The sequence below is a fragment of the Streptomyces sp. NPDC020597 genome (genome assembly GCF_044335095.1).
Classification (GTDB): domain Bacteria; phylum Actinomycetota; class Actinomycetes; order Streptomycetales; family Streptomycetaceae; genus Streptomyces.
Map to the genome: position 1 here is coordinate 1 of NZ_JBIRUL010000021.1, position 114,983 is coordinate 114,983.

Genomic DNA, 114,983 nt, shown 5'->3' on the forward strand with positions numbered 1-114,983 from the left:
GCGATCTCCCACAGCCCGTCCGGAACAATCCAACTCCAGGTTCCCCGCCCCATGCCGAGTTCAACGACGCCTCACCACATAGGACACCGTCTAAGCGCCACCAGCTCGCCGGCGGCTCCCAGCTTGCGGACCGCCTGGTCGACATCCGTGGAGCGGGTGGAGCGAACGGCCACATGACTCGACCCTCGCGCGCCCGTGCCCTTGCCCAGCCAGTGAGGTTGGTGCGGCGCACGAGGTCACGCCGTCCGGTCGCGGATGGCTCTACCATGGCGTGACCGGGCTCACCCTCGCCCCAGCTGACACACGTCCCGCTTCCGCCATGCAAGGCGCGTAGGCGGCACCCCCGTGAACAGCCCCGCCGGTGGGCGCCGCAACCCGACTTCACGGGAGGCAGACGGTGACGGACGGCCGAGTCGACCGCAGAGCGTTCCTGCGTGGGGTCGGCGGAATCGCGGCAGGCGTCGCCGCGACCCCGCTCACCGCGTGCGAGACCCGCACCGACCAAAACACCTCCAGGACCAAGAACCCCAAGCTGCTCGTCGTCCGCGACAGCGGCGGCACTTACGGCCAGGCGAACCGGAAGGCCATCTACGACCCGTTCACCGAAGAGACCGGCATCCAGATCAATGTGGTGAACATCCTGCACCCGCAGATGCTCACCCAGATGAAGGCGGGCCGCCCGATGTTCGACGCCATGGACATCGACATGCTCCTCTTGATGTACTTCCAGCAGCAGGGCGCTTCCGAGGAACTGGACTACGACCGGCTGAAGAACGCCGAGAATTCGGGAATCGCCAAATCCCTGCTCGCCTCCCACGGTGTCGGCAAGAACTACTGGGCCAGCGTCCTGGCGTACCGCACTGACGCCTTCGCGGGAAAGGGGCCCGAAACCTGGGCGGAATTCTGGGACACCAGGGCATTCCCGGGCGGCCGCGCGCTGCAGAGCTCGATGGACTATCCGGAGCTGGAGTTCGCTCTCATCGCCGACGGCGTACCACTCGACAAGCTGTACCCCCTCGACGTGGATCGCGCCTTCAAGGCCCTGAACGAGATCAAGGACTCTGTGCGGACGTTTTGGGACAGCGGCGCTGCACCGGGTGAACTGCTGGAGCGCAACGAGGTCGTTGCCTCCAGCGCCTGGAACGGCCGGCTCGGCGATCCGATCCAGCGCGGCGTCCCGCTCGCCTGCGCGTGGAACGGCGCCCGTAGGCAGTGCAGCGGCTACGGCATTCCCAAAGGGGCCGCCAATCCCGACGCGGCCTACCGGCTCATCGATTTCGCCCTGCGCCCGGAAGTGCAGGCCGGCTTCGCCCGAATCTACCCCAGCGGCCCTGTTGTGCCGGCGGCCTACGGACATCTCTCCGAGGCCACCGCCACGAACCTGCCGAGTACCCCCGGGCACCTGCTGTCCGGCTTCGACCTAAACATCGAGTGGTGGCTCCAGAACCGGAACTCGGTGGCGAAGCGCTGGCAGGAGTGGGTGCGCGCCTGAACTCGACGCGCGTTCGCCACTCCGAGCCATGGGGCCTGACCGACACGAGCGGGCGGTCGAGATCGACTGCCTTACGGGGTTCCGAAGACCTCATGTCCGGATGTCACTGTGTGAGATAAAGAGATATGACCAGGTATTTTGGTCGCTCCCCTGCTTTCCGGCCCCTCGCAGGCAGCAGGCAGCGCCGTTCGGCGGATGCCCCTCAACGGCATCTGGGATCCAGCGGGCGACGCTCAGGGCCACGCCTCAGGCCTCCCAAGGTACGCAGCGTCGCAGGCCAGGTGTTCCTGCTGCAGCTGGTCATCATGGTGCTTTTCGCCGCAGCCGCGGGAGCGGCACTCGTGGTGCAGGCCCGGAATTCGACCATGCAGGAGGCCCGGCACCTGACGTTCGGAGTCGCCGAGGGCTTCGCCCACGCCCCGGGAACGCCGGCCGCCATGAAATCCAAGAACCCGAGTGCGCTGTTGCAGCCACGGGCGGAGGAAGCCCGTAAGAAGGCCGGGGTCGACTACGTCGTCGCTTTCGATCCCCAGGGCTTCCGCTGGACCCACCCCGACCCGACACTGATCGGGAAGCAGATCTTCGCCCTCCGCGAGGGCCAAACCGTGGACAGACCCTTCACCGAGACCTTCGAGGGCAGTCTCGGCCTCTCCGTGGACTCGACGGTCCCCGTCTACGACACCGGTGGGAAGACCATCGTGGGGTTCGTGTCAGTCGGGATCACGGTGGCCAGCGTGAACGACGTGGTGCGGGAGCAGTTTCCGGAGCTGCTCGGATTCGCCGGTGGCGCACTGGCGGTCGCCGCGGGTGGAACGGCATTGGTCTCCTGGCGGTTGCGCCGGCAGACCCGCGGCCTGGATCCGTCCGAGATGACGCGTATGTACGAGCACCATGACGCGGTGCTGCACGCGGTGCGGGAAGGGGTCCTGATCATCGGAGGTGACGGGCGGCTGCTGCTGGCGAACGACGAGGCACGGCGACTGCTGGATCTGCCCGCGGACGGCGAGCAGCGCCACGTCACCGATCTCGGACTGGAGGCCGAGACCGCCGAGCTGCTGGTTTCGGGCCGGACAGCCACCGACGCGGTCCACCTGAGCGGCGACCGTCTGTTGGCGGTCAATATTCGGCCCGTCGACCACCATGGCGGCGGGCGAGGCAGTGTGGCCACCCTGCGCGACACCACGGAGCTGCGGGCACTGGCGGGCCGGGCAGACGTGGCCAGGGAGCGGCTGGGCCTGCTGTACGAGGCAGGAGTACGGATCGGCACCACGCTGGATGTGGTGCGCACCGCCCAGGAACTGGCCGAGGTGGTGGTCCCCCGCTTCGCCGACGTCGTCACCGTCGACCTGCAGACTCCGGTCCTGGAGGGTGATGAGCCAACCGGTCCGAACCTCGAGATGCGCCGCGCGGCGGTGCACGGCGTCCGGGGGGCCTGGCCCCTGTTCCCGGTCGGCGAGCTGATCCACTTCGCGCCCGGCAACCCCGTGGGCCTGAGCGTCCAGCGCGGTCAACCCGTCCTCGATGCCGACCTGACCGCCTCCCACGACTGGCGGGCCCAGGACCCCGAACGCGCCCGGCGCATTCTGGATTCCGGCCTCCACTCCTTGATCACCGTGCCGCTTCAGGCCCGCGGTGTGGTGCTGGGCGTGGTCAACTTCTGGCGGGCGGAGCAGGACGCCTTCGAGGAAGAGGACCGGGCCTTCGCCGAGGAGCTCGCCGCGCGGGCCGCGGTGACCATCGACAACGCCCGCCGGTACACCCGCGAGCATGCCCTGGCCGTGACCCTGCAGCGCAGCCTGTTGCCTCGGTCCGTGCCCGAGCAGTCCGCCGTAGACGTCGCCCACCGCTATCTCCCCGCCCGGGCCGGTGTGGGCGGTGACTGGTTCGATGTCATCCCACTGCCCGGAGCCCGGGTCGCGCTGGTGGTCGGTGACGTGGTCGGCCACGGCCTGCACGCCGCAGCCACCATGGGCCGGCTGCGTACCGCGGTGCGCACCTTCTCTTCCCTCGATCTGTCTCCGGACGAGCTGATCCGGCACCTGGACGAGTTGGTCACCCGGGTCGACAGCGAGGGGGCGGACACCGAAGGAATCACGGGGGCGACCTGCCTGTACGCCGTCTACGACCCGGTGGCAGGGCTGTGCTCGCTGGCCAGGTCCGGGCACCCGGAACCGGCACTGGTGCACCCGGACGGCACAGTGGAGCAGTTGCAGGTGCCGGTCTCCCCGCCGCTGGGGCTGGGCGGCGGCATGCCCTTCGAGAGCGCCGAGTTCACGCTGCCGGAGGGATCCCAGCTGGTCATGTACACCGACGGTCTCATCGAGGACCGGAACCGGGACATCGACACCGGCCTCGAGATGCTGCACGACGCCTTGCAAGGCCCCGGCCGCACCCCGGAGGAGGCCTGTCAGGCCGTCCTCGACGCCCTGCTGCCTTCCCGCCCGAGCGACGACATCGCGCTGCTCGTCGCTCGGTCCCGCCTGCTCGATCCTTCCCAGGTCGCCGATTGGGACATCCCCGGTGATCCGGCCGCCGTCGCCGGGATCCGAACCCAGGTCGCCCGTCGGTTGCAGGAGTGGGGACTGGAGGAGCTCACCTTCTCCACCGAACTCGTGATCAGCGAGCTGGTGACCAACGCCATCCGCTACGGCGCCGAGCCGAGGCGGCTGCGGATTCTGCGGGACGGCCCCAGCCTGATCTGCGAGGTCGCCGACGGAAGCAGCACCTCACCGCACCTGCGCCGGGCGGCCGACACCGACGAAGGGGGGCGGGGGTTGTTCCTGGTCGCCCAGTTCACGCAGCGATGGGGCACCCGTTACGTACCTCGCGGCAAGGTGATCTGGACCGAGCAGTCACTCAACAGCTCGGCGACCGAACCCGCCGCGGACACGGCCGACGCGTTGCTGGACCAATGGAGCGACGCGGACTGGTGACCGCTATGGCCGTCGGCCGGTGCGCACCACAGCCATCTTGTCGATTGTCGACGACAAAGGTATTGTCGACAACTGTCAGCAGGCCCGAACTTCCCTCGGCCCCACACTGCGGACTCGAATGGGCCTGACCCACGCGCCACGCGTTCCTCGCGGACGACACTGGCAGGAGAGAGCAGCGACATGAAGTTCACCCCCTACTGGCTCGACACCGCTCCCCAGGGTCCGGACCGGTCCCGGACCGACGTCAGAGGGGAAGTCGACGTGGCGGTCATCGGTGCCGGCCTGACCGGCCTCTCCACGGCACTGCACCTGGCCCGCAAGGGCGCCAACGTGCACGTCTTCGAGAAGGACACGATCGGATTCGGCGCATCCGGCCGCAACGGCGGCATGGCCACCACGGGCCTGTCGATCGGGTTCCGGCAGGCGGTGGCCCGCTACGGGTTCGACACCGCCAGGGCGTACCTGATGACGTACCAGGATGCCGTCGACACCCTGGAGAGGCTCGTCGCCGAAGAGGGGATCGACTGCGACTTCGCCCGCACGGGCAAGCTGGTCCTGGCGTCCAAACCGGCCCACGTCGAAGGCCTGCGCAAGACCCACGAGATCATGTCCGGCCGGCTCGGGCTCGAGACCCGGCTGATCCCCCGGAGCGAGATCCGCTCCGAGATCGGCTCCGACCGCTTCCACGGCGCCATGGTCGACGCCAAGAGCGCCGGGCTGCACGTCGGCAAGTTCACCAAGGGGCTCGCCGAGGCCGCCGCGCGGATCGGCGTCGTCGTCCACGAGAAGGCGCCGGTCGAGAAGATCAGCCGACTCGACGGCACACGCCACGAACTGGTCACTGCGCGCGGGACCGTCCGGGCCGGACAAGTGCTCGTCGCGACCAGCGGTCACACCCGCAGGCCGTTGCGCTGGCATCAGGTCAGGATCGCGCCCGTCGGCAGCTTCATCATCGTGACCGAACCGCTGGGCAAGGACATGTGCGACATGCTGTTGCCGAACCGGCGGATGGTGTCGAACACCCTGAACCTGCTGAACTACTTCCGGATCACGCCGGACCACCGGCTGCTGTTCGGCGGCCGTGCTCGGTTCGCCATGTCCGACCAGCACTCGGACGCGAAGAGCGGGCGCATCCTGCACAAGGCGATGACCGAGATCTTCCCGCAGCTCACGAATACGCGGGTCGACTACTGCTGGGGCGGCCTGGTCGACATGAGCATGGACCGCATGGTGCACGCCGGCGAGCACGACGGGCTGTTCTACTCGCTCGGCTACTCCGGCCACGGCGTGCAGATGGCCACCCACATGGGCCGGCAGATGGCCGAGTACATGAACGGCAACCTCGACGCCAACCCCTGGCGCGAATTGCCCTTCCGACGGATCCCGGGACACTTCGGGCCGCCCTGGTTCCTGCCCTTCGCGGGCGGCTACTACAAGCTCAAGGACCTCATCAAGTAAGCGTGCGCGACGCAGACGCCGTGCAGTCGGACGGTGGACGTATGGCACTCCCCTCGCAACACTGGTCATACGTCCAGCCCACTCGCCCCCGCTGCGCGCACAGACCGGCCCGCAGCCGACGGGCCCACACAGCCACGACGCCTCCAGCTGCCGTCCGGCCGCCGTGAGCCCTGGCCCTACCGCCCGCACCCGTCCCTGCCCGATCGGCGCACCGGGCTCGCTATGGTCATCAGGTGACCAACCCGACCACACGCGACTACAACAAGGCATCCGTCCTCGACGTCATCCTCTCCCATGCGCCCTTGACGCGGAACCGGCTCATCGAGATGACGGGCCTGAGCAAGGCCACGGTGTCCAGAGCGGTGGAGGAGCTGCGTGCCGACGGTTTCGTCGTCGACGGCGAGGTCGACGAGGCCACCGGCCGCGGCCGCCGCTCCACCTATCTGGACGTGCCCGGCACGACCGGGCACGTCGCCGGCGTCAGTTTCGGTGCCCAGACCACGGGTGTGCTGGTGACCGACCTGAGGGGTCGTGAGATCCAGCAGGTTACGGTCCCCACCGCCGATCACCAGGAGGTCGGGGACGCCGCGCGATGGTTGGCCGACCTCATCGCGCAGACCGCCCGGTCCGCGCAGGGCCCTCTGCGTCAGATCGTCGCCGCCGTGCCCGGCCGGGTCCGAGGCGGCACGGAGATCTTCGGCCCTGCGGAGTCGAGGAAATCCTTCGCGAGCCCAGGACTCCGGCAAGCCGTCGAGAACCTGATCGGGGCCCCCGTGCTCCTCGACAGCGATGCCAACGCGTCCCTGCTCAAGATCATCACCGAGGACCCGACCGTCAAGAACGCCGCGCTGTTCAGTGTCAGCACCCTGCTGAACTTCGCCGGCTGCACGGACCACCAGCTCGCACGGGGAAGTACACCCACCTTCGGCGACATAGGCGTGCTCTCCTCCGGCGTCGACGACGAGAACCTCGACGACCTGTTGAGCACCCGCGGTCTCCTGCGGTTCGCTAGCAAGCGGGGGCTCGACCTGGAGCGCATCGAGGATCTCTGGCTGCAACCGCAGGCCCGGGCGCCGCACGCCGAGGTGCTGCAGGCGTTCACCACCGCGATCGTCACCGCTGTCAGTGTCGTCGCCGTGACCCTCGACCCGGAGTCGGTCTACTTCGTGGGCCGGCTGCGCCCGCTCGTCGACATCGCCCTTCCCCAGGTGCGGGCGCGGCTCGACCAGAGCCTTCCGGCGGTGCCGGAGATCAGGACGGGTCCGCATCAGATCGGCCTGTCGACGGCACAAGGCGCGGTCTACGCGTGTCTGACGATCGCCCAGGACCGGCTGCGCGACGCCGTGCTCGGAGCACGGCAACAGAACCGGCTCCCCGAGAAGTCCGCACCGGCCTTCTGAGCCGACCGCCGGGGCCTGGTGCCTGGCGCCTGAGGCCTGAGGCCTGGACATGTCGACGTGGCGATCTGCGAGACGCATCATTTTTTAGTTTCAGTTTGGAACTGGAATGAATAATGGTATGGTTTCGGCCAACGCAGCGAGTGACCCGGAACGAGACTGAAGGTGTGCCGCCGATGACTTCGACGCTGAGCCGGGCGATAGCCCACTACCCCAACCGGTTCGACCCCGGCGTACTGGGCGAGCTCCCCGAGCGCCTCCGAGAGACCATCCGGCGCCGGAACAAGGTGCTGGGTCCCGGCTACACGCTGATCTACAAGGAACCGGTCGAGTTCGTCTCCGGTCACGGGGCCCACCTGATCGACCGTGACGGAAACGACTACCTCGACGCCTACAACAACGTCCCGTGCGTCGGACACGCACACCCCCACGTGGCCGAGGCGGTCGCCCGCCAGATGACGGCGGTCAACACCAACACGCGCTACGTCCAGGAAGCCCTGGTCGAATACGCGGAGCGGCTGCTCGCGACCTTCCCGGAGGAGCTGTCGAAGCTGAGCATCGCGTGCAGCGGGTCGGAGGCCAACGACCTGGCGGTGCGGGTGGCGAGGTACCACACGGGCGGCGAAGGCATCATCGTCACCCGCTGGGCCTACCATGGCATCACCCGGGAGGTGGCGAGCTTCTCACCACACCTGGGCGCGGGATCGCCGCTGGGACCGAACGTCCGGCTCATCGACGCGCCCGACCCGCGCCTCGCCGCGCCGGGCACCACTCTCGCCGAGCACATGAGACAGCAGGTACGCGGTGCAATCGCCGACCTGGAGCGCCACGGCTACCGCCTGGCGGCGCTGATCACCGACTGCGCCTACACCAGCGACGGCATCTTCACGGACCCGGTCGACTACATGCAGGGCGTGGTGGAGGAGGTGCACGCGGCCGGCGGTGTCTACATCGCGGACGAGGTGCAGTCCGGATTCGCCCGGCTCGGGGAGTCGATGTGGGGCTTCACCCGCCACGGCGTCCTGCCGGACATCGTCACCCTGGGCAAGCCGATGGGTAACGGAATGCCGATCTCGGGTGTGGTCTTCCGCCCCGAGGTCAGCGAGGAGTTCGGACGCAACGTCCGCTACTTCAACACCTTCGGCGGCAGCTCGATCCCCGTGGCCGCCGGCGCGGCGGTGCTGGACGTCCTCGAGAAGGAGAATGTGCGGCAGCGCGTCCTGGAGAACGGCAACGCCCTGCGCGCAGGACTGCGGGAGATCACCGAAGACTCCCCCTACGTCGCCGAAGTCCGCGGCGCCGGCCTGTACGTCGGCGTGGAGATCGTGAAGGACCGCGAAACCCTCGAGCCGGACCGCCTGCTCACCGAAGACGTCATCAACGACATGCGCGATCGCCGGATCCTCATCAACGGCACCGGCAGGTCGGCGAACACCCTGAAGATCCGCCCGCCGCTGGCCTTCGACTCCGCCGATGTGACCCGATTCCTGGAGACCTTCGCCGAGGTCGCGAAAAACCGCCTGTGACAGGCTGACCGAAGGGACTCACCGTGAACACCTCACCAGCCAGGACCCAAGCTCAGCGGCTGCTCGAGGAGAGCGGCCTGACGTCGTCCCACGAGCCCATCGACGTGACGCTGGTGAGCCTGCTTCTTGAGGAGCACTACCGCCTCACCGGGCGCCTGGCACGACTGGCGACCGAGAAGGACGACACGTTCAGACTCAGCACCGACTCCAGCAACTACCTCGTGAAGGTCTCACCACCGGACGAGGTGGAGGCGGTTGTCGCCCTCCAGACCGCCGCGATGCGCTACCTCGAAACCGCCGCTGCACACTTGCCCGTCCAGCGGGTGAAGTTGACCGCCGGCTCAGACGACCATGTCACGATCAGGCTGAACGACGGCAGGACGCGCATCCTGCGTGTGTTCGACTTCGTCGAAGGCCGGGTCCTGGCCGATGCGAACCCGGATGCGGAGCGGCTCGCCGGGGCGGGCGAGATGCTGGGGCTGATCGACGTGGCGCTCAAGCCGTTCACACATCCGGCAGACCGACGTGGTCTGGCGTGGGACATCCGGCACTTCCACCAGATGACCGAACTGGTCGAGCACACGCCGAGCCCCGAACACCGCCAGCTGGCCCAGTCGGTCTTCCGGCTCTTCGGCGAGAACGTCGTCCCGAGACTGGGTGATCTCGAAACGCAAGTGATCCACGGCGACTTCAGCCCTTACAACATCGTGGTGGACCCAGACAAGGATGATCTCTTCATCACCGGTGTCATCGACTTCGGTGACACCGTGCGCAGCGCGGTGATCTTCGACCCCGCCGTTCCCATGGCGAATCTGCTCGGCAGGAGGCCGGATCATCCCTGGCGGGACGCCTGCGCCTTCGCCGCAGGCTACCAACGAGAACGCCCGATCCGGGCCTCGGAACTCCCGCTGCTCCCGATCGCCGCACTGGCACGGCTCACACTTCGTGCGCTGATCTCGAACTGGCGCGCCGAGCGCGCACCCGAACGGCGCGAGTACCTCCTCGACCACGCCAAGGACGACTGGACCAACATCGAGCATTCCTTGACCGTGAGCATGGACGAGGTCGTCGCGCACCTCGGTGAAACCCGTCACGGGCTTTCCTGAAGACAGCCGACCTGCGCACCATTGAGCCTCGCCTCACACGGGCACATCGCTGCAGCGGTGGCCGGTCGACGCCCGCGGATCCTCAACTGACCGGCCCCGTCGATCCGACGTCGGGCGCTCAGCGCCTGGTCTCGTACCTGGTCAGCACCACGCCGTCAGGGAATGTCCGGGTCTCCGACAGACTCAGGTTCACCCAGTTGTCCAAGGCCGTGAAAAACGGCGTGCCACCCCCCACCAGGACCGGATGGGTGACGACCGCGTACTCGTCGATCAGCCCGGCCCGCATGGCCGCTGCGGCGAGTGTGGCGCCGCCGACGTCCATGGAGCCGCCGTCCTGGGCCTTGAGCCGGGTGATCTCGGTGACCGCGTCGTCCGTGACCAGGCGGGTGTTCCAGTCGACCGTAAGGATCATCGAGGAGAACACCACCTTCGGCATGTCCCGCCAGCGGCCGGCGTACTCGATCGCCGCCGGTGTGGCACCCGGCTGCTGGTCGGCGGTCGGCCAGTGGGAGCTCATCGTCTCCCACAGCTTTCGCCCGTACAGCGCCAGGCCCGTCGCCCCTACCCGGTCGGACCACCACTGGAACAGTTCGTCGTTCATCACGCTCCAGCCGAGGTCGTCGCCGGGCGCGGCGATGTAGCCGTCCAAACTCATGTTCATGGCAAAGGTCAGTTTCCCCATGCCGTCAGCCTCCCGTCACTCCTACTTCGCCGTACAGACCAGCACGGCGCGGAAAATTCATCGGTCAGGCCACACCGAGGGTCAGAAGGATCGCCGACCGGACGATGCCTGCGCAGCAGACAGAAGGAACGGGCCCGGATGCCGTCGAACCGGCCCGGATGCCGTCGAGGGGCTACCGGTAAACCAGTGGCGTCTCCGTCGACGAGCCTCATAGCTTGTGCGTTCGTGACTGATGATCCGACGGCTCGCCCGAACCGCAACGACCTGGGCCGAGTGTTCGACGAGGTGCCGGAACTCTACGACCGGGTTCGACCGGGATACCCCGACGAGTTGTTCGCGGACCTCGGCGCCATCACCGGCATGGACGAACGGTCGTCGGTGCTCGAGGTGGGCTGCGGTACCGGTCAGGCCACGCGCTCACTGGCCGTGCTCGGATGCTCGGTGACCGCCCTCGAGCCAGGCACAGGACTGGCTGCACTCGCTCGCCGGCGGATTGCCTCCTTCCGCAACGTCGAAGTCGAGACGTCGATGTTTGAGGAGTGGGATGACCGCGGTCGACGCTTCGACGTTGTCGTGGCTGCGTCGTCGTGGCACTGGGTCGACCCGTCGATCGGCTGGCAGCGAGCGCACGAGGTGCTCTCTCCCGCAGGCTGGATGGCACTGCTCGGCAACGTCGTTGTCCGCCGACCGGGAGAGCCGGAGGTGTACGCCGAGACCGCCGATCTCCACGAGCGGTTCTGCCCCGGAAACCCCGACTGGGGTCATCCGCCCCTGGAGGACGACGTACGCACCACCGGCGAGGGATGGGGACTGGTCGAGGATCCCGGAGGATTGTTCGGCCCGACGATCGTGCGCCGGCACCCGGCTGTTCAGTGGTTCAACGGAGAGGGCTTCGCCGATCACCTTCGCTCGTTGTCGCTGTACCGGAGACTCGACCGTGACGTTCGTGAGCCCCTCCTCGACGCCATCGCCGAGCGCATCCGCACGCGGATGGGCGACCGGGCATCGCGCCGTTACCTGAGCGTCCTCCGTGTCGGGCAGCGCGCCGAGTAAGCAAGGCGGCCGAGGACGTAGCGATTCACGGACCGACCCACCGCACGCCACAGCCACCTTGCCGACTCGACGTCTCCTTCGCCACCTGACCGAACAGGGGTCTTGCCGGTGGCACGCGTATGCAACCGTCGCGAGTTGCCGGCAATGCCGAGCACGGTACTCGCGTTCCGTGTTCTCCAGCGGGCTGTCACTCAGCCCCGCTGCTCCTGCGTCAGCCCGTGACTGCCGTAGTGCCGCAGGACGTTCAGAGCCCTGTCGAATGCCGAGTCCCTCTTCTTGTCGAACTCCTCCTTCGTGAAGACCGGCTCTTCGAGGTGCGGCGGAACACCAGAGCCGTCGAAGGTCCCGCCCGACCGGGTCAGGAACTCCTCGTTCGGCAGCCAGGCCGACATTCCGTTGGGGAGTGTGCGCTGCATGACGTCCGAGAAGACGCCCTGTGTGGGCTGCCCTATCCGGATCGTGCTACCGGGCCGGTCCATGAGGGCCTGGGTGAAGGTCTCCCCCGCGCTGACGGTCGAGCCGCCGGTCAGCACGGCGACCGGCCCGCTGTAACGGGACTCGGCCGCGGGCGTGACATAGGCGGGCTGGGGGCGTGTGTGCCGGGTGGGGTCGGCCGGGTCGTTGCGGGCCCGCTTGGAGTAGGCGAGGTAGGGGGTGTCGGTGAGGCGCTCGGCGATGCGGATTCCCAGGTCGTCGGAGCCGCCGCCGTTGATCCGCAGGTCGATGATCAGGCCCTTCAGGCGCTGGGTGCGCTCCTGGCTGAGGACCCTGTCCAGTGCCCGGTCGAGCTCGGCCAGCTGAGCGGCGTAGGGGGAGCCGTCGCCCGCGTATCCGCCGAAGCCGGAGATCCGCAAGTAGCCCTGCCCGCCTGGGAGGTCGGCGTAGGTGATCCGCCCGTTGGCGAAGTCCTGGAGGTTCCGGGCGTTCTTGAGGTCGCGTGCCACGATGAACCTCTTGACCGTGGTGTCCAACTCCTCGGTGGGCACCACCGTGCCGGGGCGAACCTGTGCGAAGACGCGATCGCCGTCCTGCACGGCAACGTGGGCGTCGTAGAGCGGCTTGACCATCTCGCTGAACAGGGCGTAGAGCTCGTCTCTCGTCGTCCCGGCGTGCACCCGGGGGCGGTACTGGTCGCGCACGGCGTGCCAGTCGATGCCCTTGGCGGAAAAGAAGGGGTAGTTCTCCTCGAAGGACCGCCAGAAGACGTCAAAGGCAGCGAGCGGACCCTTGGCGGCCGGACGCGTGCAGGCTTCGGGCAACTCCGCAATCCGGCGCAGGTTCCGGTCGCCGACGGAGCCGTCCACCCGCATGTACCCGCGGCCAAGACCTCCTCGGGTGCGCACGGTGAGGACAGTGCCGTCGGGCATGGTGTAGGTGCCGGGGCCGGTCCGCTGCGCGGAGTCGCCCTTGAGGCAGCTGACGGCGGTGGTCTGGTATTCCTGGAGAGTTCCGTTGCGGATGGACAGGACTGTGCCGTAGCCGTCCATGCGCCAGATTCCACCGGTGGTCTGCTGTTGGGCGGTGGCGGCCGGCGCGGATCCGCCAGCGAGAACCAGTGCGACGGCGGCGGCCGTGACAATGCGCACGATCTTGCCTTCTCTGTAGGCGACTTGCTCGGGAAGGCTCCACGGTCGCCGACACGGCGTTCTCCCGGCCATCCAGCTGTCCGGTCGATCGGGGGTGGGGCCAGCCCCAGTACCAGGAGTAGACCCCGGCCTCCCGACTCTCAGAGACAGCCGTGTCCGAGCGTGCGCCGAGCAGTCGTCGGTCCCTTGTGGACGGTTGACGGGGTATCGGCCATTTCCCGCCATGGCGTCGGTGATGGTCCGAGAGGGAGAAAGGTGAGCGCTCAGGTTCTCTATTGTCAATTGAACGGGTGGCAGGACGGTACCCCGGCCGGTCGGGGGCCGTGGGCGTGCCGGGCTGATGACCGTGTGCGAGCGCAAGCCCCACGCGGAACCGGAACGGTGGCGGTTGGCGTCTGTCCAGCCTGATGACCGCACTGATGGAGGAGGCACGGTGAACGCAGTGATCGGAAGCGGCCGGTCGACAGTCGGTGCAGCGGGCGGCCGCGTCGGCGAGATCCTCTGGCCACAGCTCTTCCGGGACGCCCCTCACGTCCGCTCAGCTGCGTACGGCCTGGCCGGACTTGTCCTGGAACTCTCCATCGGCATGGCGTTCGACACGTACTACTGGTCCGACAGCAACTGGACCCGGCACCCGCTGGGCTGGCCCCTGGCGGTGTGGATGACCCCGTCGATCTGGCTCATGAGCGGGGCTCTTGCCGGCGCGTTCACCGCGCGGCGCGGCAGCGTTCCCCGCCGGTTACTGTCCGGCCTCGCCTGGACGGTGTCCGTCATCACGAGCCTCGGCCTGCTGCTGGTGCTGGTCGTCAGCGGCGCCGACCTCTGCGAAACGATTCCGCCCACGGTACCGGCGTACCTGGAACCAGCGCTCATGGTCCCGGTCTGTCTCGCGGCCTCGCTCGCCATCGGATCGCTGGCCGCTGCCGGCGCGTGGGCCGTGACACGGCACCGGATACACCGCGTCGCGCTGTACGCCGTCTGGCTGGCGACCGCCGGAGCGTCGGTCTTCCTTCTCCTCGCGCCGATCCTGGCCGCGTCCCCCACGTGCAGTCCCGTCGTCGGGGGGTAACGAAGGGGACCGCATCGGAGCCACTGGCACCGCCCGCCGGAACATGTCCCGCAAATCGCCCGACACCAGACACTTCACTGTCGCCAGCCTAGTGATCAACCCAGTTTAGACAGTCGCTTAAGACCCGGTTTAGTACCCCCTCCTATCCTGATCACACCACAACACCCCCCACAACAAACCCAGTCGAACCGACGCCCACACACCCCGCGCCGCGCTCACAGGAGACCCACATGCACCAACCCAACGCCATACTCAAAGGCGGACCCGCCTTCCAACTCACCGACGAAGACCGCATCCGCTTCGTCGCCGACACCACCACCAAAGTCAAAATACTCAAAGGCAACCGCTACGAGCACTTCGAACCCACACACACCACCATCACCGACAACGACCAACAACTCCACGTCTACACCTGGACCGGCTACACATACGTCGCCGAGTAGCCCCCACACACACCACCCCCGCCCCCACGCGCACCGGTCACGTACCGGCCGAGGGGGCGGACTCACAGCACGGACCATCCACACGTACTCGCGATCCGAACAGCGGCACACTCCACGTACGACGATCTCGACCAGGCCGTTGAGCTTCGCCGTGACCATCTCGTCCTGGCACGCACGCGCCACCCGCCGGACCAGGCTCCGCTGGAGCTGGGTGGACGAGTGGCTGTGACCAGCACGTTCATCACAAACCCTAGCCTGCGCCCTCCCCCAGCCCTCGAGCGGTCGACCGCTCGCGACCCCAGGCGGCCAGCGGCTGGAGTGCGTCGTTGAGGCGCTTGCCGTCCTCGGTCAGCGAGTACTCGACGCGGGGCGGCACCTCGTCGTAGGAGACGCGGTGCACGACGCCGTCCGCTTCCAGCTCACGCAAGTGGGAGGCCAGCACCTTCTCGGTGATGCCGGGAAGCAGGCGACGCAGCTCGCCGAAGCGGCGGTAGGGGTGCTCGTGGAGCGACCAGAGGATAAGCACCTTCCACTTGCCGCCGATCACCTCCATCACGGTGTCGATCCCGCAGACGTGTCCGTCTGGTGCACCCGGCCGGTTCAGCGTCGTCATGCCCCACCCCTCTGACGTGCTCGCTCACCCCGGGGTAACCACCCACCGCCAAGTGCGTACTTGATCGCCTCCGGGCCTGCGACCACCCTAATCGGCATGGCACAGAACACTGTTGAGAAGACTTCCGTCACGCTGTTGGGCCTTGGCGCGATGGGCACCGCGCTGGCCCGTACCTGGCTTGCCGCCGGCCATCCGCTCACCGTCTGGAACCGCACCCCGGCACGCGCCGCGGCACTGGCCGCCGAGGAGGCACGGGTCGCGGAGAGCGCCGCTGAGGCGGTTGCGGCGAACACCCTGGTCGTCGTCTGCCTGTTGGACGACACCTCGGTCGAGGAGGTGCTGGCCGGCACCGATCTATCCGACAGGGACGTGGTCAACCTGACCACCAGCACCCCTGCCCAGGCCCGCGCCCGCGCCGAGTGGGCCCGCGAGCGCGGCGCCCGCTACCTGGACGGCGGGATCATGGCCGTCCCTCCGATGATCGGCGTCCCGGAAGCCGGCGGCTACGTCTTCTACAGCGGCTCGCGGGAGCTGTTCGAGCGGCACCACGAGACCCTGGGCGTCCCGGTCGGCACCACCTACGTCGGCGAGGACGCAGGCTTCGCGGCCCTGTACGACACGGCCCTGCTCAGCGCCATGTACGGAATGTTCGCCGGTGCCGCGCACGCCTTCGCCCTGATCCGCAAGGAGAGCATCGACCCCACGGCGCTCGCCCCACTGCTCGCCGACTGGCTCGTCGCGATGGCCCCGGCAGTTCACCAGACTGCCGACCAGCTGCGCAGCGGCGACTACACCAAGGGCGTCGTCTCCAACCTCGCGATGCAAGTGGCCGGCACGCCGGCCTTCCTGAGCACCGCCGAGCAGCAGGGTGTCAGCCCGGAACTGCTCAGCCCGTACTTCCAGCTGATGCGCCGCCGCCTGGCCGCGGGCAGAAGCGAGGAGGGTCTGACGGGCGTGATCGACCTGCTCGTGCACTGACCAGCACTTTCGCAACAGACCCTGGACGACGTCGACCTGGGCAATCGGCGCGCCTCCGTAGCGGCCAAGTCCGCCCCCTCCACGACCTCACGCACCATGCCGTGCTCGACTGGCTCGGCTACCGCCGCAACCGCCGGCCGAATACGGCCGACCCGCACCTGCTGATCACCCGGAAGACCGCCGACGAGCTCGGGCCGGCCGTCAGGCTCTGGACCACCCGAGCCACCGCAACCTCACCGCCGCGCTCGGACGGCTCCGCGCGGGCCGCCGGCTGGAGGAGGCCCCCACCGCCGGTGCAGACCCCCTCGCCCTCGTCGTCGGTGCCGACGAGAAGACCGCCATCCGCTACGCGGACTCGGCGTGCGCGCTTCCAGAGCGCGTATCGAGTCGTGATCACCGATGACAACGGCGCGATCTGCGGCCGGAGCACGGCCAGGACCAGTCTTGCCCTCGCCTGCGCTGATCACTAAGGTCGGTCGTGTGACTGCCGGGTCGGCCTTGAGCCATGCACGAGTGAGTTTCCCGGCCTCGGCGTGAGCCCGAGGCGGGCCAGAGGCCCGCCCCCTTCTCCGCGTCTTTGCTGCCGGCGCCCGCGTACGGCGCCTTTCCAACGGATCCCAAGACCGGAGACGCACCACTGATGTCCTACGACCAGCCGTACCCACATGCCGGCGTCCAGCTGAACCACACGGCTGTCCACGCCAGCGACCGCTACCTGTCCGCCGAGTTCATCGCCGCGATCCTGGGCCTGGAAGTCGGCGCACCGTTCGGGCCGTTCCTGCCCGTTGACCTCGGCAACGGCGTGACGCTCGACTACTGCGAGAAGAGGGATGCGGCGATCCAGTCGCAGCACTACGCCTTCCTCGTGCCTGACGACCAGTTCGACGCTGTGATCGCCCGTCTGGAGGTGGTCGGGGTCACCTACTACGCGGACCCCGGCCACACCGACCCCGGCCGGATCAATGATCTGTTCGGTGGTCGCGGCGCCTACTTCGACGACCCGGACGGTCACAACATGGAGGTCATGACCAGGCCTTACGTCCGCCCATAGGGCATGACAGGGTGACATCATCGTGCTCCTGCGTGTCGTCGACCGCGCGGAGGGTGTCGGTGTAGTGCCGGCGGCGTTCGGCGATGAGTGCGGTGACGTCGTCGTCCGTCGCCTGTGCGAGTCCCTGGAGGTGCTCCAGCAGATTGTCCCTTTGTTCGTGGCCGGAGCCGGCGACATAGGCGATCGTGCGGGTCGTTCCTCCCGCCGCGAGCAGCAGCTGGTGGGGCAGGCCGCACCAGGTGTCGAAGCTGGTGGTGACGGCCTGCCACAGGTGCCAGATGTCATCGGGTCGGCGGTGCTCGGCGAGCAGGAGCGCGGCGATCTCGATCGTGTGGCTGAAGCCCCAGCAGTGGCGGTGGAACCGTGTCTCCTGCTCCAGCAGGAAGTGGGAGAAGTCGTGGTCGACCGGTCCCGGGGTGAGGACGAGCGCGTCCAGGACGTCCCTGCGGTCCCTCCACCACCGGTGAAGAGGCAGGCCGTCAGCGTCGTGGGCTGCTTCGAAGTGCAGAAGCCGCCAGCGCTCGGAGTCCTCTGTCCACCAGGCGGCCCCGAGGGCGTCGTCCTTGGAGGTATGGGCAACCGTCTCGTCAGGAATGGCGATCTTCCTCTTCGCGGGGTGTGCCGGCCTGCGTCTGCGACAAAGCGATGCGGCGCCGGGCCTGATCTACATCAATGATCTTCACGGTAAGGACGTCGCCGACCGCGACGACAACCGGGGTCGATTCATCCAGCTCGCTGGTGTGCACGAGGCAGAGTGCATCTCCCGTAGCCGACGTGTTCACTCATGCCCGTGGCGTAAGGCAGGCCCCCGCTCGGCGCACAGATCACCGAACACCCTAGATGAGGCACCGTCAGCGCGGTTCGTTCTCTGCCGCCGGGCAGGATCACTGAGCGGTCCGGGCCGGGGTGGAGTGTGGAGGCGTCCCACCCCGGCCGGGTCTCATCGGATGTGCTTCGCGGGCTTGGTGGCGGCGTTGAGCAGGTACTCCAAGGGGCCGCGCCGGAAGAACCGGGACCAGATCGCGGCGAACAGGATGGCTCCGAGGACGTACATGATCAGGGGCAGCCAGGACTGCTGGGTACCGGTTCCGGCGGGCGTGGACAGTGCGCTCTGTGCGAGGAAGTGGCCGACGTAGGCGGTCAGGGACATGGTGCCCACGGCGATGACCGGCTTGGCCAGGCGGCGCAGCCGCGGCAGGCGGTCCATCGCCACCGTGGCGCCCACGATCACGAGGATCGCGATTCCGACGCTGCCGATGATGTCGAACGTGGTGCCGCTGTGCGGCCCGGCCGCCAGGAGCGACGAAGCCGGCATGTCGGGGAACGACCCGCCGTCGATGGGCATCGACCCGCTGCCGGGCGGCATCGGCCCGGCGCCGCCGGACGACGGCCCGTCCTCCGCGAGGCTGCGCAACGCGCCGTTGCCCGCGAGCAGCAGGGACATGCCGTAGGCGACGGCGGTGAGGGAGGCGCCGAGCGCGGCCAGGCGCTTGTGGACGGTTCCGGAGGAGAGGTCGAGGCGGCCCAGCGCCATGCCCGCGATGACGAACGACATCCAGGTGAGCGCCGGGTAGAAACCGGTGAGCAGCAGATCGAGCACGCCGACCTCGCTGAGGTGGCGGAGCGGGTCGTAGGCGTTGATGCTCTGCTGGACCGAGGGCGTCAGCAGCGAGGTGAGGACGAACGCCAGCTGCGGTGTCACGAGGGCGAACGCGGCCGCGATGAGCGCGAGCGTCATGGCGCGCAGTCGCACCAGGGGCAGGGCGAGGAGGAAGTAGACCCCGTAGAAGCCGAGGATGATGACTCCGCCGTACTCGATCGCCAGCACGGTGCCCAGCGCCAGCAGGATCACCGAGCGGATCGCGATGCGGGCCCTCGCCTGCCGGCCGGCCAGACCGGTCTTGGGCTCCCGGCGGCCTGCGATCAGCATCAGCGAGAACCCGGCGAGGGTGGCGAACAGGACCGACGAGTGACCGTCCGACATGTATCGGATCCAGCTGGCGACGCCGTGTGTGGCGGACAGCGGGGGGCCGATGTGCACGACGTACATGCCGAACACCGCCAGCGCGCGTGCCAGGTCCACTCCGACGAGGCGTCCCATCGAGGGACCGGGCGAGGCCGGCGAGGCTGACTCGGGGAACGTTCGGGGCGGTGGAGGCGAGTTCTCCTGCGGAGTTGACGCCTCCTGCGGAGCCGGAGTCTCCTGCGGCGGCTGTGTCTGTGTCATACGGAGAACCTCGCGCAGGTGTCCGGGAGCGGACCATCCGGCAGTCTTCGGGCTCTCCCCCGCCGATCGGCGGGTACCGCCCTGCCGACCGGCGCAGTCTCCTCCTGATCGGTCGGCCCGGTGCGACCGGACGGGCGGTGCCGTACAGCCGCTCGGCGGGGGTGGACCCGACACCGCACCGACGACGATGAGACGTCCCTGTCCGCGCGGGCGACGGTCAAGGCACCGGGCGCGTATGTGCGGCCGCACCGGTCGGCGGTCGCAGACCGATCCAACAGTGTGTCAGTCCCCGCTGAGGGGAATCCTCATCCGCACCCGGTAGCCGCCCTGCTCGGTCGGGCCCGCGTCCAGAGTGCCGTGCAGGATCTCGGCCCGTTCCCGCAGACCGACCAAGCCCTGCTGCGAACCGGGCAGGGAGAGGGAGGGGCGCGTGGGAGGGGTGTTGGTGACGGTCACTCCGATGCCGTCACCGTCCTGCCACAGTTCGACGCGGGCGTTGGCGCCGGGGGCGTGCTTGCGGACGTTGGTCAGCGCCTCCTGGACGGTGCGGTAGAGGGCGCGTTGGGCGGGCGTGCCCACGCCGGGCGGAAGCTCACCCGTCAGCTCCGTGTGGGTGCCGCTGGATGCCACCAGTCTGCGCAGGTCGGCCAGGGTGGGCTGAGGGGTCAGCTCGGTGGCGTTGCCGCCGGAGGCGCGCAGCAGGGTGACCATGGTGCGCAGCTCGTCGAGCGTGGTCACGCTCAGCGAACGAATCGTGCGGGCGGCCTCCTTGGCGTCCGTGTCCTTGGCGGCGACCTGCAACGCCCCGGCCCGTACGGCGATCAGGCTGACCTGGTGGGAGACGACGTCGTGCATCTCCCTTGCCAGCTGCGCGCGTTCACGGGCGAGCACGGCCTGAGCGTGCAGGGTCCGCTCGTGCTCCCTGGCCTCCTCGACCTCGACCAGCCGCCGCGCCAGGTCCCGCTGCGCCTGGAGAAGCTGGCCGAACAGGACCGGGGCGACGCTGGTGGCCAGGCCGTACACGAAGAAGACCAGCGTCATGGTCCGGTCCGCCTCGGCCAGAGGCCACGGCGTACTGCTCGCGACGGCGGCCAGGACGACGCACACCACGAGGAGACGACGGTCGCGGGAGCGTTCCGCCAGGGTGAACAGCGCCACGAGCACGGCGAAGGCGACCTCCTGCATCAGCGCGATGGGGAGGGTGAGCAGGAACACGCAGAGCGGGAACCTGCGCCGGAACGCCAACGCGACACAGCCGGCCGCGGCCAGCGCCATCTCGGGGCGCGTGTGCTCCCACATGCTGACCACCCGCACGTCCACGGCCGCCAGCGCAACCAGAACGATGTCGACGACCGGCGCGGGAACCCGCTGCCATACGGCACGTGCACGGCTCATCCGGTGCCCGACCGTGGCTGTTCGTCGAGCAGACCGGCCCGCTGCGCCAGCAGCGCGGCCTGCACCCGGCTGGTCACCCGCAGCTTCGTCAGGATGGCGCTGACGTGGTCCTTGACCGTGCCGGCGCCGAGGTGGAGGCGGGCTCCGACGTCGGCGTTCGACAACCCCTCCGCCACCAGGACGAGGACGTCACGCTCCCGCGCCGTGAGCAGCCGGACGCGCGCGGCCTCCTCGTCGACCGCCGCCCCGGTGCCGGGGTGGCTGTGCAGCAGCGTCCGCGACGCCTTGGGCGACAACACCACTCCGCCCGCGACGAGGGTCCGCACCAGGTGTGCGAGTTGCTCCGGCTCGGTGTCCTTCAGCAGGAAACCGGCCGCGCCGGAGTTCAGTGCGGTCAGGATGTACTCGTCGGCGTCGAACGTGGTCAGCATCGCCACCACCGGGGCGTCCGGCCTCGCCCTCAGCTCCCGCAGCACGGTGAGCCCGTCGACGTCCGGCATCCGGATGTCCAGCAGCACCACGTCCGGCCGCTCCCGCCGGACCGTCTCGACGGCGTCGCCGCCGCTCGCGGTCGCGACGACCTCGATGTCCTCGGACGCGCCCAGAATGAGTTCGAAGCCCGAGCGGACCAGCGCCTCGTCGTCGACCACCACTACCCGGATCACACGCTCCGCCTCACCTTCATCCATGCCGTCCGGCCATGTCGACTCGACCCTAAAGCCATGTAGAGCCCTTGCAGTGCGGCGGGGCGGCAGCTCCAGCCACACGGCGGGGTGGCACCCACCACTCGGCAGGGACACGGCAGCCTTCTGCCGGATGGTCCATGATCGGCCCGGTCTCCAGCCTGAGCGTCATGACCCATCACCCAGACTCCCCGCCGCTGACGGCCGGCACGCCATCCCCCGAACGCGAGCGGAGCGAGTGCCCGGACGGCGCGCCCGGCGTGGGCCGGTTGACAGGGCTGGACCTGGCCCGCGGCTTGGCCGTGTTCGGCATGTACGCGGTCCACGTGGGCCCCGCCCCGGGCCAGGGCGGTGTCATCGGCTTCCTGATGGAGCTGGCGCAGGGCCGCTCCTCCGCCCTGTTCGCCGTCCTGGCCGGCTTCGCGGTCGCTCTCATCACCGGTCGCCGCACACCGAAGACCGGCCTGGCCGGTCGCCAGGCCGTCACCAAGGTCGTCATCAGGGCCGTGATCCTGATTGCCCTCGGCACCGCGCTGACCATGACCGGCACCCCGGTCGTGCCGATCCTCGCCTTCTACGGACTGTTCTTCCTGCTCGTGCTGCCCCTGTACCGGCTGGGCGCCAAGCCACTGGCGCTGATCGCCGCAGGATGGGCCCTGGTGGGTCCGCAGCTGCTGTACGCGCTGAAGCCGGTGTTCGGCGGCCGCGTGTTCCTCTCCTACGGTCAGGCCGACGGCCCCGTCTCGCTGTTCTTCACCGGCGGTTACCCGGCCCTGACCTGGGTCCCGTTCGTGATCGCCGGTATGGCTGTGGCCCGCTGCGACCTGGCTGTCACGGCCGTCCGGCTGCGCCTCGCCCTCACCGGTGTCGCCCTCGCCGTCACGGGCTACGGCGGTTCCTGGCTGGCGGTGCGTCTCGTACCCGGTGCCGCCGAAGCCGTCCGGGAGGCCGAGCAGGGGGCGGGCATGTCGTCGGTGTCGTCCGTCTCGCCCGACAGCATCGGCATCTTCGGCGACACTCCCGCCGGGATGCTGGCCTCAGCCCCGCACAGCGAGGCGACCCTGTCCATCGTGGCCGCCACTGGTGTGGCGATCCTGGTGATCACCGCGTGCCTGGCCGCCATGGACGCCTTGCCCTGGCTGCGCCGCCTGACCAAGCCTGTCATCGCGGTCGGCTCGATGTCGCTGACGGCGTACGTCTACCACATCGCCGCCATCTGGCTCCTGGACACCGAGGCACTGACTGTGCCGCCGCTTTACGTCCTGCTCGGCTTCATCGCGTCCGTCACCGTCCTCGCCACTCTGTGGTCACGTTTCTTCCCGCGGGGGCCGCTCGAGTGGCTGATGGGCAGGGCGACCGGAGTGGCCCGGCGCATCCGATGAGGCGCGTCGGGTGGGCGACTTCCCGAGGATGGCGTATCGCCGCGAGTTCGGACGTCACCCCGCCGCCCGCCTGCGTGATCCATATCGATGGGAAGTGACGTGCAGTGCCGCGATGGTCGACCGCCGTGCAGCCGCCCGGCACGGTGGTCGACGCGTTGAGCCTGTCGACCCGTGGCCTCCCGGCGACCGGTTCGGCCACCACAGGCGTGCTCGTACGGCCGAGACCGCACCCCCGCCGATCGGAGGGGCCCGGCCGACCGACCGGCGGGTGACCTCCTGAAGCCCGGCGGATGGTCGATCGCCCCCGCCTCGGCAAGGTTGTCCCGGTGACCGAGATCGAAAGCGCCGACACGGCGCCTGCCCAGCCCTTGACCGCGACCGACTCCGGCACGGCGACGAAACGCCCTTCGTCGACCGCACGGCTGGTCGGGGTGGACCTCGCCCGTGCCGTGGCCGTGTTCGGAATGTTCGCCGTGCACGTCGGCCCCTTCAACCCCTTCCCCACCTCCGGCGACGACGCCGGCACCTGGTTCGTCTGGCTGGCGAGCGGCCGGGCCTCGGCACTGTTCGCCACCCTCGCCGGATTCTCGCTGATGCTGATCGCCGGACGCCCGGAGCCGAAGACCGGACTGGCCGGCCGGCAGGCGAGGGCCAGGATCGTGATCCGGGCCCTGATCCTGCTCGTGGTGGGAACCGCGCTGGCGATGACCGACTTCGGCGGCGGCGTCATCATCAACTACTACGCGGTGTACTTCCTGCTGGCCCTGCCCTTGCTGCGGCTGCGGGCCAGGACGCTCGCGCTCATCGCGGTCGCGCTCGCGGTCGTGGCGCCGCAGGTGGCGTACTGCCTGCGGGCGCTGCTCAGCGAGTCGATGGTGCACTCCATCGACTCCTACGACCCGATCGCGCGCCTCTCCGGCGTGGGCGTGCTCGACTTCCTGCTCACCGGCTTCTACCCGGCGATCACCTGGATGACGTTCGTGGTCACCGGCATGGCGCTGGGCCGGCTCGATCTGTCCTCGGGCGCGGTGCGGCGGCGGCTGGCCGTGGTCGGGCCCGCGCTGATCGCGTTGGGATACGGCGTCTCGTGGCTGGCGCTCCGGTTGACCGGCGGCGTCACGGCGATCACGGCCGGGATGCCTGGCTTGAAGGACTTCGACGTCCTCAAGGACGCCTCTGCCATGCAGGATCCCGGCATGGCGGAGGGATCCTTCGACCTGCCGGTCGGCAGTGGGCTGTGGGGCCCCGACGCCTGGGGGCTGCTGGCGGCCGAGCCGCACAGTGGTTCCACGTTCGACCTCGTCGGCTGCCTGGGTGTCGCGGTCACCGTGATCCTGTGCCTGACGGTGGCCGTGGACCGGCTGCCGGCGCTGCGCCGACTGGCAGCACCGGTCATCGCCGTCGGAACCATGTCCCTGACCCTCTACGTGAGCCACATCCTGGTGATCGTCGCCCTGCCCGGCAAAGCGGTGACCCCACCGCAGTCCGCCTCCTTCGGGCTGCTGCTCTGCTTCGTCGTCGGAGCCACCCTGTTCGCGGCGATCTGGTCCCGCTTCTTCCACCGCGGACCGCTGGAGTACCTCCTGAACACCGCCACCAAACTGGCGAGCCGCGTCCGCTGAGCCTCGGGCGGGCACCACAGTGGGCCCCTGTACGGAAGCACGTTGGTCGTAGCGCCGGCCGGACGCCGCCGTGACAAGCGCTGTCCCTTGGCGACCGTCAGCCCGTGCTGCCGGGCCTGATCCGACGCAACGGCGCAGTGCGGGGCAGATACGCGAGCTGGGCGATCAAGACCAGAAGGCTGAAAAAGAACCACCAGCCGTCACCACCGGTATGCCCGACCACGGCACTCCACGCGAGGAAGACGGCAACGCGAACCCAGCTCTTCAAAGTCCATACCGGCTCGATCCGGATCACGATCCCTCCTCGGACTGGTTCGCAATGAGCAGAGGACCACAGAGGACCACCCCTTTCAACCTGTGATCCATGTCACATGCGAATCCTGTCAGCAATCGGGAGGCTGTCCCGCTCAAGTCACCGGGAACAAGCCAACCGACAGGAGCGAGACATGAAGCACCGCATCGTCGTCCTCGGCGCCGGCTACGCCGGGTCCTACGTGGCCGGGACCCTGGCCCGCCGGTTGTCTCCGGCGGACACCGAGATCACCGTGGTCAACGCCGATCCGGACTTCGTCCAGCGGCTGCGGCTGCACCAGCTCGCGGCCGGACGGGAGATCGACGCCCCCCAGCTCGCCGACGTCTTCGCGGGCACGGGGGTTCGGCTGCGCCTGGCCCGTGTCACCGCCGTCGACCCCGAGCGCCAGGTCGTCGCCGTGACCGACGGCGACGGCGACGGCGAGCTGGGCTACGACACGCTTGTCCACGCGCTCGGCAGCCACAGTGCCGACCACGGTATCCCGGGCGCGGCCGAGCACGGTTTCGACGTCGCCGGCCGGCCCTCGGCGTTGCGCCTGCGTGAGCGCCTGGACAGCCTGGGCAGGCAGGGCGAAAGCGGGCGTGTGCTGGTCGTCGGCGACGGGTTGACCGGCATCGAGACCGCCACTGAGATCGCCGAAAGGCGGCCCGGCCTGTCTGTGTCGTTGGTTGCCCGCGGCGAGCTGGGCGCCCCCCTCTCAGCAGGAGCCCGCAGCCACCTGCGTCGGGCTTGCGACCGGCTGGGCATCACCGTCCTGGAGCACACCGAGGTCGAAGCCGTCGAAGGGGCGCGGGTGCTCTGTGCCGACGGCACCGCCCTGGCGTCCGACGCAACCGTGTGGGCCGCCGGGTTCGCGGTCAGCCGCATCGCCGCCGCGGGCGGGCTGGAGGTCACCGAGAACGGTCGGATCGTCGTCGATCGCACCATGCGGTCCCTCTCGCACCCGAACGTCTACGCCGTCGGCGACAGCGCCTACGCCATCGGCGACAACGGCCGTCCGCTGCCGATGTCCTGCGCTTCGGCCGGTTACACCGGTATGCAGGCCACGGCGGCGATCGTGGGACGCCTGACCGGCCGCACGGTCCCGAACACCAAGCTGGAGTACCTGGGCAACCACATCAGCCTCGGGCGGCGGGACGCGATCCTGCAGATGGTCGACGACGAAGGGCAGGCAAAGCCGAAGTACGTGGGCGGCAGGAGGGCCGCGCGGATCAAGGCGGCCATCCTCAGGATGTCGCTGTGGGCCACCTCACACCCGACCTTCGGGCTGCCCAAGCGCAAGCACCGCCTGCCCGCCGCGCCGCAAGCGTCCGCCGACAAGGCGCCTCGCGTAGCCGCCTAGGGTGATCCGCGTGGACGACACCGCGACCGATCGCTTCGACACCAGCCGGTTCGAGGCCAGCCGGAACCGGCTGGCCTCACTGGCGTACCGGCTGCTGGGCTCCGCCGTCGATGCCGAGGACGCCGTGCAGGACGCCTTCCTGCACTGGCAGGCCGTCGACCGGCAGCGGATCAAGGTGCCGGAAGCATGGCTGACGAAGGTCGTCACCAACCTCTGTCTGGACCGCCTCCGCTCGGCGCAGGCCCGCCACGAACGCACCGCGGGCGCCTGGCTGCCCGAACCGCTCCTCGACGGCGACCCGATGCTCGGCCCGGCCGACACCTTCGAGCAGCGCGAATCGGTCTCCCTCGCCGTACTGACGCTCATGGAACGCCTGTCACCCGTCGAGCGGGCCGTCTACGTCCTGCGCGAAGCGTTCTCCCACACTCACGCCGAGATCGCCGAGATCCTCGACCTCACCGAGTCCGCAAGCCAGCAGCACCTCCACCGGGCCCGACGCCGCGTCACCGGTGCGCGCCGCGGCGAGGAGCAAGTCGATCCGGCATCCGCCCGCAGGATCGTCGAGGAGTTCCTCGCCGCCGCCTCCTCGGGCCGCACTGAACGGCTGGTCGCGCTGCTCACCGACGACGCCACCGCGATCTCCGACGGCGCCGGCCTGACCGAGAAGCTGCTGCGGTTCGACACCGCGCAGCGCGTCGCCGCCGTCGCACGGGCCGGCTTCAAGCCCACCCCCGCGAAACGGCGACTCGCCGGCGGCACGCCCGCCGTCCACTACGCGCTGGTCAACGGTGCCCCCGCCATTCTCTTCGTGATCGGCGACCAGGTCACCGGCGCCGTGACGTTCGACATCGCAGGAGGCAAGATCGCAACGGTGCGCGGCATCGCCGCTCCCGCCCGCCTCGTCCGCCTCACCGAAGACTGGAGGCAGCACGAACCGGACACGCCGCTCATCGCCCGGTGGTGAGTCCCTTGCCAACCGCCGTTCGGCGCGGCGCCCGCGTTTCATGTGCGGTCACCGACCCCCTGTACACAAGGTCCGGCGAGTGTCGGTATTCGACAAATGCAGTATGCGCCCACCGGGTGAGAAGTTCCGTGGTCCAGTGTCTGAAGCTGCCGGAGATCTTCCAATGGGCGAAGACGATCGGCGCACGCGGCGAGCGGTCGAAAGGGGGCCTCTCGGACGTGGAACCGGCCTGCTGTTCGAACCACTTACGTATGTACCGACTGATACCTATATTTGTCCCATGGCCACTCGAAGCACGAACTCGCTGGCGGGAGTTGTTTCGGCGACGGCAGACGGTGGTCGGCTGGTGTTCGTGCCGAGTCGTGTCCGGCAGTTCGGTGTCACGCTCGGCGGGAGCGTCCTCGTTCCGCTGTGGGTGGCGACCCCCCTGCTGCTGCCGGTACTGGTGATCGCCGTGCTCACGGAGTACAGGTTGCTATGGGCCATCGTCTGGGTCGGTCTCGGGTTGACAGCCCTGGCCGTGATCGGGCTCGCCCTGGCCTTGATGGTCACGGTGTCGGCCACGATGGTGCGGTGGATCGAGTTCCGTCCTCAGGGAAACGCGAAGCACCTCGTGATCGCGCGCTGCCTGCGTTCGTCGATCGTCCCTGCGGCTGATCTGCGACGCATTGTCGTAGTCGAAGGGCTCAAGCTGGGCCGACGAGAGTCGCTCCAGGTGGAGTTGCACACGCGTGGCGAAACGGTGCAGTGCGAGCCGGGATTTCAGGCCCCGATCTCCCAGGTGGACACAGAGGCATTGCTCACCTGGTTGACCAGCCAACTCGGTTCGGCTGGTGCAGCGGTGGAGTACCTGGCGAAGGTCGACCGGAACTTCGCATGCCCGGGTGAATGGTGGACGCGATCGCACCTGGCTGCCCTGTGGCACGTGCCCGTCGACGCGGTCGACGAGCTGGCTGTCCGCCACGGCGTCCGCAGCCACCGATACACGCCCCGGGCCATGGCGCTGTATTCACCGGCCACGACGGTGACGGTCTACGACCCGGGTCGGGCGTACGAGGTCTCGGAGGAACTCCGCGCGGAAGGCGACACGCTTCCGGAGGCCGACGCCACGCAAAAGGGACCGCGCTCGTGAACCGGCAGTCACCCCCCGGACCAGGTCGCCGCCGAACATCCCCGCATCCGCCAGGCGTGGATCGACGGCGGCTACTTGATTCGCATCGCGCTGGCGGACCTGACGGCCCGCCGCCTCACCAGCGAGAACATCGTCTCCTGGCGCGACCCGACACCTCAGAGCAAACAGCGGATCCCGGGATGAAACAACGCGAGAGAACGACGTCCACGTTCGGCAGGATCTGCAGCCGGTCGAGATAACCACCCCCCGGCGTCGTCGGTGTCAGGTCGTCGGGCTGCGATCATGCTCGGATGGCCCATGACATAGCCTTCTTCCTCGCTCCCGACGACGAGGCCGCCGCTGCGACACGGCTGCGGGGACCCGGCAAGGCCTTCCCGTCTGTGATCTGCCATTTCATTGAGCCGGACACTGCCATCGCCGAATGGGACATGTACTTCGAGGAGCCTTCGGCCGAGACCCCGCCGCTCGAGCGGCTCCTCGGGTGGACGTGGCCGGACTACGTCACCGCCCCCTTGAACGACGGCGTTGAGGTGTTCGCCCTGCCGAGACGGCTGACCCGGGCACTGGCCGGCGCGAGCCCCGCCGAACTCGAAGAGCTCGCAGGTCGCTGGACCACGCGGCTGCGGTCCGAGGACGGCGACGACATGACCGACGATGACCTGCTGGCCGTCCTGCAGGGTGTCGCCCGGCTTGCGGTGTCCGCGGTGAACGCGGGGGGCGGCCTCTACAGCTGGAGCTACTGACCGCCCACCCTCTCGAATGACCAGCCGGCTCACTCCCGTCCACGACAGGTGGTGGGCGGCGGCGAAGGCCGCCCATGGTGACGCGGCACAGAGCCGGCATGGCCGTCGAGGGTGACCGGAGGCCATCGCCGCAAGCGAGGCCGAAGGCCCCAGGTCGGGGCAGGCGGGCTCTCCTCCTGACCGGGCGGGCGGCCCCGGAAGTTCCCACACGCACGTGTCGGCGCACGCCTGAACGTGCTCAACCCGGTACTTGACGACACGTTCACCACGGGTTCTCGTCAGTTCGCGATGGACGGTCGGCAGCGTCAGACGGCCGGGCACTTCTCATGCCACCTTGATGACGACCTTGCCCGAGGTGTGACCGTTCTCGACGGTGGCGAGGGCGGCCGGGGCGTCGGAGAGCGGGTGGACCGCGGTGATCACGGGTTCGAGGAGTCCGTCGAGGGCCAGCCGGGCCGACCGCTCCAGGTTCTCGCGGTCGACGCGTCGCTCGACGAAACGCCCACCGAGATCGGGCACAGACATATCACCCACAGCGATGACGTTGCGGGGATCCTGGGCCAGTGGAGCGACCGTCCGCAGCGAGGTGCCGCCGGCCAGGTCGACGATCCCGTCGAAGCCGTCCGGAACCAGTTCGCGTGCCGCGGCGGCGACGTCCGCGGCGGTGTAGTCGATGAACCGCACACCGATGGCCTCGGCGCGCTCGCGTTTGGCGGTACTCCCGGTGCCGATCACACGCAGCTCGCGTCCGATGGCCAGCCGGGCGACGGCGAGGCCGACCCCGCCCCCGACTCCGTTGACCAGGACCGTGGCACCGGCCGGGAGCCCGAGCTGGTCGAGCACGTCCACTGCGGTCGTCCCGGCTACCGGCAGCGTTGCCGCCACGGTCGCGGACAGGCCTTCCGGGATGCGCGCGGTGTTCGGCGCGGACAGCACCGTCGTCTCGGCGTAGGTGCCGCCGCCGGTGAGTGCGAAACCGAAGACCGCGTCACCCACCTCGAGCCCGTTGACGTCCTCGCCCCAGGCGAGAACGGTTCCGGCTGCCTCCATGCCCAGCACGCGGGGAAACGGACGCCCACCGTCGAGCCCGGGGACCAGACCCGAACGCAGCATGTGGTCAAGGGGATTCACGCCGGCGACGTCGACCTGGATCAGCACCTCGCCGCGACCGGGGACGGGGTCGGGACGATCGTAGAACTCCTGCACCTCGGGCCCGCCATACCTGCCGAAACCCCACGCCTGCCCCATCCTCTGCCGCCTCTCGTATGACCGACCCGGTGATTCCGGGCGTAGTCGCCATCCTCACCTCTGACATTGATGTGAGGGGCAAGCGGCTGAGATGCAGATCACAACATCAGGCCGACCGCGCCACCGGCTCCAGGGCCGTGGACAGCTCCGCCCGGTGTCGGCTGTTGGCCCCGATCAGCACGTCGAGTGCATCCCGGGTCTCGATCAGGTGCGCGATGTCGGCGTCGATCCGGTCGCGCTCGCGCATCATCGCCGTGAACGTCTCCTCGGCGACGCCCAGGTCACCTGGGACGTCCACACACGGCAGCACAGTCGCGATCACCCTGCTGGACATACCCGCGTCGAACAGCTGTCGGATGAGTGACACGCGCTGGACCGCAGCATCGGAATAGTGACGCTGCCCCGCGTCGGAGCGTGAACTGGCCAGCAGGCCCTGCTCTTCGTAGTACCGCAGTGAGCGCGGACTCACGCCCGTGCGCTTGGACAACTCGCCTATCCGCATCCCTGAGAGCCTACGCCCGCGTGTTCCACGTTCAGACCGCCGGCGTGTCATAGACGCCCGCGGACGCCTCCACGGCCGCAGGGTTGTGACCCCCGGTCCCCGACTGAGGATGTTCGTCCATACACGCCTGAGCACCGTCCTCGGTACGGCGACAGCACGTCACCCCTCGCGCTGCGGCAGCTCTGGCGGGCTGCCGCAGCGGCCAGGCGACGTCAAACTGCGTTGCTGCTGTGCGCTTGGTCCGTGGCGGGTCGGGAGAGAACTTCCGCCCGCCACGGACCCGTTGGTCAGGAACGCCCGCCCCTGCACCGGTGATCGCCTGCGGTCGTGTCGACCGGCGGCCCCGCGTGACGAAGGGGGCGGGCAGGAACTTGAGCTCGTCGAGCCGGGCTCGTCGCGGTGCAGGTCAGGTCAGGTCAGGTCAGACCCATGAACTGCAGGGCCAGCGGTTGCATGCCACTCTGCGGCAGGTTGTGGCCGACTCCCTGAACGCTGATCGCCTCGACGGGGGCGGTGGTCGCGGTGCCGCCATAACGGGTGCGGGTCCAGGCCGGCTTGGGGTGATCGGTGAGGACGGGCGTCTGGTTCACACCGAGAACATTGGTCCACTGCTTGATCTCTTCACCGAACTCGACGTAGCTCAATGTGGTGTCCTGCGTGCCGTGCCACACCTGCATGCGCGGGCGGGACCCGGTGTAACCGGGATAGGCGGCGCGCACGAGATTGCCCCACTGCTGGGGCGTCTTGGTGATCCTCCCGCCGGAGCAGTCGCTGTTCCACTCCGAGCCGTTCGTGGTGGCGAAGCAGCCGAACGGCACGCCGGAGAACGCCGCGCCCGCCTTGAACACGTCGGGGTAGTCCCCGAGCAGCACGTTCGTCATCATCGCTCCGGAGGAGAAGCCGGTGGCGTAGACGCGGTTCGGGTCCGCGCCCCGGTGCTGCTGCTCCCACCGCACCATCGACACGATTCCCGCCGGGTCACTGCTGCCGTTGTGGGTCAGGGCGCGCGGTGACGACACGTCGAAGCACTTGCTGCTGCGGGTGACCGACGGGTACACGACGATGAACCCGTACCGGTTGGCCAGCGAGGCGAACTCACTGCCCGAGTACATGGCCGGTCCGGAGCCTCCGCAGTAGTGGTTGGCGACCAGGATCGCCGGGTGGGCACCGGCGTTCGGCGGCACGTACTCGTACATCTTCAGATTGGACGGGTTGTAGCCGAAGCCGGTGACTTCGGTCAGTGCCGCCGCTGCCGGCGTCGCCGCGGCGGCCGCTGCCGGTGCGGTGCCGGTGAGCGCGCCGACGCCGAGCGCAGCGGCCGCACCGGTCGCCAGCAGCGCGCGCTGAAGGTGGCGTAACCGTGACTGGAGGGACATGAACGAGCTCCTTGGATGGGGGGTCTGTCTCACCCGGAACGAGGGGATGACGTGCCTCAGAACTGTGTGAAGAACTTCCAGACCTCGGCCGGCACCCAGGTCCTGGAGCCGCTGTCACCGCCGGCGCCGTCCTGTGGTGCGGCGATGTGGCCCTCGTCGAACGCGGCCCACTTCACGGGGTGTCCGGCGGAGCATCCGGAGTAGGCGGTGACCCGGTGGGTCCGGCTGCCCTGCGCGGGCTCGGGCGGGTTCTGGGCGGCGCAGCCGTTGTTGCGGACGAACCGGTCGCGCAGGCCGCGTCCGCCGGAGACGCCCAGGACGTTGTCGCGGATGCCGTGGATGCCTAGGTAGGCGATGGGCTGGGAGCCGCCGCTGCAGCCGCTGAGCTGTCCCCCGGACTGGACCGCGACCGCGCGGAACACAGTCGCCCGGGTGCACGCGAGCGCGTAGCTCATGGCGGCCCCGTAACTGAAGCCGACGGAGAACAGCCGGGTGGTGTCGACGCACAGCGCGCCCTCGACCTGGTTGATCACGGCGTCGGTGAAGGCCACGTCCTCGCCGCCGGAGTTGGCCCAGCCGTTGTTGAGGCCCTGGGGTGCGACGAAGACGGCGCTGTTGTTCGCCAGCCGCTGCAGTCCGTAGTAGGCCCACGTGCCGTTCTCGACCGTACGGCCCGTGGCCACGTCGGTGGCGGAGCCGCCCAGCCAGTGGAAGCCGAAGACCAGCCGGTAGGCGTGGTTCCTGTCGTAGTTGTCCGGCACCTTCAGGATGTAGCTGCGGCTCTTGCCGTTGACCTGCAGGGTGTGGGTGCCGTTCGTCAGCCCCGGGGCCCTGCCGCACCCGGCGGTCGCCGTGGCGGAGTGGGCGGCCGTCAGGGACGTGTGCTGCTCACCCGCACCCCCGACCCCGCGCAGTGCCGCGCCGCCGGTGGCCATGGCCAGGGCGAGAAGGGCCGCGACCAGGGCGGGCCATAACTTCGGTTTGGGCATCTACCACTCCTTCGTCCGTCCAACGTGGTGTGAGGCTGGAGGTGTTCGTCGTCCCCTGCTCAGCGGTATCCGGCCGCGGCGATGTCGGCCTGCACGGCGTTCTCCGTGGCGTCGGAGGGGTAACCGGCGACGATGGCCCCCTCGTAGAACGTGCCGACGCTGAGGTTGGTGTTGCCGTTGCAGCAGTCCCCGCCGCTGCCGAGGATGATCGCTCCCTGCTTCTTCATCGGGCTGTACCCGCGTGGCAGGGAGCCGTCGTAGAGCGTGGTCAGGCTGCCCGATCCGGCGCTGCCGCCCTTGATCGCGAACCGTGAGGTCCCGTTGTTCTTCAGGGTCGCGGTGACGAACTTGTCGGTGAAGGCGCGCTGCTTGGGGTTCCAGGAGGTGCTGCCGCCGGGGAAGAGGCCGTATTCCAGGTCTGCCTGGACCCAGGGCCCGGATCCGGAGCAGCCGCCGAACCAGCATGACGTGCTGAAGTTGATCGCGTCCATCGCACCCGGCCCGTCGGCCTTCCGGGTGGTCTCGCTGTTGCCGTAGTCGAAGCAGCAGCCGCTGTTGACGTGCGTGCCGCTGGTGACCATGTACATCCCTTCGGGGGCGCTGCCGGTGGGCACGCCCGTCAGGTGGCCGTCACGCCAGTAGCTGTTCTTTGCGTTGATGTAGAGGGAGTAGGCCTTCCTGCCTCCGACCGTGAGCGATTCACTCGTGGCCTTCGCCGCGGTGTCGGACCCTCCGACGCCGCCCGGCCCCTGGTAGCCGAGGTGGTTGCCGTGACCCGACTGGTCGTACACCCAGGTGATGACGCAACTCGTGCCCGCGCAGAAGGAGTCCTGGATCGCGGCGTTCGCCACACCGCCGGCAGCCACGACCCCGATGTCCCTGGTCGCGTTGTCCGAGGAGCGCCTGACCTGGTAGAGCCTGCCGTTGTACGAGGCGTACAGGGCGCGCACGGTGCTGTGCGCCGCGACGCAGGATGTCCCGCCGGCGGCGTAGAGGTCACAGGGACGCGAGGCAGCCGCCGACGACGCCGGGCCCGGCGAGATCAGGGCGGCGAGCAGTGCGACCAGAAGAGTCGCCACTGACGCGGCTGCCTTGGCCGCCGAACGACGTACGTGGAGTGTGCCGGTCGGTGGGGGAACGTCGGTGTACCGCACGAACGAGCGTCGCCGTGGAGGGACCGAAGGCATGCCGAACTCCAAGACTGGTCAACGGCCTTGCCCGCACGTCAGGAGACACCGGTCGTGCTCGCCGGCGGGAAGCAAGGGCCTTACCGGTACGGACCGTACGGGTGCGGTGGGGGAGCCGTCGCTTGCGTTGCCGCGCGAGAGCCGGAGCGCTGGGCGCTCCGAGCTCTTACCGCACGTTCGATATTTCGAGCTTGGGTCGTCAATTCGACTCTCTGGATGATAGACATCCCATCGCAGTCGTCAATGCCTGTCGCGTTTTTTCCGTGCGAGCACGGCCACCGACACCCGCAGGACGGCGATACCACCGCCTCCCCCTTGTGGATGCGCCACAAGTGCAGGGGCTCCGACCGACGCGACCCGAGAGAACCGGTTCGCCCCTTTCGCACACATCACCTGGTCGCCAGGCGATGACGGGCCCACCTCAAGACATGTGATGATTTACCGCCGCGCAACAGCATCAACCCGGCATACGTGCACGGGCACCGGTAGCCGCAGCTGCGCTGCGCGAACCGCCCGGAAGCCGACGAGCGGCCATTGCTTCGCGCCCCGCCCCGGCCCCGCCCCCAGACCGCCGGCCGGCCGCAAACCGGCATGCTCGGCTGTCGGCGTCAATGAGAGGCAGAGGGCTGTCGTCGTCAGCCGTCGATAGCTCAGGCCGTCGATTGCTCAGGCCGTCGTGTCCTCAGACCGTCGTGTCCTCAGGCCGTCATGTCCGCAGGCGGGCTGCTGGTCAGGCCGGGCCGGTGCGATCGGTGCGGACGCGCTGGGCGACGTCGCGCAGTTTGACGTTGTGGTGCTGGGAGATGCGGCGCAGCACGTCGAAAGCGTCTTCCTCGCTGAGCTTGTGGCGCTCTCTGAGGATGCCGATGGCTTCGCCGATGGCGTGCCGGGTTTCCATGGCGTGCTCGAGCTGGTCGATGGTACGGGCACTGTCCAGGGCGACGGCGGCGTGCGAGGCGAGCAGCCAGCCCGCGGTCTCTATGTCCTTGCTGAAGGCGCCGGGGCGGCGTCCGTACAGGTTCAGCGCGCCGAAGTCGTCGTTGTCGGTGTAGAGCAGGACCCCGGTCATGCTGCCCACGCCCAGGCTGCGGGCCGCCGCGGCGTAGCGCTGCCAGGCCGGCTGCGGCTCGTTCATGTCGGCGATCCGGTAGAGGCGCTCGCCGTCCTTGCGGCGCGCGAGGTCGAAACAGGGTCCCTCGCCGTACTCGGCTTGCAGGCGGTCGGACTCGTGGACCATGTCTCCGCAGGCGGCCAGGGTCACCGCACGGCCCTTGCGCACCGCGAGGATCCCCGCCGCGTCGCAGCCCTCGACCAGCCTGACCGCCGACGTCGCGATCTCGTCCAGCGTCGCCTGTACCGATTCCTGGGCCAACAGATCGCGCGCCAGCAGCGCCATCTGCTCCGCGTACTCCCGCCACTGCACCGTCATCACCCACCCACCCGCCTCGATCAGTGATCGAGCCACAGTACCCCCACCCTCATCGCCCCGGCGAAGACCGCCGTGCTCTGACCGCACAGGTTCGCCGAGGTGGACGATCAAGGCCCTCACAGCGGGCGGTGGCGTGCCGATCGGATGTCCTGCCGGGAAAGGCCCTGATGCGGGAGCTCGTCGGCCCCTTCCCCAGGTGGCACAGCCGCTGTCGGCGCGGCCCGGCCGGACCCGTCAGGCACTCCCCTCGCTCACTGGTCCTCCCGTCCTCGGACCTGTTCCACGTTCGACCGGTGAGGGCCGAAGAGCCAGTCCGCATGCGGCCCGAGACGCGCGTCGTGGGGTTCCTCTCCTCGACGCAGTGCGTCGATGTAGGCACGATCTGCGGCTAGCCTGGCCGCCACCTCGGGCCCCTCGGCGATGGTGCCGTGGCCGGGAACGACGACGTCGACCTGCCTGGCGGCCCCGTCCAGCAGGTCCAGTGCCCTCGTGTAGGCGCACGCCTGATCGTCCTGACGAGGGTCGAGGAGCGGGATCAGGACGTCGGAGAGCATGTCGCCGGCGAGCAGGACACCGCGGTCCGCGAGGAGCAGCGCGGCGTGGCCGACAGCGTGCGCCTGATGCTCGATGATCTCGCCCGGCACCGGTCCCCCGTCTGCGGGCAATGGGGTGAGGAGCCCGATCAGCTCGAGGGGGATGCCCGACGCGTTCTGTGCCGCCATCGTCTGCGCTCGCTCGCGCGCTTCACCGGCCAGGTGAACGGCGGCGGGCGTGGCGAAGCGCGGCACGTCGCCGAACCGGGGGTGCCAGAGCAGGTGGTCCCAGTGGGGATGGGTGCAGAATCCGGCGACCACCGGCACGCCGAGCCGGTCCACCTCGTCGGCGAGCTGGTCCAGCTCGGAGCCCTCGATGCCGGGATCGACCACAAGCAGCCCCTGCTCCCCGCGCACCACGATGGAATTGCTCCAGACCCATTCGCTCTGGCGCACCCAGACACCGTCTGCCACCTCGTTCAGTCTGCCCATCTCGACTCCACCCATCTCGACTCCCATCGGTCGGTCACGGTGATGTGACCGCGATCCGCGCCAGGATTCATCGCTTTTCCGTGACTGTTCAGGGAAAGGAACGTCGCCGCGGCGGCCTCCCGGAGATGGGTCGACGCGTGGGCATCGAGCTCACGTGGGACAGACGGACAGCCGAAGGTGCGGGATCGGGGGGCGGAGATCGCCCGGGAGGCCGGGTGGCTGTAGGCCACCGATGAGTTTCCGGCGTACCTGCCGTCAACACGTCGACGAAGGGAGCGCACCATGCGCAAGATCATTGTCTGCACGTTCCTGACCCTGGACGGCGTCATGCAGGCGCCGGGAGGTCCGGACGAGGACGCCGAGAGCGGCTTCGAGCACGGCGGCTGGCAGAAGCCGGTGGCCGACGAGGAGGTCGGCGCGGCCATCGCCGGTTGGTACGAGGACTCCGACGCGATGCTGCTCGGCCGCAAGACGTACGACATCTTCGCGTCGTACTGGCCGACCGCCGATCCCGCCAACCCGTTCACCCACCGGATGAACAGCATGCACAAGTACGTGGCGTCCCGGACCCTGACGTCCGTCGAGTGGCAGAACTCCACGCTGCTTCAGGGCGACACCGTCGAGGCCGTACGTCAGCTCAAGGCGTCGGACGGCGGCAATCTCAACGTCGTCGGCAGCGGCGACCTCGCCCAGACCCTCATGCGGCACGACCTCGTCGACGAGTACCGGCTGACCATCCATCCGGTGATCATCGGCACCGGCAAGCGGCTGTTCGCCGACGGAGCGATCCCCAGTGCGCTGGAGCCGGTCAGCGTGACGACGACCAAGGGCGGCACCGTCGTCGGCGTCTACCGGCCGAACGGCAAACCCACGTACGACAGCTACTGATCAAGGGCTGTGACGGCGTCTACCGGTCCAGGGCTGTCTCAGTGCGCGTCGGCCGGATGGGGCGCGCGGCCGCTGGGGCAGCGTCCGCAGTGTCGGTCGTCGTGTGGTCCCAGTGGCCTATCAGGTCGCGGTGGAGGGCGCCGTCGGCCATCAGGCGATCATTCGTGCCCAGGTGGTGGCGGGGGCCGTCCAGCACGAGGACGCGGTCGGCACGCAGGGCGGAGCTGCTCCGGTGGGCGCAGACGATCAGGGTGGCCGGCCGGGCGGCGAAAGCGTGTTCGACCACGGCCTCGGTGGCCGGGTCGAGAAGGCAGGTGGCCTCGTCCAGCAGGAGCAGCCGGGCGGGGTCGTACTTGGCGTTGGCGAGGTACCAGGTCTCCAGACCGGCCGTACGCCGACGGGACGCAAGGTCAACCACTCGCCGACCTTCTCGCGCTTCCACCTTTCGGGGAGTGGTTCCGCGGCGCGCTGCTGCCGCCCGCCACGGACGCACGGCGTCGATGACCGAGCGATGAGTGTTCACGGAACAGGCCGCCGCATCATTGTCCGGCCGGGCCGTGGGCCGCCCTGTTCGTGGTGCGGCGGGCCGGCGCTCCAGTACTGGAGATCGTTTGAGGCAGGCGACCGAGGGCTCCCGGGTCTCGCCCCCGTGCCGCTCCAGTGCGCGGCGGGATGCCGCCGAACGGCGCAGGCGAACGGTCGCGCGAGGAACGCTTCGCAAGAACTCGAGCGCCGCTGTCGATCCAGCCACGTCCCGTTCGACATTCTGATGTAGGACGCATCGCCCGTACGGGGAGGCGACAGAACATGATGAGGGAGCACGTGGAACAGCTGCTGCGAGTGCAGAACTTCACCGTCTCGAGCGACGGTATCGCCGCCGGCGAGGACCAGAGCCTGGAACGGCCCTTCGGCCACGACATCGATCCGGGAAAGCTCTTCGCCTGGGCCGGGGCCACGGCGAGCTGGCCAAACCGCACCGAGCCCGGGGGAAGCCGGGGCCTCGACGACTACTTCACCCGCGACTTCAGCCACAACATCGGTGCCGAGATCATGGGCCGCAACAAGTTCGGACCCCAGCGCGGCGAGTGGCGCGACCACGAATGGCGCGGCTGGTGGGGTGACGAGCCGCCCTTCCACACTCCGGTGTTCGTCCTGACCCACCACAAGCGTCCCTCGTTCACGCTCTCCGACACCACGTTTCATTTCGTGGACGGCGACCCGGCCACCGTTCTCACGCAGGCACGGGAGGCCGCGCACGGCAAGGACGTCCGGCTCGGCGGCGGCGTGACCACCATCCGGGAGTTCCTGGACGCCGACCTCGTCGACACCCTGCACGTGGTCGTCTCACCGGTGAGGCTCGGATCGGGCCTGCATCTGTGGGACTCGCCGGAAGACCTGCTGGACCGGTTCCACATGGAGGTCGTGCCCAGCCAGAGTGGCGTGACGCACCACCTCTTCTGGCGCAGATGACACGGGAAACGGCACGGTGACCTCGGCACGGTCGACGCGAGCGTGTTCGTAGGCAGACGCTGTGGTGGGCGCTTCACCTGCTGGCCTCGCAACAGGGCCTCCGGTCTTGGGCTCAGACCGGCACCCGGTGGGTGCACCTGGCACCTTCCGCGGCGGACTGACCACGAAGATCCATCTCGCTGCCGACGAGGTGTACTCCTCCCCCGCGATCCGCGAACACCTGCGCGAGCGCGGCATCCGGGGAGTGATGCCATGAGGCCACAACCGGGCGGGGGCGGGAGTCGTGTCAGCGGACGACGTCGAACACGTTCTTCTGCAGGCCGTTGGCGTACGCCTCGTGCTCGACCAGCTTCAGCTTCTGGGCGTCCTTGTCCGTGGCGCTGAACAGGCGCTTGCCCGCGCCGAGCAGGAGCGGGAAGACGAGCAGGTGGTAGCGGTCGATCAGGCCGGCGTCCGAGAGACCGTGGTTCACGGCGGCGCTGCCGTGGACGATGATCGGGCCGCCCTCGGTCTCCTTCAGGGCGGCGACCTCGTCGAGTGAGCGCAGGATCGTCGTCTCGCCCCAGTTCGTCACCAGGTCGTCCTCGGTGAGGGTGGTGGACAGGACGTACTTCGGCATCGACTTGTAGTCGGCGAAGTCCGCCATCTCCGGCCACACCGGGCTGAACGCCTCGTAGCTGGTCCGGCCCATCAGCATCGCCGTTGCTTCCTTCTGCTCGCGGCCCTTGATCTCGAACGCCTCGGGGACAAATTCGATGTCCTTGAAGGTCCAGCCGGAGTTTCGGTAGCCGGGCTCGCCGCCCGGGGCCTCCACGACGCCGTCGAGCGAGATGAAGGCAGTGCTGATCAAGGTGCGCATCTTTGGTCCTCGGGGTCTCGTATCCGGTTCTCGGCGGTCACATCGGTGGACGCTTCGGCCACGGTGGTGGCTGTGGCGCATCAACCATGATCTATGACTGCTGATCATGAAGGAACTCATCGGTCCGCGCCCGGTGTGTTCCGGCGGTAGGGCCGTGAGCCACCCTGGCTGCGGCACCTGCCGGCAGTGCAACAGCGACTTGCGGTGAAGGCCCCACCGCGTGATGCGGGACTGTGACGCAGCCGGCCTCAGTGATCTGAACGAAACGGCCCAGCTCAAAGACCTGGCAAGCGGAGGACCGGTCCGACTCCACCGTGTGCGCCACGCGGGAAGAGTGGACGAAAAGTCGATCAGAGCGGCGCTTGTATTCGGAATGGGTTCACGCTTCACACACGTCGCCGGCAGCGCGCACTGCCCGGTGGCAGGACGGGGTGTCGGACCGGGCCGGCAGCGCGGTGGCCGATTCGCTCCCCGGGTGCGCCCCGCCGATCGGAGGAGCGGCGCCCACCCGATCAGTCGGCATCCGTGCGCCCCGCCGTCCCGGCTCCCCGTACGTCTCGGGGCCGGCGGAGATGCTGAGCCCTCCTGGGAACAACCGTTCCTCAGGGCGAACGGTCATCGGAGGCGACCATGCCACAACTGACGCCAGTCGACCACAAGGTGAAGCACAAGTCGACCATCCCGGCGAACTCAGGCGAGGAGATCGAACTCTTCGTCCGGGAATACAAGAAGGCCACCGGGCCCGCCGGCACGCCCAAGCCGGTCCTCATGCTCCATGGCAGGAGCGTTCCGGCCCTTCCCGGCTTCGACCTCGTGCTCCCTCCCAAAGGCAGCTCCCCCAACCCGGACACCAGCTACAGCTGGGCGCAGTTCCTGGCGGGCAAGGGCTACGACGTCTACATCATGGACCTCCAGGGATCCGGGCTCTCGCCCCGCCCGAAGATGGAGGACCCCTGCAACGCAAACCCCGCACAGCGGGGGTTGCTGGAAACCAATCCCGGCACCGGGACCTGCTCCCCGACGGCGCCCTACCCGCACCAACTGGGCAACTCCCAGAGCGAATGGGACGAACTGGCCACCGTCGTCAAGTTCATCAGGGGCCGGTGCAACAACGAGAAGGTCGCCTTCATCGGCTGGTCCGCGGCCTCGTTCGTCATGGGCCCGTACGCGCTGCAGCATCCCGGGGACGTGGCGGGCATGTTCCTGCTCGCGCCCATCTTTCCCCCGGCCGGCCGCTGGTCGACACACCCCGAGGCGCCCTTCGCCCCGCCTCCCGGGACGGGGCTGCCGACCCAGCCCGAGTCCAAGCCGCCCGCGGTCTTCGGCTTTCCGATGAACCTGACCAGCAAGGGGAGCCTGCAGGCCACCGTCAGCGACAAGGACCTCGCCAACCACGTGTGGCAGACCATCATGGACTGCGACAGCCTCGGCCAGAAGTGGGGCGGCACCACCGCAGGGGCACCTGAAGGCGTCATGCGGTGGCGCAACTCCTTCTGGTGGGGCTGGAACACGAGCACGGTGCCGTACGGCTCCACGCTCGGCACCGCTGTGCCGGTGTGCATCGTCTACGGAGACCGGGACACCACGGCCAATACGGCGGTGGAGTTGGGACCGGTGCTGCACTTCTCCGTTCCGGACCTCTACCAGGCGATTCCGGGCGCCGACAAACTGATGATCCGGGTCGAGGGCTGGGACCACCAACCGGTCTGGGAACGCCGGCCCAACCAGATGCTGCAGCAGATGTCCTGGAAATGGCTCGACGACAAGAAGGTGTACGGCGTCGAGAGCGGAAGCTGGGTCATGGACGCGGACGGTGTGGTCAGCGAACTGGAATGAAGCCCTTGGGCCACTGCGACACGCAGGGACGAGGCGGGGCGGGGCCGCGGAGCGATGAGTGCGGCCCGGCACCGGCGGCCGGGACCGAAGTGATCACCGCCGCGCTGCGGGTCGAGGCCGGCGCCGACACCGGCCTCGATCCCTCATGGCAGCCTCTGTCGCAAGGCCCAGCCGACGAACCGGTCGCCGTCCGTGAACTCATGCGAAGAGGGGACGTCGCGGCCCCGCAAGGCCGATCCACCGGCCGACTGCGCCGCCCGCGGGGCAGTCGACTCGGGTGTTCTTGAAGCCTCAGTGCTGGATCAGACCGCCGACCGGGACGGCGGCGACGTGGCCGGTCGCCGGAAGCGTCTGAGCCAGGGCAAGGCCGATGTCGACCAGCGATGACCGGCGCGGGCCAGCGACATCGGGAATCGGGGTCCAGGCCGATTCAGCGACCTCTCCGTCCGGCTCCGGCCGCAGCCGGCCTCCCGTGATGCGAACCTGATGGAAGACGCGACATTCTGATGCTCGGGTCCGCCGGGGACGCGTTCGGCCGCGGGAGTCACCCGGGAGTCCACACCCGACAGGCGCTCGACCACCGCGTCGCAGCCGGTCTCCTCCGCGACCCCCCGGATCACCGCGCCGAACGGATCCTCCGCATGCTCGACCCTGCCACCAGGAAGGGTCCAGGTGCTCTCGCCCTTCGGCGACACGTGACGGGCGAGCAGTAACCGCCCACCCTCGAGGCACACGGCGTAGGCCGCCAGCCGGAAACTCATTCCCCGCACCTCCCACCGGACCGTATCCCGACGTCCAAGGTCCATGCCCGTTATGGAGCGAGAAGGCATGCGCGGCGGCCGGCCGGGCGCACGCCGGTCGGCCACGCCCCGGCCTCCGGTGCTCCTGCGCCACCCACCGCGTCGGAGCGCACGGGAACTGAAGTGGCTCCAGGTGGGGTCGAGACCGAAATGATCTTCCAGCTCGTGCACGGGAAAGTCACCGGACTCAGTCCGGCAGACACCGGGAAGGAGCCGCTCGAGCAGAGGAGCGAACATGCAGTCGTACTCGTCCTGCGCGTCGTCAACGACGCAGTTCCCCCGGGAGGGAGGCCCCCGCTCCGGAGGCGTGACGGCTTCCGGACGGCGGGGGCCCGAGGGATGGAGCCGGATGTCAGGGCGCTTGCGTCGAGATCTCGAACGGCGCGGCCTGCGGGGCCGATTCGGTGCCGTCGGCGGCCACGGCGGTGACGACGTAGTAGTAGTACGCCGGAGTCAGACCGGGGTCCGTGTACGCCACTGCCGTCACGCCCGAGGCGATGCGGTGCTCAGCGGTGAAGACGTCGGAGCCGGACGTGGACCGGTAGACGTTGTACGAGACGGTGGCATCCTGGTCGCACGCGCCGACCTCCCAGCTGAGCTGGACGAAGTCCGCGCCCCTGCCGCCCCCGGTGATCCGGGGAGTGGCCGGTGCGGTCATGACCGGGCAGGGCACGGTGACCTCGGCCATGGGTGAGAAGTCGGACCACATGCTGTGCGTGCTGACGGCGCGCACCACGTAGTGCCACGTCCTGCCGGCGGGCACGTTCTCGTTCGTGAACGTCGTGCCGGTGATGAGCGAGGAGACCGAGTAGGCCGACGCGGGGTCCGAAGCGGTCGTGCGGTAGACGTAGTAGCCGGCCACATCGGTTGACGTGCTCGCGGTCCACGCCACCGTGACGTTGCCGCTCTCGGCCGTCGCGGTGACCGAGGCGGGCGCGACCGGCTTCTCGTGGACCGGCAGGCGCTTGCCGTAGACGGTGCCATAACCGGGCTGGGGCATGGGCGAGACATTGCCGGCGGCGTCGACGGCGCGGACGGTGTAGCCGAACTGCACGTCGGCCGGGCCTTCGGCGTCCAGGTACTTGACGTCCCGCACCACGGCGATCTGCTCCCACGCGCCGAACATCGGCTTGCGCATGACGAGATAGTGATCCGTGTCGTCGGTGTTGGCGGTCCAGACGATGTGCACGCCGTCGGTACCGTTCCACGAACTGAGGCCGTACGGCATGTGCGGCGGTGTGACGTCTCCGCTGCGGGTGGCCGAGGCCGTCATCGACGGGTTCGACTCCGTGCCGTGCGTCGTGACCGTCCGGATCTGGTAGTAACGCACCTGACCGACAGGCGCCGTGAAGTCGTCGTAGGCGGGTCCGCTGACCGGCGTTCCGGTCAGCCGGGTCCACGGGCCGGCAGCCGACTCGGCGGCGTAGACGTGGAACCGGTGGGACTCGTCACCGGAGTACCGCCAGCCGACGGTGTTGCGGTCGACCCAGCCGTTGGCGGAGACCTGTGTCGGCGGCAGAGGCTTGAGCTCGGTCGCGTCGAGCTGGATGGGCGCAGAGTACGGGGAGTTGTTGCCTGCGCTGTCTGCGGCTCGCACGCGGTAGTAATAGGTCGTGCCCACGGCGGCGTTGGGGTCGGTCAAGGAGTTGCTCTGAGTGGGCGTGGAGACGGAGGAGAACGGCCCCTCGAGTGTGAGGGACCGCTGCACCTCATAGGAGCTCGCCCCGCTCACCGCAGACCAGGAGAGCCGAGCGCCGAACCCGTCGTGCGTGGCCGTGAGTCCGGTGGGGGCGGCTGGGGCTGTTCTGTCGGCGCTGACGATGCGCGTCAGGGAGGACAGCGGGGAGAGGTTGCCGGAACGGTCCACGGCACGCAGGGCGTACTCGTGGGTGGCGCCGGTGGCCGGGGGTGTGTCGGTGAAGGTGCTGCCGGTGATCGGGGTGCTGTCGAGAGGGCTCCAGACGCCGGTGCTCCCTGTGCGGCGGTAGAGGCGGTAACCGGCCAGATCCAGCTCGTAGTTGCGGGACCAGGCCAGGGTCGTCTTCAGAGTGGATGCCGAGTAGGTGGCCTTCAGGCCGACCGGGGCCAGGGGGGCGGTCTTGTCGTAGGCGGCGCCGATGACGGGCTTGTATGCGAAGGCGACGTTGGCAGTGCCGGTGAAGGCGGCGAAGTCCACGCGCAGGGTGTGTGCACCGCGCGGGATGGTGACGCGGAGGGTCTTCTTCTGGGTGGCGTTGACGTTGCGCCACAGATCGATCTTGCGGGAGCCGTCGAGGTAGACGCGGGCGCCGTCCTGGACGGCGACGGTGAGGTCGAAGGGGCCGCCGGAGCCGAAGTTGCGGGTGGTGCTCCAGCGGACGCCGAAGTTGTCCCGCGGCAGGGTGACGCCTGCGGGGTCGCCGAGGCCGTAGTTCTCGGCGATGGAGGCATCGCAGACGGTGGCCTTCGGGGTGCCGGTGAGTGTGGTGTTGGCGTAGTACTGGGCCTTCCACACTCCGGCCGAGCAGGTCACGGCCGCCTGCGCGGTCGCGGGGAAGGCGAGTCCGGTCAGGGCGGTCGCCAGAGAGAGCACGGCTGCACCGGCGGTACGGCGCGCCACGTTCAGGGATGTGCGCATCTGCTGACGGTCACACTTTCGATCGGAAATAGGGAGAAGGCGCGTACGCCGTCTCGATCGTGCCATTCGCAAGATCGCTCGCGAAAGGGGGATCGTGCGGAATCATGTCAACCACTTCTCGGTTGCCGCGGGCCAGGCGGCAGACGGCGTGTCATATACGCTCAGGCAGCTCAAGCCGCCAGAAGGTCACCGCCGCCCGCGGTCCTGGGGCATGACGGCCTGCTGGGCCGAGCTTCCCAGCCCCGTTCCACGGGGCCGCCTGAAAGCCGCCGATTCTCATTGCCGGCCCGTGTCCGGAGCGTCGTCCGTCATTCGTGCCGATCCTGCAAAGAATCGCCCGGTTCCTTCGACGAACCTGGTTTGCGGGCCGCACGCGCAGCGAGACTCAGCCACACGCGGCGGCCTGCCCGGGGAGTGTGTCGGCCGTCGAACCTCAATGGCCCGCCATCGTTCGAGGAGTCCAGATGCGTCTGCGCAACCGCGCTGTAGCCGCCGTGTTCATGTGCACCGCGGCCTGTACCGCCCTCGCCCCCCAGGCCGTGGCCGCCCCGATGCCTTGGGAGACCAGCAAGACCCCCACGACCACCACTTACCAGGTCCCCTCCGCAGCGGTCCGCCACAGCGGCACGGTCACAGTGCTGTGCGTCGGCGGCTGCTACCAGTAGGGGGCTGCCCGGACATGGATGTGGAGCGCGACGATGTCCTTCGACTGAACGAGGTGGTCACGCACCCCGGCCGCCAGGCACAAACGCTCACCTCGTAGCCTCCGGGCATGACTGATGACCCGTTCCGGTGCCGCTGCGTCCTTTGCCATGACTACGGTGACCGGGACGAAGCGGACCGTGCGGATCTGAGGATGATCGAGAATGTGAAGCAGCACGGATGGCACGTCATGTTGGTTCCCGAAGATGAGATCGGTCCTGGATTCGCCTACACGATCGGCCTCGCGCACACCCACGGCGGACCTGAACTGGCCATGTTCGGACTTGATGTTCACACCATGCATCGCATGCTCAACAGGCTCGGGGCGAAGTCCGCCGTGGACGGGGAACTGGCGGACGGCCAGAGCCATCCGGATGTCGTCGAGGGTCATCAAGTTCGGCTCAGAAGGGTCGATCTCCGCTGGTACCGGACGTTCTTCGGACGGGCCATCGGGTTCTACCGACGGCCTCCTTTCCCTGTGCTGCAAGTTGCGTGGCCCGATGTGGATGGCCGCTTCCACTGGGAAGAGCAGGCCGAGGAGGGGCATCGTGAGTCACAGCCCCAACTGTGGCTGCCACCGCGGGAGCACCCAGCCGGGATCTGGACGGCCGAACTGTGAAGCGCGAAGCCGCCACGGGGGCCTCGCCCCGCCGAGTACTCCGTCCAAGAGGCGGTTACGGCCATGCCCCGGCTCTGACGGTCGTGAGGGTCGTTGCGGACCACGTACGGGATCTTGAGACCACGAGCAGCCCACGGAGGGTCACGCCGCATGATCGATGAATTCGCGAAAGACAACCTCCACGGGAGACTGCGGCGGGACCGCAGGGCGTTGCTCTGGAAACTCGACGGCTTGTCCGAATACGACGCCCGCCGACCTTTGACAGCGACCGGGACCAATCTCCTCGGCCTGGTCAAGCACGTGGCCAACGTCGAGGCCAGGTACTTCGGCGAGGTCTTCGACCGCCCTTCCCCGGAACCGCTGCCCCGGTGGCAGGACCACTCCGACGGGAGCGATATGTGGGCGACCGAGCACGAGACCCGCGATCAGATCGTCGGGTTCTACCGGCGGACGTGGGAACACGCGGACGCGACGATCAACGAGCTTCCCCTCGACGCCCCCGGCCACGTGCCGTGGTGGGCGGAGCCTCATCCCAACACGAACCTGTTCGCCGTCATGGTCCACGTCCTCAGTGAGTCCGTCCGCCACGCCGGGCATGCCGACATCCTGCGCGAGGGCCTCGACGGCCGAACCGGGCTGCGCGCCGAACACGAGCAGCAGATCGACGACGAAGCTCGTGCAGCCCACTGGGCGAAGATCGAGCAGGCTGCCAGGGCGACCGCACCGATCAAGGCTTGGAACCCCTAACGGGAAGTCCCCGTGCCGCCTTCCGTTTCCTGGGGGTCCGGTCCCGCTGCGTATGCCAGCGGAGGTGCGATTGCTTGCGCATCCGCTCCCTCGCCGACCCACAGGGCAATGAACAGCGCGGCGGTCGCTTCCAGGAGTCCCGCCCGCTCGAGACCGCCGCCAGCCACGGGTTCGCAGCCCACGTCCTGCACCAACTCGCGTACCCGCACCAGGGCCGTCTCATCGTCCCCGCAGACGGGCACGGCCAGTGGCCGCCCGTCGAAGACGGGCGGCCGCATACGCCACACGTCCTCGTGGCAGAGGTTGAAAGCCTTGACCACGTGGGCTCCCGGCGCCGCCGCGGCCAGTTGCCGCGCGGCTGAGGGGCCTCCTTCTGTCAGCAGCCGGAAGCCCGGCCCGACCGGGTTGGAGCAGTCGAGCAGCACTTTGCCCTCCAGGGCCGCGTGCAGGTCCCGTGCCACGTCTGCTCCCGCCCCGAAGGGCAACGCGGCCAACACCACCTCCTGGCCGGACTCGGCCGCCGCGCGCAGACTGGCAGGCTTCGCGCTGCCTCCGATGCGCGTAGCGAGCCGCTCCGCCTTGTGTGCGTCGCGTCCCCCGATGATCACCTCGTGCCCGGCCCTCACCCAGTGGGTGGCGAGCGCGTCGGCCATGTTGCCCGTTCCCAGTACGCCGATCCTCATCACGCGTTCCCTCTCCGTGCCTGCTTCGACCGTTCACATCGACGCTAGAAGGCGGTTCGGGCACCATTTGGTACGTGACGACCGACGCCTTCCTCGCCGACTGCCGCGCCCGCCTCGCCTTCGACCTGCTCTCCAACACCTGGAACGCCGTGGTGCTCTGGGCTCTGCGCGACGGCCCCAGGCGCCCGGTCGAACTACGGGAGCAGATCGGGGGCATCAGCTCCAAGGTCCTTACCGAGACTCTGCGGCGACTGCAGTTCAACGGACTGGTCGACCGGCAGGCACACCCCGACGCACCATCGCGGGTCGAGTACCGACTCACCGCTCTGGGAAGGACCTTGCTGGCCCCCATCGACGCCGTCGGCGCATGGGCCTTCGAGCACGGCGATGAGGTGATGGCCGCCCAGGAAGCAGCATGCACTCCCGCCCCGCAGTCCCCTCCTCCTACTCGCTAGACCGGTCAACAGCGTGAGCGCAGACGTCGCCTGCAGATGAGTCAACAGCCCGGGGTGAGGAAGGTCTCGTGGACGTCGTCGCGGATCTCCCGGAACAGATCATTTCGTCGGGAGTTCTTAGAGGTTGCGGGTCAGGACGTTGTCGACGGTGTCACCGGCAACGGCTTGGGCGGGTAGCTGCGCAGGACGAGCGAGGTGGTGACGGGTCCGTAACGGGCGAGGGAGTCCACGACCTGTTCGAGGCGTTCGGCGTGAGAGCAGTGCACGTCGAGCAGCAGGCAGTCCTCGCCGGTGACACGGAGTGTCGAGACGACTTCGGGGGTCTGGGCGGCAAGGGCGAGTGCTGGGGTCAGCTGCGCGTGGGTGGTGCGTAGCCGGACGACGGCATGGATGTTCAATCCGACTGCCCTGGGGGCGACGACAGCGCGGTAGCTGGTGATGATCTTGTTCTTCTCCAGGCGCTGGATGCGGGCGCTGGCTGCCGGCTGGGACAGCCCGACTCGGCGTCCGACCTCGGCTCCGGTGAGCCGGCCGTCGATCTGGAGCAGTTCCAGGATGGCACGGTCGATCTCGTCGAGTGATTCCATCGTTGTCACCCCCACTTTCTTTGAGATCATTTGCTGAGCCACAGGGTTGCCGCTGATCCATCGAGAATCACCCAGGGTGCCCCCGCGATGGGTGGGGACCACGACTGGAAGGACGGTAGGCGATGGTCGCGTACGTCGTCATCCCTGGGATCGACGGTTCGGATGAGCGGCACTGGCAGAGCCTGTGGGAGAAGCGATGGGATCCCTCAGCGGTCCGGATCGCACCGGCGTCGTGGAGCAGGCCGGACCTGCCGGACTGGGTTGCCGCGATCCAGACTGCCTACAACACCGCTTCCCGGCGTGACGACCACGTGGCGTTGGTGGCCCACAGCCTTGGCTGCTGGGCAACTGCGCACTGGCTGGAGCAGGCGCGACCCGACACGGTGACGGCGTTCCTGGTCGCGCCTCCCGATCCCCGGGGACCGGCGTTCCCACGTGAGGCCGCGTCGACGTTCCTGGGCCTGTCCGCTCGCCCTTTGCCGTGCCCGAGCCTGATGGTGGCCAGTGACGACGACCCCTACTGCGACCCCGCGAGGTCCGCCGCCTTCGCGCACGAGTGGCAGGCGCAGAGCCACCTCATGGGAAGCCACGGCCACATCAATTCCGACAGCGACCTCGGTGACTGGCCAACGGGCCTGGAACTCCTTCGCAGGCTCGTCGACCGCTGAGATGACTGATCCGACACGAAGGCCCTCCGCGTCGACGCCGGCCCTCACCCTGCCCAGAAAGCCCGTGCATGTCGCATCGCAATGCCCCGCTGTCCGCCCGTGCCGGCGTAGTCCGTCTCCCCTGATCGCGCGCCCGAGACGGCGCGCTCGATGCGTCGGGAAACGGTTCGCGCTCGCGGTGAAGCGTCGGGAACCAGGAGAGCGGCTCTGTGACAGGGGCAGGGGCGGACGCGTCCTCACGGTGCGCATCCGGCCCTGCTCCGGGTCATCCTTGCTGGGCTTCGCCCAACAGCAGTCCCGAGTCGCGGCGCCAGGCTTCGCCCTCGGAATTCCAGGCGACGCGGGGGCCGAGGGCGATCCAGACGCCGAACTCACCGGGAGACGGCTCGGCGGCCTGGTCCAGCCAGACGCTGTTCAGGGAGAGTTTCACACCGCAGCCTTTGAAATCGGACAGCCCGCGCCAGCCGCAGTGCCAGGAGGCTGTCATCATCAGCGGGCCGAGCACGGCCACCATCGCGTCCAGTTCCTCCTCGGTGCAGTCGTCCTCGGGCTCGCTCTCGGGCCCGCCGAAGGGCGGGGTCCGGTTCAGAGTGAGGGTCACGCTCTCCGGCAGGGGCCAGAGATCGGCCAGGTCGGGGCCCAGTCGCAGGTCCGCCGTGAACAGCCGGGAATATTGCTGCTCCGCGTCGAACGTGACGACACCGCGGCGCCCCAGCTCGTCCAGGAACGGTACGACGCCCGGTTCCCGGTCCCCGACGACGCGGGCGGTGTCGAAGGAGCGGAGGGCGTGTGCGTACTGCTCCGCTGTGGTGACCGGCTCCAGCTGAGGCCAGGGGATGCTCTGCCAGTCGGCAAGATCACGCATGATCGCGCGCGCCCGCGCCAGCGCGCTCCGTGCGTCGGCAAAGGACTCGCGTACTCGGTAGAGCGTCGAGGACAAGAAACGTGCCTTTCGGACAAGGGCAGGGGCGGACGCGCCTTCACGGTACGCATCCGCCGCTGTCCTGGCTCACAGCCTGCGGTCAGAGAACGGCAGACGATTCAGTACGAGTACCCGTTCGACGAATAGTAGGTATGGGTACGTTCGTCGTAATGGCCTTCGTCGGCGTCGTTGCCCAGATCGAAGTTGCCGAGACTGTCACCGCTTTCGTTGTAGACCCGCAGACGGAATCCGCGGACCTTGTCGAGGCCGCCGTTGTTCTTGATCCGCAGATTTCGATACTGGCGGACCCACCCCTTCACCTCCGACGCGTCAACCAGGTCCGGGACCTGTATGAAGACCTCGTTGACATCCGTGCCCCCTGCCCAGTCCTGGCGCCAGCGCAGTTGCTTGACGGCCTCTCTGAGTTGGCCGTTGAAGCTCTTGAAGCTGTTCTTCATGATCGTCTTGATCTCGCCGTAGCCCACGATGTTGCCCTGCTGGTCGAGGTACTCGATGTCCGGGTTCTCCACCCGGTCGCCCGGGTCAGCCTTCAGTTCGTTCTCCTTGGGCATGGCCCGAGCCCGTGTGCCCTCCGGGGCTCCGTCCAGCGAGCGGTACGCGTTGTCCAGGGTGAGAGGCGCCTCGCGCCCTTCCTTCTCGCCATGCTCATCGGCCAGCTTCTGCGCATCCGCGTCCCGGCCCGAATCCTCCGAGGACGAGCCGTCCGACCCGCCCCCGCCGTCGCCGCCCCCACCGCCGTCACCGTTCTGCACGGCATACGCGATGTTCGGCGCGGCGACCGATGACGCGACCGTTGCGGTGCCGGTGACGGCGAGTGCGGAGCCCGCGAGGATCAGTGCCTCGCCCGGTCCGAGCGCACCGATGCCGGTCGCCATGAGCGCGCCGCCCAGGCCGTCCGCGGCCGCGCCGAGCAGCAGCTGCCCGACACCGAGTGCGGCCATGGGGGCGTTGGTCCGGTCGATGACCTGCTGGGCGGTGTCCGCCAGGCTGGAGACCGCGTTGGACAGGGAGCTGAACCAGCTCTGTCCGGTCGGGTCGCTGCCGGTCACCGGGTTGTTGGCGGCGTAGTCGTAGCCCGTCAGCTGCGAGGGGTCGGTGGCCTCCAGCTGCGGGTCACGGCTGACGAAGCGGCCGGTCTGCGTGTCGTACTCGCGCATCCCCAGGTTGACCAGGCTGGTCGCGGTGTCGGTGGTGCCGCCGACATAGCCCTTGTCGCCGAGCCAGTCGGCCGGGGCCGCGCCGCGGGCGCCGCCGAAGGGCAGGTACTGACGCCGGGTGACCGCCTGGGTCTGGTAGTCGACGGACAGATAGTCGGTGCCCTGCCGGTTGGGGATCAGGTACTGGATGTTTCCGCTGCTGGAACGGGCCGCCACAGTGGTGCCGTTGACCGAGTAGTAGCGGGTGCCGGTCACCGCCTTGGTGGAGGTGTTCTCCACCAGTTCCTCGTCGCCCAGGTAGAGCGTGGCCTGGGCGGGGTCGGTGCGCAGCACCAGGCCCCCGTCGAGACCGTAGAGGTAGCCGGTGGAGCCGGCCGACGTGGTGTCGGTGTCCAACCGGTTCTGGTGGTTCCAGGTCAGGGTCTGGTCGCCCAGTGCGCCGCCCTGGATCGAGGTGGTGTTGCCGGAGGCGTCGTAGTGGTAGGACGCCGTGTTCGCGGCCGCGGCCGGGCCGGTGGCGGTGGTGCTGCCGAGGGTGTGCGGCTGGTCGGTCGCGGAGCCCGCGGTCGGGTAGTGGTATGTCGTGGTGGTGTCGTTGCCGCTGTTGCCGTTGGTGTCGTGGTCGGTCTGCGTCTGGCGCTGGCCGTCGGCGGCGTAGGTCCAGGTCTGCCAGTAGGGGTTGGTGCCGCCGACGGTGGCGCTGCTGCCGGTGTCGGGCGTGGCGGCGCAGTTGTCGGTGGCGGTCCAGGCCGCGGTCAGGCGGGCGGCCCAGTCGTAGCCGAAGCACTGGGTGTCGACGGCCGAGCCGCCGTTCTGGCTGTCGGTGGTCGAGGTGAGCAGTCCGGCACCCTTGGAGACGGCCGCGTCGCCCCAGGTGTAGCCGGTGTCCTCGACGACCGTGCCACTGGTGGAGTCGGTGGTCCTGGCGTCGGTGGGCTGGCCGGTCTGCGGGTCGTACTTCAGGGTCAGGTCGACCCAGTTGGTGGTCGGACCCATGGAGTACTGGAGCGGGTCGCCGTACTCGTCGTAGCCGATGGCCGAGACGTACGTCCAGGCGGTGGTGCCGGTGCTGGCGACGCTGGTGGGCCGGCCGTACTGGTCGTAGCCGTAGCCGACCGTCTCGGCGGGCAGGCCGCCGCCCGCCGGGGACTGGCTGGTGGCCAGGGTTCCGGTCGTCTTGTACGTGTACGACTCCGTGTAGCCGCCGGACGGCGCCAGCGGTGCCAGGTTGCTCGGCAGGTTGGCCAGTGTGGTCTTCGAGGCCGCGACTTCGCCCAGGTTGGTGTAGGCGAGCACCGCGTTGGTGACCGAGGGGCTGCTGGTGCCCAGCCGGTACGAGGTCGAAGAGGTGGGGTACCCCTTCTTCAGCGTGTCGTACGTCCAGGCGGCGACCTGGTCGGCGGCGGACGGGGTGGCGTTGCCGGTGGTGTCGTAGGCCGCGGTCCTGCGACCGTCCTTGTCGTAGCTGTAGCTCGCCTGGTCACCACGGGCGTCGGTCGTGGTCAGCAGCTGGCCTGCGTTGTCGTAGGTCGCGGAGGAGCCGCCGGCGTCGGGGTCGGTCGCCGCGACCTGGTCGCCCAGAAGGTTGTAGGTCCAGGTCCAGGTGTTGCCGGCCGGGTCGGTCTGGCTGGCCTGGTGTCCGTCGGGGTAGTAGGTGTAATGCGTGTCGGAGTAGTCCGAGGCGGAGTCGTGAACCGGGTCGGCCGGGGCACCCGTGTGGTACTGGTACAGGTCGGTCTGGTGTCCGCGGGCGTCGGTGATCGTGGTCTCGGCCACGCCGCCCCTGGGGGGCACGGTGGTGGTGAAGTCACCGCCGAAGACCGTGGTGGTGTTCCAGGTGGCGGTGCCCAGCGCGTAGGCGGTGGCCGCGGTCTTTCGTCCGGCGCCGTCGTAGGTGAAGCCGCTTTCTGAGGGGATGTCACCGTCCTGAGCCTGCACCAGCGTGGAGCTGGGGACGCCGGTCGTGTAGTAGGGGGCGGTGGTCTTGGCCACCCAGCCGTTGGTGTCGTAGACGGTGTCGGTGACGTCCCGGCCGCCGTCGGCGGTGGCGATCTGCGTCTCGCGGGGCCGGAGCAACGCGTCCATCAGCAGCTCGCTGCTGCGGTAGGTGCCGTCGTCGTTCAGGGTCTGGGTGATGACGGAGCTCGGCTTGTCGGGGGCGAGCGTGTAGGTGTATTTGGCCGTTGCGGCGGTGATCCCGGGCCGGAACACGGCGGTGGTCCGCCCCAGCGCGTCGTACTGCGCCTTGGTGACGTAGCCGGCTGCAGTGGTCTGCGTCAGCATCAACCCGCGCAGCGGGTCGTAGGTCTGGCTGAGCGTCTGTTGCATCGGGTCGGTGGAGACGATGGCGGTGGGTGCGGCGCCGGTGGTGGGGGTGTAGGCGGTCTTGGTGGTCTGCTGGTCGGCGTCGGTGCTCGTCAGCGTGCGGCCGTAGACGTCCGTCGTGAGCGACGACATGGTCGAGTAGACCGGGGTGGACCCGGTGTAGGAGGTGGCCTGCTGGGTCGAGGTGGGGTCGCCTGCGGTGGGTGCGGCGCCCAGGGTGCCGGAGCCGTCGTAGAAGACCCGCTTGTCGCTGACCGCGTCGGCCGGGAGCGACGGGGTGGCCGAGCAGTTGACGGACACCGTCCTCGTCTCGTCCACCAGGTTGAAGATCCATGCGGAGGTGTTGTCCGCGTAACTCGCCGTGGTGCACAGGTCGTCGCTCGCGGTGGAGACGTCGCCCTTGTCGTCGGCCTTGGTGACCCGGCCGTGGGAGTCGTGGGTGTAGTCGGTCTCGGTCTCCCGGGTGGTTCCGGACGCCAGCGGCGTGTAGACCTCGACCGCGCTCTGGCCGGTCAGGAACGCCTTCTGCGCGGGCAGCCCGCCGGACAGCGCGTGGATGGCGGTCGCGCCGCTGCTCCAGGGGGCGGTGATCGTGTCGCTGACGACCTTTCCGCTGTTCAGCCCGTTGTAGAGGATCGCCTCGTAGGTCAGGCCGGCGTACTGGGCCGAGTCGGTCACCGGCGGGTCGCCGCGGGAGTCGGTGACGCTCGCCGAGCGGTTGCCGCCGCCGGACAGGGTGTCTCCGTCCATGCCGCGGAAGTAGGTGTAGTCGGTCTCGGTGGCCGGGTCGGGCGCGGTGCCCGTGGTGACCTTCATGCCGCCGTAGCCGCGCCACTGGTCCCAGGTGCGCTGGGCGGTGGGGGTCAACGGGTTGTCTGCGTGGTGCCAGGCGGGGGTGCCCACCGGGATGTAGCGGGTGACGATGGTGTCGTTGACGCCGCCGCCGGTCTGGTCCTGCTGGGTGACCGTGGTGACGATGTACTTGTTGAACCAGTCCAGCATCGGGCTGGTCTGCCCGGTGGGGGTCCAGTAGCCGGGGTAGCACAGGGAGGTGTTCTGGCCGGCGTCGCTCGGGGTGCCGCCGGCGCAGGCGGGGGCCGAGTATCCGACGCTGATGATGCCACCGGACTCGGTGGTGACGGTGTTGAGCCGGTAGCGGGTGATCGGCGGGTAGCCGTCGGTGAGGTCCACCCGGTTCGACAGCGGCGTGCCGGAGAAAGTCACCGAAGGCATGGTGAGCGCCGACGTGGAACCGCCGCCGGAGGTGTCCTGGCCGGCGCGGGTCACCGAGCTCAGCCACAGCGAGGGTGTGGTCGCGTCTCCGGTGGCGGGGAAGGAGTAGGTGAACGCCCAGGAGTCGACGTTCGTCTCGGTGGTGCCTACCAGCGCCTGGGTCTGAATGCCCGCCAGCTCGTTCTCGGTCCAGAACGTCGGGGAGTTGGACGAGCACGTGGCGCCGCTGGCGCAGTTCAGGTCGAACGGCACGTCCGGCCAGTGGGAGGCGCTGGAACTGGTCAGCGTGGAGGTCGCGCACCCGGTCGCCGAGGTGTTGCAGCGGCCGTTGTAGGTGAAGGTGACCTGGGCGGCGGGGCTGGTGGAGTACACCGAGCTGTCGCGCTGGCCGTACTGGATCCTCGCGAGCACCGCGTCACGCACGTAGGGGGTGTCGGCGGTCTTGCCGAGGTTGCGCGCGTAGTAGGCGGTGGTCGGCGTGTAGAAGTAGGACATCACGTCGCCGTGGGTGTCCTTGACGTAGTCGAGCATCCAGCGGTAGCCCTGCTGGCACCAGGAGTTGGCCCAGGTGGCGTTGTAGCAGGGCTGACCCGAGGCGGTGGCGTAGACGGGCTCGGTCAGCACCGAGTCGGTGGTGGTGTTCCCCGACGCCCACCCGGGCAGCCGGTTCAGACCGAACGTGTACTGGGTGCCGTTCGACGTGGTCACCCGGAAGTACTCGCCGCTCTGTGCTCCGTTGGTGGCGCCGGTCAGCCGCTCGACGCGCTCGTCGGAGTCGCCCTGGGCCCGGTAGGCGCCTGTGGTGTCGTCCTTGATCAGGGTGGTGGTGCTGCCGTTGAGCGCGAGGGTGAGCTGGTTGTCGGCCGACCAGCAGTTGTCCCAGGTCCTGGTGGTGCCGCTGGGGTTGTCGTGGCAGGAGCCGTAGGAACGCTCGATGTAGTTGCTCGGCAGCGAGAAGCCGTCACCGACAACCGAAGCCTGGTTGTTGGTGGACGAGGTGAGGCCGTCCACGCTCTGCGAGTCGTAGCCCAGTGAGAGATTGGGCGTCAGGCCGCCGGGAACGCTGGGCCCGTTCACCGGGTAGGACCAGGTGAACGCGTCGGTGCTGCCGCCGGCCTGCCAGGAGCCGGATGGCTTGAGCGAGGTGGCGGTGAAGTCCCCGCCGCCCCCGCTCGGCGCGGCGGTGGCCGCCAGGACCATGCTGTCGTGCGTGAGGGTGAGCGGGGCCGAAAGAGTGTGCGTCGTGGTGCTGTTGGCAGAGGCGACGGGGGTCCGGGTGCGGCAGGAGGCGAGGCGCGGCGTGGTCAGGGCGCAGTCGGGAAGCCTCACGAGCCGTAGCCGCGAGCCCCAGTCGGCGCCGAACGCGGCGGTGAAGTCCCGGTAGTCCAGGCCGACTCGGACCTTGCCGTGGCTGCCTGTCGGCAGCCCGGACAGCTTGAGCAGTACTCCGTCGACTCCGGCCGACTGCCCGGTCCGCTGCGGCAGGACGCGCACCGCGGAGTGGTCGAGGGCGAGGCCGGAGGAGGGGGCCAGCCAGACCGGGAGGCTGCCCGCTCGGAGCCGGGCGCCGGACGCCGCCGGCTTCGGTGCGGCAGTGCCGCCCTGTGCCTTCGGGGCCGCACCGTGCGTCGCGGCGGTGGCGAAGGAGGCGGTGCCGCTGGGCCACATCACCTTGGGCGAGGGCGAGTTGGCCAGGTGCCGGACCGGGCCGTAGTGGGAGCGTACGGCGGTCACCGGGACCGGCTTCACCTGGGTGAAGCCGGGTTGCCGGTGACTTCGGGCCGGTTCGCTCGCGCCGGTGACGCCCACGATCATGGAGACCACCGCCGCCAGGGCGGTCAGTCCCCGTGTCAGGCGGCCGTCGGTTCTCGAGCGTCCGCCCGTCCGGCCTCGTGAACCTGTCGTCCTTGGCACGGACTTGCTCCTTCGCGCGGCAGTGAAGTCGATCTTCAAGACGCAACGGACGGTACGTGTCCGCATCCTTGCCGCGCACGGGTGCCTGAGTGGCTCTTCCCCGATTCTCGACAGAGGCACATACGGGTCTTACCTGTTCGAATGATCTTTGCGGGGTTCCGGACGATCACTTGCGTTCGCCTCCCGGTCGGACCTCCGACCGGGAACGAGAGACAGGAATCCGATGCCCATACCTCGCGCAAGCGCGCGAAACGGCAGACCCAGAGCGGTACTGGCAGCCGCCGCAGTGCTGGCGGTCAGCGTCACCGGACTGGCCTCCACACCCGCCGCCGCAGCACAGCCGACCGCAGGCCTCAAGATCACCGGCAAGAGTGCCCCCGCCCCCAAGTCCCCTGCACCGGCTGCGGGTTCGCCGGTACTGCCGAACGGCTTCGGCCCCACCGCCGCCGACTCCGACGCCATGCGGGCCGCCGCCAGACAGGCGCACGCCACCGGCAAGCCGGCGGCGGTCTCGTCGCTGACCAGCCCGACCGTGCTGGTGGAGGCGGAACCCGGTGGCGGATTCCGCTCGGTCTCCAGCCCGCTGCCGGTCCGCACCCGGCAGAGCGGCCGCTGGGTGCCGGTGGATCTGCAGCTGGTGCACCGGGCCGACGGCAGTTGGGCTCCGAAGGCCACCGCCTACGGCACCGTGTCCTTCTCGGGCGGCGGCACCGCCCCCCTCGCGGTCACCCGTTCCGGGAACACCTCTCTCACCCTCACCTGGCCCACCGCCCTGCCGGCCCCGCACATCTCGGGCGCCACCGCAACCTACCCCTCGGTGCTCTCCGGCGTGGACCTGATGGTCTCCGCCACCGCGTCCGGCGGCCCCAGCGAGACCCTGGTCGTCCACGACGCCGAAGCGGCGCGGAACCCGGCGCTGACCTCGCTGCGCCTGGGCGCTCAGGTGCGCGGCGGACACCTGGCCGCCGCCGCCGACGGCAGGCTCACCGTCACGGACGCACACGGGGCGGTCCTGGCGGATGCGCCCACACCGCTGCAGTGGGACTCCAACCGAACCCTGCCCGCCGACCGGCAGCACCCCGGCGCAAAGGTGGCGGCCGACGCCTCCGACGCCGCGCACCCGGGGCTGGCCGCGCGCGTCGCCGAGGTCCGGGCCCGAGTCGGCTCCGGCGCACTGTCGCTCGTGCCGGACCGGCCGATGCTGACCCGCGCCTCGACCGTCTACCCGGTTTTCGTCGACCCTTCGGTCAACTGGCACCCGGTCGACTACACCAGCCCCGCCTACGACGAGGTCAAGCAGGGCTGCCCGGGCACCTCCTTCTACGACAAGACCGGCTCCCAGGCCGACAACGGCTACCTGGGCGTGGGCTACAACGGCTGGCCCGAGGGCTCCTGCAACACCGGCGACGAGCACGCCCTCTACCAGTGGACCCTGTCCAAGACCATCTTCGGCGCCGTCATCAACAGCGCCGAGGTCGACGCGACCGACATCTACTCGGCCTCCTGCTCCACCAGCGCGACGGTCAACCTGCACTGGTCCAAGGGCATCGGCTCCGGCACGGACTGGAGCAACCGCCCCGGCTACAACAGCTACTCGACCTCGGCGAGCTTCGCGCCGGCGTACAACCCCACCTTCTGCCCGGGCAACGGCAGCACGACCAACGGCTTCAACGTGCTGACCCCGATCAAGACCGCGGCGAGCGGACACGCCACCAGCTTCACCGCGACGCTGAGCGAGGACTCCATGGAGTCCAGCCGCAACGACCTCGGGTTCAAGCGGTTCTCGCACAACCCGACGTTGCAGATATTCTTCGACAACCCGCCGAGCGCTCCCACCGCCGCCACCATGGCCGCCGTGTCCGGCGCCGCCGACGCGGCCTGCGACACCGCCTCGCCGTACCCGTACATGGGCAAGACCATCGCCTCCACCCCGCCGGTGCTGCGCGCCAAGGTCAAGGACCCGAACGGCGACAAGCTTCAGGCCACCTTCCAGTACTGGGTCGACGGCACCACCACCAAGTCCACGATCAGGAGCGGCGACAACCTTGCCGTCAACACCTACGCCACGGTCTCGCTCCCGGCGTCCTTCGTCTCCTCGCTGACCGACGGCAAGACCGTCGACTGGGACGTCACGGTCACCGACGGCATGGCGTCGACCTCCTACAGCCAGTCGCCCACCTGCCACTTCACCGCCGAGCCGAGCGCGCCCGACGAGCCGACGCTCGCTTCCGAGAGCAACCTCTTCCCGGACACGGACGTCACCGACGCCGCCGTCGGCGCGGCCGCCGGCACCGCGGGCAAGTTCGACATCACCGGCTCCGGCACCACCGCGACCAAGTTCGTCTACCACCTCGACGTGCCGCCGCCGACGAGCAACCCGCCGGCGGCCGAGACCGTGAACGCGAGCGGCAACAAGGCGACGGTCACCGTCACCCCGCCCTCGCCCGGCCCGCACACGCTCTACGTCTACTCCGTGGACGGGGCCGGCGACGTCTCCGGCACCTCCGCCTACCCGTTCCTGGCCGCGGGCCACCCGGGCACCACCTGCACCAGCCTGGCCGCCTGCTTCAACAACGTGGGCGTCAGCGCCGACACCAACATGACGGCGGCCAACTTCGACGGCAACGGACACAGCTTCTCCGCGACCGACTGGTCCAACGCCGGCTGGACCAGCGGCGGCAAGGTGACCGTCGACGGCGCCAGCCTGACGCTGCCCGCCTTCGGCTCCGGCCAGAAGGACAACCTGCTGGCGGCCAACCAGACCGTCGGTTACTCCGGCCACGGCAGCGCCCTGGTCTTCCTCACCTCCTCCACCTACACCAACCTGGCCACCCCCGGCGCCATCGCCGGCGACACCACCGCCCCCTATGTGCCGGCCGGCACCAGGGTCAGCGCCACCTACTGCTTCTCCGGCGACAACGCAGACGCCTTCTGCCCGGCCACCGGTGAGATCACCTACACCGACGGAACCAGCACCAGTTACACGCTGACCGTGCCCGACTGGTCCAACCCCGACAGCTCCATCGCCGCCGCGGTCTTCCCGCACGTCAACGGCGCCACCCAGAGCACGGCCGACCGCCGGCTCTACGCCTTCTCGGTGCCGGTCGACCCGGCCCGCACCATCGCCTCGGTCACCCTGCCCGACCTGACCGGCGCGGCCGGACCGAGCGAGTCGACCCTGCACGTCTTCGCCCTGGGTACCCGCGACACCACCGCGGGCACCACCGAGGCGGGCGGCGGATACGCCGCGGCTCCGGCCGGGCAGTCCTGGACCGGCGCCTGGTCCAGTGCCACCGAAGGCAGCTACGGGCTGCCGGGCGGCGGCACCTACTCCAATCAGACCATCCGGCTGGCCCTGAAGCCGTCGGTGTCCGGCGGCACCGTCCGCGTCAAGCTCGACAACGCTCTCGGCACCAGCAAGCTCTCCATCGGCCACGCCACCATCGCCCTCAGCTCCACCCCGAGCGCGATCGGCTCGGTCCCGGCCGGCACCCCGACGACGCTCAAGTTCGGCGGCAGCCAGTCGGTCACCGTCCCCGTCGGCAGCATGGTCTACAGCGACCCGCTGGCGTTCACCGTCACCGCGGGACAGTACCTGCTGGTCTCCTACCAACTCAGCAACGCGGTTCCCTACCTGGTACAGCACTCCTACGCAGGTGGCTCCTACGAGTACATCACCGCCGGCGGCACCGGCGACCTGACCACGAGCACCAGCGCCACGCCGTTCACCACCAACGCCGCGGCCTACGGCAACTTCACCGACCTGGTCACCGACCTGGACGTGCAGTCGACGCGTGTGCCCACCGAGGCCGTGCTGGGCGATCATCTGGTCGACCCGTTCCAGCCTGGCACCACGTTGCCCAACTCCAACGGGTTCCGGGTGGCCGACGGGCTGACCGCCGCCGAGCCCTCGACTCCCAGCCCCTACGGCGTGATCGCCGAGGGCATCGAGTCCAACCAGCTCATGACCGACAACCCGGAGACTTACAACGGCAGTGTCATCGGAGGGCCGTCGGTGCTCTCCCGCCTCGACCGCGACATCCTCGACCAGCCCGGCCTCTCCACCGTCATCCTGGACAGCGGACTGGAAGACCTGCTGGCAGGGGCCACCAGCGACGACCTGGACGCCAACGGCTACACGGCGCTCGTGCAGCAACTCCAGGGCTGGGGCATCAACGTGGTGCTCACCTCGCTGACACCCTGCGAGGGCTTCACAGGTGACGGCGCCACGCCCAACGACCCCTGCACCAGTACCACGGACAGCAACCGAACGGACGTCAACGCCTTCCTCGGGGGTATGAACCTGGGCAACCCCTGGGCCACCCCGGCCGTCTACTTCGCCGACCTGGACGCGGCCGTCGCCGTGACGGACCCGACCACCGGTGAGGAGAAGCTGGCGGCGGCAGCCGACAGCGGCGACCACGTCAACCTGTCCAACCCTGCCTTCGGCGCGCTCACCACGGCCCTGCTCTCCCCCGTCGACGCCTGGAACCTGGACGACGGCGACGGCATGCCGGTGGCCACCGACACCGCCGCGACGGACACCCTCAACACCCTCAACGCGGCAGGCGCCGACCCGAACCTGGGCAACAGCCCACTCACCCTGACCGGCGGCACGGCCTGGGCCACCGACGCGACGCGGGGCACCGTGCTGAGCCTGGACGGCAGCACCGGCTACGCCGCGAGCGGCGGCCAGGTGCTCGACACCACAGCCAGCTACTCGGTCTCCGCCTGGGTCAAGCCCTCCTCGCTGCCCAGCGGCAACGCGACCGTCGCCGGACAGGACGGCACCCAGAACAGCCCCTTCTACCTCCAGTACAACTACGCCCACAAGAGCAGCCCGGGCTGGGCCCTCACCTTCCCCAACGCCGACACGACCAGCCCCTCCTTCGCCCTCGCCTACGCCTCCGGCGCCACCGCGAACACCTGGACCCATCTGGTCGGCGTCTACAACGCCGCAACCAGGACGGCACAGCTCTACGTCAACGGCGCCCTCGCCGGGACCGCGGCCAACGTGACGTCGTGGGGCGCCACGGGCGCGTTCTCCGTCGGGCGCTCGAAGTACAACGGGGTCGACAGTGACTTCTTCCCCGGCTCCATCAGCGACGCCCAGGCGTGGAACTACGCGCTGACCGCCAACCAGGTCACCGCCCTCTACCAGCAGATCCCCTAAGAGCAGGGAAACAAGGAAACCGATGTCCTTCATCACCGGCCCAGGCCGGCACGTCAAACCGCGATCCGCACGGCTGCGCACCGCGATGGCCTCCTCGGCCCTCGCCGCCACCGCCGCGGGCGGCGTCCTCGCCGCCGCCCCGGCGCAGGCCGCCACGACGACGTACACCGTGAGAGCCGGCGACACCCTTTACGGCATCGCGCAGGTCGAGCATGTGGCCGGCGGCTGGCAGGCGATCGCCCGGACCAACCACCTGGTCAGTCCGTACACCATCCACCCGGGCGAGCGACTGGTCCTCCCCGCCGCCTCGACGGCGTCGCCCTTCCCCGTGCCGGTCACGGTGGGCAAGGCGACCCAGGTCCTCACCGTCCAGGCGCACGGCTCGTACGCCACCGTCATCGCGTGGCAGAAGAGCGGACCTACCTGGCAAAAGGTTTACGCCACTGCCAAGGCCAGGGTCGGGGCGAACGGGGTGACCGACGGCGCCACCCGCAAGCAGGGCACCGATACGACGCCGACCGGCACGTACACCATCACGCAGGGCTTCGGCGTCGGTACCGACCCCGGGACGAAGATGCCCTATCACCATGTGGCCACGGACGACTGGTGGGTCGAGGACCCCTCCTCGCCCTACTACAACCAGATGCGCACCTCGGAGCAGGGCGGCTTCCCGCTCACGGAAGCCGGCGCCCACGGCAGCGAACACCTCGTCAACTACCCCACCCAGTACCACAACGCCCTCGTCATCAACTTCAACACCGACCCCGCAGTCGCCGGCCGCGGCGCCGGCATCTTCCTCCACGACCTCGGCCCACAGGCCGGCCCCACGGCAGGATGCGTCGCCCTGCCGCCCTCGGTGATGACCAAGATCATCCGCTGGATCGACCCGGCCCAGCACCCGGAAATCGCCATTCACTAACGCCCGCGCCGGAAATGCATGACGGTCAGGGGCCCGCGGATCGGTGCGTCGACCTGCGGCCCCTGACTCGACTCGGAGCCGGCCCCACGCCCCAGGCGGGATCTTTGCGAGCAAAATGGCTGCACATGAATGAGATCTCCGAACTGGTCGGTCATCTGGGGCTCGAGCCGCACGTCGAAGGCGGGTGGTTTCGGCAGACGTGGCGGACCGGGCCGAGCGCGGTTCCGGACGGATACACGGGGCCTCGCCCCTTCGCGACCGGCATCTACTTCCTCCTCCACCCCGGCGAGGTGTCCCGTTGGCACCGGGTGCGTTCGGACGAACTGTGGCTGTGGCACCGAGGCGGCCCGCTGACACTGCGGCTCGGCGGAAACGGAGACGCTCCGCAGGAGGCGGCCATCGCTTCCGTGGGGCCGGACATCGAGGGCGGGCAGCAGCCACAGCTCCTCGTGCCCGCCGGGGTCTGGCAGACCGCACAACCAGCCGGGGACGAGGCGGTCCTGGTGTCCTGCATCGTCGCTCCGGGCTTCGAGTACGAGGACTTCGAGATGCTGTGACGCGGCGCGAGCCCGGCCTGTCGAGGGGCTGATCTGACGGTGCGAGCACGGCAGCCTCGATCGGGTGATCGCACTGGCCGCCGGCGCACCCGTCTATTCCTGCGGATCACCAAGGCGCTCTCAGGTGGCCCGCAGCCATTGATGGAGGACGGCGAAGTCCTCGTCGGTGAGGCCGCGGGACGACTCGACGCAATGGAGGAGGGCAGGGGCGGGGTGGCGGGTGGACACCCAGTCTCGATCGGCGTCGGTGACCTCGTCGTCCACCCAGACGAACGGGTGTCCGTCCGCCCATGCCACCAGGGTTCGGGTCTTCCAGTGGAGCCCGAACCACTTGTCCTCGCGCTCATGCGCGCCGGAGGGTTCCGGCCAGTGCACGACCGGCAAGGGCGGCAGGCCGAGCAGCGGTGCTATGTCAGTGTTCGCTGCCTCCTCCCAGGTGGTGGCCCAGACCAGCTCGCACGGCAGTGCGGCGAGGTGGGGCCCGACGCGCGGGTCGAGCCGCGTCAGGTGCGCATGTGCAGCGGTGCCCGACGGCTCGCGCTGCGAGCCGTCGCCGAACGGCAGGAGAGGTCCGTCCACGTCCAGGAAGAGCATCGGCCGCGGTGGTGGCGTCCGCTCGCGGTGGCGGCCGTTGCGGACCACCGGACGGCGACCGGCCTCGTCCCGCTCACCCGCCAACTCGGTTACGTACTGGTTGCATTCGGCTTCCGGAGTCGCGGCGAGCATCCGACGGGCTCCCTCACGGACGATGGCGTCCGTCAGGGAGCCGCTCCGGGTGGTGCCGTCCACGTTGACTGCGCTCAGCACGTGCGGGCCTTTCCGACCCGCGCTGCACGCGGGCCTGCTCGATGACGAGAAGTCGATCACTCGGGAAGGTACGTGCTCCGCGTTGCGTCAGGCCCCCCTCCCGACTTCGATCCACGATTCGCGAGCATGGCTCACGCATTCCTCTGCCGAGGCCGGACCGGCTGCCGGTCGCGGTCGGTCCGGCCCCTTGTCGTGAAACGGCGGTTCTGGTTTTGTACGGCGCTACAAGGGCGTGATCAAGCAGACACGAGGAGAGACGAGCGGCGTGGACCGGGAAACACGGACGAGGACCAGGGACGCCATGCCGGAAGGACTCGGTCAGGCGATACGGGAGACCGCCGGCGCCATCGCCGCGCTCCTTGACGGCGCGACCGACACGAGCGTTCCTGTACCGGGGTTGGAGTGGACCGTCGGCGAGACGGCGGCCCACCTGGCACTGGCGAACGGCCTGATGGCCGATCTCGCGTCCGGCCGGGAACGCTTGTACGGAGACGGTACGCCGCAGAGTCTCGCGGCGGCCAACGCACAGAGTCTCGGCGAGTTCCCCGAGCGCACGGCAGAACCGCTGGCCGCGATGATCGTGGAGCAGGCCGACGTGTTCCTGGACGCGATGGACGGGGCCGAGGCGGACGGTACGGCGGGCCGGACGCTCGCGACCCCGCTCGGTCCGATGGGTCAGGACGTTCTCGCCTCGTACCTGCTGACCCATATGCTGGGCCACGGTTACGACCTCGCCCGCGGGCTGCGTCGGCCGCACATGATCAACGAGACGCGGGTCGGGTTGTGCCTGCCGTTTCTGAAGGCGGCGATGCCCCGCGTAGCCGTCCCCTCCGCCCTGACGGCCCATTACACCGTGCGCGTCCGGGGCGGAGCGACGTTCGGCGTCAGGTTCACCGACGGCATGGTCGAGGTGCTTCCTGACCCGCCGGAGCGTTCGGAGTGCACCATCGTCACCGAGCCGGTCGCCTTCCTCCTCATCGCGCTGGGACGTCTGGGCCCGTGGCAGGCCATGGCACGCGGAGCCGTGTTCGCCTGGGGCCGCAAACCGTGGCTCGCCCCCCGCTTCCCCACTCTGTTCAACGCACCCTGACAAGGCCTTCCTTGACGAGCCCGGCGCTGAGAGCCGTCATGTCGGCGTGCCGACCACAGGCGAGGGCGGTTCACGGGTCGCCACCGTGCTCGGCCACGAAGGCTGATGGGGAGCGATGACCACCGGCAGCCGGCGATCGCGGCGAAAAAACCTTGCTGATCACGGCAACCCTTCTCGGGCGCGGTGCCGACTGGCAGATGAACCGGGCTTCGGAAGACCAAGGCCCGTCGCACCAGAAGGGCATGCCGTTGCCAGACAAGAACCACTCCCATCGTCGCCGGCCGGCGACCAAGCGGCTGCTCGTCGGCGTCGTGGTTCTCGCCGCCGCGGGTACCGCCGTACCGCTGGTCGCGCAGGCCGCACGCACGCCGGACGGCCGCACTCCGACCGTGCTCGCCGATGCGGCGGGCGGCAGCGGCCGCTACTTCGGCACGGCGGTGGCCGCGGGCAGACTCGGCGACTCGACGTACTCCAGCCTTCTCGACCGGGAATTCAACATGATCACCCCGGAGAACGAGATGAAGTGGGACGCGACGGAACCCTCCCGCGGGAAGTTCGACTTCACCCCGGGCGACTCGATCGTCAGCCACGCCTCCGCGCACGGCCAGCGCCTGCGCGGTCACACCCTGGTCTGGCACTCCCAACTGCCCGGCTGGGTCGGCTCCATCAGGGACGCGGGCACCCTGCGCGGCGTGATGAACAACCACATCACCACGGTGATGAGCCACTACAAGGGCAAGATCCACTCGTGGGACGTGGTCAACGAGGCCTTCGCCGACGGCCCCGGCGGCCGGCTGCGCAGTTCCGTCTTCCGGGACGTGCTGGGCAACGGCTTCATCGAGGAGGCCTTCCGCACCGCCCGCAAGACCGATCCCGCGGCCAAGCTCTGCTACAACGACTACAACATCGAGAACTGGTCCGACGCCAAGACGCAGGGCGTCTACAAGTTGGTCAAGGACTTCAAGTCCCGCGGTGTGCCCATCGACTGTGTCGGCTTCCAGAGCCACTTCGGCGCCGGTGGGCCGCCTGCCCTGTCCGAGTTCGCCGAGCTCGGCGTGGACGTCCAGATCACCGAGCTCGACATCGCCCAGGCGTCGGCCTCCGCGTACACCACCGCGGTCAAGGCCTGCCTGAACGTCGCGCGCTGCACGGGCATCACGGTGTGGGGCATCCGCGACAGCGACTCGTGGCGCACAGGTGAGAACCCTCTGCTGTTCGACAGCAGCGGCAAGAAGAAGCCCGCCTACGGCGCGGTGCTCACCGCCCTGGGCGGCGGCAGCGGCAGCGGCGGTGCGCAGGGCGGGGGCATCGCCTCCGGCACCGTCTACACGCTCTCCAACGCCCTCACCGGGCGCGTTCTCGACCAGCCCGCGGGCGACAACGGCAACGGCACCGCGCTCCAGGTGTGGGACTCCAGCGGTGCCTCCAACCAGCAGTGGCGGGCCACCCGCAACAGCGACGGCACCTACACGCTGACCAACGTCGCCAGCGGCCGGGTACTGGACGAGTCGGCCAACCAGACGCGCAACGGGACGCGGATGACCGTCTGGGACTCCAACGGCGGCGCCCACCAGCACTGGCGGGCCGTCCGGAACGGCGACGGCACCTACACCCTGACCAACGTCGCCAGCGGCCGGGCGCTGGAGACGCCCGGCGGTCGGACCGCCAACGGCACTCCCGTCCAGATCTGGGACGTCAAGGGCGGCGCCAACCAGCGCTGGGACTTCAAGACGCCCACCACGATGGCCGGCAAGTGTGCCCTTCCGTCGACGTACCGGTGGACGTCGACAGGTGCGTTGGCGAAGCCCGCGAACGGGTGGGCCTCGCTCAAGGACTTCACCACCGTGACGTACAACGGCAAGCACCTCGTCTACGCGACCGCCTCTGACGGATCGTCGTGGAAGTCGATGGGCTTCGGTTCCTTCTCGAACTGGTCGGGCATGGCGTCGGCCGGCCAGACCCAGATGAGTCAGAGTGCGGTGGCGCCCAAGCTGTTCTACTTCGCGCCCAGGAAGATCTGGGTGCTGGCCTCCAACGGGTGGGGCACCCAGTGGCCCTTCGTGTACCGCACGTCGAGCGACCCCACCAACCCCAACGGCTGGTCCGCGGCGCAGCCGCTGTTCACCGGCAAGGTCCCGGACGGCAGCGCCATCGACCCGACCATGATCGCCGACGGCCAGAACATGTACCTGTTCTTCGCCGGTGACAACGGCAAGATCTACAAGTCGGCCATGCCGATCGGGAACTTCCCGAGCAGCTTCGGCTCGTCGTACACGACGATCATGAGCGACACGGTCAAGAACCTCTTCGAGGCGCCGGAGGTCTACAAGGTCCAGGGCCAGAACCAGTACCTCATGATCGTCGAGGCCCGGGGTGCGACCGAGCAGCGCTTCTTCCGTTCGTTCACGGCCACCAGCCTGAACGGCCCGTGGACCCCGCAGGCAGCCACCGAGTCCAACCCCTTCGCGGGCAAGGCCAACAGCGGAGCCACCTGGACCAACGACATCAGCCATGGTGACCTGGTCCGCAACAACCCCGATCAGACCATGACCGTCGACCCCTGCAACCTGCAGCTCCTCTACCAGGGTCTGGCCCCCAACCAGCCGCCGGGCACCGACTACGTCAAGTTGCCGTACCGGCCGGGCCTGCTCACCCTCCAGCGCTGACCGATACGCATCGCATCGATCGCACCGCACCGCATCGCATCGCATCGCAGTGAGGAACCCCGGCCGCACGTCGGCCGGGGTTCCTGTCTTTCTCAAAAAAGTTTCCGGCTCTCGGCAACCCTGAGCGGGGCCTGTGACCACAAGAAGTCGAAGATCCAGCCGTTCCGGAGCCTGGATCCGCCTCACCTCTGGTGACAGGCATGCAAGGAGAGCAACCCCCCATGAACAACCCCACGAACGGCGGACGCCGCGGGCGTCATCGCCGTCGCTGGACCGCCACCGCTGTACTGCTCGGCGTGCCCACCGCCGTCGTGCCGTATCTGCTGTTCTCGCAGGATGACTCGCAGGCCGCGACGATCGACCGCGACGCCTACTACCGGCTGGTCTCCGTGCGCAGTGGCAAGGTGCTGGACGTCAACGGCTTCTCGACCGCCGACGGCACCCGTATCCAGCAGTGGACCGATCAGAGCACCGCCAACCAGCAGTGGAAGCTGAAGTCCGCCGGGGGCGGCTACTACGAGCTGGTGAACCGCAACAGCGGCAAGGTGCTGGGCATAGCCGGGAATTCGACCGTCAAGGGCGCCGTCGCGGAGCAGCAGACCGACAGCTCCGCCACGTCCCAGGAGTGGCGGATCGAGGAGGTGAGCGGTTCCGACGCCGTCACCCTCACCTCACGCAGGAGCGGCCAGGTCCTGGACGTCTCCGCAGGCTCCACGACCGAGGGCGCGGCGGTCGTCCAGTATCCCGGCCACGGCGGCGTCAACCAGCGGTGGAAGCTGGTGAAGATGGGCTCGGCGCAGACGGCCGGGGCCGGCAGTGCGAAGACCGCTGCCGCGGCCGGACCGTATGTGTGGAAGAACGCCCAGGTGGTGGGCGGCGGTTACGTCACCGGGCTGGTGTTCAACCAGAAGGAGAAGGGCCTGCTGTACGCGCGCACCGACATGGGTGGCGCCTACCGCTGGGACACCGCGGCCGAGCAGTGGATCCCGTTGACCGACTGGATCGGTGAGAAGGACTGGAACCTGCTGGGCATCGACTCGGTGGCCACCGACCCGGTCGACCCCAAGCGGCTCTACCTCATGGCGGGCACCTACACCAACGACTGGGGCGGCAACGGCGCGATCCTGCGCTCCGCCGACCAGGGCCGCACCTTCAAGCGCACCGACCTGCCGTTCAAGGTGGGCGGCAACGAGGACGGCCGCGGCGCGGGCGAGCGGCTCGTGATCGACCCCGCGGACAACCGCAACCTGCTGCTGGGCAGCCGCAAGAACGGCCTGTGGCGCAGCACCGACTACGGCGTGACATGGAGTCAGGTCTCGTCGTTCCCCGTCAAGGACGGGGCGGGCAGCGGCGCGGGCATCTCCTTCGTGACGTACGGCAAGGCCGGCAGCAAGACGATCTACGTCGGTGTCGGCGACAGGTCGACCTCCCTGTACCGCTCCACCGACGGCGGCAGCTCCTGGCAGGCCGTCTCGGGGCAGCCCAACGGCCAGTTGCCTCAGCACGGCGTGCTCTCCGGTGACGGCTCGCTGTACCTGACGTACACCGACAATCTCGGACCCAACGGCGTGACGGCGGGCTCGGTGTGGAAGTACACGCCGGCCTCCGGGGCGTGGAAGAACGTCTCCCCGTCCCAGGGCAACTACGGCTTCTCCGGTCTGGCCGTGGACCCGCGCAAGCCCTCCACGGTGATGGTCACCACCCTCGGCCGCTGGTGGCCCGAGGACGAGATCTACCGCAGCACCGACAGCGGCACGACCTGGAAGGCCCTGGCCGAAAAGTCGGTGCGCACCGCCGCCGCCGCCCCGTACGTCGGCACCCACACCGGGCACTGGATGACCGCCCTGGCCATCGACCCCTTCAACTCCGGGCACGTGCTGTACGGCACTGGCAACGGCATCCTGCGCAGCCAGGACGCGAACGCCTCCGACACAGGCGGTACCAGCCACTGGAGCATGGGCGCCCGAGGTCTGGAGGAGACCGCGCTGATCGACGCGATCGCCCCGCCCGGCGACGCCACCGTCATCACCGCCATGGGCGACCAGGGCGGCTTCCGGCACGACGACCTGACCAAGGTGCCGTCCGGGCGGCTGAGCAACCCGATGATGACCAACAGCACCGACATCGACTTCGCCCAGTCCAAGCCCTCGATGATGGTCCGCGTCGGCCGGGGCGGCGCGCAGGACGGCGCCTACTCCACCGACGGCGGCCGCATCTGGAACGGCTTCAAGTCAGAGCCGGTGCCCAGCGCCCAGGACGGCCACATCGCGCTCGCGGCGGACGGCTCCACCATCGTCTGGACCGAGGCCGGCCAGGCCCCGTACCGCTCGACCGACAACGGGGCGAGCTGGTCGAGGGTCGGCGGCCTGGGCGACGACGCCGTGGTCGTCGCCGACCGCTCCTCGGCCAGGACCTTCTACTCGCTTTCCGGCGGCACGCTCCACGCCAGCACCGACGGCGGCGCGACCTTCACCGCCCGCGCCGCCAACCTGCCCTCCGGCAAGCTCACGGCCGTCCCCGGCGTCGCCGGTGACCTGTGGATCGCCGGCGGCGGCAAGGGGCTGCTGCACTCCACCGACGGCGGCCGCACCTTCACCACGCTCAACTCGGTGCAGTCCGCCTCCGCCCTCGGCTTCGGCAAGGCCAAGCCGGGCACCTCGTACCAGGCCCTGTACCTGATCGGCACCGTCAAGAACGTCACCGGAGTCTTCCGCTCCACCGACAAGGGCGCCACCTGGCTCCGCGTCAACGACGACGCCCACCAGTGGGGCGCCATCGGCGGCACCGGCCTCATCACCGGCGACCCCGACACCTACGGCCGCGTCTACGTCGGCACCAACGGACGCGGCCTGCAGTACGGCACCCCGTCGTCCTGACGCACTGCCCCTCCGGGGGCGCGACAGCCGAAGGCCCGCCCCGGCCGCACGCCCTCACGAGGCGTCGCGGTCGGGGCGGGTCAGTGCAGGGCAGTGCACTCTGCCGGGGTCCGGCCTGTGCCAGGGCGTCGATGATGGCGTCGAGCTTGCCGAGCGTGCAGGTGTGCTGCTCGACGATGCGCGACAGCCACCCTTCTCCACGTCGTACCCCGCAAACGCGAGCGATGTCCCCCGTCCGCGAAAGCCCGTGAGCTGCCGTGGCCTTCGCCCCAGACGGGCCGCTCTCCTTGCCGACGAACGACACCCAGCTGCGGCGGCTCCCCGTACCGGCAGTAGTGCGGCCGTCGGCCGTGGACGTCACCTCGACGCCTGACGGCCGCACTGCTTCCGCGCAAGAACAATCTCCGCCGCAGACGCGACCGTCGGCGATTCGGCCAACCGCTCTCCTGCACAGACCTGTTGCGAGAGCTGGGTCCGTGCATCGTCCATGCGCTCCCACCCGCTCTATCCCGGGAAACCCGAAGCGACTCAAACACGCCAGTTCGATATCCCCTCGTGGTCGTTGAACCTCACGACCACGCCGGACGACCGTCCAGGGGGACCACGTTGACCTCGGCCGCCACGAACGAGGAGCAGCACGCCGTGCTGCCTCCACCACCTCCCGCGGAGATCAAGTACAGCGGGCAGTACTCCGTCAATCCGCTCGCCGAGGCCTCCTTCCGGCGGATGTGCGCGCAGATCCCGGCCGTCCTGGGCCGGATCGCCCGGCTGTCGTGGCGAACCGACCGGCGGGCCGTGCAGCTCCTCCTCGGCTGCCAGATGGTCACCGGCGTTTCGGCCGCCGTGCTGCTGGCCGCCACTGCCCGCGCCATGGTTCCCGTCCTCGGGGACGGCACCGCCGGCGAGCGACTGCGCGGCGCCTTTTCAGCGCTGATCGTGGTGGCGCTCGCTGCCGCACTGGGGCGCGCTGCGGGAGCAGTGGCCACGTACGCCGAACGGCGGATCACTCCGCGGCTGACCACGGTGACGGACACCGCCCTGGTCGAGGCGGTATGCCGGGTCGAGGCCTCCGCATATGCCGAGGACGGCTTCTCGGACCGTCACGAGGCAGCCGAGATGGGGGTGATCCGCACGCACGTGATGGTCACCGACGCCCAGCGCTTCCTGTCCGCGCTGGTCCGCATGGCCACCGCCGGCGGCGTGCTGTCGGTGCTGAATCCGGTGATGCTGCCGCTGCTCCTGCTCGCCGTGCTGCCGGCCGGCGTCGGCGCCGTGCTCACCGCCCGGGTCGATTACGAGATCCACTACGCCAACATCGCCGACCGCAACGTGCGCGGCATGATGCGCTGGTGGGCGACCGAGTCGAAGTACGGCGACGAGGTCCGCGCCAACTCCATGACCGACTACCTCATCTACTGGTACCGCGCTCTGTCCGACCGCTGCGACCGGCGCACTCTGGCCGCCGCCCCGCGGACTCTGCGGATCGCCCTGCTCTCCGCCATGGCAGGCGGCGCCTTCCTCGTTGCGACTTGGGGTGCCCTGGCGTGGCTGGCGGTGTCCGGCAGGATCGAACTCGCGGTCGCGGCGACGGCGGTCATCGCCGTGCAGACCACGCTCGCCGCGCTGTCCCAGGTGGTCGTCAACGGCGCTGCGGTCTTCCACACCAGCCTGTACCTGAGCGACATGCAGGCCTTCCTCGCCGACGCCGCCGCACGCGCCCCGAGGCGCGGTCCTCACGCACACGCCACGACGACCGAGGAGATCCGGCTCGAGGAGGTCGTCTACCAGTACCCAGGCAAGGACAGGCCCGCCGTGGACGGTGTCTCCCTGGCGCTGCGGCGCGGCCAGATCCTCGCGATCGTCGGCGCGAACGGCTCGGGGAAGTCCACGCTCACTCGGCTGCTGACCGGGATCTATCTGCCGGACAAGGGCAAGGTCACGTGGAACGGCCGCGACCTCGCCGAGGTGGACCCGGCCACGGTCTGGGCGAACACCGGTCTGGTGCCGCAGATCTTCGCGCAGTGGCCGCTGCGGGTCCGCGAGAACGTCACCCTCGGCCAGCCTCGAACCCACGACGACGCCCCCGTGTGGGAGGCCATCGACGCGGTCGGTCTGCGCGAGGCCGTCGATGATCTCCCCGATGGCCTCGACACCCTCTTGGCCCGAGACGTCTTCGGTGGTTCGGAGCTCTCCGGCGGTCAGTGGCAGCGCGTGGCGTGTTCGAGGGCCCTGTACCGGCGCCCGGGGCTGCTGATCCTGGACGAGCCCACCTCACAGATGGACCCGCGTGGCGAGCACCAGATCTTCGAGGAGATCAAGGCCATCGCCGCCGACCGCATCACGATCGTGGTCACGCACCGTCTGGAGAACACCAGGATCGCCGACCACATCGTCGTGATGGAGCACGGGCGGATCACCGAACAGGGAAGGTACGACGACCTCGTCCACGCCGGCGGAACCTTCGCCGAACTCCTGGAACTGTCCCAGGACCGCTGATCCGCCTCGCCCCGTCCCGCACCGGGGACGGGGCCCCATCAAGGATGGCCCGTGCCCTCCCGCCATGTCGACGACCTTGCCTTCCGCTCCCCGTGCGCGTTGGCGAGGTGCACGGCCTGAGGCACACGAAACCCCTGCTCACGACAGCGCAGGGCTGGGCGGAGCAGCGAACCGGGCCGGTCGTGGCCGCACGCGACGCCTCACTCTCCCTCAACCCGTTCTAAGCGAAAGCGCACGACAGCGGTGGCCGGCGTCGGGTGCCCGCATCCGTGCCGTTGGCGCGGGTCTCCTCGTAGATCTCGCTTATGCGGAGCAGGTCGGGTTCGGCCAGTCGGTCGCCGATGAGCTGCATGCCGATGGGGAGGCCGGATGAGTCCTCTCCGATCGGCAGCGTCAGGGCGGGCAGTCCTGTGACGTTGGCGGGCGATGTCAGCCGCAGGAGTCCGTCGGTGACGTCCTCGGTGAATCCGTCGTTCCAACGGATTTCCGGCTGGGAACGGAGCAGTGCCGTGGAGGCGACCGTGGGTGTCGCGAGAACGTCGATCGCGGTGAACATCTCCCGCCATGACTGGCGGATGAGGGTGCGGCAGCGCTGGGCCCTCAGGTAGTCGTCGGCGGCGATCATCCGGCCGGCCTCCAGTAGGGTCCGCAGGCCGTCGCCGAGGAGCTCGGGGCGCCGGCGCAGGTGATCCTCGTGGGCCGCGGCCGCCTCGGGGGCCACGTGGCCCCACAGTGTGGGCACCAGGTACGCGGTGAGTGGGGCGGTCACGGTGACCGCGGTCGCGCCGAGTGCGACGAGCCGGCCCGTCGCCTGTCGGACCGCGTCCGTCACCTGCGGTGCCACGTGTTCGAAGAAGTAGTTGTCCGGGACGCCGATGCGCATGCCTCGCAGGTCTCCGGAGCCCTGGCTGGGCCGGTGGAGGTGAGGTGAGACGACGCTCGCCGCGTCCCGGGGATCTCGGCCGGCGATGGTCTGGAGGACGAGGGCGGCGTCCTGGGCGCTGCGGGTGAGGGGGCCCACGTGGTCCATGGACCACGACAGTGGGGCCACTCCGTAGCGGGAGACGACGCCGTAGGTGGGCTTGAGACCCACGAGCCCGTTGAACGACGCGGGGACGCGGATGGAGCCGGCGGTGTCGGTGCCGAGGGCGAAGGCGGCCGATCCGACGGCGACGGCGGCTGCCGACCCTCCGCTCGAGCCGCCGACGACTCTGTCGCTCGCCCATGGGTTGCGCGTCTGGGGCGTGATGAGCCCGTAGGCGAACTCGTGCATCTGGGTCTTGCCGACCAGAATGGCGCCCGCGGCTGTGAGACGGTCCATGACCGCGCTGTCGTGGACGGGGACCCGATCGGCCCAGAGCGGGGAGCTGGCCGTGGTCGGGACGCCGGACGCGTCGATGTTGTCCTTGAGCGCGAAGGGAATGCCGTGCAGCGGTCCCCGGGAACGCCCTGCCATGACCTCTCGCTCCGCCTCGATCGCTCGTGCTCGCGCCGCCTCGGGTGTGCGGGTCACGAAGGCGTTGAGGGCGCCTTCGGTCTCCGCCGCTCGTTGCAGGACGGACTCGGTCAGTTCGACCGGGGAGAGTTCCTTCGCGGCGATGGCGTCGGCCGCGGCGGCGACGGTGAGTTCGTAGGGCTGCGTCACAGCGGTCTCCCGGTCGCGCCGTGGTCGGTGAGGGTGAGGACCGGCGCCGGCGCGATGCCGGTGAGGTCGAGCTCCTCGAGGATGCGGATGGTCCGTGTGATGCGGGCCGCGAGTTCCACGGCCTCGCGGTGCCGTGAACTGCGGGCCGCTTCCCCGGGCCGCGCACCTCCCGGGGTTTCGGTCGGCCTGCCGGGGTCGTGGTGTGAGGGCGACGGCATACTCGTGTCCTCTCAGGATCTCCGGTGCGAGGGATCGATGCCGAGGGGCGGTCGATGCCGAGGGGCGGTCGACGCCGAGGTGCCGGCGGACGCCCGACGTCTCTGCTGCCGGGGGATGAACGTGCAGAGACGCCGGGCGGACTTGGGGGCTCGCCGAGCCGAGTTCGGCGCGGCTGCGGGGCCGTTCGTCAAGGGCTACAGGTCGAGGGTGACGTCGTACGACTCGAGCCAGGCGTTGAGCGACAGGGGCACTTCGAGGTCGATCCGGGTGATCTGCGTGCTCTCGGCGCTGACCGGCCGGGTCAGCCGGTCCTGGACCCGGTTCAGATCGAGCAGCGGAAGGATGGGCGCGGTTCCGCTGGAGAGCACCTCGGCGAACCTGTCGCGCAGCTTCTTCTCGTAGCCGGAGTCCTGGGTGCTGGGATAGGGCGCCTTGACGCGTTCCGCGATGGACTTCGGCAGGACGTCGCGGGTGGCGGCGCGCAGCAGGCTCTTCTCCCGTCCGTCGAACTTCTTCATCGCCCAGGGGGCGTTGAAGACGTACTCCACGAGCCGGTGGTCGCAGAAGGGGACGCGCACCTCAAGGCCCACGGCCATGCTCATGCGGTCCTTGCGGTCCAGGAGGGTGTTCACGAAACGGGTGAGGTTGAGGTAGCTGAGCTCCCTCATCCGCTTCTCCAGTCCGCTTTCGCCCGGGAGCACGGGGGTCTCGGCGATCGCGTCGTGGTAGCTGTCGCTGCGTCGGCCCGGCAGGTCGAGTCGCGTGAGCAGGTGGGTGTCGAAGAGGGGGGTGCCGTCGTAGAACGGTCCGGGTGTGCTGGTGAGCCAGGGGAAGGTCTCGGCGGTGAGCACTTCGGGGTCGTGGAACCAGCTGTAGCCGCCGAAGAGTTCGTCGGCCGACTCTCCCGAGAGGGCGACGGTCGAGCGCCGGCGTACGGCCTGGAAGAGGAGATAGAGGGACGGCCACAGGTCCCCGTACCAGACGGGCGGCAGGTCGGTGGCGGCCAGGACGGCGGCTCGGACTGTGGGATCGCTGAGATCGTCGCTGTCGAGGAGGATCTCCTTGTGGTCCGCGTCGACCAGTTCTGCCAGGTCCCGGACGAAGGGGGCGTCCGGGGTGCTGCGCAGCGGGTCGGGGACGAAGTTCTCGGCTGCGCCGACGAAGTCGACGGAGAAGGACCGGACGGGGCCGGCGTCCTGGTCCTTGAGCGCCTTGGCGGCCAGGGCGGTGACGGCGGAGGAGTCCAGGCCGCCGGACAGCAGGCTGCACAGGGGGACGTCGGAGATGAGCTGCCGGGAGACGATGTCCTCGAGGAGTTCTCGCACGGTGCGGATCGTCCGGTCCAGGGAGTCGGTGTGCTCCTTGGCCTCGAGGGCCCAGTACCGGTGCTTGGTCAGTCCCTGGCGGCGCACACGGATGAGATGGCCGGGGCGGACTTCGAACATGCCGGTGAAGATGGCGTGTTCGGGGGTCTTGACCATGTCGAGGATCTCGCTGAGACCGTCGGCGTCGACGCGGCGCGGGATGTCGGGGTTGGCGAGGATCGCCTTGGGTTCGGAGCCGAACACGACACCGTGGGGGGTGGGGAAGTAGTAGAGCGGCTTGACGCCCATGCGGTCTCGGACCAGGAGCAGTTCCTCGCTGCGAGTGTCCCAGATGGCGAAGGCGAACATGCCGTTCAGCCTGGTCGCGAAGTCCGCGCCCCATTCCAGGTAGGCGCGCAGGACGACCTCGGTGTCGCTCTTGGTGCGGAAGCGGTGGCCGCGGGAGACGAGGTCGGAGCGCAGCTCCCGGTAGTTGTAGATCTCGCCGCTGAAGGTCAGCACGGCCGGTGTGCGGCCGTCGTCTTCGGCGAGCATGGGCTGCTTGCCGCCCTCGAGGTCGATCACGGACAGCCGGCGGTGGCCGATGGCGGCGTGACGGTCGGTCCATAAGCCGCTTGCGTCCGGGCCGCGGCAGGCCATGGTCTCGGTCATGGCGTCTGCCGTCGCGCGTTCACGGGTCAGGTCGCGTTCGAAGTCCACCCATCCGGCGATTCCGCACATGTGGGTTGTCCTCTCCATGGTGTGTTGGGGACCGGAGATCCGGGATCGGGCGCCCCGGCCGTACGCGGTTCGGCCGGGCCCGGGGTGTGCCGGGCGTTAACAGGCGGCCGTGTGGGATCAGGCGTTGTCAGGCCAGTTCAGGCGTCGGGCGTAGTGGGCCCATACGGCGATGACCATCAGTGCGGCTGTCATGCCGCCCAGGGTCATGACCGTGGAGGGTGAGCTGGCGTCGACGACGAAGCCGCCGAGCAGGGCGCCCAGGGAGATCGTGGCTTGGAAGGAGGCGGTGAACATGACGGAGGCGGCTTCGGGGGTGCTGGGGCTCGCCTTGGTGAACCAGGTCTGGGACGAGACGGGAACGGCCCCGTAGCCCACGCCCCAGACGACGAGGAGGGCGATGGCTCCGGCTTTCCACTGCCCCAGCACGGGAAGGAGCAGGGTGGCGGCCGCGATCATGCCGGCGGCGGCGCCGAAGGTGGCGCGCGGGTGGCGCGCGACCAGTGAGCCGCCGAGGAAGTTGCCGAGGATGCCCGCCGCGCCGTAGATGAGCAGGAAGACGGTGATCAGCCCGGAGCTGACGTCGGTGACCTGCTCCAGGAACGGTGTGACGTAGGTGTAGGTCCCGAAGTGCGCCAGGACGACCAGAACGGTCAGCAGCAGGGCGAAGCGGGTGGCGACGCTGTCGAGCATGCCGCGCAGCACGGTCAGGCGGGTCGTCTGGCGGGGCGGCAGGGGCGGCATGACGATCAGCAGCATGATCAGCACCGCGACGGTGAGGCCGCCCATGGCGATGAACGCGGTGCGCCATCCGGCCAGGTCGCCGATGAAGGTGCCGGCCGGCACGCCGAGCACGGAGCCGAGGGGGACGGCGGAGAAGATCACGGCCGTGGCCCGGCCGACGGATTCGGCGGGCACCAGGCGTTCGGCCAGGGAGGCGCCGATGGACCAGAAGCCGCCGATGACGATCCCGACGAGGACGCGGGAGAGCAGGACCATCCAGTAGGCGGGTGCCGCCGCGGCCATGAAGTTGGCGCCCGCGAGAAGGATCATGAAGACGCACAGCATCAGGCGGCGGTCGATCCGCGCGGTCGCCACCGTGACGACGGGCGCGGCGATCGCTGCGAGGAAGCCGGGCATGGTCATCATGAGACCGGCCATGCCGTCGGAGATGGTGAAGCTGGCGCCGATCTTGGTCAGAAGTCCGATCGGAAGGATTTCTGTGGTGACGATGGAGAAGATGCCCAGCATCACCGCGACGACGGCCAGCCATCCGATCACCGGGGAGCGAGGCGGTGAGGCGGCCCCGCCCAGGTCGTGCGTGGTGGCGGTGGTGGATGCAGCCATGGATTCCGTCCTGTGACGAGTGTGCTCTTGCGTGATCAGTTCAACAGGCGGAGCGGGACGAAGGCTGGCAGATCTGCGACATCAACGCTGTGCGCGAGGGTGACGTCGCAAAGTCGCCATGTGTTCCGCGGTGGTTCTCGCAGGTCACGGGTTTGGGCGGGGATCACGCGGCGAATTCCGGCAGCCGCGCAGGTCGTGCGCGACTTGGGCAAGTCCCTGTCCGACGCCTTCGCATTACCGCACACACGTCCGGCATTCACGTACTCGTGTGCGACTTCGGCAAGATGGCGTTGACCGGGCGCGGACACCCGGATGACGGTGTCATCCATGCCCATATCCGTGGCTCTGCTTTTCCCTTCGACTGTTCCTGGGCTGGACGTCTCGGCAGCTCGTGAGGTTTTCGGCGTCGACCGGTCGTACCTGGTCGATCCGTGGTACGAATTCGCCGGCTGGGCCCCGGACGGCGCCCAGAGCTGTGACGCCTGCCGTGCGGAGCGGTTGTGGAACACCGATCAGCTGCCGGACGCGCACACGATCGTGGTCCCGGCATGGCCGGACACGCATCTCGCGCCGCCCGCCGCCCTGGTGCGGGCGATCCAGGCGGCCCACGGCGCGGGGGCCCGGGTGATCGCCGCGTCGACCGGGGTCTTCGTGCTCGCGGCGGCCGGGCTCCTCGACGGCCGCCGGGCGAGTGTGCACTGGGCGCACGTCGACGCCCTGGCCGCCCGGTACCCGCGCGTCGAGCCGGACTCGGCAGCCCGGTACGTGGACGACGGCGACCTGCTCACCTCGGTGGGCGGCGCGGCCAGTCTCGACCTGTTCCTCCACGTCGTCAGCCTTGATCACGGGCCTGCCGTCGCCGAAGCGCTGGCGCGCCGCCTCGTAGCGCCGTTCTCCGAGCCGGCGTCCGACTCCCCCGCCCCCGCCGAACCCGACACGGACGAGGTTCTCGCGCAGATCCTGCCGTGGGCCTCCGAGCGCCTCGACTGCCCGCTGACCGTGGAGGACATGGCCCAACAGGCCCGCGTCAGCCGGCGTACTCTGACGCGCCACTTCCGCTCCATCACCGGGATGGCGCCGCTGCAGTGGCTGCTGTCGCAGCGTGTGCACCGCGCCCAGCGGCTGCTGGAGACGACGGCCCTGAGCATCGAACAGATCGCCGCCCAGACGGGGATGGGGACCGGAGCGACCCTGCGCCGGCACTTCAGCCGGACCACGGGCCTGCCTCCGGACGCTTATCGACGCTGGTTTCGGGCGCACGGGGCAGAGCGGCCCGTACAGACGGATCCGGCCCGCCCCGGGCCCTGAGCGGCGGCGTAGCGAATGCCGCGCATCGCCGGCGGGCAGCGGCGTGCCGCCCGCCGTTCACACGGAGGAAGGAAGCACATGACGGAGCACCCGGTACCGGCCGGCTTGCCGGAGGCCTTCTACCACGACCTGGGACACGGCCGCTTCGAGAGCACCGCGGCCACGGCCGGCCCGTGGAGCCCCAAATGGCAGCACGGCGGTCCGCCCTCGGCGCTGCTGGGCAGGGCGATGGAGGCGCACGCACCGCGTGCCGGCTTCCACATCGCCCGGGTGACGGTGGAACTGCCCCGCCCCGTTCCTGTGGCGGAGCTGCAGGTGTCCGTGCGGACCGTGCACGCGGGTCGGCGCGTCGAGCTGCTGGAAGGCGAGATCAGCTCCGGCGACGGTCCCGTGATGCTGGCCCGGGCCTGGCGGATGGCGGCCGGCCCGCTCGACACACCTGCCCTGCGCGTCGGCCGTCCGGCGCCGCCCCTGCCCGGCCCCCAGGCGCCGCACACCATGGCGCGGGCGCACCTCGACGGGTACATCGCGGCCATGGAGTGGCGCTTCGAGGCAGGCGCGGGCTTTGACGTCCTGGGGCCTGGCGCGGCCTGGGCGCGTCAGCGGATCCCGCTGGTGGCGGGGGCGCCGGACACGGCCCTCACCCGCGCGCTGACTCTGGCGGACAGCAGCTGGGCCGTCGCCTTCGAGTTGGACCACCACCACCGGCTCGTCGTCAACACGGACGTGACGCTCGCGCTGCACCGGCCGCCCGTCGGGGCGTGGCTGTGCATGCGGTCGGCCACGGCCGCGAGCCCCGGTGGATCGGGGCTGGCTGTCGGCCAGATGCACGACGAGACCGGCGAGTGCGGCCAGGTGATGCAGACGTTGCTGGTCAATGAACGCTGACCGGCGGGCGGCCCGCACGGGGCGAGCGGGCCGCCCCGGCTCCGCGCCCGATGCCCTAGCCGGGCCAGTCGACCAGCAGCCTGCGCGGCCCGCGGAAGGAGACGTTGGCAGGGAAGTCGAAGTCCTGGTCCTCGACGACCCGCATCCCGGGGGCGCGCTGCGTCAGGAGATCGAGTGCGATCCGCGCCTCCATGCGCGCCAGGGCGGCGCCGATGCAGTAGTGGATTCCCTGGCCGAAGGCGAGGTGCTTGCGGGAGTCCTCACGGTGGATGTCGAAGGCCTCGGGGTTCTCGAAGTGGGCGGGGTCGCGGTTGGCCGCGCCCAGCAGCAGGAGCACCTTGGCCTGGGCGGGGATCTCGACGCCTGCGACCGTCACCGCCTCGGTGGTGATGCGCCGCCAGGCGGGGATGCTGCTGTCGTAGCGCAGCACCTCTTCGACCGCCTTGGGGATGAGCGAGCGGTCGGCGCACAGCTCGTCCCACTGCGTGCGGTCGGCGAGCAGCCTGCGCACCGCGTTCCCGGTGAAGCTGGTGGTGGTCTCGTGGCCGGCGAAGCTGAGGCCGTAGGCGACGTTGGTGATGTCCGCGATCGAGAGGCTGTCGGGGTCTTCCCGGTGGATCCGGACCAGGTCGCTCGTGAAGTCGTCGACGGGATCGGCCGCCCGCTCGGCGACGAACTCCTCGCAGTACCGCCAGTAGTTGACCATGTTGTCGGCGATGACGCGTTGTTCGTCCGGCGTCGGCTTGCCCCAGCTGAAGGCGATGCGGTTGCCGCACCACGACTTCAGCATGTCCATGTCTTCGTCGGGGAACCCGATGAAGGTGAAGATCATGTAGGCGGGCAGGGGGTAGGTCAGCGCCGGGACGAGATCGACGACCCCGGGCCGGATCTCGTCGACCAGCTCGGTCGCCTTGGCCCACACCTTGGGCTCCAGGACCGAGATCCTGCGGGCCGAGAAGCCTTTCTGGTTGTGCCGGCGGATTCGGGTGTGACGAGGGGGATCGCAGTCCGACATGACCGGATAGGCGTGGAAGCCGGCCTTGACGATCGACTGCGCCTCCTCCGTCAGAGGAAAGACCGGACGCTGCCCGACCGCGGCAGAGAAGACTTTCGGGTTCATCAACGCGCTTTGGATGTCCGCGTATCCGGTTATCACCCACATGTCTATCACCGGCGCATAGAAGGCGGGTCCTTCTTCGCGCACGGCAGACAATATCGGGTACGGGTCGTCGACGTAGGCGTCACCCAGCGGATTGAAACGGTGGTTTACCGGGCAAGCCGTCATGTCCGTCATAACGAAACTCCCAGGGCTCGGCGGCTCTCAGTCTCACCCGCCGCCGACCGTTTTGAAAACCAGAAAATTCTGGACATCAACCGGGGTTATTTATGTCTGAGCGAATAAGCCTGCGCCAGCTGGACTACTTCGTGGCCGCCGCCGAGGCCGGAACGCTGACCGGGGCGGCCCGGCGACTGTACGTGTCGCCCTCGGCGGTGTCGGCCGGCATCGGAGAGCTCGAGCATCAGGTCGGGGTGCAGCTGCTCCTGCGCGCCAGGGCCAAGGGACTCACCTTGACGGCCGCCGGCCGCCTCTTCCTGCCTCAGGCCAAAGCACTGCTGACGAGCAGCGAGGATCTGCGTGAAAGCGTGCAGGAGGTGGGCCGCCGACCGAGCGGGCATCTGGTGATCGGCTGTTTCACGACACTGGCCCCGTTCCTGGTGCCGTGGCTGATGGAGGAGTTCACCCTCGCTCACCCCGCCGTCACCCTGGACTTCGTCGAGGGCTCGGTGACCACCCTGCAGCGCCTCCTGAGGGAAGGGCGCTGCGAGGTGACCCTGCTGTACGGAATGGACGTGGAGGACGACATCACGTTCGACAGGCTGTACTCCGTCGAACCGCACGTCCTTCTGCCGCAACGGCATCCGCTGGCGGACCACGAGAGGGTGCGCCTGGCCGATCTGGCCGGTCACGACATGGTCATGCTGGACGTGCCGCCCAGCCGCCGCTACTTCAGCGACGTCCTCGCCACGGCGGGGATCGCTCCCGTGGTGCGCCACAGCACGCAGAGTTTCGAGGTCGTCCGCAGCCTGGTGGCGCGCGGCACGGGCTACTCCCTGCTCATCCAGCGCCCTGCTCTCAACATCAGCTACGAGGGACGAGCCGTGCACATCCGCCGGATCGCCGACCGGGTCGCCCCCCTCGACGTCGGGCTGGCGCGGCTGGCGGGCACGCAGCCGACACGGCGGGCCGCGGCCTTCGCGTCGTTCTGCCGCACCAACGTCACACGGCCGCCCCGGGCAGGCGCCGCGAGCGCGTCCGGAGGGACGCCTGAAGGTTCACGTCGTAAAGCTGCCAGCTCCCCCGAGGGAGAAGACGCAGGATGGGTCCATGCATGAGAATGCGGAACACTGCATTCGGGCGGTCCAGTCCAAGGACGCCCGGTTCGACGGCTGGTTCTTCACGGCGGTGCTGACCACGAAGATCTACTGCCGGCCCAGCTGCCCGGTCGTCCCGCCCAAGCCCAAGAACATGACCTTCTATCCCAGCGCGGCGGCGGCCCAGCAGGCGGGCTTCCGCGCCTGCAAACGTTGCCGTCCCGACGCCACACCCGGGTCCCCCGAGTGGAACGTGCGGGCCGGCCTGGCAGCACGGGCGATGCGGCTGATCAAGGACGGTGTCGTGGACCGGGAGGGCGTGCCCGGACTGGCGGCACGCCTGGGCTACTCGACGCGTCAGGTCGAGCGTCAGCTCCAGGCGGAGGTGGGCGCCGGACCCGCCGCCCTGGCGCGCGCCCAGCGCGCCCAGGCCGCCCGTCTGCTCATCGAGACCAGCCGACTGCCGATGGCCGACGTGGCGTTCGCGTCCGGATTCGCGTCCATCCGCACGTTCAACGACACCGTGCAGAGCGTGTTCGGCATGTCCCCGTCCGAACTGCGCCGTCGCGGCCGTCCCTCGTCCGCGGCCGGCACGGTGGCCTTGCGCCTGCCCTACCGGTCCCCGCTGTGCCCCGACAGTCTGTTCGGGCATCTGACGGCCACGGCGGTGCCGGGAGTGGAGGAATGGCGCGACGGGGCGTACCGGCGCACCCTGCGGCTGCCGCACGGCCACGGCATCGCCGAACTGCGGCCGACGGGAGCGTCGTACGTCCAGTGCTCGCTCACCCTGTCCGACCTGCGCGACCTGACGATCGCCATCAACCGGTGCCGGCGCCTGCTGGATCTCGACGCCGACCCGGTGGCCTACGACGACGCGTTGCAGGACGACGACCTGCTCGCCCCGCTGGTCCGCAAGAATCCGGGCCGCCGCATCCCGCAGACCGTGGACGGCGCCGAATTCGCCGTCCGCGCCCTGCTGGGGCAGCAGGCGTCCCCGGCCACCGCCCGCACGCACGCCGCGCGCCTGGTGCGGGCACACGGCGAAGGCGTGGCCGACGCGACGGGAGGACTCACGCACCTCTTCCCCTCCCCCATGGCCCTGGCCGGCCTGGATCCCGCGGCCATCGTCCTGCCGCGACAACGCAAGGACGCCGTGATCGCCGTGATCGGCGCACTGGCGTCGGGCCGCCTCGATCTGGGCGCGGGCAGCGACTGGCAGGAGGCGCGCGCCGGGCTCGGCGACCTGCCCGGTGTCGGGCCCTGGGCGGTGGAGACGATCGCGCTGCGCGCGCTGGGCGACCCCGACGCCTTCCCGGTCACGGACCTCGGCGTCAGGCCGGCCGCCGCCGCCCTCGGTCTCCCGGGCACACCGGCCGCCCTGCTGCGCCACGCCCGTGCCTGGCAGCCCTGGCGCGGCTACGCCGTGCAGTATCTGTGGGCCACTGGAGAGCACCCCGTCGACGAGATGCCCGGCGATGACGTGACCTCACCGCCGGCGGCCGTCGCGTCGCCCGCTTCCCCCGTCACCGCCGAAGGCTCCTCGTGACGGGCAAGGCCTGCGCGTTCCCGTCGAGAACGTCGCCGACGGGATCCGCTCGGTGCCGGAGGACGTGCAGCGCCGGCCGGGCTGATCGGAGCGCGGCAGCGATCGCGCGGCAGCGTCGGCGCCGCCGGTCCTTCGGGCGTGCGCCGATCCGGCAGCCGACGGCGGCTTGCCTGCCGAGTCGCTGTCCGGTCGCGTCCATCGCGGCCCCCTCACGGCGTCCGTCACCGCCTTGCACACCTCGGGGGCAGTGGGCAGCTCAGGCCTGAACGCGCAGTGCGCGGGCATTGAGTGACGGGTGGTGGCGGCCGCCGACGGCCGGCCCCGGGCGGCGCCGGCCGTCGGCTTTCGTCGAGCACGCGAAAGTGCACGACGCTCATGCCGTCAAATCGACGAAGTGGACCCAGGCGGGACGGACGACCTCGCCGAGCGTGTGCAGCAGTCCGGGAGAGATGACGCTGTCGACCGTCAGGGCGACTGCGGCGTCGCCTCCTTCGACGATCCGTGCCACCTGCATCACGGCGATGTTGACCCCGGCCTCCCCCAGGACCCGGCCGATGGTGCCGATCATGCCGGGCACGTCCTTGTACTGCAGGAACAGCATCCGGTCGGTGATCTCCAGGTCGATGTCGTAGTCGGCGATCCCGGTGAGCTTGCGGGTGTTCCTGGGGCCGGACAGGGTCCCGGAGACGGCGATCGCGCGGCCGTCGGGCAGGGTGCCGCGCAGGATGATCTGGTCGGTGTGGGAGGCGCTCTCGGAGCTGGTGACGAAGCGGACCGCGTCGATGCGGTCCCGGGCGATCAGGGAGGCGTTCACCAAGGTGACACGTCGGCAGTCGGCGCCGGCGAGCATGCCCGTGAGCACGCCGCGCTCGAGCGCTGTGACGTCGTGCCGGGTGATCGGGCCGTGCACCTCGACGTCGAGGTCCGCGGGGGGCTGCCCGTCGGCCAGGGCGGTGAAGACGCGGCCGAGGTCGGCGGCGAGCGGGAGGAAGCGCGTCACTTCGGCGAGCGGGGCGCCCAGGTGCAGGTTCACGGCGTCGGGAACCAGTTCGCCGGCCAGCGCCCGGCGCACCGAGTGGGCGACCGTGGTGCCGGCTCGGTCCTGGGCCTCGACGGTGGAGGCGCCCAGATGCGGTGTGCTCACCACGTTGTCCAGGGAGAACAGCGGGGAGTCCGTGCAGGGCTCGGTGGCGAACACGTCCAGGCCCGCCGCGGCGACGCGTCCCTCGGCCAGTGCGGCGGCGAGAGCCTGCTCGTCGACGATGCCGCCGCGGGCCGCGTTGACGATGCGCACGCCCGGCTTGACCCGGCTCAGTTCGTCGTGGCCGATGAGGCCCGTCGTCTCGGCGGTCCTGGGCAGGTGCACGGTGATGAAGTCGGACGTGGTGAGCAGTTCGTCCAGCGTCACCAGCCGCGCTCCCGTCTCGGCCGCCTGGGACGCGGTCAGGTACGGGTCGTGGGCGATGATCTGCATGCCGAAGGCACGCATGCGGTGGGCCACGAGCCTTCCGATGCGTCCCGCGCCGATGATGCCGAGGGTCTTGTCCGCCAGTTCCACGCCCGTGTAGCGGCTGCGCTGCCACTGCCCGCCCTTCAGCGACGCGTTCGCCTGCGGAATGTGGCGGGCCACCGAGATGATCAGGCCGCAGGCGAGTTCGGCCGCGGTGACGCTGTTGGACGCGGGTGCGTTGACGACGGTGACGCCGGCCCGGGTCGCGGCCTCGAGGTCCACGTTGTCCAGTCCGACGCCCGCCCGTCCGACGACCTTGAGACGGGGGGCGGCGGCGAGTACCTCGGCGTCCACCCGGGTGGCCGAGCGCACGAGGAGGGCGTCCGCGTCACGCACGGCCGCCAGCAGCCGGGCGCGGTCGCTGCCGTCGCAGTGGCGGACGTCCACCTGCGGGCCGAGTGCGTCGACGGTGGTCGGAGCGAGCGCTTCGGTCAGCAGCACGATGGGGGCTGTCATGGGACTCGATTCCGGTGGGGAGAGCCGCGGCGGGTTCTCAGGAGGCGGGGGTCTGCTGCGGCTCATGCGCCACGACGGGGTGGTCCTTCTCGAGCGGCGGCTGGGCGGCGGCTCCGCCCGGGGCGCCGATGTCGGCGAAGAAGTCGCGCTCGACGCTCGTGTAGTCCACCCAGTCGGAGGGCAGGTCGTCCTGGTAGTAGACGGCCTCCACCGGGCAGACCGGCTCGCACGCTCCGCAGTCCACGCATTCGTCGGGCTGGATGTACAGCTTTCGCGGGCCTTCGTAGATGCAGTCGACGGGGCATTCCTCGATGCAGGCCTTGTCCTTGACGTCGATGCACGGCTGGGCGATGACGTAGGTCATGCGATCACTCCTTGACGGTCCAGGCGTCGGTGCCGGCGAGCAGTGCCGCGAGGTCGCCCTTGCCGTCGCGTTCGACGGCCGCTGCGAGCTGGCCGGCCATCTGCGTTTCGTAGACGGGGCGTTGGACCTGGCGCAGGACGCCGATCGGTGTGTGGTGCAGGGTGTCGGGGTCGGCGAGGCGGGACAGGGCGAATGCGGTGGCGGGGTCGGGGGGTTCGTGTGCGTCGTCAGGCATGGGCGGCTCCCGGGCGCATCCGGTCGGCGGACGGCAGCGGGGCGCGGTCCGTCGTGACGGTCCCCCTCCAGACCTCCGCCGAGAGATCCCCGGCGAGGAGGACGGTGCCTGCGGTGGTGCCGGCCGGGCCTGCGGGGGTGCCGGAGGCGGACTCGGAGGTGATCAGCGCTGTCCGCGGCTGGCCGGCGTCGACGGCCGCCGTGCCCGGCAGCCCGACGACGAGGAGGTCTCCCACGACGGCGGTCCGCGCCATGGCGGGCCCGGTCAGGCTCGGGGTGCGCGCGGGCGTCCGCAGCAGCTTCTCGTAGAGCCGCACGGTGGCGGGGAAGTCGGTGTCGGCCACGGCGTGCCGGGGCAGCAGTCGTACGCCCGTCTCCGGCAGGTCGGCTCGGCGCCTTCCGGGCATGGCGGGCCTCGGCTGTTCGCCCTTCCAGGGCCGGTGCTCGACGAGTTCGGCAAGGGTCGCGTCGGGGTAGCGGACCCGCGCCCGCGCGCCGGGAAGGATCGGCTCGGGCGGTTCCACCACGGTGGTACCGGTGACGGCGAGCAGATCCAGCTCCTGCCGCAGCTCAGGCACGATCAGGGAGTAGCGCGTCTGTCGCTGGATCGGCGTGAAGGGGCGAATGCCGGCGATGAGCAGCACATGGCCGACGGCGGCGAGCTCCAGGCCTCCGAAGTCGGGGATGGGCATGCGCAGGTCGGCCGGGACGCCCAGGAGGTTCTCGTAGTGGCTGATGTGCTCGTCCAGGTCGTGCAGGGCGATCAGTGAACGGGCCAGCAGGCGCGGTCGGGTCAGTGTGGAGGAGTCGGGGCGGGTGCGGAACCAGCGCTCGGGAGCGGCGGGCTGCTGGGGAGCGGGCATCGGTCAGCCTTTCCGGACGGAGTGGGGAGCAGAGGTCCACCAGGACCGCACGGGCAGGCCCCAGGCCGCGAACTCCTCGCTCACGAGGTGTCGCAGGCGGGTGGAGTCTCCGAAGTGGTCGGGCATGCCGGTCACGGTCACCGTCATCTCCCGGCCGCTCTGCACCAGGCACAGGGACGCCCTCAGTCGTGCGCGCTCCGGCACGAGCCCGGGCACGTTCATGGTGCGCAGCGCGAGGGATTCGGCGGTGCGTCCGGCGAAGCGGGTCACATCGTGGTCCGCCCGGCCGAAGTTGGAGGCGACGACGTCCGTCTGCTGCGCTCCGGGGGCTTTGAGGGCGGCGGCGGCGCGGGAGGGCAGCAGGTGCCACAGGGCCTCGGGGACGAGGGTGGCGCTGTGCGCTCCCGAGTCCTCGAGCAGTGTTCTGGTGGCGTGCCGGGTGGGCCGGAGGTCGCGGTGGTGCGCGGCGCCGCCGGGAAGGCCCAAGGGGACGACGACGAGTGCGTTGGCCTGCTCGTCCCCTGCAGGGTGGCGCAGGCTCATGGGGATGCCGACCTGGACGTCCTGCCGGTGTGCGCGGGGGACGTGGGTGCGCACAAGGTTGGCGGCGATCTCCAGCAGGAGGGTGTTGCCGGTGCCGTGGTGGCGGCGGGCGACGTCGTGCCAGGTGTCGGCCGGCACCGTGAGGACGGCGGTGCTGAAGTAGCGGGGCGTCGAGGCGGGCTGGGGCGCGCGGCCGGCCGCGGACAGCGTGGCCAGGGCTCGCAGGACGTCCTGCCGTCGGTGGCGCGGCTCGCGCAGCAGCCAGGACAGCGTGCGGGTCAGCGCCCGGGTCGTCTGGCCCAGCGCGTCGGTCAGGTCGCTGTCGTGGGGCTGCTGTGCCGGGGTGCGAGCGGCGATCGCGTGGAGCAGGCCCAGTCCGTCGCTGCGGAAGTGCGGGACGGTCAGGGAGACGAGGCATCCTTCCGCGTAAGGGGCGGCCGCCAGGCGCCACAGTCGGCTCGAGTCCACCGGCAGCGGTGTGAGGGCTTGCGCGTCGGCCCAGGCGAGGGCGGTGTCGGGGGTCAGGGGCGTGCGGTCGATCGCCGGACGGTGGGTGTTCGGCGTCGTGATCCACTTGCGGCGGCCGCCGGGGACCGCGCTGCCGGCCGCGGTGCGGCTGAGCAGGCCGCGGTCGAGGCGCTGCCATTCCGCGTGCAGTTCAGCCTCGGGGAGGGGGCCCGGCAGGCGCCACAGGACCTGGACGATGCGGGACGAACCCAGTGCCGTGGCCGCTTGGTGCAGCATTTCGTCGGTGGGGTTCAGCCGCCACCGTGTCGCGCGCGTCGTCATGTGAGCGCCTCCAGGAGATGGTCGGCGGCCCGGCGGCCGACGGCGGGGGCGAGCTTGAACCCGCCTCCGTTCCAGCCGGCCGCGGTCACCAGTCCACTTGGGCGGGACCAGCTGGTCACCGTCGCGGGGCCGCCTGTCGTCGCCATGGCGTCGTAGGCCGTGACTCCACCGACGGCGGGGGCTTCGGCGAGGTGCGGGAAGCGCTGGGCGACGACGGCGCGGATGCGGTCCTCCTCGGACGCGTCGACGCCGTCGCGGGTGCGGGCGGGTACGTCGGTGCGGGTCGAGGCGACGCCGGCCAGGACGGTGTGGCCCGTGCCCCATCGGCGCAGCCACGCGCCCGTGGTGCGGTCCACCATCGTGGGAAGGCCGGTGGCGTCCTCGGTGCGGAACAGGCAGTAGCTCACTGCTCTCGTGCGCAGCGGAAGGCGCACGCCCGCGGTCCGGGCGAGGTGCGTGCTGCCCACGCCGGCGGCGAGGAGCACGGCGGCGGCGTGGACGTTCCCGTCGGAGGTGCGCACGCCTTCGATCCGGCGGGAGGTGTGCTTGAGGCTGAGCGCCCGGGCCCGGTGGAGGCGCAGGCCTGCGCCCGCGTCGCGGTGCATGGCCCGGATGACGTCGCCGGCCGGCAGCCATCCGGCGTTCGGTTCGAGCACGCCCAGGAGGTGGCCGGGGACGGTGAGGTGAGGACAGCGCCGGGCGACGTCGTCCGCAGCCAGGACCTCGACGGGGAGTCCGGCGGCGCGCACGGCGTTGATGCGGGGTTCGACCCGGGTGAGGTCCTGACGGTCGATCAAGGTCAGGCTGCCGTCCCCGCGGACGGCGGGCCAGGAGCCGTGCCAGCCGCGCTCCAGGTAGCGGGCATGGCTTTCCACGGCCCAGGCGGCGTACGTCCCGTCCGGGTCGAACGCGCGGATCAGGCCGCCCGAGGCGGGGGTGGCTCCCTGGGCGCGGGCGTCGTCGACGACGATCACGCTGACTCCGTGGGCGGTGAGCCGTTCGGCGCTGGCCAGACCGATGATGCCGGCCCCCACGATGGCCACGTCCGCCGTCAGCGCTGCCGTCATCGCAGCGCCCGGTGCGCGTGGCGGCGGTGTGCGGGGGCGGGTGGCGTCAGAAGGGAGGTGGCTATGTCGGAGGCGCGGGCGGACAGCATGGCCAGGGCGCCGGCGTCGCCCATGCCGTGGCTGGCTTCGCACAGGCCGTTGAGGTAGATCTTCAGCGGGCGCGGGGCCGGGTCGGGGGCCTTGAGTTCGATGGCGTAGTCGCGCCCCACTTCGGGGATGCCTTCGTCGTCGAACGGGAGCCGGTGGGCCACTCCTTCGAGCAGGGGGTGGTAGCGCTCGTCGTCGGCGCTGATGCCGAAGTCCTTGAAGCCGGTGGCGAGGATGACGACGTCGGCGTCGACGGTGTGGTGGGTGTGGTGGTTGGTCTCGCGGACGGTCAGGCGGTGGGGTCCGTGGCCGGCGAGGTCGTCGATCTCCGTGACCTCGGTGAAGGGGAGCAGGCGAAGCCGGTCGGAGCCGATGAGGTCGTACTCGCGCTGGACGGTGACCAGCCGGTCGATGACGTCCTGGTCGCAGGCGGCGTAGTTGATGGAGCGCAGGTCGGTGCGCAGGCGGCGCTTGACGGCTGCGGGCAGCGGGTGGAAGTAGTCGACGAACTCGGGCAGGAACACCTGGCGGCTGTAGGGGCTGGTGTCCTTGAGGCGGAAGCCGATGCTGCGGTGGATGGAGGTCACTTGGCGGACGTTGGGACGCTCCAGGAGGTTGAGCACGATCTCGATGGCGCTCTGGCTGGCGCCGATGACGACGACGCGGATGTCGCGGTCGCGGAAGGCGTTGACGGACGACAGGTAGCGGGTGGAGTGGAAGACGGTGTCTCCCAGGCTGACCGGGAAGGGGTGCGGGATGCGCGGTGAGCGCCCGGTGCCCAGGACGAGCGTCTGCCCGAGGTGGCGTTCGTTGTGCTGGGTCTCGACGCAGAACAGTTCGTTGCCGTCCTCGTCGTTGTGGAGGGTGAGCTGTGCGGCGCTGTGTCCGTAGTCGACGCGGTCGGCGAACGCGCGGGCGACCCAGGCGAGGTAGTCGCCGTACTCGCGGCGCAGGGGGAACTTGGCGTTGAGGTGGAGGTAGTCGGTCAGCGCTCCGCGGGAGGCCAGGTACTTGATGAAGGTGTGCGGGCTGTCCTGGTTGCGCTGCATGGCGAGGTCGCGGAAGGGGTTGTTCTGGATGTCCGCGCCGGACAGGAGCTGCTCGTCCTGCCATTGGAAGACGGGTGAGCGTTCGACGAAGTGCGCGTCGCTGAGGTGTCCGAGCTCTTCGAGGATCACGGCCAGGGAGAGATTCGCCGGCCCGAATCCGATGCCCAGAACGGGGTGGACTTTCTGTTTCATCGCTGGTGGTCCCTCGGCTTGTCGTGCGTGCAAAGGCGGCGGCAGGCGCCTGCGGCGAACTGCCGCAGGCGCCTGGAACGGCCCTGCGTCGCCTGCAGGTCCTGCGCGTCGAGTGCGCTGCGAAGCAGCTGGGGCGGGTCTCACGGCCGGAGGCTGCGCAGTCGTCCGGGCGCCCGGCGGTGAAGGATCGGACACGGCCCGGAGGGCCGGCGGCCGGCTAGGAGCTCAGCAGTGCCGTCTCGATGATCTCGTTGCCGTCGTTCACGTGGACGACGCGGGACTTGAAGCCGATCCGCTCCTCGTCGTCGAGCTGCGCGTAGCTGATGATGATGACCTTGTCGCCGGGCTGGACGAGGCGGGCCGCGGCACCGTTGATGACGACGTGGCCCTTGGGCGCCTGAGGGGAGTCGTCCAGGATGGTGTAGGTCTCGAAGCGGGCGCCGTTGTTGATGTTGACGACGTGCACCAGTTCGTGGACGCCTATGCCGGCGGCCTCGAGGAGTTCGGGTGAGACGGTGATGGACCCGACGTAGTTGAGGTTGCTGTCGGTGACGGTGGCGCGGTGGATCTTGGAGTGCATGAATGTGCGCAGCATGGTGCGGCTCCTATTGCGGTGTGTGATGACGGGCGCTGTGTGATGACGGTGGTGGGAAGGAGTGCGGGGCGTGCGCTGCGGCCCGCGGCCGGGGCCTTGGGGCGCCGGGCCTGTTACGGAAGGCGGTCCGCCAGGCCGACGAAGGCGCCGGGGGGCCGTTCGTCGAGGTCGGCGAGCAGCGGCGGGGCGGTTTCGCCGGGGCCGCCGAACGCGTCGTCGATCTGCCGGCACAGGTCCGGCGTGAGCGGCCAGGCGAGCGTGCGCAGGCTCCACAGGAACTGCAGGGCGCCGCTGACGTCGGCCGGGTCGTCGGCGTCGAGGTTCTCGCAGCGCAGGGCGAGGACTTCGAGGTGCAGTGCCAGAGCTTCGGCGGCCCTGCGGATGGAGAACGACTCCAGTCGGTAAGCGTCCTCGAAACGTTGTCTGGAGGCGGTCAGGGCGGTCTGCCACCACGGGGAGGGGCCGGTGTCGACGCGTCGGCCGGCAGCCGTCTCGGCGAGAGCGTTGCCGATCTTCGCCAGCGGGGCGTCGAACCGGTTGGTGACGGTGAACGCGGCCACGGGTTCGCTGAACTCGGACTGCTGGAGTTCGGGGCTCGTCAAGGACAGCACGAACCGGGTGCGGTCACGGCCGATGCTCTCCAGGTACTCCCCCGCCCAGCGGACGTCTCCCTTGCTGGTGGAGAACTTGCGGCCCTCCAGCAGGTAGTACTGGTTGGTGAGGGTGCGTGTCCTGGGCAGGTCCACGGGCAGGCCGTGGCGGGTGGCGAGCAGCGACAGCGCCACGTAGACGAAGGCGTTGTAGAAGCCGTTGTCGATGCCGATGAACTGGACCAGTTCGTCGGGGCTCTGCCGGCGGCCGCCGCGGGCCTGCTGCAGCCAGTACACGTGGCCGACGTAGATCTCGGGCCAGGCGTTGACGGTCTGGCCGATCTGGCCGGGGCCGTCCCAGTCCACGCTGATGCCCCAGTTCAGGGGGTAGGTGATCGGGATGTACGGCAGGGGGCCGGCGAGGCTCTGCGCGACGACCCGGGCCAGGTCGGGGCGCAGCGGCACGTCGGAGTTGTCGTACCAGTCGGTGAGCAGGGACCGGTGGCGCTCCAGGTCCAGGACCCAGATGGAGACGGGCCTGCGCGGCAGGTCGTCGCCGGTTGTGCCGGCGGGCAGCAGGGCTCCGGGCAGGTTGTACAGGCCGCAGGCCTCGCACACGCCGGCCCGGGCGTGGGCGAGACAGGTCGGGCACCGCCCGGTGACGAACGCTTCGGCCTTGTACGTGCCGGTGGTCTCGTCGTAGGGAAGGTCCACTTCCCGCCGGTCGAACGCGCCGTTTCGCCACAGGCGGGTGAAGAAGTCGCGTACGAAGGCGGTGTAGGCGCTGTCGGGGCGTTCGAAGAGGTCGACGTCGACGGCCGCCAGGCCGAGGGTGCGGGTGATGCTGTCGAAGGCGTGCCGGATCAGCGACTCGGGGTCGGTGCCGAGGCGCTCGGCCGTGGTGACGACGTAGGTCTGGTTGTCGTCGGTGCTGGTCCCGAAGGCGACGTCGTGGCCGAGGATCTTCTGGGACCGGGCGCAGACGTCGCTGGCGAGCACCGGGCCGGCGAGGTGGCCGAGGTGGAGGTCGCCGTTGGGGGTGGGGGGAGAGAAAGTGACGTTGACGTGCCGTCGGCCGGTCGGGGCGTCGGTCATGAAGAGGCACCTCCCTGGCCGGCCGGCTGGAGCCAGTAGATGGACACGAACGTCAGCGGCTCGCTCGAGCCGGTGTTCGTCACGATGTGATCGGTTCCGTGCGGGATGTAGATCACGTCACCGGGAACGACCTCGCGTTCTTCGTTCCCCACCCGGGCGCGCCCCTGGCCGCTGATGAAGATGAACGTTTCGTCGGTGGCGTGTCCGTGCGGAGTGCTGGACTCGTCGGGCCGGATGGAGCACAGCGTGCTGTTCCACGGCGGGGTGACGACGCCTTCCCAGGGGTAGAGCTGGCGGATGTCACAGCCGTTCTTGCGGATCAGTTCGTCGCCGGCGGTGGTCTTGACGTGCATGGGGTTCCTCTCGTCTGACGCGGGAGCGGGGGGCGGGCGCCTCACCCCAGGGAGAACAGGCGCTCGACGGTGTCCGGTGCGAAGGATTCGGCGGGCACGTTGAACGGGCCCTGGAAGGTGGCCAGCCGGGACCCCGCCAGGACGGGGTCGGTCGGCCACACCTCTGCGTAGGCCTTGCGCCGGGCCCTGCCCTGCTCGGTGAAGGTCATGTTCATCGTGGTGCGCACCGAGCCGGAGATCTCCAGGCGGCGCATGCGCTCCTTGCGCTCCCGCGCGTAGGACTCGAAGATCCTCTCGTCCCGGGCGTCGGCGGAGCGCAGGCAGTCGCGGATCATGCGTGCGTCGCGCAGGGCGATCGACAGCCCCTGCCCGATCACCGGGTCGGACCAGCCCGCGGCGTCACCGAGGAGCACGGCGCTGGGCACGGCTGGGGCGTCGGCCCATGCGTCGTTCATGGGGTAGAAGGCGCACACCGCCGTGGGGGTGGCCGCCGCGAACATCTCGCTGTGGGGGATGCAGTCGAGCCGGAAGGCCTGCAGGAACTCGGCGTGCCGGTTCGGTCCGGCGAAGCGGCCCTTCTGCGCCACGTCGTGCAGGAGGTAGAGGCGGGCACGGCCTCCTTCGCGGGGGAAGACGAAGTAGAGCAGGTCGTTCTCGGTGCCGATGGACGTGACGTTGACGGGCCAGTCGTGCAGGTCCTCCACCAGCATTCCTCCGCCCAGGGAGTTCGGCGGGGTCTGCGTCAGGCCGATGCCCAGCTGGCGGCGCACCGTGGACATCCTTCCGTCCGCGCCTGCGATCAGCCGGCACGACACCTGGTGCTCCATGTCGTTGAGCTCGTAGCGGACCGTCGGGTCGCTCCCCGTGTCCACCAGGACGTCGCCTATGCCCCGCACGACCGTGGCGCCGGCGTGCTCGGCGGCGGCGGACAGCGCTTCGCAGGCTGCGGGGTGTCCGACGTCGAGAACCCCCCGAATTCCCGGCAGCATCTCGTCCAAGTGCAAGGCCTTCGATTTCGCGGTTTCCGGATCGACGATCTCATCGAATCCGACGAACCGGTCGACGTACGTTCCCCCGGCTTTCAGGATGCATTCCTCGAGGCCCAACTCGATGAGTTCTTCGACCCCCCAGCAGTTGATGACCTCGCCGCGCACCTTGTCGCGGTAGGTGGTCTGTCGTTCGAGGAGCATCACCTCGTATCCGTCGCCTGCCAGGGCTGCTGCCAGCGCGGATCCGGCTATACCTCCGCCGACGACGACCACGTCGAAGCGCTCGGTCTCTGCCATCAATCCTCCTGTACACCGTTATGAGGGCATGCCTGACATGGCTGACGGAAAGTTCAGCCGAGGATTTTCTGTGTGGTGACGGAGTTAATCCTCGCTATTGCTGCGAGTTCGCACGAGAGGTGTATGTGACATTCATCGTCCACTTTGGGTCAGCAGGAATATCTGGCGGCCGACCATGGCCGCACGGTATTTCTGACGCGCCGAAAGGCCCCGGGGCGCAGGACGTCCCGCAGTCGCCTGCCGGGCGCGCTGTCGTGCCGGCTGTGACTCCGGTCAGCCTGAACCCTGCCGGGCCGCGCCGACAACGCCGACTTGCTGAAGTGGGAGGGGCGTTGCGTGAGCCGGTGGTGATGTCCGGGTCACGGCAGCAGGCCGTGCAGGGCGAGGTTCCACATCTGCTCCAGCTGCTTGACCGCGTCGGGCTCGCGGGCGGCCTGCAAGGAGGCGCGTACGCGCATCTCGCTGGCGACCAGGAGGTAGGCGGCCAGATGGGTCACGGCGGCGGGCTGGGTGCCGGGGCGCAGCTGACCCATGCGCTGGGCCCGGCCCGCCAGCTCCCCGACGGCGGGCATCCAGCAGGCCGCCCAGCCGATGTCGCCGCCGGGGCGTTCTCTGGTCAGGCGCGCCGCCGACCGCACGGCCGTCTCGTCCTCCAGGAGCCGGGCCAGCGAGAGCGTGAGGTCGACGAGTCGTTCGAGTGCGGGGCTCTGGGCTCCGGCGAAGTGCTCCACGACGCGCCGGATGGCGGTGCATCCGTCCGCCTGGACCGCGTCGGCCAGCTCGCTCTTGCTGCGGAAATGGAAGGTGAGCGCACCGGTGGTGATCCCGGCCGACTTGCACACTTGCACCAGGGATGTGCCGGCGTAGCCGTAGCGGTCGAACTCCGCGGCGGCTGCCTGCACCAACGCCTGCCGTGTCCGCGCTGCTCTTTCCTGCATGTGTGCTCCGGACGCTGTCTGGTGGTCTGGCAGCCGCCGCCTCGCGCGAAGGCCCGCCTCCGACCGCGCGAGGGCGAATCTGCCGCTACGGTGACACGGGCAGCGGTCGAGCATCGCCGCGTCCCTCTGAACGATCTTGCGACGGGACCCCCAGGGTCGCGGTCACCTGGCTGTTGCCACAAGTCCAACTTCCCCTCACCTGACCCAGAGTTGGCCTGTTCTGACGTGCGCCTGCCGTCGTGGCCTTCCGCTGCCGGGGGTTTTCCCCGGCACGCAATGTCCGATTCCCGACTCGTCAAAAACATAGTTGAACCAATTATTCTAGGTGGTCTCGACAGAAGGGATCGTCATGTCCTTGCTCCATCCGCCCCTGGTCGGCCTGCCTGAGGACGTCGACCGTCTGGACTCGTTCACCGATACCGTCTTCGCCCACTTACAGCGCGCTGACCAGCGGCGATGGGGTCATGCCTACCTTCTCGGGCTTTTGACCGTCCCGGGCAAGAAGAGCGTCCGGCGCCTGGCCGCGGCCGCCATGGCGTCTCCGACGGCGTTCCAGTCGCTGCAGCAGTTCGTCAACGCCAGCCCCTGGGAGTGGGAGCCGGTCCGACGCGAACTGGCGCGCTGGACCGAGGCCCGGCTGTCACCCCGCGCATGGACCGTCGCCACGACCGTCGCCCCCAAGCGGGGGGAGCACTCGTGCGGCGTACACCGGCGCTTCGTGCCGCGCCAGGGGCAGCACGTCAACGGCCAGATGGCGGTGGGGCTGTTCATGTCGGACGGCTCGACCGCCGTTCCTGTGGACTGGCGGCTGCATCTTCCCGAACGCTGGGTGCATCCCGATCTGCGTCGGCGGGCACGCATTCCCGGCGACGCGCGGTCGCTGCCCCCGTGGGCCGATGCCTTCGAGATGGCGGACCGGCTCAGGCAGTGCCACGGCGTCACACCGGCCCCGCTCGTGGCCGACATGAGCGACAGCAGGCCGGCCGCCGACCTGGGGCGCGTACTGCTGCGCCAGCGTGGCGAGTTCGTGATCGCCGTGCCGCCCGCCCTGCCCGTCCTGCCCGTCGGCGCGTCGGGCCGGGGCCCGACGCAGCGGCCGTCCTCGGGCGGCGGCCGTACGGTGATGCTGTCGCCGTCGGCCGGCGCCGTGCTGGACGCGCGCCGGGGCCTGCTGCACGGACAGCGCGAGGGGCGCGCCCTCACCTGCCTGGCCCGTCTGCCCGCGGCCACGCCGGGCGCGTGGGGCCAGAACATGTTCCGCCTGTTCGCCGACCGGTGCCGGCCCCAGCGGATCTACCTGACCAACATGGTGCACCGCCGGTTGAGCGACCTGTGCGCCCTCACCGAGCACCTCGGCGTCACCGCGGCATCCGTCCATGAGCTGGAGGAGGACTTCGGACTACTGGACTTCGAGGGCCGGTCCTACCCCGGCTGGCACCACTACATGACGCTCATGTCGGCGGCTCACGCGTACGGCAGACTGGCCTCGACCGCGCTGCCCGCCCATCGGGCGCTGGGCCGCGTGTCTGCCTGAGCGACCCGTCCGCGGGCCGGAGCGTCGCGACCCGGGCCGGGTGTCTGCGCTGCACGGCGCACGGCGCCGAGGGCGGGTCGTCAGACGGCGCCGACCCCGCCGTCCACGGCCATCGCGGCTCCTGTCACGAACGAAGCCCGGTCGCTGCACAGCCACGCGGCGGCCTCCGCCACCTCCTCCGGCAGCGCGAGTCGTCGCTGGATGGCCCGCGCGTGGGCCGCCTCCTCCGGCATGACCTGCACCACAGCGTCCATCAGGGGCGTTCTCGTGCCTCCCACGACCAGGGCGTTGACACGTATCCCGCGGTCCCCGTAGTCCGCCGCGGCCGCCTTGGTCAGACCGAGCACCGCGTGCTTGGCCGCGACATAGGGCGCCACCGCGCCGGTGGCGAACTGTCCCGCGGTGGAGGAGGTGTTCACGATCGCGCCGCCGCCTCCCTGCTCCAGCATGACAGGTATCTGCTCGCGCAGACAGTTCCAGACGCCGCGAACGTTCACGTCCATGATCCGGTCGTACATCTCGTCGGAGACCTCGTGGAGGGCGACACCCGCCGTGCCCCAGCCGGCGTTGTTGAACGCGGCGTCGAGACGGCCGAAGCACCGGACGGCTTCGCCCACGGCATGCCGGACGTCGGCGGCCGACGTCACGTCCCCGGCGACCGCATGAGCCCGGGCCCCGCCCTCGGTGAGTTCCTCGGCCAGCTGCCGCAGCGCCTCGGCCCGCCGCGCCAGCAGCACCACCTGAGCGCCCCTGCGCGCGAAGAGGCGCGCCGCTGCCGCCCCGATGCCGCTGGAAGCACCCGTAATCATGATCGTCTTACCTGTGAGCACACGGCCCCCTGTGAAGTGGCGCGAATCGAGCAACAGGAACGTCACTTCGCAGACATGACACGACGTCGCCGCAGTCCTGATCCAAGACGGCTCGACTCGTCACCTCGTCATCGATTCGCGCAGGCCGGGGACACTCAGGCCGACACCGCGCCGAGTGGCCGCTCCTGGAGCAGACACCGACGTCACTCGGACCCGTAGCGCTCCTCCCCCATTTCGATCTTGAGGGCGGCGGACGTCGTGGCGACGGCCGGCAGCAGGCATCGCCACATGTCCCGCACCCGCTGGGGCAGGTCCTGCCGGTCCGTCTCCAGATGCGCATGCATCTGCGCCCCCGTGCAGGCGTTGACGATCAACCGCGCCACCGCCTCGATGTCCGCGGCGGCACGCACCTCACGCCGGCGCTGGGCCTCCGCGAGGCTGTCCATCAGCACCCCCGTCCACTGCTGGTGCGAGTTCAGCTGCCCTCCGTTGAAGAACTCCTGGTCCATCACCAGACGCGCGCCCGCCAGCAGGAACACGTCGGCCACCATCCGGTGCGCCCAGCTGAGGGTGACGTCGACGGCGAACTGCAGTCCCTGCGACTGGAGTTCGTCAAGGGCGGGACGCAACCGTTCCGGCTGCATCTGGACGATCTCCCGAGCGAGTTCCTCCTTGTTCCTGAAGTGGAAGTACATCGCGCCCAACGTCACCCCGGCCCGGTCGGTGACCTTCGTCAACGTCGTCGCGAAGAACCCCTGTTCGGCGAAGACCTCGGCCCCCGCACGCAGAAGTTCAGCCCGCGTGCGCTGAGCCCTCGCCTGCTGCGGCGCCGACCTCTTGCCCGTCATCTGCTCCACGCCCTTCCGTCACCCCCTCGACAAGAAACATAACCGTACCTACTTTTATCTTTAAATGTTTCCCGGCGGAGACGCGGCTAGAACGATGATGTTCCGGAAAGGATCGCATGTCTCTCAGCAGCATGACTCCCCTACCGCCTGACCACCGCCGCTGCATCGGCAAGACGGACCTGAGCGAGGTGCTCGTCGGCGCGGTGACCGCGAAGACCGACGACACGCACGTCGTCACAGCTCGCTGGCCCCGGACCCACCGCCACTACACCTCCGACTCGGGCAACTACGCCCCACACATCCTCACCGAAAGCATCAGGCAGGCCCTGGCCCTCATATCCAGGACGGCCTACGGGGTCCCGTTGTCCAGCCGCATGGGCTGGCAGGCCTACAACTTATCGGCGACGGCAGACCAGTTGTATACGGATGCGCAGGACGCCGAGGTTCTCCTGACGGTCACACACTCCCGCGTCGCAGGACGCAAGAGGGGGTCCATCCGCCTCGCGGCATCCGTCGAGGCGACCCGCGACGGGCACCACCTCGGCTCGGCCCAGATCACCTACAGCGCGCACTCCCCGGCCATATACGAGCGGCTGCGCGGCCCTTACGCCGACTCTCACGCGGCGACGGCTCGCGCGCTGCCCGCGTCGGCCCCCGTCGCCTGCGACCTGACGGGAAGTCGCCGCGCCCACGACGTCGTCCTCACCGCCACCACGGCTCCTCGCACCTGGACGCTGCGGGTCGACCCGGATCACCCCGTGCTCTTCGATCACCCGCACGACCACGTGCCCGGCATGGTGCTGCTAGAGGCGTGCGGCCAGGCCGCCATGGCCACCGTCCACCCACTGCGCGCGCTGCCCACCGGGTTCGACACCACGTTCTTGCGCTACGTGGAGCTCGACCAGCCCTGCCGCATCACCACGACGTACCTCAGGTGCGAGCCCGGCGGCCCCCGGACCATCGGCGTCCGCGGCATGCAGAACGGCCGGACGGCGTTCACCTCCACCGTCACCGTCCACCCCCTGTCCACCGGCTGCCGCAGGACCGACGGCGCGCAGCGCCGGCCCTGAACCGGCGGGGCCCGCAGGCGCGGGCCGGCACTGCGAGGTCATGGCGGGACTCATGCCGCCCTGGCACAGCGGCGTCGTCGAAGACCACGTCGGACGGATCGAGACACCTGACCGATGATTTCGGGCGGAGGATCGGGTCTGCCCTGATATGACACGCATCATCGCTGACATCTCGGTCTCTCTGGACGGCTTCGTCACCGGGCCCGGCCTCGGTCCGGACAACGGTCTGGGCACCGGCGGCGAAGCCCTGCACACGTGGGCGTTCTCCGACGACCCCGACGACCGCCGGTTCCTGGCGAAGGGACCGCCCGCTCGGGCGCCGTCCTCCTCGGCCGCCGCCTCCTCGACGTGGTCGACGGGCCGGGAGGCTGGGACGACACGACCGGCTACGGCGCCGGCGAAGTCGGCAAGACGTCCCCCGGTGATCCGAAGACCACCGGTGACGCCCAGGAGAACGCCCTGGGTATCGAGTCGTCCAGGGACGACGACGCGCCGATCGCCCTGCCGCCGGGTGGTCAGGTTCCGCGGGAGTCGTCGGAGGCGGCCGCGAGCGTCTTGCCCGCAAGTCCCGACCGCTCGACGCCGTCGACCGCCACGCAGATGCCGAAAACGCGAGCGTGGCCCGTCCAGCCGTTGACGCGGCCACGGTTGTTGCTGATCTGCACCCGCTTGCGGGCGAAGTCGACGGACGACACCAAATGCAGGTAGACCGTCCCGGCGACACGGGCCAGCACGATGTCCCCGACCTCCAGCTTCGACGGATCGACCGGTGCGACGACCACCTGCTGCCGACTGCGTATCAGAGGGACCATCGAGGAACCGCTGGGTCGGAACGTCACGGTGGCTCCGCCGGCGACCCTGCCTGCCACTGCATCCAATGCGCCCATCGGACGATGGTGGCAGAAGCCCCTGCGTCACCCCCACCGAATTACCCCTTCGTACGCCACCGGCGAGCTGAAGGCCGCCTGGCGCGGTACTGGCTCCAGCCGCGAGGCGGCCGTCGGCGCCGCCCGAGACATGCGAGGAGCGGCCGAATGTGCGGCGGCAGGCAGCGTGCGCGGGTCGGGGACGCGGTCGTCCGCCGTGCGACCGCGGTCGCTCGCGGACGCGGTCGCAAAAGGCAGGGAACGCGTCAGCTGACCCGCGGACCGAGCGCCAGCGTCAGTTCGAGGACCCGGTGCGGCGACCCGAGATCCGGAAACAGCTCCCGCAGCTGCGACATCCGGTACCGGACGGTCTGGGGATGGACGAACAACGCCGCCGCCACCTCGTCCCGCCTGCCGTGGTGAAGCAGCCACGCCCGCAACGTCTCCTCCAGCCGCCGCGCGGTCGCGACCGGCAGGGTCCGCAACGGTGCGAGGGCTCGGGCCCGCAGGTCCGCGAACGCGTCCATGTCGGCGCTCAGCACCAGCTCGGGCAGGTGTTCCTCGGTGTCGCGAATGTCGGGGGAGACGGAGCGTGCGCGCACGGCTCGTGCATACGAGGCGGACGCCCGAGTCCATGGCCGGGCCGGGCCGACCACGGCCGCGCGGTCGGTCAGCTGTCTCAGGAGATGCGGTCGGTCGGCGTCGGGGACGAGCAGCACGCCCAGGGCGTCCGGCAGATCATCGAGGACGAGGGTGCTCGGATCGAGCGTGCGGTAGGCGGGCCGGGCCTGGGCGGCGGGCAGCAGGACCGCGGTCAGCGAAACCGGCGGCTGCCACCCCGCCCGTTGGACGGAGGCCAGCAGCACGTCCGGGCTCGCGTCGGCCAGGAGGTCGCGGACCAGCTGTTCCAGGTGGCGCTCGTGGGCACGGCCCCGGGCTGCCAGTTCGTCGGCGTGGCCTGCGGCGCTCGCGGCCGAGAGCTCGTCGATGTAGGCGAAGGTCAGCTCGGCGAACTTGGCGACCTCGGCGGCGGGCAGACCTGCGGGTACGGCGCCCGCCGCCAGACATCGCCACGCCACGCGGGCGCCGACACGGTAGGCGCTGAGCAGGGCGTCCATCGAACGGCCGTCGCGCACCTCGCCGCGGCCCAGCTCGTAGGCCGCGTCACCGGCGTCGCCGCCCGTGGCGTTTCCGCTCGCGACGTCCAGGTAGTGCCCCAGGGCGGTCCGGACCGCTCGGCGGATGGTGCCGCCCATGCGGCCCGACAGCGCGTTGGCGTAGGGAGGGACCTCGTCGATGATCGCCTGGACGACCTCGTCGGCGGTGGTCCTCAGCGCGGCCCGGAGTACGGTGACCGTCGTCTCATCCAGGGCCGGATCGGTGGCCCTCCGGATCACATGTCCCATGTTTTGTTCCCTGCGAACAATTCAGCCGACCAGATTTACGTCCTACGGACAGGACTTTACGCCCTGAGGCGCATCAAGCTGGAGTCATGACGAGTGCAGCCCTCCGCAGTAGGGCGTGGAAACTGCTGGAGATGGTCACGACGCCGCTGCTGCCGTCCGACTACCTCGACCTGGTCAGCCCGCTGCGTGCGGGCGCCGACCTGCGCGGGCGCATCGAGGCCGTGCACCCCGAGACGGGTGACGCCGCGACCATCGTGATCAGACCCGGACGGGGCTGGCGCGGCCACACGGCCGGTCAGTACGTGCGGATCGGGGTCGATGTCGACGGGGTGCGCCTGTGGCGTGCCTACTCGGTCACCTCGCCGACGAACCGCAAGGACGGCCGCGTCACGATCACCGTGAAGGCGATCCCGGACGGCAAGGTCAGCAACCACCTGGTCCGCCGGGCGAAGCCGGGCACGCTGATCCAGCTCGACCAGGCGACCGGTGACTTCGTGCTGCCCAAGGCCAAGCCCGCCAAGGTGCTCTACCTGACGGCCGGCAGCGGCATCACGCCGGTGATGGGCATGCTGCGCGACACCGAGCTGGACGACGTCGTCATGGTCCACTCCGCGCCACAGCCGCAGGACGTGATCTTCCGCGACGAGCTGCACGGCCTGGTCGCGGACAGGAAGCTGACTCTCACCGAGCTGCACACCGACACGGACGGCATGCTCGACATCGCCCGTCTCGACGAACTCGTGCCCGACTGGGCCGAGCGCGAGACCTGGGCCTGCGGGCCCGCTGGCCTGCTCGACGCCGCCGAGAAGCACTGGGCCGAGCACGGCGTCCCGGAGCGCCTGCACACCGAACGCTTCCGCGCCGGCGTCGTCGTCAGCGGGGACGGTGGCGGTGGCGTGGTCACGTTCAGCACCACCGGCACGACCGTCGACGCGGACGGCGCCACGCCGTTGCTGGACGTCGGCGAGGCGGCCGGCGTGCTCATGCCGTCCGGGTGCCGCATGGGCATCTGCTTCGGCTGCGTCACGCCGCTCAAGGCGGGCGCCGTCCGCGACCTGCGCACCGGCGAGATCACCGAGGCCGAGCCCGGCGTCCTCATCCAGACCTGTGTGTCCGCCGCAGCGGGCCCCTGCGACATCGAACGATAGGACCACCTTGACCGCCATCGACCCCACCGCCCACCTGACCGCGGAGCAGATCGAAGAGCTCGGCCGCGAGCTGGACGCGATCCGCGACGAGGTGATCGCCGGCCGCGGCGAGGAGGACGCCGCCTACATCCGCAAGGTCATCTCGGCGCAGCGCAGGCTCGAGCTGGCCAGCAGGGGCGTACTGCTGTTCTCGATCTTCCCGCCCGCGTGGCTGATCGGCACCGCAGGTCTGTCCGTGGCGAAGATCATGGACAACATGGAGATCGGCCACAACATCCTGCACGGCCAGTGGGACTGGATGCGGGACCCGAAGATCCACTCCACCACCTGGGAATGGGATCACGTCTCGCCGGCCGACCAGTGGAAGCACTCGCACAACGAGCTGCACCACACGTACACCAACGTGATCGGCAAGGACAACGACCTCGGCTACGGCATCATGCGCGTGGACGAGGACCAGAAGTGGCACCCGTTCCACCTCGGCCAGCCGCTGTGGAACTTCATCAACGCCTGCTTCTTCGAGTACGGCATCGCCGCGTACGACCTGGAGCTCGGCAAGAACCTGCACAAGCGCCGCCGGAAGAACCCGGAGTTCCGCGCGCGGGCCAAGGCCGTGGGCCGCAAGATCCGCAAGCAGGTGCTCAAGGACTACGTGATCCACCCGCTGCTGTCGGGCCCGTCGTTCCTCCCCACGCTCGCGGCCACGTTCACCGCGAACCTGGTCCGCAACGTCTGGTCCCACTCGGTGATCATGTGCGGGCACTTCCCCGAGGGCGTGCAGGTCTTCGAGCGCCGGTCGATCAAGGGCGAGACGCGTGGCCAGTGGTACCTGCGCCAGATGATGGGCTCGGCGAACATCAGCGGCAGCAAGGCCATGCACTTCATGACCGGCAACCTCTCGCACCAGATCGAGCACCACCTGTTCCCGGACCTGCCGAGCAACCGGTACGCCGAGGTCGCGGTGAAGGTGCGCGCGCTGTTCGAGAAGTACGAGCTGGAGTACGTCAGCGGACCACTGCCCAAGCAGGTGTTCTCCGCGTGGCGCAAGGTCTTCCGTCTCTCGCTGCCGAACAGGAAGCAGCCCGAGGTCAAGAGGCCGGACCGCGAGCAGGAGCTCGTCGCGGCCTGACCCCGCTACAGGCTCCGGCACGGTGGGCGAGCGCTGCCCCGGACCCCGCCACATGGGGTCCGGGGCAGCGCGGTGTCCGACTGCGCTGCCGTCCGGACGTGGGCCGGGAGCCGCGACGGGCTACGCGCCCACCGCGCCCTGCACGAAACGCCGAAGACACGCACGCACGGCGTCAGGCTGCTCCAGCCAGGGCTCGTGCCCGGCGCCCTCGATCCGCCTCAGCGGAAGACCGAGCCGGAGCGCGAGCGATTCGAGAGCCGCCACGGGGCGTGGATCGTCGGCCCCGCCGAGGAGCTCCGTTCGCGCGGGCAGACACGCGCGCAGCTCGGCCAGACGCCCATCGAGCGGGTCCGCGCGTTTTTCCCTGCCCAGCTCAGCGTTCATGGCCCAGTTGACGGGACGACGCCGCCGGGCGCCCTGTGCGGCCCAGTGCCACCCGCGTTCGGGATCGGCATGGTCGGTGAACCAGGCCAGCGTGAGCAGTTCGACCTCCTGCTCCTCCGTGCGGTCCGGCAGCTCCTGCAGAGCGCGCAGCCTCCGCCGCTGTGCCACGGACATACGCCGATCGCGCTCCGCTCGGTCCCCGGAGCGCCAGTCACCCACGAACGGCCCGCACATCAGCATCATCGCGGCGACCCGGTCAGGGTGTGCCAGGCAGAACCGGCTCGCCAGGTCGGTGCCATAGGAATGCCCGATCAGCACGGCCCTGGACACCCCCCAGGCGTCGAGCAGTTCGGTGAGATCGTCGACATGCCGGGCGAGGGTATGACTCCCCCGCCACGGCGACCGGCCCGTGCCACGCTGGTCGTACCGGTACACGGGCACGAGGTCCGCGATCATGGCGGCGGCGTCGCCCAGGTATTCCGGCAGGCCTGGACCGCCGTGGAGCATGACCACGGGCGGCTGCCGGTCGGTGTCTCCCAGCGCTGTCCAGCTCAGCTGAGCCTCGTCCGTCGTCGACACGAGGCCCTGCGTCTCCATCCAGGTCATCACTGAGAACCTACCGGTGTCGCTTCGGCTCCGCCCAGGCGTTGAACAGCAATCCGAGTGGCGACGCCCATGTCGAAGGGGAGTACCGCTCCACCGGTGACCGGGCTCAGCCGGCATCCGGTGGCTCTGCCTGCGCCGGTGCGCCACGGCCGATGGTCATCGACCAGTGAACAGCTGACGACGCCTCTACGGTCACGGCTCCACCGCGCTCCGTCCCGGACACCGCGACCTGGTTCGAGAACGTCGCGACCCGGGAAGCGGCGCACGTATAGGGAAAGGAGACGTGCACAGGCCGCACCACCACGGTGATCTTCCCTTCGCCCTGGCAACTCACCGCGACGGTGAGGGCATCACCCTTCTTGCCGCTGCGGTACGCAACGCCGGCGTTCCCGGTGGTCACCTCCTGGCGGCCGGCGAGTGAGGTGCCGGGCTCCAGCTCCGGCGACCTCCGCAGGGAAGGCTCCGCGGCGCCGGGCCCGGTGGTGGCCGCTGCCCCGCTCGCCGTCACGGGACGACGGGACGGCGTGGACCGTCCGCCCTCCTCCGCCTGGTTCGCCGTGCACGCGGCGAGGGCGAGCAGGGCCGTGGCACACGCGACGCTCGGTACCGTACGAGTTCGCCAAGACATATCGATTCTCCGGGATGGCCCAGCCGACGGGGACGCGGCGTGTGGATGATGACGTCGCGTCACTGTCCCCGTCCCCGCGACTGCCGCGATCTTGTCAGCGCTCCTGACGGACCGCCAGCCTTCGACGCCGTTTCTGAGCGAAACCTGAGCCGGGGCCGGTCGGCGATCGCGTGCGGCGGCCGCCCCGCCGTGACGGCGGCACGGCGGCCGAGGGACGGGGAACTGGTCACTGGATCAGTTCCGTGTGCGGATGATCCGGCGATGCCGGGCAGATGTGCAGCTGCAGATCGTAGCCTCGGGCGAGGTCGAGCATGGTGGGGTTCCACGGCGCGGGACCGGTGGTCGACGACGCGCGGGCTCGGTCCTCGTGGGGAATCCAGTCGGGGTCGGCGGGGTTCCATTCGGCCGAGGCGATGGTCAGCAGCGGATCCATCTCGGCGCCGCACGAAGGGCAGAGCCGTGGCTCGGGATCGGTGAGGCCCCAACGGGTCCATCCCCCGGCCTTCCAGCCGGGAGCCACCGACAGCCTGTCCCTGTAGAGGTCACTGTAGAAATCCTTCGAGCAGGGCGTTTCCGCGCTGTCCAGAGGGGTGTCGGCTGCCTGCCACCTGCGCCATTCCTCCAGCTGGTGCTGGAGTTCCTTGTCCAGTTCCCTGAGGTCGGGGTACTCGGTGATCTGCTCCGGCGCGAGCAGGCACGGCTCCGGAAGGTAGCCGGGGAACTGGATCGCGGGCGGCTCGGGGGGTGTGTCGAGGATGTCGGTGACCGCGGCTGCGGAGCGCCAGAACAGCGTGGTCTCGGGTTGCGCGGGGTGGTCGAAGGGGCACCACAGCACCTGGAGCAGATCTGCCTCGGCATGCCCGGGCGGGCGCAGCAAGGGGACGTCGCGTACGTACAACTGGGCCACGGGCAGCAGGGCGATCGGGCCCTTGGGCCACGGGCGGCCGGTTTCGATCCGTTCGTCGATCGCCGACTCCTCGGGCGTGTACCGGCTTCCCGGCGGGTCGCCTCCCGGCCGGTTCGCCGCCGCTGCCCGGATGCGTCGCTGCCGTCGTACGTCCTCCGGCGAGAGGATCTGGTTCACGTGGTCCCACTCATGCGGCTTGTCGCAGTACGGCCACGGCTCGTCGGCGGGCCACAGCAGCGGTCCGCCGACGGAGCTGTCGTACGGCGTGGGCGCCCCGGGGCGGGGATGCAGCCGGGTCGCCGTGCGTGCCAGGGGAGCCAGGCCCGGGACGACTGCGGTGACGTCGACCAGCCGCGGCGGGGTGGTGCGGATGCGGAGCGCAGCGTCGATGTCGCCTACCCGCTCGGTGCACACCGACCGTATCTCGTCCAGCAGTTGGGGGTAGTGCTCGCCGTGCGTCTGCAGCGCATGCCACACCGCGTCCAGTGCCGCGATGAGCGGGGTGGGCCCCGCGGCGGCGAGCACGGCGGGAAGAGCGAAGTGCGGCTGTGAGATCCGTCCTGGGGTGTACGGCGTGACGCCGGGGTGCAGCACGGCGACCTCGTGCGCCGTGTCCGCGGTCGGCGGGCGGTAGGGCGGTCGTTCGGGAGGCGTCGCCCCCAGAACCGACGTGTCCGGTACGCGAGGGTCGGAGCGCAGAATCTCCCCCAAGCGGGCCGGGTCGTCGAACGGCGGCGGCAGGGGGCGTCCTTCTCCCGACGCGGAGAGCGCCCGGGCGACCCACGGCACATCGGTGAGGCCCGCGGCCTCGCAGGCCCGCCGGGCGGCCAGCAACGCCACTGCGCGCTGAACCTCGGGACCCACGACGTCGAGGATGTGCACCAGGTCGCTGTCGAAGCGGAGCAGACCGAGGACGTTGCTCTCGCGGGCAGCCTGCAGCCTCTCGCTCGGCAGTCGCCCGCCCCACTCCCACTCCTCGTAGTGCAGCCGGCGCTCCTCGGCGGCCCGTTCGGCCCGCTCCGCGGCGGCCCGTTCGAACAGCTCGCGCGTCGCGCGTTCGGCCTCGGCGAGCTGCTCGGGCGTACGCTCGGTCGCGCGCGCGTACCCGTGCAGGTGCCCGGCCGTCCGCGAGGTGTGCCGGATCACCCGGTCGGGGCTCGGTGGGGCAGGCCAGAACTGCAGGAGGTAGCCGTCCGCCTCGGGCTCCCCGGTCACTCGCGTGGGGAGTTCCTGTCCCTCGTCCATTCCCCGGGCGCAGTACCGGACCCGGTAGTCGGTCCGGACGAGGCCCAGGTCCCACGCCGCCTCGGCGTCCCACTGCACCAGACGTGTGCGGGGCGACGTCGGCCGGAAGGACACCTCCATGACGTCCTCCCAGAGCGGGTCCAGCACGGGGGCTTCGTCGTGGACTTCCGCGACGAAGCCGACGTCGCCCGCGTACAGCGCGGTGGACAGGAGGATCACGCCCGGAACCGCAGCCCCGCACAGCCCTCCGTTCTGGCCCGCCAGCGCCTCGGCGAGGTCCGGTCGGGGACCGTCCGGGTCGCTCTCGACGAAGATCTGACGGTTGTGAACACGTACCTCGCCTGCGACCGCCCTGCGCACAGCACTCCCCCGCGTCGAGGACGGCCCCGGCGCCCTTGTCGGGCAGGCCGTCACGTGCCCCGCATCATGCCGCAGACCACTGACAGCGCGTCTGGCGACGCCTCGAGTCCGGCGGCGTCGGCGGCCGGGGAGCTTCCGGGCCCGCCCGGCCGCCGCCGCACCGTGCGCCCGGCTCGCGGCCGTGTTCGGCGAGGCGCACTCACCCGGGGACCGGGTCTTCGGAGGCGGGCAGCGGCTCCGCGGCCCTCGGGGCCAGCGCGCGGACGGACGGGGTGGCGACCATGGCGAGGGTGGCGAGAAGGATGAGCGCGGCGGCCGCGTAGAGCGTGGCACGGAGACCGAGGAGCAGTACGGCGGGCCCCGCGGCGAACTGCGCGAACGGGAGCGCGAGGTAGGAGCCGAGGTCGTCGTACGCGTAGACGCGGGCGAGGCGGTCCTCGGGTATCTGCTCGTTGAGGGTCGAGTACCAGGCGACACCCGCCTGTTCGGCGCCCACACCGGCCACGAAGTTGGCCACGACCAGCAGCCAGGTGTACGGCGCCAGCGCGAGCAGCAGCGGGATGGCAGCCGTCAGGCCCATCAGCGCGCAGCCGACCAGGATCGCGCGCCGGGGCCGCCAGCGAAGGGACAGCACGCCGCCGGCGACCGCGCCGAGCGAGCCCGCGGCAAGGGCCAGGCCCCAGCCGCTGCGGCCGATCCCCGTGGTGTCGGCCACGGCCGGGCCGAGGACGGTGAAGGAGGCGGTGAGGCCGGCGTTGAGGAAGCAGAAGGCCACCACGATCACCCACACCCAGGTGCGGGCGGTGAACTCCCGCCATCCCAAGCGTAGTTCATGCACCACGCCGGGACTGGGCCCGGGAGGTGCGACCTGGACGCGGACGAGTGCGAAGGACACGGCGGCGAGCGCGAAGCTGAGCGCGTCGACGGCCAGGCCCAGGCCGGGACCGACCGCGGCCACCAGCACGCCGCCGAGCGAGGCGCCCACGATCATCGCGCTGCTGCCCGCGATCCGGGAGAGCGCGAGGGCGGCCCGGCGGTACTCGGCCGGCACGGTCTGGGGCAGCAGGGCCTGGGCCGCGGGCTGATAGCAGGAACCGGACGCCCCGTTGACCGCGGCGAGCACCATGAGCAGGGGTATGGCGGCGTTCTGGGTGAGGACCAGGGCGGCTACCACCGCCTGGCTCATGGCGCTGACCACGCTGCTCGCGACCAACAGCCGGCCGCGCGGCAGCCGGTCCGCCAGCACCCCGCCGTACAGCAGGAAGAGGATGCCGGTCAGCGAGTGGGCGCCGACCACCAGCCCGAGCGCGCCGACCGAGCCCGTGGCGTCCAGCACGGCGAAGGCCAGGGCGATCGGCGCCACCCCGTTGCCGAGCAGGTTGGCCGTCGTGCCGATGAAGAGATGCCGGAACGGGCGGTGGTGCCAGGGCGTCAGGGCGTCGGACATGCGCCTGATCGTCGGGAACGGACGGCGAACCGTCAACGCGTTTTACGAGTGGCCGGGTGCGCAGCCGCTTGCGAAGAGGTGGCGGAGGCCTGCCGGTTCGCTGCTCCGGCAGTGGCTGCGACCTGCTCGGTCTGTGGCTCCCGATGCGCTGTGGCAGGCCAGTTGGCACGGCTCGCGAGAGCCGGTCGCAGCAGTCCGGAAGGCGGGCCGCGCCGGGCAATCGCGTCCGAACCGTTGACGCGTCGGCCGGATGGCGCTCATCATCGGGCCACCGATGTCAGCGTTGACACAAGTCAACGATGACATACTCCGGCCGGCGGTGTGGACGACATCGCGGGCCGGGGCGTCACATTTTCGGGCCGCTCACCGCAGGCTGTGCTGCGTGGACGGCCGCAGCACAGGAGGCACCATGAGCTCTGGACGTGTATCCCGGCATGCCCGCGTACGGACGACCGCCGCGGCGGTGGCCGTCTGCGCCCTGTCCGCCGCTCTACTCGCTCCCCAGCCCGCCGCGGCCGACGCCCCGCCCTACTCGGAGACCTACCGTCCCCAGTTCCACTTCACTCCGGAGAAGAACTGGATGAACGACCCCAACGGTCTTGTGTACTACAAGGGCGAGTACCACCTCTTCTACCAGTACAACCCGAGCGGCAACTCGTGGGGCGACATGTCCTGGGGCCACGCGGTGAGCACCGACCTCGTCCACTGGCAGCAGCTGCCGCTCGCGCTGCCGCACGACGACAAGGAGATGGTCTTCTCCGGCAGCGCCGTCGTCGACGAGAGCAACGCCACCGGTTTCGGCACCAGGAAGAACCCGCCCATGGTGGCGATCTACACCAGCCACCACACCACCACCGGCGTCCAGTCACAGGCCCTCGCCTACAGCACCGACCGCGGCCGCACCTGGACCAAGTACCAGGGCAATCCCGTCATCGACATCGGCTCGAAGGACTTCCGCGACCCCAAGGTCCAGTGGTACGCGCCGACCAGGAGCTGGCTGATGACGGTGTCGCTGTCCGCCGAACACAAGGTGCGGTTCTACTCCTCCAAGAACCTCAAGGACTGGACGCAGCTCAGCGAGTTCGGCCCGGCCGGCGCGACGGGCGGTGTGTGGGAGTGCCCCGACCTGTTCCCCCTGGCCGTCGACGGGGACCCCGACAACGTCAAGTGGGTCCTGGTCGTCAACATCAACCCCGGTGGAATCGCGGGCGGTTCGGCCGCGCAGTACTTCATCGGCGACTTCGACGGCACGAAGTTCACCGCAGAGGACGACGGCGTCCACACCCCGCCCGACGGAGCGGTCGTACAGGACTTCGAGGGCGCCGGCTTCGGTTCGTGGACGGCCACGGGCACCGCGTTCGGCCCGGGGCCGGCCGCAGGGACGCTGGACGGCCAGCAGACCGTCGCCGGGTTCGACGGCAAGGGCCTCGCCAACAGCTTCCACTCCGGTGACGCCACCACCGGCACCCTCACCTCGCCCTCCTTCACCGTGAACAGCCCCTACCTGAACTTCAAGATCGGCGGCGGCCGGCACCCGCACCGGCCGGGGAAGCTCCTCGCCGACTTCGACGGCGGCGCCTACGGCGACTGGACGACGACCGGTGACGCCTTCGGCCCGGCGCCGGCGACCGGCGCCCTCCCCGGCCAGCAGCAGGTATCCGGCTTCCAGGGCAGCGGCCTGGTCAACACCTTCCGCGGCGGCGATGCCACCACCGGCACCCTCACCTCGCCCGAGTTCACCATCGACAAGCGTTACGTCAACTTCCTCATCGGCGGCGGCCACCACCCCGCCGACTCCGCCGACCCGACCGCTCTCGAACTCCTCGTCGACGGCCAGGTCGTGCGCAGCGCCACCGGAAAGGACGCCGAGACACTCGAGACGTCCTCCTGGGACGTCCGTGACCTCGCCGGCAAGAAGGCGCGGATCCAGCTCGTCGACATGAACACCGGCGGCTGGGGCCACATCAACGCCGACCAGATCGTGCTGTCCGACACCCAGGCCCAGCCCGGCGCCCAGGAGACCGCCGTCAATCTCGTCGTCGACGGCCAGGTCGTCCGCAGCGCCACCGGCTCCGACGGCGAGACCCTGGACTGGGCCTCCTTCGACACGCGCCCGTACGTCGGCAAGAAGGCGCAGGTCCAGCTCGTCGACATGAACACCGGCGGCTGGGGTCACATCCTCGCCGACCAGTTCACCGCAGCCGACTCCCCCGCCCTCTCCGTCCTGCAGCGTGCCGGCTGGGCCGACTACGGCAAGGACTACTACGCGGCCGTCTCCTGGGAGAACGCCCCGGGCGGCAAGCGGTACATGATCGGCTGGATGAACAACTGGGACTACGCCGGCGCCGTCCCCACCTCGCCCTGGCGTGGAACGCAGAGCATCCCCCGGCAGATGGCCCTGCGCACCGTCGACGGCCGCGTCCGGCTCACCAGCGAGCCGGTGAGCAGCGTGAAGTCCCTGCGCCGGCCCTCCCCGGCGACCGCGACCGCCGGCCTCGTGACGAACACGTCGAAGCCGCTGGCCGGACCCGCCGCAGAGGGCAAGACGCTCGACATCGAGGCCACCTTCACCCTCAGGAACGCCGAACGCTTCGGGCTCAAGGTACGCACCGGCGCCGCGGGCGAGGAGACCGTCATCGGCTACGACACCACGACACAGGAGCTGTACGTCGACCGGACCCGGTCCGGCGCCGTGGACTTCAACGCCACCTTCCCCGGCGTCCAGACCGCACCCCTCCAAGCAGCCAACGGCAAGATCAAGCTGCGGATCCTGGTCGACTGGTCCTCCGTCGAGGTGTTCGGCGGCAGCGGAGAAGCCGCGATCACCGACCAGATCTTCCCCGACCCCGCCAGCCAGGGAGTCCAGGTCTTCGCCGAGAACGGCTCGGTGAAGCTGGACAAGGCCACCGTCTGGCACCTCGACCCCACCCACGACTGACGCAACGACCACCCGACGCAACGGACATGCGGCCAGGACACGACATCGTGCAGAGGACCCTGGTCACAAGCCGAGAGGCGAAGTCGCCTACTCACCGGAGCGGGCCACGAGCAGCGGCTGGAAGAAGCCCGTCTCCCGCGGCATCCGCCACCGCGGGTCGACGAACCCGGCCTCGGCGGCGAGGCCGGCCAGTCGTACCCGGCCCAGTGCCCAGTAGGTCGTACGGCGGACCTGGACGCGCCATTC

90 protein-coding genes and 4 pseudogenes (1 of these 94 running past the window's edge) are annotated in these 114,983 nt (G+C 69.7%); 43 read left to right on the top strand and 51 right to left on the bottom strand.

Going from position 1 to position 114,983, the window contains the following annotated elements:
- The first annotated feature begins 397 nt into the window (after positions 1-397).
- The 6 genes from ACH4ZA_RS28985 (at position 398) to ACH4ZA_RS29010 (ending at position 9,912) form a co-directional block, all read left to right on the top strand.
- Complete coding sequence (locus tag ACH4ZA_RS28985) at positions 398-1,492, top strand: ABC transporter substrate-binding protein (protein WP_398432328.1); 1,095 nt, start codon at positions 398-400, stop codon at positions 1,490-1,492.
- Between the two features lie 125 nt (positions 1,493-1,617).
- On the top strand, positions 1,618-4,425 hold the full coding sequence (locus tag ACH4ZA_RS28990) for a SpoIIE family protein phosphatase (protein ID WP_398432329.1): 2,808 nt from the start codon (positions 1,618-1,620) through the stop codon (positions 4,423-4,425).
- Positions 4,426-4,605: 180 nt separating this feature from the next.
- On the top strand, positions 4,606-5,883 hold the full coding sequence (locus ACH4ZA_RS28995) for an NAD(P)/FAD-dependent oxidoreductase (protein WP_398432330.1): 1,278 nt from the start codon (positions 4,606-4,608) through the stop codon (positions 5,881-5,883).
- Between the two features lie 233 nt (positions 5,884-6,116).
- On the top strand, positions 6,117-7,283 hold the full coding sequence (locus ACH4ZA_RS29000) for an ROK family transcriptional regulator (RefSeq protein WP_398432331.1): 1,167 nt from the start codon (positions 6,117-6,119) through the stop codon (positions 7,281-7,283).
- A 173-nt stretch (positions 7,284-7,456) separates the two neighbouring features.
- On the top strand, positions 7,457-8,806 hold the full coding sequence (locus ACH4ZA_RS29005; RefSeq protein ID WP_398432332.1) for an aspartate aminotransferase family protein: 1,350 nt from the start codon (positions 7,457-7,459) through the stop codon (positions 8,804-8,806).
- Positions 8,807-8,829: 23 nt separating this feature from the next.
- Entirely contained in the window at positions 8,830-9,912 is a 1,083-nt protein-coding gene (locus tag ACH4ZA_RS29010) for a phosphotransferase (protein WP_398432333.1), read from the top strand.
- A gap of 118 nt (positions 9,913-10,030) precedes the next feature.
- Here the strand turns inward: ACH4ZA_RS29010 and ACH4ZA_RS29015 are convergent, their stop codons facing one another.
- Entirely contained in the window at positions 10,031-10,594 is a 564-nt protein-coding gene (locus tag ACH4ZA_RS29015; protein ID WP_398432334.1) for a dihydrofolate reductase family protein, read from the bottom strand.
- Positions 10,595-10,819: 225 nt separating this feature from the next.
- Here ACH4ZA_RS29015 and ACH4ZA_RS29020 point away from each other — a divergent pair, with 225 nt between their 5' ends.
- Positions 10,820-11,647, top strand: coding sequence for a class I SAM-dependent methyltransferase (locus tag ACH4ZA_RS29020; protein ID WP_398432335.1), 828 nt, complete (start codon positions 10,820-10,822; stop codon positions 11,645-11,647).
- Between the two features lie 191 nt (positions 11,648-11,838).
- On the opposite strand, the gene ACH4ZA_RS29025 is transcribed toward ACH4ZA_RS29020, so the two are convergent.
- The gene (locus ACH4ZA_RS29025) at positions 11,839-13,233 is read right to left on the bottom strand and encodes a S41 family peptidase (protein ID WP_398432336.1); all 1,395 of its coding nucleotides are present in this window, start codon (positions 13,231-13,233) and stop codon (positions 11,839-11,841) included.
- 433 nt (positions 13,234-13,666) lie between these two features.
- Between ACH4ZA_RS29025 and ACH4ZA_RS29030 the strand changes: the two genes are divergently transcribed.
- Together ACH4ZA_RS29030 and ACH4ZA_RS29035 are read left to right on the top strand one after the other, a co-directional pair.
- On the top strand, positions 13,667-14,302 hold the full coding sequence (locus tag ACH4ZA_RS29030) for a hypothetical protein (protein WP_398432337.1): 636 nt from the start codon (positions 13,667-13,669) through the stop codon (positions 14,300-14,302).
- Between the two features lie 230 nt (positions 14,303-14,532).
- Positions 14,533-14,745, top strand: a complete 213-nt coding sequence (locus ACH4ZA_RS29035; protein ID WP_398432338.1) for a DUF5988 family protein — start codon at positions 14,533-14,535, stop codon at positions 14,743-14,745.
- Between the two features lie 250 nt (positions 14,746-14,995).
- On the opposite strand, the gene ACH4ZA_RS29040 is transcribed toward ACH4ZA_RS29035, so the two are convergent.
- Positions 14,996-15,358 carry a winged helix-turn-helix transcriptional regulator gene (locus tag ACH4ZA_RS29040; protein ID WP_398432339.1) on the bottom strand — a complete coding sequence of 121 codons (363 nt, stop codon included), beginning with the start codon at positions 15,356-15,358 and terminating at the stop codon, positions 14,996-14,998.
- A 96-nt stretch (positions 15,359-15,454) separates the two neighbouring features.
- On the opposite strand from ACH4ZA_RS29040, the gene ACH4ZA_RS29045 reads away from it, so the two are divergent.
- Both ACH4ZA_RS29045 and ACH4ZA_RS29050 read left to right on the top strand, forming a co-directional pair.
- A complete protein-coding gene (locus ACH4ZA_RS29045) occupies positions 15,455-16,336 on the top strand; it encodes an NAD(P)-dependent oxidoreductase (protein ID WP_398432340.1) in 882 nt (293 codons plus the stop codon).
- Positions 16,337-16,976: 640 nt separating this feature from the next.
- Positions 16,977-17,387, top strand: a complete 411-nt coding sequence (locus tag ACH4ZA_RS29050; RefSeq protein WP_398432341.1) for a VOC family protein — start codon at positions 16,977-16,979, stop codon at positions 17,385-17,387.
- Positions 17,388-17,974: 587 nt separating this feature from the next.
- On the opposite strand, the gene ACH4ZA_RS29055 is transcribed toward ACH4ZA_RS29050, so the two are convergent.
- From ACH4ZA_RS29055 to ACH4ZA_RS29070, 4 genes are all read right to left on the bottom strand, one after another.
- Complete coding sequence (locus tag ACH4ZA_RS29055) at positions 17,975-18,133, bottom strand: S1 RNA-binding domain-containing protein (RefSeq protein WP_398432342.1); 159 nt, start codon at positions 18,131-18,133, stop codon at positions 17,975-17,977.
- 194 nt (positions 18,134-18,327) lie between these two features.
- Positions 18,328-19,488 (bottom strand): DUF418 domain-containing protein, encoded by a 1,161-nt coding sequence (locus tag ACH4ZA_RS29060; protein WP_398432343.1) that lies wholly within the window; start codon positions 19,486-19,488, stop codon positions 18,328-18,330.
- A gap of 408 nt (positions 19,489-19,896) precedes the next feature.
- Positions 19,897-21,009 carry a sensor histidine kinase gene (locus ACH4ZA_RS29065; protein WP_398432344.1) on the bottom strand — a complete coding sequence of 371 codons (1,113 nt, stop codon included), beginning with the start codon at positions 21,007-21,009 and terminating at the stop codon, positions 19,897-19,899.
- Positions 21,006-21,698 (bottom strand): response regulator, encoded by a 693-nt coding sequence (locus ACH4ZA_RS29070; RefSeq protein ID WP_398432345.1) that lies wholly within the window; start codon positions 21,696-21,698, stop codon positions 21,006-21,008. Before ACH4ZA_RS29070 ends, ACH4ZA_RS29065 begins: the two co-directional genes overlap by 4 nt.
- A 164-nt stretch (positions 21,699-21,862) precedes the next feature.
- Between ACH4ZA_RS29070 and ACH4ZA_RS29075 the strand changes: the two genes are divergently transcribed.
- Together ACH4ZA_RS29075 and ACH4ZA_RS29080 are read left to right on the top strand one after the other, a co-directional pair.
- On the top strand, positions 21,863-23,074 hold the full coding sequence (locus tag ACH4ZA_RS29075) for a DUF418 domain-containing protein (protein ID WP_398432346.1): 1,212 nt from the start codon (positions 21,863-21,865) through the stop codon (positions 23,072-23,074).
- A 326-nt stretch (positions 23,075-23,400) separates the two neighbouring features.
- The gene (locus tag ACH4ZA_RS29080; RefSeq protein WP_398432347.1) at positions 23,401-24,696 is read left to right on the top strand and encodes a DUF418 domain-containing protein; all 1,296 of its coding nucleotides are present in this window, start codon (positions 23,401-23,403) and stop codon (positions 24,694-24,696) included.
- A 97-nt stretch (positions 24,697-24,793) separates the two neighbouring features.
- On the opposite strand, the gene ACH4ZA_RS29085 is transcribed toward ACH4ZA_RS29080, so the two are convergent.
- Positions 24,794-24,991, bottom strand: coding sequence for a hypothetical protein (locus tag ACH4ZA_RS29085; RefSeq protein ID WP_398432348.1), 198 nt, complete (start codon positions 24,989-24,991; stop codon positions 24,794-24,796).
- A gap of 151 nt (positions 24,992-25,142) precedes the next feature.
- On the opposite strand from ACH4ZA_RS29085, the gene ACH4ZA_RS29090 reads away from it, so the two are divergent.
- The 4 genes from ACH4ZA_RS29090 to ACH4ZA_RS29105 all read left to right on the top strand — a co-directional run bounded on the left by ACH4ZA_RS29090 (position 25,143) and on the right by ACH4ZA_RS29105 (position 29,190).
- On the top strand, positions 25,143-26,351 hold the full coding sequence (locus tag ACH4ZA_RS29090; protein ID WP_398432349.1) for an NAD(P)/FAD-dependent oxidoreductase: 1,209 nt from the start codon (positions 25,143-25,145) through the stop codon (positions 26,349-26,351).
- A 10-nt stretch (positions 26,352-26,361) separates the two neighbouring features.
- The gene (locus ACH4ZA_RS29095; RefSeq protein ID WP_398432350.1) at positions 26,362-27,315 is read left to right on the top strand and encodes a sigma-70 family RNA polymerase sigma factor; all 954 of its coding nucleotides are present in this window, start codon (positions 26,362-26,364) and stop codon (positions 27,313-27,315) included.
- Between the two features lie 280 nt (positions 27,316-27,595).
- Positions 27,596-28,447 (top strand): hypothetical protein, encoded by an 852-nt coding sequence (locus tag ACH4ZA_RS29100; protein ID WP_398432351.1) that lies wholly within the window; start codon positions 27,596-27,598, stop codon positions 28,445-28,447.
- A 290-nt stretch (positions 28,448-28,737) separates the two neighbouring features.
- The gene (locus ACH4ZA_RS29105) at positions 28,738-29,190 is read left to right on the top strand and encodes a hypothetical protein (protein ID WP_398432352.1); all 453 of its coding nucleotides are present in this window, start codon (positions 28,738-28,740) and stop codon (positions 29,188-29,190) included.
- A gap of 324 nt (positions 29,191-29,514) precedes the next feature.
- Here ACH4ZA_RS29105 and ACH4ZA_RS29110 read toward each other — a convergent pair whose 3' ends face one another.
- The 7 genes and pseudogenes from ACH4ZA_RS29110 to ACH4ZA_RS29140 all read right to left on the bottom strand — a co-directional run bounded on the left by ACH4ZA_RS29110 (position 29,515) and on the right by ACH4ZA_RS29140 (position 36,946).
- Positions 29,515-30,438: an NADP-dependent oxidoreductase gene (locus ACH4ZA_RS29110; RefSeq protein WP_398432353.1), complete on the bottom strand. Its 924-nt coding sequence runs from the start codon at positions 30,436-30,438 to the stop codon at positions 29,515-29,517.
- A gap of 106 nt (positions 30,439-30,544) precedes the next feature.
- Complete coding sequence (locus tag ACH4ZA_RS29115) at positions 30,545-30,940, bottom strand: MerR family transcriptional regulator (RefSeq protein ID WP_398432354.1); 396 nt, start codon at positions 30,938-30,940, stop codon at positions 30,545-30,547.
- 416 nt (positions 30,941-31,356) lie between these two features.
- On the bottom strand, positions 31,357-32,316 hold the full coding sequence (locus ACH4ZA_RS29120) for an alpha/beta hydrolase family esterase (RefSeq protein ID WP_398432355.1): 960 nt from the start codon (positions 32,314-32,316) through the stop codon (positions 31,357-31,359).
- A gap of 56 nt (positions 32,317-32,372) precedes the next feature.
- The gene (locus tag ACH4ZA_RS29125; protein ID WP_398432356.1) at positions 32,373-33,305 is read right to left on the bottom strand and encodes an alpha/beta hydrolase family esterase; all 933 of its coding nucleotides are present in this window, start codon (positions 33,303-33,305) and stop codon (positions 32,373-32,375) included.
- Between the two features lie 59 nt (positions 33,306-33,364).
- Positions 33,365-34,315 (bottom strand): annotated as a pseudogene (locus ACH4ZA_RS29130) (arabinofuranosidase catalytic domain-containing protein); the annotation flags it as partial.
- A 907-nt stretch (positions 34,316-35,222) separates the two neighbouring features.
- Complete coding sequence (locus ACH4ZA_RS29135; protein WP_398432438.1) at positions 35,223-35,921, bottom strand: GAF and ANTAR domain-containing protein; 699 nt, start codon at positions 35,919-35,921, stop codon at positions 35,223-35,225.
- Between the two features lie 251 nt (positions 35,922-36,172).
- A complete protein-coding gene (locus ACH4ZA_RS29140; protein ID WP_398432357.1) occupies positions 36,173-36,946 on the bottom strand; it encodes an MBL fold metallo-hydrolase in 774 nt (257 codons plus the stop codon).
- Between the two features lie 282 nt (positions 36,947-37,228).
- Here ACH4ZA_RS29140 and ACH4ZA_RS29145 point away from each other — a divergent pair, with 282 nt between their 5' ends.
- Positions 37,229-37,834: a dihydrofolate reductase family protein gene (locus ACH4ZA_RS29145; protein ID WP_398432358.1), complete on the top strand. Its 606-nt coding sequence runs from the start codon at positions 37,229-37,231 to the stop codon at positions 37,832-37,834.
- A gap of 19 nt (positions 37,835-37,853) precedes the next feature.
- Here ACH4ZA_RS29145 and ACH4ZA_RS29150 read toward each other — a convergent pair whose 3' ends face one another.
- Positions 37,854-38,252 carry a hypothetical protein gene (locus ACH4ZA_RS29150; protein WP_398432359.1) on the bottom strand — a complete coding sequence of 133 codons (399 nt, stop codon included), beginning with the start codon at positions 38,250-38,252 and terminating at the stop codon, positions 37,854-37,856.
- Between the two features lie 404 nt (positions 38,253-38,656).
- Here ACH4ZA_RS29150 and ACH4ZA_RS29155 point away from each other — a divergent pair, with 404 nt between their 5' ends.
- On the top strand, positions 38,657-39,304 hold the full coding sequence (locus ACH4ZA_RS29155; RefSeq protein ID WP_398432439.1) for a dihydrofolate reductase family protein: 648 nt from the start codon (positions 38,657-38,659) through the stop codon (positions 39,302-39,304).
- 127 nt (positions 39,305-39,431) lie between these two features.
- Positions 39,432-39,560: a hypothetical protein gene (locus ACH4ZA_RS29160; protein ID WP_398432360.1), complete on the top strand. Its 129-nt coding sequence runs from the start codon at positions 39,432-39,434 to the stop codon at positions 39,558-39,560.
- A 30-nt stretch (positions 39,561-39,590) separates the two neighbouring features.
- On the opposite strand, the gene ACH4ZA_RS29165 is transcribed toward ACH4ZA_RS29160, so the two are convergent.
- Positions 39,591-40,163, bottom strand: coding sequence for a dihydrofolate reductase family protein (locus ACH4ZA_RS29165; RefSeq protein WP_398432361.1), 573 nt, complete (start codon positions 40,161-40,163; stop codon positions 39,591-39,593).
- Positions 40,164-40,793: 630 nt separating this feature from the next.
- On the opposite strand from ACH4ZA_RS29165, the gene ACH4ZA_RS29170 reads away from it, so the two are divergent.
- Positions 40,794-41,999 carry an alpha/beta hydrolase gene (locus ACH4ZA_RS29170; RefSeq protein WP_398432362.1) on the top strand — a complete coding sequence of 402 codons (1,206 nt, stop codon included), beginning with the start codon at positions 40,794-40,796 and terminating at the stop codon, positions 41,997-41,999.
- 291 nt (positions 42,000-42,290) lie between these two features.
- Here ACH4ZA_RS29170 and ACH4ZA_RS29175 read toward each other — a convergent pair.
- Positions 42,291-42,760 (bottom strand): annotated as a pseudogene (locus ACH4ZA_RS29175) (NUDIX hydrolase).
- 391 nt (positions 42,761-43,151) lie between these two features.
- Positions 43,152-45,416 (bottom strand): fibronectin type III domain-containing protein, encoded by a 2,265-nt coding sequence (locus ACH4ZA_RS29180; RefSeq protein ID WP_398432363.1) that lies wholly within the window; start codon positions 45,414-45,416, stop codon positions 43,152-43,154.
- 464 nt (positions 45,417-45,880) lie between these two features.
- On the opposite strand from ACH4ZA_RS29180, the gene ACH4ZA_RS29185 reads away from it, so the two are divergent.
- From ACH4ZA_RS29185 to ACH4ZA_RS29195, 3 genes are all read left to right on the top strand, one after another.
- The gene (locus ACH4ZA_RS29185) at positions 45,881-46,081 is read left to right on the top strand and encodes a hypothetical protein (RefSeq protein WP_398432364.1); all 201 of its coding nucleotides are present in this window, start codon (positions 45,881-45,883) and stop codon (positions 46,079-46,081) included.
- A gap of 107 nt (positions 46,082-46,188) precedes the next feature.
- Complete coding sequence (locus tag ACH4ZA_RS29190; RefSeq protein ID WP_398432365.1) at positions 46,189-46,737, top strand: DUF4262 domain-containing protein; 549 nt, start codon at positions 46,189-46,191, stop codon at positions 46,735-46,737.
- 150 nt (positions 46,738-46,887) lie between these two features.
- The gene (locus ACH4ZA_RS29195; RefSeq protein ID WP_398432366.1) at positions 46,888-47,484 is read left to right on the top strand and encodes a DinB family protein; all 597 of its coding nucleotides are present in this window, start codon (positions 46,888-46,890) and stop codon (positions 47,482-47,484) included.
- On the opposite strand, the gene ACH4ZA_RS29200 is transcribed toward ACH4ZA_RS29195, so the two are convergent.
- Positions 47,481-48,167, bottom strand: a complete 687-nt coding sequence (locus tag ACH4ZA_RS29200) for an NADPH-dependent F420 reductase (protein WP_398432367.1) — start codon at positions 48,165-48,167, stop codon at positions 47,481-47,483. The two genes, ACH4ZA_RS29195 and ACH4ZA_RS29200, sit on opposite strands and share 4 nt — an antisense overlap.
- A 74-nt stretch (positions 48,168-48,241) precedes the next feature.
- Here ACH4ZA_RS29200 and ACH4ZA_RS29205 point away from each other — a divergent pair, with 74 nt between their 5' ends.
- Positions 48,242-48,622, top strand: a complete 381-nt coding sequence (locus tag ACH4ZA_RS29205; RefSeq protein WP_398432368.1) for a winged helix-turn-helix transcriptional regulator — start codon at positions 48,242-48,244, stop codon at positions 48,620-48,622.
- A gap of 131 nt (positions 48,623-48,753) precedes the next feature.
- Here ACH4ZA_RS29205 and ACH4ZA_RS29210 read toward each other — a convergent pair whose 3' ends face one another.
- Positions 48,754-49,209: an Lrp/AsnC family transcriptional regulator gene (locus ACH4ZA_RS29210; protein ID WP_398432369.1), complete on the bottom strand. Its 456-nt coding sequence runs from the start codon at positions 49,207-49,209 to the stop codon at positions 48,754-48,756.
- A 122-nt stretch (positions 49,210-49,331) separates the two neighbouring features.
- Between ACH4ZA_RS29210 and ACH4ZA_RS29215 the strand changes: the two genes are divergently transcribed.
- Complete coding sequence (locus ACH4ZA_RS29215) at positions 49,332-49,877, top strand: RBBP9/YdeN family alpha/beta hydrolase (RefSeq protein WP_398432370.1); 546 nt, start codon at positions 49,332-49,334, stop codon at positions 49,875-49,877.
- Positions 49,878-50,142: 265 nt separating this feature from the next.
- On the opposite strand, the gene ACH4ZA_RS29220 is transcribed toward ACH4ZA_RS29215, so the two are convergent.
- Positions 50,143-50,742, bottom strand: coding sequence for a hypothetical protein (locus ACH4ZA_RS29220; RefSeq protein ID WP_398432371.1), 600 nt, complete (start codon positions 50,740-50,742; stop codon positions 50,143-50,145).
- A gap of 176 nt (positions 50,743-50,918) precedes the next feature.
- The gene (locus ACH4ZA_RS29225; RefSeq protein ID WP_398432372.1) at positions 50,919-57,449 is read right to left on the bottom strand and encodes an RHS repeat-associated core domain-containing protein; all 6,531 of its coding nucleotides are present in this window, start codon (positions 57,447-57,449) and stop codon (positions 50,919-50,921) included.
- Positions 57,450-57,672: 223 nt separating this feature from the next.
- Here ACH4ZA_RS29225 and ACH4ZA_RS29230 point away from each other — a divergent pair, with 223 nt between their 5' ends.
- From ACH4ZA_RS29230 to ACH4ZA_RS29240, 3 genes are all read left to right on the top strand, one after another.
- Positions 57,673-62,622, top strand: coding sequence for a LamG-like jellyroll fold domain-containing protein (locus ACH4ZA_RS29230; RefSeq protein ID WP_398432373.1), 4,950 nt, complete (start codon positions 57,673-57,675; stop codon positions 62,620-62,622).
- Positions 62,623-62,644: 22 nt separating this feature from the next.
- Positions 62,645-63,541 (top strand): L,D-transpeptidase family protein, encoded by an 897-nt coding sequence (locus tag ACH4ZA_RS29235; RefSeq protein WP_398432374.1) that lies wholly within the window; start codon positions 62,645-62,647, stop codon positions 63,539-63,541.
- Positions 63,542-63,666: 125 nt separating this feature from the next.
- The gene (locus ACH4ZA_RS29240; protein WP_398432375.1) at positions 63,667-64,098 is read left to right on the top strand and encodes a cupin domain-containing protein; all 432 of its coding nucleotides are present in this window, start codon (positions 63,667-63,669) and stop codon (positions 64,096-64,098) included.
- Positions 64,099-64,218: 120 nt separating this feature from the next.
- On the opposite strand, the gene ACH4ZA_RS29245 is transcribed toward ACH4ZA_RS29240, so the two are convergent.
- Positions 64,219-64,692: an HAD domain-containing protein gene (locus tag ACH4ZA_RS29245; RefSeq protein ID WP_398432440.1), complete on the bottom strand. Its 474-nt coding sequence runs from the start codon at positions 64,690-64,692 to the stop codon at positions 64,219-64,221.
- Positions 64,693-65,206: 514 nt separating this feature from the next.
- On the opposite strand from ACH4ZA_RS29245, the gene ACH4ZA_RS29250 reads away from it, so the two are divergent.
- From ACH4ZA_RS29250 to ACH4ZA_RS29265, 4 genes are all read left to right on the top strand, one after another.
- Positions 65,207-65,995: a maleylpyruvate isomerase family mycothiol-dependent enzyme gene (locus ACH4ZA_RS29250; protein WP_398432376.1), complete on the top strand. Its 789-nt coding sequence runs from the start codon at positions 65,207-65,209 to the stop codon at positions 65,993-65,995.
- A gap of 242 nt (positions 65,996-66,237) precedes the next feature.
- Positions 66,238-68,661 carry a non-reducing end alpha-L-arabinofuranosidase family hydrolase gene (locus ACH4ZA_RS29255; protein ID WP_398432377.1) on the top strand — a complete coding sequence of 808 codons (2,424 nt, stop codon included), beginning with the start codon at positions 66,238-66,240 and terminating at the stop codon, positions 68,659-68,661.
- A gap of 221 nt (positions 68,662-68,882) precedes the next feature.
- Entirely contained in the window at positions 68,883-71,537 is a 2,655-nt protein-coding gene (locus ACH4ZA_RS29260; protein WP_398432378.1) for an RICIN domain-containing protein, read from the top strand.
- Between the two features lie 606 nt (positions 71,538-72,143).
- Positions 72,144-74,033: an ATP-binding cassette domain-containing protein gene (locus ACH4ZA_RS29265; RefSeq protein WP_398432379.1), complete on the top strand. Its 1,890-nt coding sequence runs from the start codon at positions 72,144-72,146 to the stop codon at positions 74,031-74,033.
- Positions 74,034-74,253: 220 nt separating this feature from the next.
- Here ACH4ZA_RS29265 and ACH4ZA_RS29270 read toward each other — a convergent pair whose 3' ends face one another.
- From ACH4ZA_RS29270 to ACH4ZA_RS29290, 5 genes are all read right to left on the bottom strand, one after another.
- On the bottom strand, positions 74,254-75,678 hold the full coding sequence (locus tag ACH4ZA_RS29270; protein ID WP_398432380.1) for an amidase: 1,425 nt from the start codon (positions 75,676-75,678) through the stop codon (positions 74,254-74,256).
- Entirely contained in the window at positions 75,675-75,896 is a 222-nt protein-coding gene (locus ACH4ZA_RS29275) for a hypothetical protein (RefSeq protein WP_398432381.1), read from the bottom strand. Before ACH4ZA_RS29275 ends, ACH4ZA_RS29270 begins: the two co-directional genes overlap by 4 nt.
- A 195-nt stretch (positions 75,897-76,091) precedes the next feature.
- Positions 76,092-77,942, bottom strand: coding sequence for an asparagine synthase (glutamine-hydrolyzing) (asnB, locus tag ACH4ZA_RS29280; RefSeq protein WP_398432382.1), 1,851 nt, complete (start codon positions 77,940-77,942; stop codon positions 76,092-76,094).
- A gap of 117 nt (positions 77,943-78,059) precedes the next feature.
- On the bottom strand, positions 78,060-79,286 hold the full coding sequence (locus tag ACH4ZA_RS29285; RefSeq protein ID WP_398432383.1) for an MFS transporter: 1,227 nt from the start codon (positions 79,284-79,286) through the stop codon (positions 78,060-78,062).
- Between the two features lie 35 nt (positions 79,287-79,321).
- A complete protein-coding gene (locus ACH4ZA_RS29290; RefSeq protein ID WP_398432384.1) occupies positions 79,322-79,615 on the bottom strand; it encodes a hypothetical protein in 294 nt (97 codons plus the stop codon).
- Between ACH4ZA_RS29290 and ACH4ZA_RS29295 the strand changes: the two genes are divergently transcribed.
- Both ACH4ZA_RS29295 and ACH4ZA_RS29300 read left to right on the top strand, forming a co-directional pair.
- Positions 79,614-80,594 carry a GlxA family transcriptional regulator gene (locus tag ACH4ZA_RS29295; RefSeq protein ID WP_398432385.1) on the top strand — a complete coding sequence of 327 codons (981 nt, stop codon included), beginning with the start codon at positions 79,614-79,616 and terminating at the stop codon, positions 80,592-80,594. The two genes, ACH4ZA_RS29290 and ACH4ZA_RS29295, sit on opposite strands and share 2 nt — an antisense overlap.
- A 78-nt stretch (positions 80,595-80,672) precedes the next feature.
- A complete protein-coding gene (locus tag ACH4ZA_RS29300; RefSeq protein WP_398432386.1) occupies positions 80,673-81,482 on the top strand; it encodes a thioesterase family protein in 810 nt (269 codons plus the stop codon).
- 55 nt (positions 81,483-81,537) lie between these two features.
- On the opposite strand, the gene ACH4ZA_RS29305 is transcribed toward ACH4ZA_RS29300, so the two are convergent.
- Positions 81,538-82,602 carry a cytochrome P450 gene (locus tag ACH4ZA_RS29305; RefSeq protein ID WP_398432387.1) on the bottom strand — a complete coding sequence of 355 codons (1,065 nt, stop codon included), beginning with the start codon at positions 82,600-82,602 and terminating at the stop codon, positions 81,538-81,540.
- Positions 82,603-82,868: 266 nt separating this feature from the next.
- Here ACH4ZA_RS29305 and ACH4ZA_RS29310 point away from each other — a divergent pair, with 266 nt between their 5' ends.
- A complete protein-coding gene (locus ACH4ZA_RS29310) occupies positions 82,869-83,876 on the top strand; it encodes a LysR family transcriptional regulator (RefSeq protein ID WP_398432388.1) in 1,008 nt (335 codons plus the stop codon).
- The gene (locus tag ACH4ZA_RS29315) at positions 83,869-85,401 is read left to right on the top strand and encodes an AlkA N-terminal domain-containing protein (protein WP_398432390.1); all 1,533 of its coding nucleotides are present in this window, start codon (positions 83,869-83,871) and stop codon (positions 85,399-85,401) included. Before ACH4ZA_RS29310 ends, ACH4ZA_RS29315 begins: the two co-directional genes overlap by 8 nt.
- Positions 85,402-85,774: 373 nt before the next feature.
- On the opposite strand, the gene serA is transcribed toward ACH4ZA_RS29315, so the two are convergent.
- The 12 genes and pseudogenes from serA to ACH4ZA_RS29375 all read right to left on the bottom strand — a co-directional run bounded on the left by serA (position 85,775) and on the right by ACH4ZA_RS29375 (position 97,412).
- A complete protein-coding gene (serA, locus tag ACH4ZA_RS29320) occupies positions 85,775-87,367 on the bottom strand; it encodes a phosphoglycerate dehydrogenase (protein WP_398432392.1) in 1,593 nt (530 codons plus the stop codon).
- A 37-nt stretch (positions 87,368-87,404) separates the two neighbouring features.
- Positions 87,405-87,731, bottom strand: a complete 327-nt coding sequence (gene fdxA, locus ACH4ZA_RS29325) for a ferredoxin (RefSeq protein WP_398432393.1) — start codon at positions 87,729-87,731, stop codon at positions 87,405-87,407.
- 4 nt (positions 87,732-87,735) lie between these two features.
- Positions 87,736-87,936, bottom strand: a pseudogene (locus ACH4ZA_RS29330) (2-oxoacid:ferredoxin oxidoreductase subunit beta); the annotation flags it as partial.
- 22 nt (positions 87,937-87,958) lie between these two features.
- Positions 87,959-88,828: a lactoylglutathione lyase gene (locus ACH4ZA_RS29335; protein ID WP_398432394.1), complete on the bottom strand. Its 870-nt coding sequence runs from the start codon at positions 88,826-88,828 to the stop codon at positions 87,959-87,961.
- Between the two features lie 3 nt (positions 88,829-88,831).
- Positions 88,832-90,160 (bottom strand): hypothetical protein, encoded by a 1,329-nt coding sequence (locus ACH4ZA_RS29340; RefSeq protein WP_398432395.1) that lies wholly within the window; start codon positions 90,158-90,160, stop codon positions 88,832-88,834.
- Positions 90,157-91,227 (bottom strand): NAD(P)/FAD-dependent oxidoreductase, encoded by a 1,071-nt coding sequence (locus ACH4ZA_RS29345; RefSeq protein ID WP_398432396.1) that lies wholly within the window; start codon positions 91,225-91,227, stop codon positions 90,157-90,159. The genes ACH4ZA_RS29340 and ACH4ZA_RS29345 overlap by 4 nt, the downstream gene beginning before the upstream one ends.
- Complete coding sequence (locus ACH4ZA_RS29350; RefSeq protein ID WP_398432397.1) at positions 91,224-92,555, bottom strand: SidA/IucD/PvdA family monooxygenase; 1,332 nt, start codon at positions 92,553-92,555, stop codon at positions 91,224-91,226. Before ACH4ZA_RS29350 ends, ACH4ZA_RS29345 begins: the two co-directional genes overlap by 4 nt.
- Before the next feature lie 217 nt (positions 92,556-92,772).
- The gene (gene panD, locus ACH4ZA_RS29355; protein WP_351675198.1) at positions 92,773-93,150 is read right to left on the bottom strand and encodes an aspartate 1-decarboxylase; all 378 of its coding nucleotides are present in this window, start codon (positions 93,148-93,150) and stop codon (positions 92,773-92,775) included.
- A gap of 113 nt (positions 93,151-93,263) precedes the next feature.
- The gene (locus ACH4ZA_RS29360; protein WP_398432398.1) at positions 93,264-94,835 is read right to left on the bottom strand and encodes a class I tRNA ligase family protein; all 1,572 of its coding nucleotides are present in this window, start codon (positions 94,833-94,835) and stop codon (positions 93,264-93,266) included.
- Positions 94,832-95,188 (bottom strand): cupin domain-containing protein, encoded by a 357-nt coding sequence (locus tag ACH4ZA_RS29365; RefSeq protein ID WP_398432399.1) that lies wholly within the window; start codon positions 95,186-95,188, stop codon positions 94,832-94,834. The genes ACH4ZA_RS29360 and ACH4ZA_RS29365 overlap by 4 nt, the downstream gene beginning before the upstream one ends.
- 41 nt (positions 95,189-95,229) lie before the next feature.
- Entirely contained in the window at positions 95,230-96,474 is a 1,245-nt protein-coding gene (locus ACH4ZA_RS29370; RefSeq protein WP_398432400.1) for an FAD-dependent oxidoreductase, read from the bottom strand.
- Between the two features lie 359 nt (positions 96,475-96,833).
- A complete protein-coding gene (locus tag ACH4ZA_RS29375; protein ID WP_398432401.1) occupies positions 96,834-97,412 on the bottom strand; it encodes a TetR family transcriptional regulator in 579 nt (192 codons plus the stop codon).
- A 349-nt stretch (positions 97,413-97,761) separates the two neighbouring features.
- Between ACH4ZA_RS29375 and ACH4ZA_RS29380 the strand changes: the two genes are divergently transcribed.
- The gene (locus tag ACH4ZA_RS29380; RefSeq protein ID WP_398432402.1) at positions 97,762-98,946 is read left to right on the top strand and encodes a transposase; all 1,185 of its coding nucleotides are present in this window, start codon (positions 97,762-97,764) and stop codon (positions 98,944-98,946) included.
- Between the two features lie 80 nt (positions 98,947-99,026).
- Here ACH4ZA_RS29380 and ACH4ZA_RS29385 read toward each other — a convergent pair whose 3' ends face one another.
- Together ACH4ZA_RS29385 and ACH4ZA_RS29390 are read right to left on the bottom strand one after the other, a co-directional pair.
- Positions 99,027-99,776, bottom strand: a complete 750-nt coding sequence (locus ACH4ZA_RS29385; protein WP_398432403.1) for an SDR family NAD(P)-dependent oxidoreductase — start codon at positions 99,774-99,776, stop codon at positions 99,027-99,029.
- A gap of 182 nt (positions 99,777-99,958) precedes the next feature.
- The gene (locus tag ACH4ZA_RS29390) at positions 99,959-100,603 is read right to left on the bottom strand and encodes a ScbR family autoregulator-binding transcription factor (protein WP_398432441.1); all 645 of its coding nucleotides are present in this window, start codon (positions 100,601-100,603) and stop codon (positions 99,959-99,961) included.
- Positions 100,604-100,719: 116 nt separating this feature from the next.
- Here ACH4ZA_RS29390 and ACH4ZA_RS29395 point away from each other — a divergent pair, with 116 nt between their 5' ends.
- Together ACH4ZA_RS29395 and ACH4ZA_RS29400 are read left to right on the top strand one after the other, a co-directional pair.
- Positions 100,720-101,673 carry a ScbA/BarX family gamma-butyrolactone biosynthesis protein gene (locus tag ACH4ZA_RS29395; protein ID WP_398432404.1) on the top strand — a complete coding sequence of 318 codons (954 nt, stop codon included), beginning with the start codon at positions 100,720-100,722 and terminating at the stop codon, positions 101,671-101,673.
- A 148-nt stretch (positions 101,674-101,821) separates the two neighbouring features.
- Positions 101,822-102,084, top strand: a pseudogene (locus ACH4ZA_RS29400) (dihydrofolate reductase); the annotation flags it as partial.
- A gap of 104 nt (positions 102,085-102,188) precedes the next feature.
- On the opposite strand, the gene ACH4ZA_RS29405 reads toward ACH4ZA_RS29400, so the two are convergent.
- Both ACH4ZA_RS29405 and ACH4ZA_RS29410 read right to left on the bottom strand, forming a co-directional pair.
- Positions 102,189-102,512: a S26 family signal peptidase gene (locus ACH4ZA_RS29405; protein ID WP_398432442.1), complete on the bottom strand. Its 324-nt coding sequence runs from the start codon at positions 102,510-102,512 to the stop codon at positions 102,189-102,191.
- A 293-nt stretch (positions 102,513-102,805) separates the two neighbouring features.
- A complete protein-coding gene (locus tag ACH4ZA_RS29410; RefSeq protein ID WP_398432405.1) occupies positions 102,806-103,945 on the bottom strand; it encodes a PucR family transcriptional regulator in 1,140 nt (379 codons plus the stop codon).
- Positions 103,946-104,031: 86 nt separating this feature from the next.
- Here ACH4ZA_RS29410 and ACH4ZA_RS29415 point away from each other — a divergent pair, with 86 nt between their 5' ends.
- Together ACH4ZA_RS29415 and ACH4ZA_RS29420 are read left to right on the top strand one after the other, a co-directional pair.
- Complete coding sequence (locus ACH4ZA_RS29415; RefSeq protein ID WP_398432406.1) at positions 104,032-105,093, top strand: ferredoxin reductase; 1,062 nt, start codon at positions 104,032-104,034, stop codon at positions 105,091-105,093.
- A 7-nt stretch (positions 105,094-105,100) separates the two neighbouring features.
- Positions 105,101-106,222, top strand: a complete 1,122-nt coding sequence (locus ACH4ZA_RS29420) for a fatty acid desaturase family protein (protein ID WP_398432407.1) — start codon at positions 105,101-105,103, stop codon at positions 106,220-106,222.
- A 120-nt stretch (positions 106,223-106,342) separates the two neighbouring features.
- On the opposite strand, the gene ACH4ZA_RS29425 is transcribed toward ACH4ZA_RS29420, so the two are convergent.
- The 4 genes from ACH4ZA_RS29425 to ACH4ZA_RS29440 all read right to left on the bottom strand — a co-directional run bounded on the left by ACH4ZA_RS29425 (position 106,343) and on the right by ACH4ZA_RS29440 (position 111,799).
- Positions 106,343-107,212: an alpha/beta fold hydrolase gene (locus ACH4ZA_RS29425; protein ID WP_398432408.1), complete on the bottom strand. Its 870-nt coding sequence runs from the start codon at positions 107,210-107,212 to the stop codon at positions 106,343-106,345.
- 106 nt (positions 107,213-107,318) lie between these two features.
- On the bottom strand, positions 107,319-107,612 hold the full coding sequence (locus ACH4ZA_RS29430) for a hypothetical protein (protein WP_398432409.1): 294 nt from the start codon (positions 107,610-107,612) through the stop codon (positions 107,319-107,321).
- 454 nt (positions 107,613-108,066) lie between these two features.
- Positions 108,067-109,119: a hypothetical protein gene (locus ACH4ZA_RS29435; protein ID WP_398432443.1), complete on the bottom strand. Its 1,053-nt coding sequence runs from the start codon at positions 109,117-109,119 to the stop codon at positions 108,067-108,069.
- A gap of 1,432 nt (positions 109,120-110,551) precedes the next feature.
- Positions 110,552-111,799 (bottom strand): MFS transporter, encoded by a 1,248-nt coding sequence (locus ACH4ZA_RS29440; protein WP_398432410.1) that lies wholly within the window; start codon positions 111,797-111,799, stop codon positions 110,552-110,554.
- 409 nt (positions 111,800-112,208) lie between these two features.
- Between ACH4ZA_RS29440 and ACH4ZA_RS29445 the strand changes: the two genes are divergently transcribed.
- Positions 112,209-114,737 carry a GH32 C-terminal domain-containing protein gene (locus tag ACH4ZA_RS29445; protein WP_398432411.1) on the top strand — a complete coding sequence of 843 codons (2,529 nt, stop codon included), beginning with the start codon at positions 112,209-112,211 and terminating at the stop codon, positions 114,735-114,737.
- Between the two features lie 87 nt (positions 114,738-114,824).
- On the opposite strand, the gene ACH4ZA_RS29450 is transcribed toward ACH4ZA_RS29445, so the two are convergent.
- Positions 114,825-114,983 carry the final stretch of a class I SAM-dependent methyltransferase gene (locus ACH4ZA_RS29450; RefSeq protein ID WP_398432412.1) on the bottom strand. 618 nt of this gene lie beyond the right edge of the window, so 159 of the gene's 777 nt are visible here — the last part of the coding sequence; its start codon lies off the right edge, out of view — the gene reads right to left on this strand; it ends in the stop codon at positions 114,825-114,827.

What these genes read in the sequence shown, in the direction of transcription:
- ACH4ZA_RS28990 (WP_398432329.1), top strand. Translation starts at nt 1,618, where the DNA reads ATGACCAGGTATTTTGGTCGCTCCCCTGCTTTCCGGCCCCTCGCAGGC.
- ACH4ZA_RS28995 (WP_398432330.1), top strand. Translation starts at nt 4,606, where the DNA reads ATGAAGTTCACCCCCTACTGGCTCGACACCGCTCCCCAGGGTCCGGAC.
- ACH4ZA_RS29005 (WP_398432332.1), top strand. Translation starts at nt 7,457, where the DNA reads ATGACTTCGACGCTGAGCCGGGCGATAGCCCACTACCCCAACCGGTTC.
- ACH4ZA_RS29015 (WP_398432334.1), bottom strand. Translation starts at nt 10,594, where the DNA reads ATGGGGAAACTGACCTTTGCCATGAACATGAGTTTGGACGGCTACATC.
- ACH4ZA_RS29035 (WP_398432338.1), top strand. Translation starts at nt 14,533, where the DNA reads ATGCACCAACCCAACGCCATACTCAAAGGCGGACCCGCCTTCCAACTC.
- ACH4ZA_RS29040 (WP_398432339.1), bottom strand. Translation starts at nt 15,358, where the DNA reads ATGACGACGCTGAACCGGCCGGGTGCACCAGACGGACACGTCTGCGGG.
- ACH4ZA_RS29045 (WP_398432340.1), top strand. Translation starts at nt 15,455, where the DNA reads ATGGCACAGAACACTGTTGAGAAGACTTCCGTCACGCTGTTGGGCCTT.
- ACH4ZA_RS29050 (WP_398432341.1), top strand. Translation starts at nt 16,977, where the DNA reads ATGTCCTACGACCAGCCGTACCCACATGCCGGCGTCCAGCTGAACCAC.
- ACH4ZA_RS29060 (WP_398432343.1), bottom strand. Translation starts at nt 19,488, where the DNA reads ATGGGACGCCTCGTCGGAGTGGACCTGGCACGCGCGCTGGCGGTGTTC.
- ACH4ZA_RS29065 (WP_398432344.1), bottom strand. Translation starts at nt 21,009, where the DNA reads ATGAGCCGTGCACGTGCCGTATGGCAGCGGGTTCCCGCGCCGGTCGTC.
- ACH4ZA_RS29070 (WP_398432345.1), bottom strand. Translation starts at nt 21,698, where the DNA reads ATGGATGAAGGTGAGGCGGAGCGTGTGATCCGGGTAGTGGTGGTCGAC.
- ACH4ZA_RS29075 (WP_398432346.1), top strand. Translation starts at nt 21,863, where the DNA reads ATGACCCATCACCCAGACTCCCCGCCGCTGACGGCCGGCACGCCATCC.
- ACH4ZA_RS29090 (WP_398432349.1), top strand. Translation starts at nt 25,143, where the DNA reads ATGAAGCACCGCATCGTCGTCCTCGGCGCCGGCTACGCCGGGTCCTAC.
- ACH4ZA_RS29100 (WP_398432351.1), top strand. Translation starts at nt 27,596, where the DNA reads ATGGCCACTCGAAGCACGAACTCGCTGGCGGGAGTTGTTTCGGCGACG.
- ACH4ZA_RS29105 (WP_398432352.1), top strand. Translation starts at nt 28,738, where the DNA reads ATGGCCCATGACATAGCCTTCTTCCTCGCTCCCGACGACGAGGCCGCC.
- ACH4ZA_RS29110 (WP_398432353.1), bottom strand. Translation starts at nt 30,438, where the DNA reads ATGGGGCAGGCGTGGGGTTTCGGCAGGTATGGCGGGCCCGAGGTGCAG.
- ACH4ZA_RS29115 (WP_398432354.1), bottom strand. Translation starts at nt 30,940, where the DNA reads ATGCGGATAGGCGAGTTGTCCAAGCGCACGGGCGTGAGTCCGCGCTCA.
- ACH4ZA_RS29120 (WP_398432355.1), bottom strand. Translation starts at nt 32,316, where the DNA reads ATGTCCCTCCAGTCACGGTTACGCCACCTTCAGCGCGCGCTGCTGGCG.
- ACH4ZA_RS29125 (WP_398432356.1), bottom strand. Translation starts at nt 33,305, where the DNA reads ATGCCCAAACCGAAGTTATGGCCCGCCCTGGTCGCGGCCCTTCTCGCC.
- ACH4ZA_RS29135 (WP_398432438.1), bottom strand. Translation starts at nt 35,921, where the DNA reads ATGACGGTGCAGTGGCGGGAGTACGCGGAGCAGATGGCGCTGCTGGCG.
- ACH4ZA_RS29140 (WP_398432357.1), bottom strand. Translation starts at nt 36,946, where the DNA reads ATGGGCAGACTGAACGAGGTGGCAGACGGTGTCTGGGTGCGCCAGAGC.
- ACH4ZA_RS29145 (WP_398432358.1), top strand. Translation starts at nt 37,229, where the DNA reads ATGCGCAAGATCATTGTCTGCACGTTCCTGACCCTGGACGGCGTCATG.
- ACH4ZA_RS29165 (WP_398432361.1), bottom strand. Translation starts at nt 40,163, where the DNA reads ATGCGCACCTTGATCAGCACTGCCTTCATCTCGCTCGACGGCGTCGTG.
- ACH4ZA_RS29170 (WP_398432362.1), top strand. Translation starts at nt 40,794, where the DNA reads ATGCCACAACTGACGCCAGTCGACCACAAGGTGAAGCACAAGTCGACC.
- ACH4ZA_RS29180 (WP_398432363.1), bottom strand. Translation starts at nt 45,416, where the DNA reads ATGCGCACATCCCTGAACGTGGCGCGCCGTACCGCCGGTGCAGCCGTG.
- ACH4ZA_RS29185 (WP_398432364.1), top strand. Translation starts at nt 45,881, where the DNA reads ATGCGTCTGCGCAACCGCGCTGTAGCCGCCGTGTTCATGTGCACCGCG.
- ACH4ZA_RS29190 (WP_398432365.1), top strand. Translation starts at nt 46,189, where the DNA reads ATGACTGATGACCCGTTCCGGTGCCGCTGCGTCCTTTGCCATGACTAC.
- ACH4ZA_RS29195 (WP_398432366.1), top strand. Translation starts at nt 46,888, where the DNA reads ATGATCGATGAATTCGCGAAAGACAACCTCCACGGGAGACTGCGGCGG.
- ACH4ZA_RS29200 (WP_398432367.1), bottom strand. Translation starts at nt 48,167, where the DNA reads ATGAGGATCGGCGTACTGGGAACGGGCAACATGGCCGACGCGCTCGCC.
- ACH4ZA_RS29210 (WP_398432369.1), bottom strand. Translation starts at nt 49,209, where the DNA reads ATGGAATCACTCGACGAGATCGACCGTGCCATCCTGGAACTGCTCCAG.
- ACH4ZA_RS29215 (WP_398432370.1), top strand. Translation starts at nt 49,332, where the DNA reads ATGGTCGCGTACGTCGTCATCCCTGGGATCGACGGTTCGGATGAGCGG.
- ACH4ZA_RS29220 (WP_398432371.1), bottom strand. Translation starts at nt 50,742, where the DNA reads ATGCGTGATCTTGCCGACTGGCAGAGCATCCCCTGGCCTCAGCTGGAG.
- ACH4ZA_RS29230 (WP_398432373.1), top strand. Translation starts at nt 57,673, where the DNA reads ATGCCCATACCTCGCGCAAGCGCGCGAAACGGCAGACCCAGAGCGGTA.
- ACH4ZA_RS29235 (WP_398432374.1), top strand. Translation starts at nt 62,645, where the DNA reads ATGTCCTTCATCACCGGCCCAGGCCGGCACGTCAAACCGCGATCCGCA.
- ACH4ZA_RS29240 (WP_398432375.1), top strand. Translation starts at nt 63,667, where the DNA reads ATGAATGAGATCTCCGAACTGGTCGGTCATCTGGGGCTCGAGCCGCAC.
- ACH4ZA_RS29245 (WP_398432440.1), bottom strand. Translation starts at nt 64,692, where the DNA reads ATGCTCTTCCTGGACGTGGACGGACCTCTCCTGCCGTTCGGCGACGGC.
- ACH4ZA_RS29250 (WP_398432376.1), top strand. Translation starts at nt 65,207, where the DNA reads ATGCCGGAAGGACTCGGTCAGGCGATACGGGAGACCGCCGGCGCCATC.
- ACH4ZA_RS29255 (WP_398432377.1), top strand. Translation starts at nt 66,238, where the DNA reads ATGCCGTTGCCAGACAAGAACCACTCCCATCGTCGCCGGCCGGCGACC.
- ACH4ZA_RS29260 (WP_398432378.1), top strand. Translation starts at nt 68,883, where the DNA reads ATGAACAACCCCACGAACGGCGGACGCCGCGGGCGTCATCGCCGTCGC.
- ACH4ZA_RS29275 (WP_398432381.1), bottom strand. Translation starts at nt 75,896, where the DNA reads ATGCCGTCGCCCTCACACCACGACCCCGGCAGGCCGACCGAAACCCCG.
- asnB (WP_398432382.1), bottom strand. Translation starts at nt 77,942, where the DNA reads ATGTGCGGAATCGCCGGATGGGTGGACTTCGAACGCGACCTGACCCGT.
- ACH4ZA_RS29285 (WP_398432383.1), bottom strand. Translation starts at nt 79,286, where the DNA reads ATGGCTGCATCCACCACCGCCACCACGCACGACCTGGGCGGGGCCGCC.
- ACH4ZA_RS29295 (WP_398432385.1), top strand. Translation starts at nt 79,614, where the DNA reads ATGCCCATATCCGTGGCTCTGCTTTTCCCTTCGACTGTTCCTGGGCTG.
- ACH4ZA_RS29290 (WP_398432384.1), bottom strand. Translation starts at nt 79,615, where the DNA reads ATGGATGACACCGTCATCCGGGTGTCCGCGCCCGGTCAACGCCATCTT.
- ACH4ZA_RS29300 (WP_398432386.1), top strand. Translation starts at nt 80,673, where the DNA reads ATGACGGAGCACCCGGTACCGGCCGGCTTGCCGGAGGCCTTCTACCAC.
- ACH4ZA_RS29305 (WP_398432387.1), bottom strand. Translation starts at nt 82,602, where the DNA reads ATGAACCCGAAAGTCTTCTCTGCCGCGGTCGGGCAGCGTCCGGTCTTT.
- ACH4ZA_RS29310 (WP_398432388.1), top strand. Translation starts at nt 82,869, where the DNA reads ATGTCTGAGCGAATAAGCCTGCGCCAGCTGGACTACTTCGTGGCCGCC.
- ACH4ZA_RS29315 (WP_398432390.1), top strand. Translation starts at nt 83,869, where the DNA reads ATGCATGAGAATGCGGAACACTGCATTCGGGCGGTCCAGTCCAAGGAC.
- serA (WP_398432392.1), bottom strand. Translation starts at nt 87,367, where the DNA reads ATGACAGCCCCCATCGTGCTGCTGACCGAAGCGCTCGCTCCGACCACC.
- fdxA (WP_398432393.1), bottom strand. Translation starts at nt 87,731, where the DNA reads ATGACCTACGTCATCGCCCAGCCGTGCATCGACGTCAAGGACAAGGCC.
- ACH4ZA_RS29335 (WP_398432394.1), bottom strand. Translation starts at nt 88,828, where the DNA reads ATGCCCGCTCCCCAGCAGCCCGCCGCTCCCGAGCGCTGGTTCCGCACC.
- ACH4ZA_RS29340 (WP_398432395.1), bottom strand. Translation starts at nt 90,160, where the DNA reads ATGACGACGCGCGCGACACGGTGGCGGCTGAACCCCACCGACGAAATG.
- ACH4ZA_RS29345 (WP_398432396.1), bottom strand. Translation starts at nt 91,227, where the DNA reads ATGACGGCAGCGCTGACGGCGGACGTGGCCATCGTGGGGGCCGGCATC.
- ACH4ZA_RS29350 (WP_398432397.1), bottom strand. Translation starts at nt 92,555, where the DNA reads ATGAAACAGAAAGTCCACCCCGTTCTGGGCATCGGATTCGGGCCGGCG.
- panD (WP_351675198.1), bottom strand. Translation starts at nt 93,150, where the DNA reads ATGCTGCGCACATTCATGCACTCCAAGATCCACCGCGCCACCGTCACC.
- ACH4ZA_RS29360 (WP_398432398.1), bottom strand. Translation starts at nt 94,835, where the DNA reads ATGACCGACGCCCCGACCGGCCGACGGCACGTCAACGTCACTTTCTCT.
- ACH4ZA_RS29365 (WP_398432399.1), bottom strand. Translation starts at nt 95,188, where the DNA reads ATGCACGTCAAGACCACCGCCGGCGACGAACTGATCCGCAAGAACGGC.
- ACH4ZA_RS29370 (WP_398432400.1), bottom strand. Translation starts at nt 96,474, where the DNA reads ATGGCAGAGACCGAGCGCTTCGACGTGGTCGTCGTCGGCGGAGGTATA.
- ACH4ZA_RS29375 (WP_398432401.1), bottom strand. Translation starts at nt 97,412, where the DNA reads ATGCAGGAAAGAGCAGCGCGGACACGGCAGGCGTTGGTGCAGGCAGCC.
- ACH4ZA_RS29380 (WP_398432402.1), top strand. Translation starts at nt 97,762, where the DNA reads ATGTCCTTGCTCCATCCGCCCCTGGTCGGCCTGCCTGAGGACGTCGAC.
- ACH4ZA_RS29390 (WP_398432441.1), bottom strand. Translation starts at nt 100,603, where the DNA reads ATGACGGGCAAGAGGTCGGCGCCGCAGCAGGCGAGGGCTCAGCGCACG.
- ACH4ZA_RS29395 (WP_398432404.1), top strand. Translation starts at nt 100,720, where the DNA reads ATGTCTCTCAGCAGCATGACTCCCCTACCGCCTGACCACCGCCGCTGC.
- ACH4ZA_RS29410 (WP_398432405.1), bottom strand. Translation starts at nt 103,945, where the DNA reads ATGGGACATGTGATCCGGAGGGCCACCGATCCGGCCCTGGATGAGACG.
- ACH4ZA_RS29415 (WP_398432406.1), top strand. Translation starts at nt 104,032, where the DNA reads ATGACGAGTGCAGCCCTCCGCAGTAGGGCGTGGAAACTGCTGGAGATG.
- ACH4ZA_RS29425 (WP_398432408.1), bottom strand. Translation starts at nt 107,212, where the DNA reads ATGACCTGGATGGAGACGCAGGGCCTCGTGTCGACGACGGACGAGGCT.
- ACH4ZA_RS29440 (WP_398432410.1), bottom strand. Translation starts at nt 111,799, where the DNA reads ATGTCCGACGCCCTGACGCCCTGGCACCACCGCCCGTTCCGGCATCTC.
- ACH4ZA_RS29445 (WP_398432411.1), top strand. Translation starts at nt 112,209, where the DNA reads ATGAGCTCTGGACGTGTATCCCGGCATGCCCGCGTACGGACGACCGCC.